General features: G+C 73.2%; 98 protein-coding genes, 3 tRNA genes and 1 pseudogene (1 of these 102 running past the window's edge). 54 read left to right on the top strand and 48 right to left on the bottom strand.

Annotation, left to right across the window (positions count from 1 at the left end):
• The 6 genes from recF to IF43_RS0102690 form a co-directional block, all read left to right on the top strand.
• Positions 1-260, top strand: the end of a protein-coding gene (gene recF / locus IF43_RS0102715; protein WP_030193305.1) for a DNA replication/repair protein RecF. The gene continues 889 nt to the left of window position 1, outside the view; only the last 260 of its 1,149 coding nucleotides appear in the window; the start codon falls outside the window, past its left edge; the stop codon is at positions 258-260.
• A complete protein-coding gene (locus tag IF43_RS0102710) occupies positions 257-826 on the top strand; it encodes a DUF721 domain-containing protein (RefSeq protein WP_030193303.1) in 570 nt (189 codons plus the stop codon). The genes recF and IF43_RS0102710 overlap by 4 nt, the downstream gene beginning before the upstream one ends.
• A 284-nt stretch (positions 827-1,110) precedes the next feature.
• Complete coding sequence (gyrB, locus tag IF43_RS0102705) at positions 1,111-3,174, top strand: DNA topoisomerase (ATP-hydrolyzing) subunit B (protein ID WP_030193301.1); 2,064 nt, start codon at positions 1,111-1,113, stop codon at positions 3,172-3,174.
• 115 nt (positions 3,175-3,289) lie between these two features.
• Complete coding sequence (gyrA, locus tag IF43_RS0102700; RefSeq protein WP_234331929.1) at positions 3,290-5,839, top strand: DNA gyrase subunit A; 2,550 nt, start codon at positions 3,290-3,292, stop codon at positions 5,837-5,839.
• Positions 5,840-5,847: 8 nt separating this feature from the next.
• Positions 5,848-6,450 (top strand): DUF3566 domain-containing protein, encoded by a 603-nt coding sequence (locus tag IF43_RS0102695; protein WP_030193297.1) that lies wholly within the window; start codon positions 5,848-5,850, stop codon positions 6,448-6,450.
• Positions 6,451-6,544: 94 nt separating this feature from the next.
• Positions 6,545-6,618: transfer RNA gene (locus IF43_RS0102690), tRNA-Ile, on the top strand.
• A 78-nt stretch (positions 6,619-6,696) separates the two neighbouring features.
• Here the strand turns inward: IF43_RS0102690 and IF43_RS37760 are convergent.
• Positions 6,697-7,773, bottom strand: coding sequence for a caspase family protein (locus tag IF43_RS37760; RefSeq protein ID WP_158939139.1), 1,077 nt, complete (start codon positions 7,771-7,773; stop codon positions 6,697-6,699).
• Between the two features lie 613 nt (positions 7,774-8,386).
• Here IF43_RS37760 and IF43_RS38860 point away from each other — a divergent pair.
• Complete coding sequence (locus IF43_RS38860) at positions 8,387-8,521, top strand: DLW-39 family protein (RefSeq protein WP_208809277.1); 135 nt, start codon at positions 8,387-8,389, stop codon at positions 8,519-8,521.
• 161 nt (positions 8,522-8,682) lie between these two features.
• Entirely contained in the window at positions 8,683-9,942 is a 1,260-nt protein-coding gene (locus IF43_RS0102670) for a hypothetical protein (protein ID WP_158939137.1), read from the top strand.
• 7 nt (positions 9,943-9,949) lie between these two features.
• Here IF43_RS0102670 and IF43_RS0102665 read toward each other — a convergent pair whose 3' ends face one another.
• Together IF43_RS0102665 and IF43_RS0102660 are read right to left on the bottom strand one after the other, a co-directional pair.
• The gene (locus IF43_RS0102665) at positions 9,950-11,392 is read right to left on the bottom strand and encodes a serine/threonine-protein kinase (protein ID WP_030193290.1); all 1,443 of its coding nucleotides are present in this window, start codon (positions 11,390-11,392) and stop codon (positions 9,950-9,952) included.
• A gap of 28 nt (positions 11,393-11,420) precedes the next feature.
• Positions 11,421-11,969, bottom strand: coding sequence for a transcriptional regulator (locus tag IF43_RS0102660; RefSeq protein ID WP_030193289.1), 549 nt, complete (start codon positions 11,967-11,969; stop codon positions 11,421-11,423).
• Positions 11,970-12,128: 159 nt separating this feature from the next.
• Between IF43_RS0102660 and IF43_RS0102655 the strand changes: the two genes are divergently transcribed.
• Positions 12,129-12,201, top strand: a tRNA-Ala gene (locus tag IF43_RS0102655).
• 194 nt (positions 12,202-12,395) lie between these two features.
• Positions 12,396-12,866, top strand: coding sequence for a LysM peptidoglycan-binding domain-containing protein (locus tag IF43_RS35985; RefSeq protein ID WP_037887229.1), 471 nt, complete (start codon positions 12,396-12,398; stop codon positions 12,864-12,866).
• 170 nt (positions 12,867-13,036) lie between these two features.
• On the opposite strand, the gene IF43_RS0102645 is transcribed toward IF43_RS35985, so the two are convergent.
• On the bottom strand, positions 13,037-13,696 hold the full coding sequence (locus tag IF43_RS0102645) for a DUF5324 family protein (RefSeq protein ID WP_158939135.1): 660 nt from the start codon (positions 13,694-13,696) through the stop codon (positions 13,037-13,039).
• Between the two features lie 207 nt (positions 13,697-13,903).
• On the opposite strand from IF43_RS0102645, the gene IF43_RS0102640 reads away from it, so the two are divergent.
• Together IF43_RS0102640 and IF43_RS0102635 are read left to right on the top strand one after the other, a co-directional pair.
• Entirely contained in the window at positions 13,904-14,446 is a 543-nt protein-coding gene (locus tag IF43_RS0102640) for a peptidylprolyl isomerase (RefSeq protein ID WP_030193285.1), read from the top strand.
• Between the two features lie 47 nt (positions 14,447-14,493).
• On the top strand, positions 14,494-15,384 hold the full coding sequence (locus IF43_RS0102635; protein ID WP_030193283.1) for a rhomboid family intramembrane serine protease: 891 nt from the start codon (positions 14,494-14,496) through the stop codon (positions 15,382-15,384).
• Between the two features lie 188 nt (positions 15,385-15,572).
• On the opposite strand, the gene crgA is transcribed toward IF43_RS0102635, so the two are convergent.
• A complete protein-coding gene (gene crgA / locus IF43_RS0102630; RefSeq protein ID WP_030193281.1) occupies positions 15,573-15,827 on the bottom strand; it encodes a cell division protein CrgA in 255 nt (84 codons plus the stop codon).
• Positions 15,828-15,919: 92 nt separating this feature from the next.
• Between crgA and IF43_RS0102625 the strand changes: the two genes are divergently transcribed.
• From IF43_RS0102625 to IF43_RS0102600, 6 genes and pseudogenes are all read left to right on the top strand, one after another.
• A complete protein-coding gene (locus IF43_RS0102625) occupies positions 15,920-16,669 on the top strand; it encodes a DUF881 domain-containing protein (RefSeq protein ID WP_030193279.1) in 750 nt (249 codons plus the stop codon).
• Positions 16,641-17,372, top strand: coding sequence for a class E sortase (locus tag IF43_RS0102620; RefSeq protein WP_051794577.1), 732 nt, complete (start codon positions 16,641-16,643; stop codon positions 17,370-17,372). The genes IF43_RS0102625 and IF43_RS0102620 overlap by 29 nt, the downstream gene beginning before the upstream one ends.
• A 32-nt stretch (positions 17,373-17,404) precedes the next feature.
• Positions 17,405-17,578: a hypothetical protein gene (locus IF43_RS40340; protein ID WP_030193277.1), complete on the top strand. Its 174-nt coding sequence runs from the start codon at positions 17,405-17,407 to the stop codon at positions 17,576-17,578.
• Positions 17,575-18,213: an aminodeoxychorismate/anthranilate synthase component II gene (locus tag IF43_RS0102610; RefSeq protein WP_030193275.1), complete on the top strand. Its 639-nt coding sequence runs from the start codon at positions 17,575-17,577 to the stop codon at positions 18,211-18,213. Before IF43_RS40340 ends, IF43_RS0102610 begins: the two co-directional genes overlap by 4 nt.
• 59 nt (positions 18,214-18,272) lie before the next feature.
• A pseudogene (locus IF43_RS0102605) lies at positions 18,273-18,983 on the top strand (class E sortase); the annotation flags it as partial.
• 10 nt (positions 18,984-18,993) lie between these two features.
• Complete coding sequence (locus IF43_RS0102600) at positions 18,994-19,710, top strand: class E sortase (RefSeq protein ID WP_051794575.1); 717 nt, start codon at positions 18,994-18,996, stop codon at positions 19,708-19,710.
• A 114-nt stretch (positions 19,711-19,824) separates the two neighbouring features.
• Here IF43_RS0102600 and pknB read toward each other — a convergent pair whose 3' ends face one another.
• From pknB to IF43_RS0102570, 6 genes are all read right to left on the bottom strand, one after another.
• Entirely contained in the window at positions 19,825-21,837 is a 2,013-nt protein-coding gene (gene pknB, locus IF43_RS0102595; protein WP_030193269.1) for a Stk1 family PASTA domain-containing Ser/Thr kinase, read from the bottom strand.
• 166 nt (positions 21,838-22,003) lie between these two features.
• On the bottom strand, positions 22,004-23,470 hold the full coding sequence (locus IF43_RS0102590; protein WP_030193267.1) for a penicillin-binding transpeptidase domain-containing protein: 1,467 nt from the start codon (positions 23,468-23,470) through the stop codon (positions 22,004-22,006).
• Entirely contained in the window at positions 23,467-24,891 is a 1,425-nt protein-coding gene (locus IF43_RS0102585; protein ID WP_030193264.1) for an FtsW/RodA/SpoVE family cell cycle protein, read from the bottom strand. The genes IF43_RS0102590 and IF43_RS0102585 overlap by 4 nt, the downstream gene beginning before the upstream one ends.
• A 31-nt stretch (positions 24,892-24,922) precedes the next feature.
• Positions 24,923-26,401, bottom strand: a complete 1,479-nt coding sequence (locus tag IF43_RS0102580) for a PP2C family serine/threonine-protein phosphatase (RefSeq protein WP_030193260.1) — start codon at positions 26,399-26,401, stop codon at positions 24,923-24,925.
• A gap of 129 nt (positions 26,402-26,530) precedes the next feature.
• Positions 26,531-27,046 (bottom strand): FHA domain-containing protein, encoded by a 516-nt coding sequence (locus IF43_RS0102575; RefSeq protein ID WP_030193259.1) that lies wholly within the window; start codon positions 27,044-27,046, stop codon positions 26,531-26,533.
• Positions 27,047-27,056: 10 nt separating this feature from the next.
• The gene (locus IF43_RS0102570; protein ID WP_030193258.1) at positions 27,057-27,914 is read right to left on the bottom strand and encodes a DUF3662 and FHA domain-containing protein; all 858 of its coding nucleotides are present in this window, start codon (positions 27,912-27,914) and stop codon (positions 27,057-27,059) included.
• A gap of 318 nt (positions 27,915-28,232) precedes the next feature.
• On the opposite strand from IF43_RS0102570, the gene IF43_RS0102565 reads away from it, so the two are divergent.
• From IF43_RS0102565 to IF43_RS0102555, 3 genes are all read left to right on the top strand, one after another.
• Positions 28,233-28,315: transfer RNA gene (locus tag IF43_RS0102565), tRNA-Leu, on the top strand.
• Positions 28,316-28,468: 153 nt separating this feature from the next.
• The gene (locus IF43_RS0102560; RefSeq protein ID WP_030193256.1) at positions 28,469-30,199 is read left to right on the top strand and encodes a histidine kinase; all 1,731 of its coding nucleotides are present in this window, start codon (positions 28,469-28,471) and stop codon (positions 30,197-30,199) included.
• A 6-nt stretch (positions 30,200-30,205) separates the two neighbouring features.
• Positions 30,206-30,892, top strand: a complete 687-nt coding sequence (locus IF43_RS0102555) for a response regulator transcription factor (RefSeq protein WP_267884722.1) — start codon at positions 30,206-30,208, stop codon at positions 30,890-30,892.
• A 130-nt stretch (positions 30,893-31,022) separates the two neighbouring features.
• Here the strand turns inward: IF43_RS0102555 and IF43_RS0102550 are convergent, their stop codons facing one another.
• Positions 31,023-31,535, bottom strand: a complete 513-nt coding sequence (locus tag IF43_RS0102550) for a MarR family winged helix-turn-helix transcriptional regulator (protein ID WP_078909860.1) — start codon at positions 31,533-31,535, stop codon at positions 31,023-31,025.
• 208 nt (positions 31,536-31,743) lie between these two features.
• On the opposite strand from IF43_RS0102550, the gene IF43_RS0102545 reads away from it, so the two are divergent.
• From IF43_RS0102545 to IF43_RS0102535, 3 genes are all read left to right on the top strand, one after another.
• Entirely contained in the window at positions 31,744-33,171 is a 1,428-nt protein-coding gene (locus tag IF43_RS0102545) for a DUF2252 domain-containing protein (RefSeq protein ID WP_199922664.1), read from the top strand.
• Positions 33,172-33,246: 75 nt separating this feature from the next.
• Positions 33,247-34,062 (top strand): J domain-containing protein, encoded by an 816-nt coding sequence (locus tag IF43_RS0102540; protein WP_030193250.1) that lies wholly within the window; start codon positions 33,247-33,249, stop codon positions 34,060-34,062.
• 37 nt (positions 34,063-34,099) lie between these two features.
• On the top strand, positions 34,100-34,444 hold the full coding sequence (locus tag IF43_RS0102535) for a rhodanese-like domain-containing protein (protein ID WP_030193248.1): 345 nt from the start codon (positions 34,100-34,102) through the stop codon (positions 34,442-34,444).
• A 29-nt stretch (positions 34,445-34,473) separates the two neighbouring features.
• On the opposite strand, the gene IF43_RS0102530 is transcribed toward IF43_RS0102535, so the two are convergent.
• The 6 genes from IF43_RS0102530 to paaA form a co-directional block, all read right to left on the bottom strand.
• On the bottom strand, positions 34,474-35,607 hold the full coding sequence (locus IF43_RS0102530; RefSeq protein ID WP_030193247.1) for an acyl-CoA dehydrogenase family protein: 1,134 nt from the start codon (positions 35,605-35,607) through the stop codon (positions 34,474-34,476).
• 178 nt (positions 35,608-35,785) lie between these two features.
• The gene (locus IF43_RS0102525) at positions 35,786-36,886 is read right to left on the bottom strand and encodes a 2Fe-2S iron-sulfur cluster-binding protein (protein WP_051794573.1); all 1,101 of its coding nucleotides are present in this window, start codon (positions 36,884-36,886) and stop codon (positions 35,786-35,788) included.
• Positions 36,887-37,402, bottom strand: a complete 516-nt coding sequence (gene paaD, locus IF43_RS0102520) for a 1,2-phenylacetyl-CoA epoxidase subunit PaaD (protein WP_030193242.1) — start codon at positions 37,400-37,402, stop codon at positions 36,887-36,889.
• Positions 37,396-38,139, bottom strand: a complete 744-nt coding sequence (gene paaC, locus IF43_RS0102515) for a 1,2-phenylacetyl-CoA epoxidase subunit PaaC (RefSeq protein WP_030193241.1) — start codon at positions 38,137-38,139, stop codon at positions 37,396-37,398. The genes paaD and paaC overlap by 7 nt, the downstream gene beginning before the upstream one ends.
• The gene (gene paaB, locus IF43_RS0102510; protein WP_030193240.1) at positions 38,136-38,420 is read right to left on the bottom strand and encodes a 1,2-phenylacetyl-CoA epoxidase subunit PaaB; all 285 of its coding nucleotides are present in this window, start codon (positions 38,418-38,420) and stop codon (positions 38,136-38,138) included. Before paaB ends, paaC begins: the two co-directional genes overlap by 4 nt.
• Complete coding sequence (gene paaA, locus IF43_RS0102505) at positions 38,417-39,409, bottom strand: 1,2-phenylacetyl-CoA epoxidase subunit PaaA (RefSeq protein ID WP_030193239.1); 993 nt, start codon at positions 39,407-39,409, stop codon at positions 38,417-38,419. Before paaA ends, paaB begins: the two co-directional genes overlap by 4 nt.
• Positions 39,410-39,535: 126 nt before the next feature.
• Between paaA and IF43_RS0102500 the strand changes: the two genes are divergently transcribed.
• The 3 genes from IF43_RS0102500 to IF43_RS0102490 all read left to right on the top strand — a co-directional run bounded on the left by IF43_RS0102500 (position 39,536) and on the right by IF43_RS0102490 (position 43,017).
• On the top strand, positions 39,536-40,252 hold the full coding sequence (locus IF43_RS0102500; protein ID WP_063753260.1) for a DUF5819 family protein: 717 nt from the start codon (positions 39,536-39,538) through the stop codon (positions 40,250-40,252).
• A gap of 89 nt (positions 40,253-40,341) precedes the next feature.
• Entirely contained in the window at positions 40,342-41,640 is a 1,299-nt protein-coding gene (locus IF43_RS0102495) for an HTTM domain-containing protein (protein ID WP_234331927.1), read from the top strand.
• 561 nt (positions 41,641-42,201) lie between these two features.
• Complete coding sequence (locus IF43_RS0102490; protein WP_051794570.1) at positions 42,202-43,017, top strand: RNA methyltransferase; 816 nt, start codon at positions 42,202-42,204, stop codon at positions 43,015-43,017.
• A 19-nt stretch (positions 43,018-43,036) separates the two neighbouring features.
• Here IF43_RS0102490 and paaN read toward each other — a convergent pair whose 3' ends face one another.
• On the bottom strand, positions 43,037-44,719 hold the full coding sequence (gene paaN, locus IF43_RS0102485; RefSeq protein WP_030193231.1) for a phenylacetic acid degradation protein PaaN: 1,683 nt from the start codon (positions 44,717-44,719) through the stop codon (positions 43,037-43,039).
• A 240-nt stretch (positions 44,720-44,959) separates the two neighbouring features.
• Between paaN and IF43_RS0102480 the strand changes: the two genes are divergently transcribed.
• The 4 genes from IF43_RS0102480 (at position 44,960) to IF43_RS0102465 (ending at position 49,250) form a co-directional block, all read left to right on the top strand.
• Complete coding sequence (locus tag IF43_RS0102480; protein WP_078909859.1) at positions 44,960-46,516, top strand: 3-hydroxyacyl-CoA dehydrogenase; 1,557 nt, start codon at positions 44,960-44,962, stop codon at positions 46,514-46,516.
• Positions 46,513-47,109, top strand: coding sequence for a TetR/AcrR family transcriptional regulator (locus IF43_RS0102475; RefSeq protein ID WP_030193228.1), 597 nt, complete (start codon positions 46,513-46,515; stop codon positions 47,107-47,109). Before IF43_RS0102480 ends, IF43_RS0102475 begins: the two co-directional genes overlap by 4 nt.
• 342 nt (positions 47,110-47,451) lie before the next feature.
• Positions 47,452-48,615 carry an ATP-binding protein gene (locus tag IF43_RS37755; protein ID WP_051794566.1) on the top strand — a complete coding sequence of 388 codons (1,164 nt, stop codon included), beginning with the start codon at positions 47,452-47,454 and terminating at the stop codon, positions 48,613-48,615.
• A complete protein-coding gene (locus tag IF43_RS0102465; protein WP_051794628.1) occupies positions 48,612-49,250 on the top strand; it encodes a response regulator transcription factor in 639 nt (212 codons plus the stop codon). Before IF43_RS37755 ends, IF43_RS0102465 begins: the two co-directional genes overlap by 4 nt.
• Positions 49,251-49,401: 151 nt before the next feature.
• Here IF43_RS0102465 and IF43_RS0102460 read toward each other — a convergent pair whose 3' ends face one another.
• A complete protein-coding gene (locus IF43_RS0102460) occupies positions 49,402-49,947 on the bottom strand; it encodes an Lrp/AsnC family transcriptional regulator (RefSeq protein ID WP_234331919.1) in 546 nt (181 codons plus the stop codon).
• 204 nt (positions 49,948-50,151) lie between these two features.
• Between IF43_RS0102460 and pdhA (IF43_RS0102455) the strand changes: the two genes are divergently transcribed.
• Genes pdhA (IF43_RS0102455) through IF43_RS0102445 form a run of 3 tightly spaced genes read left to right on the top strand, consistent with a single transcriptional unit; the run spans position 50,152 to position 53,683 of the window.
• Entirely contained in the window at positions 50,152-51,282 is a 1,131-nt protein-coding gene (gene pdhA, locus IF43_RS0102455; protein ID WP_030193223.1) for a pyruvate dehydrogenase (acetyl-transferring) E1 component subunit alpha, read from the top strand.
• A gap of 53 nt (positions 51,283-51,335) precedes the next feature.
• Positions 51,336-52,304, top strand: a complete 969-nt coding sequence (locus IF43_RS0102450; RefSeq protein WP_107048387.1) for an alpha-ketoacid dehydrogenase subunit beta — start codon at positions 51,336-51,338, stop codon at positions 52,302-52,304.
• Positions 52,304-53,683 carry a dihydrolipoamide acetyltransferase family protein gene (locus tag IF43_RS0102445; RefSeq protein ID WP_030193219.1) on the top strand — a complete coding sequence of 460 codons (1,380 nt, stop codon included), beginning with the start codon at positions 52,304-52,306 and terminating at the stop codon, positions 53,681-53,683. Before IF43_RS0102450 ends, IF43_RS0102445 begins: the two co-directional genes overlap by 1 nt.
• 391 nt (positions 53,684-54,074) lie before the next feature.
• Here IF43_RS0102445 and IF43_RS0102440 read toward each other — a convergent pair whose 3' ends face one another.
• From IF43_RS0102440 to IF43_RS0102405, 8 genes are all read right to left on the bottom strand, one after another.
• Entirely contained in the window at positions 54,075-55,052 is a 978-nt protein-coding gene (locus IF43_RS0102440) for an NAD(P)H-quinone oxidoreductase (RefSeq protein ID WP_030193217.1), read from the bottom strand.
• A 212-nt stretch (positions 55,053-55,264) separates the two neighbouring features.
• Positions 55,265-56,314, bottom strand: coding sequence for a TrkA family potassium uptake protein (locus tag IF43_RS0102435; RefSeq protein ID WP_078909883.1), 1,050 nt, complete (start codon positions 56,312-56,314; stop codon positions 55,265-55,267).
• A 20-nt stretch (positions 56,315-56,334) separates the two neighbouring features.
• Entirely contained in the window at positions 56,335-57,909 is a 1,575-nt protein-coding gene (locus tag IF43_RS0102430) for a molybdopterin molybdotransferase MoeA (protein WP_030193214.1), read from the bottom strand.
• The gene (locus IF43_RS0102425; RefSeq protein WP_051794562.1) at positions 57,906-58,790 is read right to left on the bottom strand and encodes a DUF6457 domain-containing protein; all 885 of its coding nucleotides are present in this window, start codon (positions 58,788-58,790) and stop codon (positions 57,906-57,908) included. Before IF43_RS0102425 ends, IF43_RS0102430 begins: the two co-directional genes overlap by 4 nt.
• 519 nt (positions 58,791-59,309) lie before the next feature.
• Positions 59,310-59,840, bottom strand: coding sequence for a bacterial proteasome activator family protein (locus tag IF43_RS0102420; RefSeq protein ID WP_030193211.1), 531 nt, complete (start codon positions 59,838-59,840; stop codon positions 59,310-59,312).
• Between the two features lie 93 nt (positions 59,841-59,933).
• A complete protein-coding gene (locus tag IF43_RS0102415; protein WP_030193209.1) occupies positions 59,934-62,783 on the bottom strand; it encodes an ABC transporter permease in 2,850 nt (949 codons plus the stop codon).
• Complete coding sequence (locus IF43_RS0102410) at positions 62,780-63,631, bottom strand: ABC transporter ATP-binding protein (protein WP_234331918.1); 852 nt, start codon at positions 63,629-63,631, stop codon at positions 62,780-62,782. Before IF43_RS0102410 ends, IF43_RS0102415 begins: the two co-directional genes overlap by 4 nt.
• Before the next feature lie 25 nt (positions 63,632-63,656).
• Positions 63,657-64,325, bottom strand: coding sequence for a PadR family transcriptional regulator (locus IF43_RS0102405; RefSeq protein WP_037887223.1), 669 nt, complete (start codon positions 64,323-64,325; stop codon positions 63,657-63,659).
• Between the two features lie 167 nt (positions 64,326-64,492).
• Here IF43_RS0102405 and IF43_RS37750 point away from each other — a divergent pair, with 167 nt between their 5' ends.
• Positions 64,493-65,158 (top strand): hypothetical protein, encoded by a 666-nt coding sequence (locus tag IF43_RS37750; RefSeq protein WP_030193203.1) that lies wholly within the window; start codon positions 64,493-64,495, stop codon positions 65,156-65,158.
• Positions 65,159-65,293: 135 nt separating this feature from the next.
• Here IF43_RS37750 and IF43_RS0102395 read toward each other — a convergent pair whose 3' ends face one another.
• Positions 65,294-67,033, bottom strand: coding sequence for a Stk1 family PASTA domain-containing Ser/Thr kinase (locus tag IF43_RS0102395; RefSeq protein ID WP_030193202.1), 1,740 nt, complete (start codon positions 67,031-67,033; stop codon positions 65,294-65,296).
• A 280-nt stretch (positions 67,034-67,313) separates the two neighbouring features.
• Here IF43_RS0102395 and IF43_RS0102390 point away from each other — a divergent pair, with 280 nt between their 5' ends.
• On the top strand, positions 67,314-68,903 hold the full coding sequence (locus IF43_RS0102390; RefSeq protein ID WP_030193200.1) for a protein kinase: 1,590 nt from the start codon (positions 67,314-67,316) through the stop codon (positions 68,901-68,903).
• Between the two features lie 133 nt (positions 68,904-69,036).
• Here IF43_RS0102390 and IF43_RS0102385 read toward each other — a convergent pair whose 3' ends face one another.
• Together IF43_RS0102385 and IF43_RS0102380 are read right to left on the bottom strand one after the other, a co-directional pair.
• Complete coding sequence (locus IF43_RS0102385; protein WP_051794560.1) at positions 69,037-70,326, bottom strand: hypothetical protein; 1,290 nt, start codon at positions 70,324-70,326, stop codon at positions 69,037-69,039.
• Positions 70,327-70,667: 341 nt separating this feature from the next.
• A complete protein-coding gene (locus IF43_RS0102380; RefSeq protein ID WP_030193196.1) occupies positions 70,668-71,327 on the bottom strand; it encodes a response regulator transcription factor in 660 nt (219 codons plus the stop codon).
• Positions 71,328-71,650: 323 nt separating this feature from the next.
• Between IF43_RS0102380 and pdhA (IF43_RS0102375) the strand changes: the two genes are divergently transcribed.
• The 4 genes from pdhA (IF43_RS0102375) to IF43_RS0102360 all read left to right on the top strand — a co-directional run bounded on the left by pdhA (IF43_RS0102375) (position 71,651) and on the right by IF43_RS0102360 (position 76,332).
• Positions 71,651-72,817 carry a pyruvate dehydrogenase (acetyl-transferring) E1 component subunit alpha gene (pdhA, locus tag IF43_RS0102375; protein ID WP_030193194.1) on the top strand — a complete coding sequence of 389 codons (1,167 nt, stop codon included), beginning with the start codon at positions 71,651-71,653 and terminating at the stop codon, positions 72,815-72,817.
• Between the two features lie 2 nt (positions 72,818-72,819).
• The gene (locus IF43_RS0102370) at positions 72,820-73,800 is read left to right on the top strand and encodes an alpha-ketoacid dehydrogenase subunit beta (protein WP_030193192.1); all 981 of its coding nucleotides are present in this window, start codon (positions 72,820-72,822) and stop codon (positions 73,798-73,800) included.
• Between the two features lie 19 nt (positions 73,801-73,819).
• Positions 73,820-75,283, top strand: coding sequence for a dihydrolipoamide acetyltransferase family protein (locus IF43_RS0102365; protein WP_030193190.1), 1,464 nt, complete (start codon positions 73,820-73,822; stop codon positions 75,281-75,283).
• 98 nt (positions 75,284-75,381) lie between these two features.
• Positions 75,382-76,332 (top strand): GNAT family N-acetyltransferase, encoded by a 951-nt coding sequence (locus IF43_RS0102360; protein WP_030193189.1) that lies wholly within the window; start codon positions 75,382-75,384, stop codon positions 76,330-76,332.
• Positions 76,333-76,456: 124 nt separating this feature from the next.
• On the opposite strand, the gene IF43_RS0102355 is transcribed toward IF43_RS0102360, so the two are convergent.
• Complete coding sequence (locus tag IF43_RS0102355) at positions 76,457-76,645, bottom strand: hypothetical protein (RefSeq protein WP_030193188.1); 189 nt, start codon at positions 76,643-76,645, stop codon at positions 76,457-76,459.
• Positions 76,646-76,944: 299 nt separating this feature from the next.
• Here IF43_RS0102355 and IF43_RS0102350 point away from each other — a divergent pair, with 299 nt between their 5' ends.
• On the top strand, positions 76,945-77,568 hold the full coding sequence (locus IF43_RS0102350) for an RraA family protein (protein WP_030193187.1): 624 nt from the start codon (positions 76,945-76,947) through the stop codon (positions 77,566-77,568).
• 23 nt (positions 77,569-77,591) lie between these two features.
• On the opposite strand, the gene IF43_RS0102345 is transcribed toward IF43_RS0102350, so the two are convergent.
• Positions 77,592-77,999: an ATP-binding protein gene (locus IF43_RS0102345; RefSeq protein WP_030193186.1), complete on the bottom strand. Its 408-nt coding sequence runs from the start codon at positions 77,997-77,999 to the stop codon at positions 77,592-77,594.
• Positions 78,000-78,224: 225 nt separating this feature from the next.
• Between IF43_RS0102345 and IF43_RS0102340 the strand changes: the two genes are divergently transcribed.
• Complete coding sequence (locus IF43_RS0102340) at positions 78,225-79,100, top strand: helix-turn-helix transcriptional regulator (protein WP_037887261.1); 876 nt, start codon at positions 78,225-78,227, stop codon at positions 79,098-79,100.
• Positions 79,101-79,102: 2 nt separating this feature from the next.
• Positions 79,103-79,294: a DUF397 domain-containing protein gene (locus IF43_RS38850; RefSeq protein ID WP_078909855.1), complete on the top strand. Its 192-nt coding sequence runs from the start codon at positions 79,103-79,105 to the stop codon at positions 79,292-79,294.
• Here the strand turns inward: IF43_RS38850 and IF43_RS0102335 are convergent.
• The 3 genes from IF43_RS0102335 to IF43_RS0102325 form a co-directional block, all read right to left on the bottom strand.
• The gene (locus IF43_RS0102335; RefSeq protein WP_030193183.1) at positions 79,260-79,691 is read right to left on the bottom strand and encodes a GNAT family N-acetyltransferase; all 432 of its coding nucleotides are present in this window, start codon (positions 79,689-79,691) and stop codon (positions 79,260-79,262) included. The genes IF43_RS38850 and IF43_RS0102335 overlap by 35 nt on opposite strands.
• A gap of 127 nt (positions 79,692-79,818) precedes the next feature.
• Positions 79,819-80,787, bottom strand: coding sequence for a D-alanyl-D-alanine carboxypeptidase family protein (locus IF43_RS0102330; RefSeq protein WP_030193181.1), 969 nt, complete (start codon positions 80,785-80,787; stop codon positions 79,819-79,821).
• A 171-nt stretch (positions 80,788-80,958) separates the two neighbouring features.
• Complete coding sequence (locus IF43_RS0102325; protein ID WP_030193179.1) at positions 80,959-82,188, bottom strand: DUF418 domain-containing protein; 1,230 nt, start codon at positions 82,186-82,188, stop codon at positions 80,959-80,961.
• A 143-nt stretch (positions 82,189-82,331) separates the two neighbouring features.
• Here IF43_RS0102325 and IF43_RS0102320 point away from each other — a divergent pair, with 143 nt between their 5' ends.
• Both IF43_RS0102320 and IF43_RS0102315 read left to right on the top strand, forming a co-directional pair.
• On the top strand, positions 82,332-83,000 hold the full coding sequence (locus IF43_RS0102320) for a GntR family transcriptional regulator (RefSeq protein ID WP_030193177.1): 669 nt from the start codon (positions 82,332-82,334) through the stop codon (positions 82,998-83,000).
• Positions 82,997-84,340 carry a nitrate/nitrite transporter gene (locus tag IF43_RS0102315; RefSeq protein WP_051794558.1) on the top strand — a complete coding sequence of 448 codons (1,344 nt, stop codon included), beginning with the start codon at positions 82,997-82,999 and terminating at the stop codon, positions 84,338-84,340. The genes IF43_RS0102320 and IF43_RS0102315 overlap by 4 nt, the downstream gene beginning before the upstream one ends.
• Here IF43_RS0102315 and IF43_RS0102310 read toward each other — a convergent pair.
• Positions 84,330-85,154, bottom strand: coding sequence for a maleylpyruvate isomerase family mycothiol-dependent enzyme (locus IF43_RS0102310; RefSeq protein ID WP_030193173.1), 825 nt, complete (start codon positions 85,152-85,154; stop codon positions 84,330-84,332). The two genes, IF43_RS0102315 and IF43_RS0102310, sit on opposite strands and share 11 nt — an antisense overlap.
• 173 nt (positions 85,155-85,327) lie before the next feature.
• Here IF43_RS0102310 and IF43_RS0102305 point away from each other — a divergent pair, with 173 nt between their 5' ends.
• The 3 genes from IF43_RS0102305 (at position 85,328) to IF43_RS0102295 (ending at position 89,093) form a co-directional block, all read left to right on the top strand.
• Positions 85,328-86,131: a carbon-nitrogen family hydrolase gene (locus IF43_RS0102305; protein WP_030193171.1), complete on the top strand. Its 804-nt coding sequence runs from the start codon at positions 85,328-85,330 to the stop codon at positions 86,129-86,131.
• Positions 86,132-86,175: 44 nt separating this feature from the next.
• Positions 86,176-87,516, top strand: a complete 1,341-nt coding sequence (locus IF43_RS0102300; RefSeq protein WP_158939132.1) for a low temperature requirement protein A — start codon at positions 86,176-86,178, stop codon at positions 87,514-87,516.
• A 131-nt stretch (positions 87,517-87,647) separates the two neighbouring features.
• Positions 87,648-89,093 carry a cytochrome P450 gene (locus IF43_RS0102295; RefSeq protein ID WP_030193167.1) on the top strand — a complete coding sequence of 482 codons (1,446 nt, stop codon included), beginning with the start codon at positions 87,648-87,650 and terminating at the stop codon, positions 89,091-89,093.
• Positions 89,094-89,111: 18 nt separating this feature from the next.
• Here IF43_RS0102295 and IF43_RS0102290 read toward each other — a convergent pair whose 3' ends face one another.
• Both IF43_RS0102290 and IF43_RS0102285 read right to left on the bottom strand, forming a co-directional pair.
• Entirely contained in the window at positions 89,112-89,612 is a 501-nt protein-coding gene (locus IF43_RS0102290) for an LURP-one-related/scramblase family protein (RefSeq protein WP_030193166.1), read from the bottom strand.
• Positions 89,613-89,615: 3 nt separating this feature from the next.
• Entirely contained in the window at positions 89,616-90,182 is a 567-nt protein-coding gene (locus tag IF43_RS0102285; RefSeq protein ID WP_030193164.1) for a Uma2 family endonuclease, read from the bottom strand.
• A gap of 119 nt (positions 90,183-90,301) precedes the next feature.
• On the opposite strand from IF43_RS0102285, the gene IF43_RS0102280 reads away from it, so the two are divergent.
• Complete coding sequence (locus tag IF43_RS0102280; RefSeq protein WP_030193162.1) at positions 90,302-92,158, top strand: NHL domain-containing thioredoxin family protein; 1,857 nt, start codon at positions 90,302-90,304, stop codon at positions 92,156-92,158.
• Between the two features lie 125 nt (positions 92,159-92,283).
• On the opposite strand, the gene IF43_RS0102275 is transcribed toward IF43_RS0102280, so the two are convergent.
• The 3 genes from IF43_RS0102275 to IF43_RS0102265 all read right to left on the bottom strand — a co-directional run bounded on the left by IF43_RS0102275 (position 92,284) and on the right by IF43_RS0102265 (position 96,501).
• On the bottom strand, positions 92,284-93,576 hold the full coding sequence (locus tag IF43_RS0102275) for a M18 family aminopeptidase (protein WP_030193159.1): 1,293 nt from the start codon (positions 93,574-93,576) through the stop codon (positions 92,284-92,286).
• Positions 93,577-93,689: 113 nt separating this feature from the next.
• The gene (locus IF43_RS0102270; protein ID WP_030193157.1) at positions 93,690-94,463 is read right to left on the bottom strand and encodes a hypothetical protein; all 774 of its coding nucleotides are present in this window, start codon (positions 94,461-94,463) and stop codon (positions 93,690-93,692) included.
• Positions 94,464-94,674: 211 nt separating this feature from the next.
• Positions 94,675-96,501: an acyl-CoA dehydrogenase gene (locus IF43_RS0102265; RefSeq protein WP_030193155.1), complete on the bottom strand. Its 1,827-nt coding sequence runs from the start codon at positions 96,499-96,501 to the stop codon at positions 94,675-94,677.
• Positions 96,502-96,777: 276 nt separating this feature from the next.
• On the opposite strand from IF43_RS0102265, the gene IF43_RS0102260 reads away from it, so the two are divergent.
• From IF43_RS0102260 to IF43_RS0102250, 3 genes are all read left to right on the top strand, one after another.
• Positions 96,778-97,293, top strand: coding sequence for an SseB family protein (locus IF43_RS0102260; RefSeq protein ID WP_030193154.1), 516 nt, complete (start codon positions 96,778-96,780; stop codon positions 97,291-97,293).
• A gap of 92 nt (positions 97,294-97,385) precedes the next feature.
• The gene (locus IF43_RS0102255; RefSeq protein ID WP_234331926.1) at positions 97,386-98,336 is read left to right on the top strand and encodes a helix-turn-helix transcriptional regulator; all 951 of its coding nucleotides are present in this window, start codon (positions 97,386-97,388) and stop codon (positions 98,334-98,336) included.
• 356 nt (positions 98,337-98,692) lie between these two features.
• Positions 98,693-99,694, top strand: a complete 1,002-nt coding sequence (locus IF43_RS0102250) for a pirin family protein (protein WP_030193151.1) — start codon at positions 98,693-98,695, stop codon at positions 99,692-99,694.
• An 18-nt stretch (positions 99,695-99,712) separates the two neighbouring features.
• On the opposite strand, the gene IF43_RS0102245 is transcribed toward IF43_RS0102250, so the two are convergent.
• Both IF43_RS0102245 and IF43_RS0102240 read right to left on the bottom strand, forming a co-directional pair.
• A complete protein-coding gene (locus IF43_RS0102245) occupies positions 99,713-100,765 on the bottom strand; it encodes an AI-2E family transporter (RefSeq protein WP_030193150.1) in 1,053 nt (350 codons plus the stop codon).
• 36 nt (positions 100,766-100,801) lie between these two features.
• Positions 100,802-102,955 carry a SpoIIE family protein phosphatase gene (locus IF43_RS0102240; protein WP_030193148.1) on the bottom strand — a complete coding sequence of 718 codons (2,154 nt, stop codon included), beginning with the start codon at positions 102,953-102,955 and terminating at the stop codon, positions 100,802-100,804.
• Positions 102,956-103,142: 187 nt separating this feature from the next.
• Here IF43_RS0102240 and aspS point away from each other — a divergent pair, with 187 nt between their 5' ends.
• Complete coding sequence (aspS, locus tag IF43_RS0102235) at positions 103,143-104,963, top strand: aspartate--tRNA ligase (RefSeq protein ID WP_030193146.1); 1,821 nt, start codon at positions 103,143-103,145, stop codon at positions 104,961-104,963.
• Between the two features lie 117 nt (positions 104,964-105,080).
• Here aspS and IF43_RS37745 read toward each other — a convergent pair whose 3' ends face one another.
• Positions 105,081-107,783, bottom strand: coding sequence for a VCBS repeat-containing protein (locus tag IF43_RS37745; protein ID WP_051794554.1), 2,703 nt, complete (start codon positions 107,781-107,783; stop codon positions 105,081-105,083).
• A gap of 181 nt (positions 107,784-107,964) precedes the next feature.
• Positions 107,965-109,584 carry a VWA domain-containing protein gene (locus IF43_RS0102220; protein ID WP_030193142.1) on the bottom strand — a complete coding sequence of 540 codons (1,620 nt, stop codon included), beginning with the start codon at positions 109,582-109,584 and terminating at the stop codon, positions 107,965-107,967.
• Between the two features lie 345 nt (positions 109,585-109,929).
• Between IF43_RS0102220 and IF43_RS0102215 the strand changes: the two genes are divergently transcribed.
• A complete protein-coding gene (locus IF43_RS0102215) occupies positions 109,930-112,026 on the top strand; it encodes a PhoX family phosphatase (protein WP_030193140.1) in 2,097 nt (698 codons plus the stop codon).
• 78 nt (positions 112,027-112,104) lie between these two features.
• On the opposite strand, the gene IF43_RS0102210 is transcribed toward IF43_RS0102215, so the two are convergent.
• Positions 112,105-113,355 (bottom strand): HAMP domain-containing sensor histidine kinase, encoded by a 1,251-nt coding sequence (locus IF43_RS0102210; RefSeq protein WP_037887216.1) that lies wholly within the window; start codon positions 113,353-113,355, stop codon positions 112,105-112,107.
• Position 113,356: 1 nt separating this feature from the next.
• Positions 113,357-114,085, bottom strand: a complete 729-nt coding sequence (locus IF43_RS0102205) for a hypothetical protein (RefSeq protein WP_051794624.1) — start codon at positions 114,083-114,085, stop codon at positions 113,357-113,359.
• Between the last annotated feature and the right edge of the window lie 67 nt (positions 114,086-114,152).

Here is a 114,152-nt window from a genome sequence, read left to right as displayed (position 1 = left end):
CGAGCCACGGCGAGTCCTGGTCGTACGCGCTGGCGCTGCGGCTGGCCTCGTACGACCTGCTGCGCTCGGAGGGCGGCGAACCGGTGCTGGTGCTCGACGACGTCTTCGCCGAACTGGACGCGCGGCGCCGCGAGCGGCTGGCGGAACTGGTGGCCCCGGGCGAGCAGGTGCTCGTCACGGCGGCCGTGGACGACGACGTGCCGGACGTCCTGGTGGGCGCGCGGTACGGCGTCTCGGGCGGTGAGGTGACCCGGCTGTGAACGGACCCGCGAGCGGACCGCAGGACACCCCGGGCCGGGGCGAGCCCCGCAAGGACCCCGAGCCCTCCGGCGTGGACCTGGCCCGCCAGGCGCTGTTCGCCGCCCGTGAGGCGGCCCGGGCCCGCGGCCAGGCGGCCGGGGCGAAGAAGCAGGCCCGCCGCGGCGGCCTGCGCTCCGGCGCGCGCGCCGACGGCCGGGACCCGATGCGGCTGGGTGCGGCCCTGGACCGGCTCCAGACCGAGCGGGGCTGGGAGGTCCCGATGGCGGTGGCCGGAGTGATGGAGCGCTGGCCGGAGATCGTGGGCGAGGAGCTCGCCCGGCACTGCGTACCGGAGAAGTACGACGACGACCCGGACGTGCGGCAGCTGACCGTGCGCTGCGACTCCTCGGCGTGGATGGCGCAGGTGCGGCTGCTGGCTCCGCAGCTGGTCGCCCGGCTCAACGCGGACCTGGGTCAGGGGACGGTGCGCTTCCTGAAGGTGCTGCCGCCGAGCGGCACCGAACGCCGGTACCAGGGGCGGCTGCGCGCCCCCGGTTCGACCGGTCCCGGGGACACGTACGGCTGAGCCGGACGCCCCTTACCGCTCGGTAGCGGAGGGTTGACAGGCCGAAGCGCTGCATGGCCGTCTGAGCCTCTTGGAGCCCCGGTCCGGATATGGGGAGTCGGTCGCGGTCGGTTCAGGGCGGCACATGCGGACTCAGGTACCGGCAAACCTCCATCAATGTCAGCGCTACCGGTAGACTGGTAAGTAATCCCGCCCAGCCGGCGGGATCCCGCTGAGAACGCTGACAACGCAGATCGACGCAGCCACTCCTGCTTGCGAACCGTTGCTTGCCCGGAGTCAGGCCTGTGCTGTGCCAGAAAGGGCGCTTCGTGGCCGATTCCGGCAACCCCAACGAGAACATTCCGTCCACTGCAGGCGAGAACGGCGAGGTCACGGCCTCGTACGACGCCAGCGCGATCACAGTCCTCGAGGGCCTGGACGCCGTACGCAAGCGACCCGGCATGTACATCGGCTCCACCGGTGAGCGGGGCCTGCACCACCTCGTGTACGAGGTGGTGGACAACTCCGTCGACGAGGCCCTCGCCGGCCACGCCGACACCATCGACATCACGATCCTGGCCGACGGCGGCGTGCGCGTCGTGGACAACGGCCGCGGCATCCCGGTGGGTATCCACCCGGTCGAGAAGAAGCCGGCCGTCGAGGTCGTGCTCACCGTCCTGCACGCGGGCGGCAAGTTCGGCGGCGGCGGCTACGCCGTCTCCGGTGGTCTGCACGGCGTCGGCGTCTCCGTGGTGAACGCGCTGTCCTACAAGCTCGCCGTCGAGATCCGGACGGACGGCTACCGCTGGACGCAGGAGTACAAGTCGGGCGCCCCCACCGCGCCGCTGGAGCAGCACGAGGCCACCACCGAGACCGGTACCTCGGTCACGTTCTGGGCCGACCCGGACATCTTCGAGACCACCGAGTACTCCTTCGAGACGCTCGCGCGCCGCTTCCAGGAGATGGCCTTCCTCAACAAGGGCCTCACCCTGACGCTCACGGACGAGCGCGAGTCCGCGAAGGCCACCGTCGGTGCCGACGACCCGGAGGCGGAGTCGGCCGAGCCGACCGCGCGCACGGTGAAGTACCACTACGAGGGCGGCATCGTCGACTTCGTGAAGTACCTCAACTCGCGCAAGGGCGAGCTGATCCACCCCTCCGTCATCGACATCGAGGCCGAGGACAAGGAGCGCATGCTCTCGGTCGAGATCGCGATGCAGTGGAACTCGCAGTACACGGAGGGCGTCTACTCCTTCGCGAACACGATCCACACGCACGAGGGCGGTACCCACGAGGAGGGCTTCCGCGCCGCGCTGACCACGCTGGTCAACAAGTACGCACGCGACAAGAAGCTGCTGCGCGAGAAGGACGACAACCTCACCGGCGACGACATCCGCGAGGGTCTGACCGCGATCATCTCGGTCAAGCTCGGCGAGCCGCAGTTCGAGGGCCAGACCAAGACCAAGCTGGGCAACACGGAGGCGAAGACCTTCGTCCAGAAGGTCGCGCACGAGCACCTCAACGACTGGTTCGACCGCAACCCCAACGAGGCCGCGGACATCATCCGCAAGGCCATCCAGGCCGCCACGGCCCGCGTCGCCGCCCGCAAGGCCCGCGACCTGACCCGTCGCAAGGGCCTGCTGGAGAGCGCCTCGCTGCCGGGCAAGCTGTCGGACTGCCAGTCGAACGACCCGACCAAGTGCGAGATCTTCATCGTCGAGGGTGACTCCGCCGGCGGCTCCGCCAAGTCCGGCCGCAACCCGATGTACCAGGCCATCCTGCCGATCCGCGGCAAGATCCTGAACGTCGAGAAGGCCCGCATCGACAAGATCCTCCAGAACGCCGAGATCCAGGCCCTGATCTCCGCCTTCGGCACCGGCGTGCACGAGGACTTCGACATCGAGAAGCTCCGCTATCACAAGATCATCCTGATGGCGGACGCCGACGTCGACGGCCAGCACATCAACACCCTGCTGCTGACCTTCCTCTTCCGCTTCATGCGCCCGCTGGTCGAGGCCGGCCACGTGTACCTGTCCCGCCCGCCGCTCTACAAGATCAAGTGGGGTCGCGACGACTTCGAGTACGCGTACTCGGACCGCGAGCGCGACGCCCTGGTCGAGCTCGGCAAGCAGGCGGGCAAGCGGATCAAGGAAGACTCGATCCAGCGCTTCAAGGGTCTCGGTGAGATGAACGCCGAGGAGCTGCGCGTCACCACGATGGACGTGGACCACCGCGTCCTCGGCCAGGTCACGCTGGACGACGCGGCCCAGGCCGACGACCTGTTCTCGGTGCTGATGGGTGAGGACGTCGAGGCCCGGCGCTCCTTCATCCAGCGCAACGCCAAGGACGTCCGCTTCCTCGACATCTGAGTCGGCCCGACCGCTGACCGCCCGAAAGGATTTCTGAACGGCCATGGCCGACGAGAACGTGCCCGAGTCCTCCGGCACCACCACCGAGAACACCGAGGCCGCGGAGGAGCAGCAGATGCGGATCGAGCCCGTCGGGCTCGAGACGGAGATGCAGCGCTCCTACCTCGACTACGCGATGTCCGTCATCGTGTCCCGCGCGCTGCCCGACGTCCGCGACGGCCTCAAGCCCGTCCACCGGCGCGTGCTGTACGCGATGTACGACGGCGGCTACCGGCCCGAGAAGGGCTTCTACAAGTGCGCCCGCGTCGTCGGCGACGTCATGGGCACGTACCACCCGCACGGCGACTCCTCGATCTACGACGCCCTGGTCCGCCTGGCCCAGCCGTGGTCGATGCGCATGCCGCTGGTGGACTCCAACGGCAACTTCGGCTCGCCGGGCAACGACCCGGCCGCCGCCATGCGCTACACCGAGTGCAAGATGGCGCCGCTGTCGATGGAGATGGTCCGCGACATCGACGAGGAGACCGTCGACTTCACGGACAACTACGACGGCCGTAACCAGGAGCCGACGGTCCTGCCGGCGCGCTTCCCGAACCTGCTGGTCAACGGCTCCGCCGGCATCGCCGTGGGCATGGCCACCAACATCCCGCCGCACAACCTGCGCGAGGTCGCGGACGGCGCCCAGTGGTACCTGGCCAACCCCGAGGCCTCGCACGAGGAGCTGCTGGACGCCCTCGTCGAGCGCATCAAGGGCCCGGACTTCCCGACCGGCGCGCTGGTCGTGGGGCGCAAGGGCATCGAGGAGGCGTACCGCACCGGTCGCGGCTCCATCACGATGCGCGCGGTGGTCGAGGTCGAGGAGATTCAGAACCGCCAGTGCCTGGTGGTCACGGAGCTTCCGTACCAGGTCAACCCGGACAACCTGGCGCAGAAGATCGCCGACCTCGTGAAGGACGGCCGGATCGGCGGCATCGCCGACGTCCGCGACGAGACCTCCTCGCGCACCGGCCAGCGCCTGGTGATCGTCCTCAAGCGGGACGCCGTCGCCAAGGTCGTGCTGAACAACCTGTACAAGCACACCGACCTGCAGACGAACTTCGGCGCGAACATGCTCGCGCTGGTGGACGGCGTGCCGCGCACGCTCTCGCTGGACGCGTTCATCCGCCACTGGGTGCACCACCAGATCGAGGTCATCGTCCGGCGCACGAAGTTCCGCCTGCGCAAGGCGGAGGAGCGCGCCCACATCCTGCGCGGCCTGCTCAAGGCGCTGGACGCCATCGACGAGGTCATCGCGCTCATCCGGCGCAGCGACACGGTCGAGGTGGCCCGCGAGGGCCTGATGGGCCTGCTGCAGATCGACGAGATCCAGGCCAACGCGATCCTCGAGATGCAGCTGCGCCGACTGGCCGCCCTGGAGCGCCAGAAGATCGTCGCGGAGCACGACGAGCTCCAGGCCAAGATCAACGAGTACAACGCGATCCTGGCCTCGCCGGAGAAGCAGCGCGGCATCGTCAGCGAGGAGCTGGCGGCCCTCGTCGAGAAGTTCGGCGACGACCGGCGCTCCAAGCTGGTGCCCTTCGACGGCGACATGTCCATCGAGGACCTCATCGCCGAAGAGGACATCGTCGTCACGATCACCCGCGGCGGCTACGTCAAGCGGACCAAGACCGACGACTACCGCTCGCAGAAGCGCGGCGGCAAGGGCGTCCGGGGCACGAAGCTGAAGGAAGACGACATCGTCGACCACTTCTTCGTCTCCACCACGCACCACTGGCTGCTGTTCTTCACCAACAAGGGCCGGGTCTACCGGGCCAAGGCGTACGAGCTGCCCGACGCCGGCCGTGACGCCCGCGGGCAGCACGTGGCGAACCTGCTGGCCTTCCAGCCGGACGAGCAGATCGCGCAGATCCTGGCGATCCGCGACTACGAGGCCGCCCCGTACCTGATCCTGGCCACCAAGGCCGGCCTGGTGAAGAAGACGGCGCTGAAGGACTACGACTCGCCCCGTTCGGGTGGCGTGATCGCCATCAACCTGCGCGAGCAGGAGGACGGCAACGACGACGAGCTGATCGGCGCCGAGCTGGTGTCCGCCGACGACGACCTGCTGCTCATCAGCAAGAAGGCGCAGTCGATCCGGTTCACCGCCACGGACGACTCGCTGCGCCCGATGGGCCGGGCCACGTCGGGCGTGAAGGGCATGAGCTTCCGCGAGGGGGACGAACTCCTCTCGATGAATGTCGTGCGGCCGGGTACTTTCGTCTTCACAGCGACGGACGGCGGCTACGCGAAGCGCACGCCCGTCGACGAGTACCGCGTCCAGGGTCGCGGCGGCCTCGGCATCAAGGCCGCCAAGATCGTCGAGGACCGCGGGTCGCTCGTCGGAGCGCTGGTGGTGGAGGAGAACGACGAGATCCTCGCCATCACGCTCGGCGGTGGTGTGATTCGTACGCGAGTCAACGAAGTCAGGGAGACCGGCCGTGACACCATGGGCGTCCAGCTGATCAACCTGGGCAAGCGCGACGCCGTCGTCGGCATCGCGCGCAACGCCGAAGCCGGGCAGGAGGCTGACGAGGTCGACGAGACCGAGGCAGCCGAGGGCCAGGCCGCGGAAGCACAGGTCACCGAGGCAGTCGAGGGCGTCGAGCCCTCGGCAGGGGAGCAGTAGGAGTAAGCGTGAGTGGAGCCACGGGCGCCGGATCGGCCACGTCTGGAGCGAACGGCGCCCGTGGCGCCGCCACCGACTCCAAGGGGGGTGCGACCGCCGTGAGCGACCCGCGGGAGCCGCAGCCGCAGGCTGCCGGCCCCTACCATCCGCCGCAGGCGTACCAGGCCCCCGCGGGGCCCGGTACGCAGCGCGGCGAGCAGCAGCAGCGCGTGGCGCGCACCGGGGCGCGGACGACGCCCCGGACGCGCAAGGCGCGGCTGCGGGTGGCCAAGGCCGACCCCTGGTCGGTGATGAAGGTCAGCTTCCTGCTGTCGATCGCACTGGGCATCTGCACGGTCATCGCGGCGGCGGTGCTGTGGATGGTCATGGACGCCATGGGCGTCTTCTCGACCGTCGGCGGCACCATCAGCGAGGCCACCGGTTCGAACGAGGGCAACGGGTTCGACCTCCAGTCGTTCCTGTCGCTGCCGCGCGTACTGATCTTCACGTCGGTCATCGCGGTCATCGACGTGGTGCTGGCCACCGCGCTGGCCACCCTGGGCGCGTTCATCTACAACCTGTCGGCGGGCTTCGTGGGTGGTGTCGAGCTCACCCTCGCCGAGGACGAGTAGAGCCGTTCTCAGTTCGGTTCCCAGGGCTCTGACCAGCGATTTGGGAACTACCGGGTCTGTGCGCTAATCTTCAGGAGTCAGCGCGCAGCGCGGAGGGGCTATAGCTCAGTTGGTTAGAGCGCATCCCTGATAAGGATGAGGCCACAGGTTCAAATCCTGTTAGCCCCACAAGACAGAAGGCCCCCGGACCACAGGTCCGGGGGCCTTCTGGCGTTATGCCCCGACAGCGGCGGCCGGGGCTCCTGCTCAGCCGAGTGGTGCCCTGCGGTACCGCAGGTTGACCGCCAAGGGCATCAGCCCCATGGAACCCCGTGCCTGCAGCTGCGGGAGGGGCCGTGCCTTGGCCACGGCCCGTCGGTACAGCTCGTGGTAGACGGAGTCGATGTCGAGTACCGGGGGCCCGTCCGGAATGCCGTGACGGAGGATGTCGATCAGCTCCCCCGTGAAGGCCGTGTAGGGCTCGCCCGCCGGAGCGAGCGCCACTCGATTCGGAGAGGAGGAGGTCAGGAGGACCGTCCCCTCGATGTCTGCGAGGGGGACGGTATCGACGTCCCCCATGGAGTTCATGGCCCGTCCGCTGTAGCAGCAGTCGAGGACGACCACTTTGCGTTGGGCTCCGCTCCGCAACAGCATGCGGCGAATCCAGTTGTACTGGAGCCTCGTGTACTCGGCATCGGGGCGGCTGTCGGGGAGCGCCAAGGACAGCTCACCGCTTTCGGAGTCGATGAGCCCATGTCCTGAGAAGTACAGCAGCAGGGTGTCGGTTGCCTCGTCACTGGCCTCCTGGACGAGGTCCAGGACCTTGGTCGCGTCGCGCGGATCGACCAGCACCTGGGAGTGCTCTGCCGCGAACGCCGCGGTGGGGTGGGTCAGCGCGGCGGCCAGGTCGCGCAGCCCTGCCGGGACCGAGGGCAGGGGCGGCAGATGAAGGTAGTCGCGGACCCCGAAGAGGACGGCGCGGCAGCGGTCGGGGTCCGGCAGGAAGGACCGCGGCGACGACGCGCGCACGAGCCGGGGGGTCTCGGGTGCCGCATACGCCGGTGACGCCGGCCGCGTGGCTTCCTGCCGCGGGGGACGCGTCGCTTCCTGCCTCGGTGGAGGGCGATCCGTCCCGCCGGCCAGCGGGTCAAGTGCCAGTTCCTCGTCGGCCAGCAACCACAGCTGATTGAACCGGTCGCCTTCGACGGACGCGTCGAGCGCGTGTGCACGGTGCGCGAGTACCTGGACGACACACATGGTCAACTCCCAGTCCGGCAGCCGACGGTGGGTGAACAGGTCGTGGACGCGCGTGTGGCTGGGCGGAGGGTTCAGGAGGCCCTTCAAGGCCGTGGCGATCTCCCGGGTGCTGGGCCGCCCCGCACGATGCAGCAGCCCGTGGAGTGCGTCGCTGAGGTCCCTGCGTGCCCCTTCGGGCAGATCGGGGCGTGCCAGGTGCCGCCTGACGCCTCTCATCGGGACCCCCTCCGCATGTGGTCACCTGAGCGACCATCATCCCGCAGTTCCGCGTCAGCCGATGTCAGCTCTCGTCAGCCGATGTCCGACGTTGTTGCCCTGTGGAGCACACCGGCGTCTTCCGTCAGGGGGAACGCGAGCGGCCCCAGCCTGGTTCCACGGCCGCGAAGCGAGCGCGGCGCTCCGGAGGAGGCATCGCATGCACCTGTTGTGGGAGGGACTGCTGACGCAGCTCCCCTCGGCGTTGATCACAGCCGTCGCGGTGGGCGTGACCACGTGCGTGGTCCGTGGCCGTGCCCGGCGCCGCCGGGCGCCGGGGAGCGGCGAAGACTGACGGAGGCCTCGTCGCTCATGGTGGCGGGGCACGTCACGGACCGTTTCCGGGTGGGAGTCCGGTCGTTCACCAGGTCACCGATCGGTATCGATCGGAAGGTATAGTCGGCGCCAGAAGTCCCCTACGTCAACGAAAGACGAGGTTCGCGCGGTGAAGAAGCTTCTCCTGGTCGCACTGGCCGCCATCGGCGGGCTCCTCGTGTACCGCCAGATCCAGGCGGACCGCGCCGAGCAGGACCTGTGGACGGAGGCGACCGACTCCGTGCCGTCCGGCTCCGGTGTGTGAGACCCAAGGCTGAGTTCATGAAGCCCCGGCTGCTCCTGCGGCCGGGGCTTTGTGCTGTTCTGTCGCAGAATTTTCGCTTTTGCTAAGTTTGGCTTGCCTGCGCAAATTCGGGGTGGGGTGTGAAGAGGCTCGGGTCGAAGGCTCTGGTCACAGCGCTGGCGGTGGCGTTGGCAGGCGCTCCCGCGGCGGCGTACGCAGCTCCCGCGCCGGCACCGGCGGCGTACCGGCCGGCGCCGGGGGCCCGGACGGTCACGGGGGGAGACAGCACGGCCGACGGGCCGGAACTGGCCACCGGGCGGACGTACGAGGACACGCTGGAGGCGGGCCGGGACCGCTACTACCGGCTGGAGCTGGACGCGCGGTCCAGCGTGTACGTCGCGGCGACGGTCCGGCCGGAGCGGGACGCGGCGGTCACGTACGCGGACGGCGTCGAGGTGGTCCTCATGAGCGCCGGGGGCAAGGAGTGTCCCGGCGCGGAGCCGGCACGGTTCGGCAACGACCAGCCCCGGCCGCTGACCGGCGTGGCCGTGCGCAGGCTCCAGGAGGACGCCGCCTGCCAGGAGGCCGGGACCTACTACGTGAAGGTCTCGCGGACCGGCGCCGAGGACGCGGACCGGTCCGACTGGCCGATGGAGCTGCACGTCATGCGCGAGCCGGCGCTGAGCGGCGGGAACGCCCCCGGAGCGGCGCCGTCCGTGTGGCCCTCGGCCTCCGTGGTGCCGCCCGGCGGGCAGGGCGTACGGCGCAGCGGGGGCACGGGCTTCAACGACGCGCGGGCGCTGGACGCGGGCGTGTGGCGGGACGACATCCAGCCGGGCCAGACCCTGTACTACCGGGTGCCGGTGGACTGGGCCCGTCAGCTGAGCGTGCACGCGGAGCTGGCCGGGGCACGGATGACCAAGGACTACGGCTTCGCCTCCTACGGGCTGGTCACCCAGGTCTACAGCCCGGTGCGGGCTCCGGCGGCCTCCGAGGACGGGACGTACAGCGGCAAGCAGCTGGAGGTCGCGCTGGGGCCGCTGGCCCCGGTCTCCTACGACAACCGGTGGTCCTCCGACCCGAGGACCCGGCAGCTGAGCGCGGCCGGTTGGTACTACGTGGCCGTCACGCTGAACCGGAAGGTCGCGGAGTTCACCACCGGCTCGGTCCCGCTGACGCTGCGGATCACCCTCGACGGCACCGCGCGCCCCGGACCCCCGTACGCGGAACCGGGCGCAGCCCGGGCCGGGTTCGGGATCGTCGCGGCCGACCGGGACGCGGCGAAGGCCGGTCAGACGGCGGCCGAGGCCGCCGACGCGGAGGCCCGGCGGGGCACCCTGCGGCTCGTGGCCGCGGGCGGGATCGGCACCGGGACGGTGCTGGTGCTGGGGCTCGGGGTGTGGACCCTGCTGTCCCGGCGCCGGACGGTCGCCGGGCGGTGACGGGGCTTCAGGCCTGGGTGAGGGCCCAGATCCCCACGGCGAAGCAGACCAGGGCCACCAGGAGCACCGGTACGGCCACCTTGGCGGGTGGACCGGGACGGGCCGGGGCGGGCGCGGGGACCCGGGGTGCGGCGGGCGGTGGGCCCGCCAGCGGGCGCGGGGCGGTGTAGGCCAGGGTGCCGGCCGTCGGGGACGGCGGGGCCAGGTGGAAGCTGCCCGTCTCCGACATGGCCGACGGCTCCGGAGCGGCCGGCGTCCCCGGCGTGGGCGCCGGCGCCGGCACCGGGGGAGCGGGTGCCGGGGGCCGTGCGGAGGGGCCGGCGGCCTCGGCGGGGCCGGAGGCGGGCCCGAATCCGGGGACGGCGGGTCCGGCGGGTGCGGCCGGTGCGGCCGGTGCGGGCGTGGCGAGGCCGGCCGCCGGAGGCGTGCCGGGCCCCGGTGGCGGGGAGGTCGCGGTCTGCGTCGGTTCGCCGGGGTGGAAGGAGGTGGCCGTGGGCTCGGGGGGTGTTTCACGTGAAACATCCGCGACCGTGACCCCGGAGCCGGGAACGGGGACGGAGCCGGGGACGGCTTCCGGGCCGTCCGGCCCGAAGCCCGGGGGCAGCGGCCCCAGCTGGTCGAAGATCTCGACCGGTTCCTCGTCGGGACCGGGCTCGGGCAGCAGCTCGACCGCCGAGGCGAGCGCCTTGCGCGCCCCTGTGGCGGTCCGGAAGCGCACCGCGGGGTCGGGCTGCACGAGCGTGGCGACGACCTGCCACAGCGGCTCCGGGATGCCTTGAGGGGCCCCCGGAGTTCCGTGGGTCATGAAGTGCTCCACCAGCCCCTGTGCGTCGGGCTTCTGGCCCTGGAGCAGGTAGAGGGCGACGAGGCCGACGGCGAACAGGTCGGCGGGGAAGTCGGGCTCCGCTCCCATGAGTTGCTCGGGTGCGAAGTAACCCGGCGTCCCGACGACGTAGTTGGTCTCCGTCAGCCGCGGCTCGCCCTTGCGCATCGAGATGCCGAAGTCGGACAGCCGCAGGTGCGGACGGCCCGTCCCGGTCGCCTCCAGAAGGATGTTGGCGGGCTTGATGTCGCGGTGCACGACGCCTTCGGCGTGCACCGCCTGGAGTCCGGAGAGCAGCTGGTCGAGGAGCGTGCAGACGAACGAGGGGGGCAAGGGGCCGTAGTCGCCGATGACATGGGCCATGGATCCGCCGCTCACCAGGTCCATGGTGAACAGCACCTTGTCGTCGTCCGCCGCCCAACTGGCCGGAGCCAGCACGTGGGGGTGGTCGATGCGCAGCGCCTGCTCGCGCACGAAGCGCAGCAGGGTGTGGGCGTCGCTCTGCTGGAGAACCTTGGCGGCCACGTACCGCTTCCGGCGCCGGTCCCAGGCGCGCCAGACGGCTCCGACTCCCCCGCGTCCGATCGGATCGATCAGCTCGTACCGACCGGCGAACACCTCACCCATCGTGCTGCGCCCGCTCCCCCCTCTGGTGTCAGCCCTGGTGCGCCTCGTAATGGGCGACCGCGTCGGCGGTGCGGCCGGCGCCGTAGACCCGGAGGAACTCTGCCAGTTCCGGGTGGGTCGGTGCGAGGGAGTCCGCCGCATCGATGATGTCGCCCGCCGCGGCGACCGAGCGCAGCAGCGACTGGATCTCGCGGACCACGCGGCGCACGGTCGGCGCGCCGGAACTCGTGGTCGTCTGCGCGGTGTTGCTCAGGACGGAACCCCCCTGGGTCTTGCGGATCTCGTCCATGCGGTCCGTGGCCTCCACGGCGCTCACGCTGCCGTCGGCGACCAGCCCGGCCAGCTCCTGGAGGGCCTGGACGCGCTGGACCACGGCCGGGTTGCCGATCTTCGCGCGCTGTCCGCTCATGAGCTGGGACAGCATGGGCGCCGACAGGCCGAGCACGGCAGCAAGGCGGGCCTGGTTCAGGCCGAGGTCATCTATGAGTCGGCGGAAGAGCGCGCCGAGGGGCTCTCCGTACCAACTCCGCTGAAGCTCTCTGGCTCTGGCCGTGGCCTCTTGCTGTACTGCGTCCACTACTACTCCCCTTCGCTGGTGCGAACCTCGCGAGCATCTTACGGAGCGTGGTCGCCCGGGGGGAGTCCCCATCATTTTGCGGGATACAGGGGGAGACCCGGTACTCTGGTCTGCGGACGTGGCCGAGGCGTGATCTCGATCGGTCCGATCCGTTTTCGCGGGGCCTTAGCTCAGTTGGTAGAGCGCTGTCTTTGCATGGCAGATGTCAGGGGTTCGACTCCCCTAGGCTCCACAGCAAAACCCCGTCCGACCTGCGGAAACGCGCGTCGGGCGGGGTTTTTCGCGTGCTCGGCCGGTCATGTCGGCGGGGCGGCGGCACCGCGGTGGCGCACCTGGGCCGTCCGTGTGCACGGGGTCGCGTGCCGGGGCCGTCGGGAGCACAGTGGAGGCAGGGGGGTTCCACCCATGCCCCGGAGGCGTAGCTCGATGGGAATCTTCGACTTCCTCAAACACGACAAGAAGCACCCGGCCGAACCGTCCGGGAAGGCCCGTGAACAGCTCCAGCAGCAGATGCCGGCCGCCGACCGACCACCGGCCTCCGGTCCCGCTCCGACGCGGTACGCCGACATGTCCGGCCGGGCGCCGAAGGAGGCGGCCGAGCACCTGACCGCCGAGGCCCCGCCCATGCCCGCCGCTCCGCCGCGGCCCACCGCCCCGCCCGTGGCGCCCACCCCGCCCGCAGCGACCGGCGCCACCGGCACCGCCGCGCCCGCGGCCGCACCGGCCCCGACGAGGCGGACGTACATCGTCCGGGCCGGTGACTCCCTCGCCGGGATCGCCCGGTCCCAGCTCGGCAACGAGGCCCACTGGCGCGAGCTGTACGCCATGAACCGCGGGGTGATCGGCACCAACCCCGAGATGATCCACCCCGGGATGGTCCTGACCCTCCCGAACTGACCCTCCCCGAACTGACCTTCGTGAACTGACGCTCCCGACCCGACCCGACCCCACCCACCGACCCACGGACCACCGACCCACGGACCGGGGCCCGGATCCTCCATCGGATCCGGGCCCCGGGTGTCGTCGGTGCGGTCCCGGCGGGGACGGCCGGTGGACGGCCGGGCCGGCTAGACGACCTCGGCGGGGCCGCTGTCGGCAGGGCCGCCGTTGGCGGGGCCGCTGTCGGCCACCTCGGTGGCCGCGGGCGGCTCGACCAGCCAGTCCGGGTTCGACTGCTGGTCCCACCACCTCCACAGCGCGAAGGCGCCGCCGAGGACCAGCCCGACCACCGCGGCGGCCTTGAGCGCCTTGCCGCACTTGGCCCGCCGCTCGTGCCGGCGGACCAGCCGCTCGATCTCCTTGGCGGTGACCTGCCCCTTCAGGGCCGCCACGGCCGCCGCCGACCGGGACGCGGCCTCCGCGGCGAGCGGCTTGCCCGCGGCGACCGCGGCGTCGATGCGCGGGCCGGTGTAGTCCGCGGCCTGGCGGGCGGCGGTGCGGGCCTGCGCGTAGGCCTTGGTCGCGGCCGTGTCCACCCTCGGCGGGACGTGGGTGCGGGCCTTCGTGAGCTGGGGGTGCAGGTGGGTGTCGTAGGCACTGCGGGCGTACCGGCTCGCTTCGGCGGCCGCGTACGAGGCCTTCGGCGCGAGCCGCTCGTTCGCCTCGTGGGCGTACTGCACGGCCGCGTCCCGGGCGTTCTGTGCGTACGGCGCCACCACTTCCGCGGCGTGCCGCGCGCTCTCCCTGGCCGAACTCCCGGCGGCGCGCACGCTGTCCATGCGGGTCACGTGATCCTCCTCATCGGTGGCGGACGGTGGCAGACACAGTTCACCTTTCCACCCTTTATCGGATCATGCCTGTCAAACCGCCTGTGGGCATGCGGCGACAGGCATCCGGGTGGCCGAACCCGGGCTTTATCCACCCCTTGGCCCGACCGTGCGAGGATCGACGACGTCAGTGCGGACCCATGCTGGACATGCTGGAAGGCGGATTTCGTGGCCGAGAAGCTCTACGCCACCCTCAAGACCACCCACGGCGACATCGAGATCGAGCTGTTCCCGTTCCACGCGCCGAAGACGGTCCGGAACTTCACGGAGCTCGCCGAGGGCAAGCGGGAGTGGACCCACCCCGAGACCGGCGAGCGGACCAGCGCCCCGCTGTACGACGGCACCGTCTTCCACCGGGTGATCAGCGGTTTCATGATCCAGGGCGGCGACCCGCTCGGGAACGGCACCGGCGGTCCGGGCTACACCTTCGCCGACGAGTTCCACCCCGACCTGCACTTCGCCAAGCCGTACCTGCTGGCCATGGCCAACGCCGGCCCGGGCACCAACGGCTCGCAGTTCTTCATCACGGTCGCGCCGACGGCATGGCTGACGCGCAAGCACACGATCTTCGGCGAGGTCGTGGACGAGCCGAGCCGCAAGGTCGTCGACGCCATCGCCGGCACCGCGACCAACCCGCGCACCGAGCGCCCGCTGGAGGACGTCGTCATCCAGTCCGTGGTGATCGAGAAGCGGGACGTCAAGAAGGCCTGACGGGCCTGCCGAGAGAACGAAGGATCCGCGAGGGGGACCGAGGACCGATGGACACCCAGCGCCTGCCGGGCTGCTACCGCCACCCCGACCGTCAGACGGGCATCCGCTGCACCCGCTGCGAGCGCCCGATCTGCCCGGACTGCATGGTCGACGCGTCCGTGGGCTTCCAGTGCCCCGAGTGCGTCCGCACCGGTTCGGGCACCGGCCACGCCCCGGCCGCCAACCAGCCGCGCACGGTCGGGGGCGGGCCCGTCGCGGCCGGCGACCCGGCGCTGGTGACCAAGATCCTGATCGGGATCAACGTCGCGGTGTTCATCGCGGTGCGCGCCATCGGCGGGCCCCCCGCCCACAACGACCTCGTCAACCGCTTCAGCATGCTCGGCCAGGCGTGGTCGGCCGACCCCCTGCAGGGCGGGGTCGTCGAGGGCGTCGCGACGGGCGAGTGGTACCGGCTGCTGACCTCGATGTTCCTGCACGAGGAGATCTGGCACATCGGGTTCAACATGCTGAGCCTGTGGTTCCTCGGCCCGTCGTTGGAGGCCGCCCTGGGGAGGGCCCGCTACCTCGCCCTCTACCTGGTCTCGGGCCTGGCCGGCAGTGCGCTGGTGTACCTGCTCGCCGAGCCGAACGTGCAGACCCTCGGCGCCTCAGGTGCCATCTACGGGCTGTTCGGCGCGACCGCCGTCCTCATGCGCCGGATGCGCTACGACATGCGGCCGGTCATCGCCCTGCTGGTGATCAACCTGGTGATCACCTTCGGCTGGTCCGGGATCTCCTGGCAAGCGCACGTCGGCGGCCTCGTCGCCGGTGTCCTCATCGCCGTCGGGATGGTGCACGCGCCCCGTGAGCACCGCTCGCTTGTGCAGTGGGGGACCTGTGGACTGGTGCTCGCGACAGTGGTCGTGGCCGTGCTCCTGAGGACCGCTGCGCTCACCTGAGCGGGACTTGTCCACAGTCCGTGTCGGATCTTGTGCACCATGTGGAAACGTGTGGAGAAAGCAAGAAGACCCAGGTCGGCGGCCGGATCAATCACACCGGCGTCAACCTGGGTCCAGGTTATCCACAGATCTTCTGTCTTTTCCTCAGGTGTGGATAGCGCTGTGGATAACTTTGCGGAGAGCTTGACTTACTTCCACTGGGTGGATACGCCGAAGCCCGCCGCGATGAAGCCGAATCCGACCACGATGTTCCAGTTGCCCAGCACCTCGATCGGCAGCCGGGTGTCGGTCACGTAGAAGGTGACGATCCACGCCAGACCGATCAGGAACATGGCCAGCATGACCGGTGCCACCCAGCCGCGGCTGCCCAGCTTGATGGTCTGTGCCTGCTTCACCGGCGGCGGCGTGAAATCGGCCTTCTTGCGGATACGTGACTTCGGCACGAGGGTCTCTCCTGTCGATGCGCTGGGGACGAGCCTCCCCCGGGCGTCCGTTAGCGTAGTGGCAAAGGGGGGCGCTGAAGGAGAAGGGTACGTTGAGCGATTCCGTGGGCCGCAGGCCGGTCCGGCTGCTCACCGCGGCCGTGTTCGCCCTGGCCGGGCTGATCTTCGTGACCAGCTTCAACACCTCCAAGGGTACGAACATCCGCACCGACACCTCCCTGCTCAAGCTGTCCGACCTCATCCACGAGCGCAGCCAGGACAACGCCGACCTCGAGGAGAGCACCGGCGCCGTCCGCAAGCAGGTCGACGCCCTCGCCGAGCGCGACGACGGCAGCACCACCGCCGAGGACATCAAGCTCCAGGCCCTCCAGAAGGCCGCCGGCACCGAGCCGCTGACCGGCCAGGCCGTCACCGTCACGCTCAACGACGCCCCGCCCGGCGCCACCGCCCGCATCCCCAACGTCCCCGAGCCCCAGCCCAACGACCTGGTCATCCACCAGCAGGACCTCCAGGCCGTCGTGAACGCCCTGTGGCAGGGCGGCGCCCGCGGCATCCGCGTCATGGACCAGCGGCTGATCTCCACCAGCGCCGTGCGCTGCGTCGGCAACACCCTGATCCTCCAGGGCCGGGTCTACTCGCCCCCCTACAAGGTCACCGCGGTGGGCGACATCGGCGCCCTGCGCCGCGCCCTGACCGCCTCCCCGGCGATCCAGAACTACCAGCTGTACGTCAACGCCTACGGGCTCGGCTGGAAAGTCGAGGACCACAAGCTCCTGACTCTGCCGGGGTATTCGGGCACAGTGGACCTCCACTATGCGAAGCCCGTGGAGCAGGCGGAGTAGCGGCGACGTCCTGCGGCTGACCGTCCGCACCCTCAGCGAGCTGTGCCTGACGGCCGGCACCCTGATCCTGCTCTTCGTCGCCTACGTCGTCCTCTGGACCGGGGTGGAGGCCGACCGGGCCATGGACGGCGAGATCGAGCGGCTGCGGGGCCGCTGGCAGGCCTCCGCGGGCCCCGCCGGCGGCCCGTCCGGCGCCGCCGGAGCCCCCGCGCCTCCCCCCGGGACCCGGGCCGGCGGGACCGCGTACGAGCCGGGCCGGGCCTTCGCCGAGATGTGGATCCCGCGCCTCGGTGCCGACTGGCACAAGCCCGTCCTCGAAGGCACCGGGACCGGGGTCCTCAAGAGGGGACTGGGCCACTACGCCCGCAGCGCCCCGCTGGGCGGGGCCGGCAACTTCGCCGTCGCCGGCCACCGGCGCACGTACGGCGACCCCTTCAAGGACTTCCCCCTGCTGCGCCCCGGCGACCGGGTGCTGATCCACGACGGGGCGACCTGGTACACGTACACGGTCCGGAAGCGGCCGCTGCGCACCGTGCCGACCGACACCGCCGTCCTCGACCCGGTCCCCCGCCGGTCCGGATTCACCGCGCCCGGCCGCTACCTGACCCTCACCACCTGCGACCCGGAGTGGGGCCACAGCCACCGTCTCATCGTCTGGGCGGAACTGACCGAGACCCGGTCCGCGGGCCACCCCAGCCCGTAGTCTGGTGCGGTACACGGAACGGAAGGGACGGCATGTACGGCTGGATCTGGCGCCATCTGCCGGGCAACGCGTGGGTTCGTGCGCTGATCTGCCTCGTCCTCGTGCTCGCCGTGGTCCTCGTGCTGTTCCAGTACGTCTTCCCGTGGGCCGAGCCGCTCCTTCCGTTCAACGATGTGACCGTCGACGAAGGATCGGGAACCCGGTGAGCGCGCGCATTCTGGTCGTGGACAACTACGACAGCTTCGTATTCAACCTGGTCCAGTACCTGTACCAGCTCGGCGCGGAGTGCGAGGTGCTGCGCAACGACGAGGTCGAGCTCGCCCACGCGCAGGACGGCTTCGACGGCGTGCTGCTCTCCCCCGGCCCGGGCACCCCCGAGGAGGCCGGCGTCTGCGTCGACATGGTCCGCCACTGCGCCGCCACCGGGGTCCCCGTCTTCGGTGTCTGCCTCGGCATGCAGTCCATGGCCGTCGCGTACGGCGGCGTCGTCGACCGCGCCCCCGAGCTGCTGCACGGCAAGACCTCCCCGGTCGTGCACGAGGGCCTGGGCGTCTTCCGCGGCCTGCCGTCGCCCTTCACGGCCACCCGCTACCACTCGCTGGCCGCCGAGCCCGCCGCCCTGCCGGACGTCCTGGAGGTCACCGCCCGCACCGAGGACGGGATCATCATGGGCCTGCGCCACCGCGAACACCTCGTGGAGGGCGTGCAGTTCCACCCCGAGTCCGTGCTCACCGAGTGGGGCCACCGGATGCTCGCCAACTGGCTCACCGACTGCGGTGACGCCGGCGCCGTCGAGCGGTCCGCGGGACTGGCCCCGGTGGTGGGCAAGGCCGTCGCGTGACGGCCGTCGCGCCGCCCGCGCCCACCGGGGGCCGGGCCGCGCGGCGCAGGGCCGCACAGGAGGCCGCCAGGCGGGCGCGGCGCAGGCGCCGCGGCGGTCCCCTGGTGATCGCGAGCCGTGCGGTCGGGGAGCTGTTCATCACCCTCGGCGTGCTGATGCTGCTCTTCGTCACCTACCAGCTCTGGTACACCAACGTGCGCGCCGACCGGATCACCGACGGCGCCACCCGCCACCTCAAGCGCGACTGGAACGCGGGCCCGGGGGCCGCCCCCGCACCCACCGCGTTCGAGCCCGGCCAGGGCTTCGCGATCATGTACATCCCGAAGCTGGACGTGGTGGTGCCCATCGCCCAGGGAATCGGCAAGCAGACTGTCCTGGACCGGGGCATGGTCGGGCACTACTCCGAGGGCGCGCTGAAGACCGCGATGCCCTCGGACCCGCAGGGCAACTTCGCGGTGGCGGGCCACCGCAACACCCACGGCGAACCGTTCCGGTACATCAACCGCCTGGTGCCGGGCGACCCGATCGTGGTCGAGACCCGCGACGCCTACTACACGTACGAGACCACCGGCGCCCTGCCGCAGACCTCGCCGGCCAACGTCGCGGTCCTCAAGCCCGTGCCGGAGGGGTCCGGGTTCACCGGGCCGGGCAGGTACATCACGCTGACGACCTGCACCCCCGAGTTCACCAGCACGTACCGGATGATCGTCTGGGGCAGGATGGTCGACGAGCGGCCGCGCAGCAAGGGCGTCCCGCCGGCACTGGGGTAGAGGAGTGACCTTGTCACGAGGCCGCGGCGCACGCCGCTCCGGGCCGCGCAGGAGCCTGCTGGCCGGGGCCCTGAGCCTGCTCGGCGAGCTGCTGATCACCACGGGCCTGGTCCTCGCCCTGTTCGTCGTCTACTCGCTGTGGTGGACCAACGTCCTCGCCGACCGCTCCGCCGCCGAGCGCGGCGACGAGGTCCGCCGGGCCTGGCGCAGCGCCCCGCCCGCGGGCGCGCCCGGCGCCCTCGACACCAGGGACGGCATCGGCTTCCTGCACGTGCCCGCGATGGACGGCGGCGAGGTGCTGGTCAAGCGCGGCACCTCCGCGGACGTGCTCGACGACGGCGTGGCCGGCTACTACACCGACCCGGTCAGGTCCGCGCTCCCCTGGGACCGTACGGGCAACTTCTCGCTCGCCGCGCACCGCGACGGGCACGGTGCGAAGTTCCACAACATCCACAAGTTGCGGGACGGCGACCCGATCGTCTTCGAGACCCGGGACACCTGGTACGTCTACCGGGTCTTCGCGGAGCTGGCGCAGACCTCGCGGTACGACACCGGCGTCCTGGCCCCCGTACCGCGCGCGTCGGGCCGTACCGCGCCCGGCCGGTACATCACGCTGACCACCTGCACGCCGATGTACACGTCGAAGTACCGCTACATCGTGTGGGGCCAGCTGGTGCGGACCGAGCGGGTGGACGCGCGGCGCACGCCCCCGGCCGAACTGCGCTGACGCCCCCGCCGCCGGACCCCACGCACGCACCGCCACGCACGCACCGCCACGCACGACGCTCCCCGCCGGACCGGTGGTCCGACGGGGAGCGTCCGTGTTCCGGGGCGGGCCGGGTCAGCCGAAGATGCCCGAGATCGTGCCGCCGTTGTTGTTGCCGCCCTGCTGGCCGCCCTGGTTCTGGCCGCCGGCCGTGGTGACCACGTTGACGGCGCTGCCCGGGGCGAGCTTCTCGCCTGCGTCCGGCTGGCTGAGGACGATCACCGCGGCGTCGTCCGTCGGACCGGTGATCTGGCCCAGCACGAGCTGGCGGGCGGCGAGCAGCTGGCGCGCCTCGCCCACCGTCTTCCCGGCCAGTCGCGGCACCCGGACCTCCTGGCCGGCCTTGGCGACCGTCACGTTGACCGTGGAGTCGGGGGCCACCGAGTCGCCCGGGTTCAGGCTCTGGGTGACGATCGTGCCCGGCGTGTTGGTCGAGTCGACCTCCTCGGTCGAGCCCAGCTGCAGACCTGCCTCCTGGAGCAGCTGCTTGGCCTCGTCCGGGGTCCTGCCGACCAGGTTGGGCACGGTGACCTTGTCGGCCTCCTTGGCCACGGTCAGCGTGATCTTCGAGCCGGCCTCGACGGAGGAGTCGCCCTTCGGGTCCTGGGAGAGGACCGTGCCGGGCTTGCGCTCGTCGTTGACCTCGTTGTCCCGCTCGACCTGGAAGCCCTTGTCGGTGAGCTGCTTCTCGGCCGCCTCGAAGGAGATGCCCGTGACGTCCGGGACGAGGACCTTCGGCGCACCGGTGGAGATGACGACCCTGATGGTGTCGCCCCTCTTCAGCTCGGTGTCCTTGGCCGGGTCCTGGCTGCAGACCAGGTTCTTGGCCTGGTCCTTGCAGGGCTCTTCCTTGTCCTTGACGACCTTCAGCCCGGAGTTGTCCGCACTCGTGATCGCCTCCTGGAGGGTCTTGCCCACCAGGCTCGGCGCGCTGACGGTGTCGTTCGACGTGCCGTTGACCAGCGTGCGGCCGATCAGGATCGCGCCGACCAGCACCAGGACCGCCGCGACGACCAGCAGGATGGTCGAGAGGTTCGACTTCTTCTGCGGGCGGCGCCGGGCCGGGCCGCGGTCGTCGTACCCGTGCGGGTCGTAACCGCCGTCGCCCGGGGGCATCGGGGGCATCATCGCGGTGTGGCCCTGGTCGGTCGACCGCAGGGCCGCGGTGGGCTGGTCCGGGTAGCCGTAGCCGTTGCTGTCGTAGCCGCCGTAGCCGACCGCGCCCAGGGCGGCGGTGGCCGCCACCGGCTGGCCCTCCAGGCACGCCTCGATGTCGGCCCGCATCTCGTCGGCCGACTGGTAGCGGTAGTCGGGGTCCTTGACCAGGGCCCGCAGGACGATGGCATCCATCTCGGGCGTGATCTCGGGATCGAAGTTGCTCGGCGGCTGGGGCTCCTCGCGCACGTGCTGGTACGCGACGGCCACCGGGGAGTCGCCGACGAACGGGGGCCTGACCGTCAGCAGCTCGTACAGCAGGCAGCCGGTGGAGTACAGGTCGGACCGGGCGTCGACGGTCTCGCCCTTGGCCTGCTCCGGGGAGAGGTACTGGGCGGTGCCGATCACGGCCGCGGTCTGCGTCATGGTCATGCCGGAGTCGCCCATCGCGCGCGCGATGCCGAAGTCCATGACCTTGACCTGGCCGGTGCGCGTCAGCATGACGTTCGCCGGCTTGATGTCGCGGTGCACGATGCCCGCGCGGTGCGAGTACTCCAGCGCCTGGAGGATGCCGACGGTCATCTCCAGGGTGCGCTCGGGCAGCAGCTTGCGGCCGGAGTGCAGCAGTTCGCGGAGGGTGGAGCCGTCGACGTACTCCATCACGATGTACGGGATGGAGATGTTGTCGACGTAGTCCTCGCCGGTGTCGTAGACCGCGACGATGGCCGGGTGGTTGAGCGAGGCGGCGGACTGTGCCTCCCGGCGGAACCGGGCCTGGAAGGACGGGTCGCGGGCCAGGTCGGCGCGCAGCGTCTTCACGGCCACGGTGCGGCCGAGCCGGGTGTCATGGGCGAGATACACCTCGGCCATGCCACCACGGCCGAGCACCGAGCCCAGCTCGTACCGGCCGCCGAGGCGACGCGGCTCTTCCATAGCTACTACCAGCCCTCTCCGTCAGTCCCGACCGCACCCGTGTGTGGTCCGGCGGTGTGCTGTTCGGGCAAAGGCTACCGGCCCGGGCCGGGTCTGGATCGCCCTGAGGCATCCTGATACCCGACCGGTACCGTCCTCACCAGGCCTGCCCAGGAGGTGACTTTCGTCACCCCTGGCTCTTGAGTACCGCCTCCATGACGTCCTTGGCGATCGGACCGGCCAGGCCGCCACCCGTGATGTCCTCGCGGTCGACCGAGGCACCGGCGTCCTCGACGACCACGGCGACGGCGACCGGGGAGCCCTTGTCCGTCTTGGCGTACGAGATGAACCAGGCGTACGGCCGCTTCGAGTTGCGCTCGCCGTGCTGCGCGGTACCCGTCTTGCCGCCGACCGACACACCGTCGATCTTGGCGACCTTGCCGGTGCCGTTCTCGACGACGGACACCATCATGTCCTGGAGCTTCTGGGCGTTCTCCGGGGACAGCGGCCGGCTCATCTCCTCCGGCTCGGTCTTCTCCAGGACGTCCAGGTTCGGCGCGGTCAGCTCGTCGACCATGTACGGCTTCATCAGCTTGCCGTCGTTCGCCACGGCGGCCGCGACCATCGCCATCTGCAGCGGGGTGGCGGCGGTGTTGTACTGGCCGATCGCGGAGAGCGAGTTGCTCGGCCGGTCCATCTCCTTGTCGTAGACGCTCGCGTAGGCGCGGACCGGGGTGTCGATCTTGCCGTTGTTGAAGCCGAACTTCTCCGCGGTCTCCAGCATCTTGTCGCGGCCCACCTTGTCGGCCACGTTCGCGAACACGGAGTTGCAGGAGATCTCCAGCGCGTGCTTCAGGCTGGCCTTCTCGCACCCGTGGGCGTGGTTGACCATCGGCGTGCGCGTGGTCGGCAGGTAGAACGGCTCGGGGGTGTCCGTCGGGGCCTCGACGTCGGTGATGACGCCGTGCTCCAGCGCCGCCGCCGAGGTGACCACCTTGAACGTCGAACCGGGCGGGTAGGTCTCGCGCAGGGCGCGGTTGACCAGCGCCTTCTCCTTGCCGTCCTTCAGCTCCACCCACGCCTTCTCGTCCTTCTTCGAGTTGCCCGCGAAGGAGGAGGGGTCGTAGGAGGGGGTGCTGACCAGGGCGAGGATCGCGCCGGTGCGCGGGTCGATGGCCGCGACCGCGCCCGTCTTCTTGCCGAGGCCCTTGTACGCGGCCACCTGCGCGGCCCGGTTCAGGGTCGTGCGGACGTTGCCGCCGGCCTTCTTCTCACCCGTGAACATCCCGATCGTCCGGTCGAAGAACAGCCGGTCGTCGTTGCCGGTGAGGATGCCGTCCTCCAGCGACTCCAGCTGCGTGGAGCCGAAGGCCTGGGAGGCGAAGCCGGTGACGGGCGCCCACATCGGACCGTCGATGTAGGTGCGCTTGTACTTGTAGTCGCTGCCGTCGGTGACGGCCGAGCCGGTGATCGCCTTGTCGCCGACGATGATGTTGCCGCGCTCGGAGGCGTACTGGGCGATCTGGACCCGGCGGTTCTCCTTGCGGGTCGCGAGCTCCTCGGCCTGGACGTACTGCAGCCAGTTGGCGCGCAGCAGCAGGGTGAGGATCAGCAGCCCGCAGAAGATCGCGATGCGGCGGAGGGGCTTGTTCACGAGGGCCGCACCACCTGGGTCAGCTCGGAGTCGGTCGAGGAGGCCGGCATCGGGGCCGGGCGGCGGGCGGTGTCGCTGATGCGGATCAGGATGCCGATCAGGGCCCAGTTCGCGATGACCGAGGAGCCACCGGAGGCCAGGAACGGCATGGTCATACCGGTCAGCGGGATCAGGCCCATGACGCCGCCGGCGACGACGAAGATCTGGATCGCGAAGGCGCCCGTCAGGCCGATCGCGAAGAGCTTGCCGAAGGGGTCGCGCGAGGCCAGGGCGGTGCGCGCGCCCCGCTCGACGATCAGCGCGTACAGCATCAGGAACGCCATCACCCCGGCGAGCCCGAGCTCCTCGCCGACGGTGGTGAAGATGAAGTCGGAGTTCGCGGCGAACAGGATCAGGTCCGAGTGGCCCTGGCCCCAGCCCGTGCCCAGCACGCCGCCCGAGCCGAAGGACATCAGGGCGTTGCCGACCTGCTCGCAGGCGCCGGAGGTCTTGAAGCAGGAGAAGGGGTCGAGGAAGGCGTTGACGCGCGCCCCGACGTGGGAGGAGAAGTTCGCCACGGCCACCGCACCGCCGGCCGACATCAGCAGGCCGATGACGATCCAGCTGGTCCGCTCGGTGGCCACGTAGAGCATGACCACGAACATGCCGAAGAACAGCAGCGAGGTACCGAGGTCGGTCTCGAAGATCAGGATGAGCAGGCTCATCGCCCAGATCATCAGGATCGGGCCCAGGTCGCGGCCGCGCGGCAGGTACAGGCCCATGAAGCGGCGGCTGGCCAGCGCGAGCGCGTCCCGCTTCACCATCAGGTAGCCGGCGAAGAACACCGCGATGACGATCTTCGCGAACTCACCGGGCTGGATGGAGAAGCCGCCCACCGAGATCCAGATCTTGGCGCCGAAGACGTCGGCGCCCAGACCCGGGACGACCGGCAGGATCAGCAGGACCAGCGCCACGGCCATGGAGATGTACGTGAACCGCTGCAGCGTGCGGTGGTCCTTCATGACCAGCAGCACGACGACGAACAGCGTGATGCCGACCGCCGTGTAGAAGAGCTGGTTGGGCGCGGCGGGGGAGAACCCGCCCCAGGACCGCTTGGCGAGGTTCTGCAGCCGCTCGGACTGGTCCAGGCGCCAGATCAGCACCAGGCCAAGGCCGTTGAGCAGCGTGGCCAGCGGCAGGAGCAGCGGGTCGGCGTACTTCGCGTAGCGGCGCACGACGACGTGCGCGATGCCCGCCAGGAGGCCGAGGCCCAGGCCGTACGCGATCATGCCGGGCGGCAGCTTGCCGTGGATGGCCAGCCCCGCGTTGGCGTAGGCGAAGATCGGGATGGCCACGGCGAGGCCGAGGAGCACGAGCTCGGTGTTGCGCCGGCTCGGCAGCTCGATGGCCCCGATGGTGGTCGTGTTGGTGACAACGCTCATGGTGTGGCAGGCCCCCTGCGCCCGCTTGGCTCTACTGCTTGCCGCACTGGTTGACCAGCTTCTGCTCTTCCTCGGTGAAGGTGGGACCGGGGGTCGGCGCGGGCGTCTTCTGGGTCTGCGTGCCGCTGCCGGTGGTGGCGGCCGGCGGCTTGGTCGTCTTCTCGGCCTTCTCGCGCTCCTGGGCCTTGCGGCACGCGGAGGCCTGCACGGCCAGATCCTCGATCTTCGCGACGGCCTTGGCGCGGTCGCCCTCGTTGATCGTGGCCTCGACCTGCTTGCGCTTGAAGTCCGGCAGGTACTTGAGTTCGATCTCGGGGTGGTCCTTGTCGACCTTCGAGAGCTTGATCCAGGCCAGGTCCTGGCTGATGCCCCGGTACAGCGCCACGTGGTCGTCCTTGACGCCCACGTAGTACTGGGTCTGGGTCCAGCGCCAGCCGCCGTAGAGGCCGCCGCCGACCACACCGAGCGCCAGCAGCAGGAAGAAGGACCTCTTGAGCCACTTCCGGCCGCCCCGGCGGGGCTTGAACTCGTCCTCGTAGCCGTCGGCGTCGCCGTACTCGCCGAAGGAGCCGTACTGCTCCGGCGGCGCGCCGTAGGCGGGCGCCTCGCCCGACCCGGGCGGGCCGAAGTGGCCCGGGGCCGGCGGGGGCGCCTGGCGGCCGAGGCCGGCGGCGCGGCCGGCCGGGGTCTGCATGGCGCCGCCGTCGAAGAGGTGGTGCGGCTTCTCGGCCACCGCGCCGACCACGACCGGGCTGTCGTTGAACTGGGCGGCCAGGGTGTCGCCGCTGTCGTTGTCCAGGACGTCCGCGACGATGCAGGTGATGTTGTCGGGGCCGCCACCGCGCAGGGCGAGCTGGATCAGTTCCCCGACGGTCTCCTGCGGGCCGTGGTAGCCCGCGAGGGTCTCCTCCAGGGTCTGGTGGGAGACCACGCCGGACAGGCCGTCGGAGCACACCAGGTACCGGTCGCCGGCGCGCACCTCGCGGATGGAGAGGTCGGGCTCGACGTGGTCGCCGCTGCCCAGCGCGCGCATCAGCAGGGAGCGCTGCGGGTGGGTGGTGGCCTCCTCCTCGGTGATGCGGCCCTCGTCGACGAGCCGCTGCACCCAGGTGTGATCCTGCGTGATCTGCGTCAGCACGCCGTCACGCAGCAGGTACGCGCGGCTGTCGCCGACGTGCACCAGGCCGAGCCGCTGGCCCGTCCACAGGAGCGCGGTGAGCGTGGTGCCCATGCCCTCCAGCTGCGGGTCCTCCTCGACCATGACGCGCAGCTGGTCGTTGGCGCGCTGCACGGCCACACCGAGCTGGGTCAGGATGTCCGAGCCGGGGATGTCGTCGTCGAGCTGGACGAGGGTGGAGATCACCTCGGAGCTGGCGACCTCACCGGCGGCCTGGCCGCCCATGCCGTCGGCGATGGCGAGCAGGCGCGGGCCGGCGTAACCGGAGTCCTCGTTGCCCTCGCGGATCATGCCCTTGTGCGATCCGGCGGCGAACCGCAGAGAAAGACTCATGCGCACCTCGCCCGTCGGCTCCGGGTACAACCGGTCTCGAGCCACTCTGCCCACCCTCCGGTCGGGAGCGCGCTCGGGTCCGCTTCGGGGACCGCCGCGGCTCGCTCGCTCCGCTCGCTCATTGTCGTACTACTTCCGCAGCTCGATGACGGTCTTGCCGATGCGGATCGGGGCACCCAGCGGGATGGGTGTCGCGACGGTGAGCCGGGCCCGGTCGAGGTACGTGCCGTTGGTGGACCCCAGGTCCTCGACGATCCAGTTGCCGTCTCGGTCGGGGTAGATCCGCGCGTGCCGGCTCGACGCGTAGTCGTCGTCCAGCACGATCGTCGAGTCGTGGGCGCGGCCCAGGGTGATGGTCTGGCCCTGCAGCGCGACCGTGGTGCCGGTCAGGGTGCCCTCGGAGACGACCAGCTTGGTGGGCCCGCCGCGGCGCTGGCGCTGCTGCGGGGGCTGCGGCCGGCCGCCGGCGCCGGCAGCGGCCTGCGCCTGGGCGCGCGCCTCGGCGCCGCCGCCGCGGCGCGCACCGCGCTGCGTGACGCGCGTACCGAACAGGTCGCTCCTGATGACCTGGACGGCCACAATCACGAACAGCCACAGAACGGCCAGGAAACCCAACCGCATGACCGTCAGGGTCAGCTCTGACATTGCCCCCGCTTCACCCTTCGGCTTGCCGGTAAATGATGGTGGTGCTGCCCACGACGATCCGCGAGCCGTCGCGGAGCGTAGCGCGGGTGGTGTGCTGCCCGTCCACCACGATGCCGTTGGTGGACCCGAGATCCTGGATCGTCGAGGGCGTTCCGGTCCGGATCTCGCAGTGCCGGCGCGAGACGCCGGGGTCGTCGATCCGCACGTCGGCTTCGGTGCTGCGGCCCAGCACCAGCGTCGGGCGGGAGATCTGGTGGCGGGTGCCGTTGATCTCGATCCAGCGGCGGACCTGGCCGCCGCCGGTCGCGGGCGCCGGACCGCCGCCGGGCCCGGGCCGCCGTGGCGTCGCGCCCGGGGGCGGCGACGCCGGCATGGGAGGGGCGCCGGCCGGCGGGTAGCCGTAGCCGCCCTGGGGCCCGCCATGGGCGGGGCCGGCGGGGGCGCCGCCGCGCGGGTCCCCGTGGCCGCCACGGCCCTGGTCGGCCTGGGAGGTGCTCGACGCGAGGGTGCGGCTGCGGACCCGGTACAGGCCGGTGTCCAGGTCGTCGGCCTTCTCCAGGTGGACCTTGATGGGGCCCATGAAGCTGTAGCGCTGCTGCTTGGCGTAGTCGCGGACGAGGCCCGCGAGCTCGTCGCCGAGCTGGCCGGAGTACGGGCTCAGGCGCTCGTAGTCGCCCGCGCTGAGCTCGACGATGAAGTCGTTGGGGACGACGGTCCGCTCGCGGTTCCAGATGGTGGCGTTGTTGTCGCACTCGCGCTGCAGCGCACCGGCGATCTCGACCGGCTGGACCTCGGACTTGAAGACCTTGGCGAAGGTGCCGTTCACCAGACCTTCGAGTCGCTGCTCGAACCGCTTCAGAACTCCCATCGGGCACCTCCTCCGTCGCTGTCGCCCTGTACTGCTTACTGATCGTATCCACGCGTAGGGAAAACGGCTGGTTCCCCTTGGCCGCCCCGCAGATGAGTGTCAGTCCTCACAAGGGATCGTAGAGGGGGGCTGGGGACAGTGTCCCGCACCCGGGACGGACGGTGGGGACGGACCGTGGGGACGGAGCTCCGGGAAGGGCCCGTCGGTGCCCGATCCGGGGTCCGGGGAAAGCGATGTGATTCCACCCCGTCCGACGTGCTAATGTTCCGGTGTCGCCAGGGGAACGGCCCGAAAGGGAAAGACCTCAGGTAGCTACTCGGGCGAGTGGCGGAACGGCAGACGCGCTGGCTTCAGGTGCCAGTGTCCTTCGGGACGTGGGGGTTCAAATCCCCCCTCGCCCACAGTGGGAAACCCCCCGGACTCCGGTCCGGGGGGTTTCTTCGTGTGCGCTGCGTGCACGGCGCACAAGTGCGGGTGTCCGGGGCGACTTTCGTCGGAGAAGGCGAGACGAAAGAGAGCGGCCGCGGGCCGGTGCGCACTCCTAGGGTCGGGACGTGGATGTGAAGTCGAAGCTCCGGGACGCCCGGACCTGGCTGAAGGGGCCCGAGCCCTGGTCGCGGCGCCGGACCGCGGGCGAGTGCGTGCTGGCGGGCGTACTGGTGCTGCTGGCCGCCGGCCTGGAGGACCTGACCGGCTCCTCGTGGCAGCGGCAGCTCGTGGTGGCCGCGGGTGTGGCATTGCTCTCGTTGCTGCGGCGACGGCTGCCCGCCGCCGTGCTGGTGGTCTCGGCGGCCCTCGGCGCCTTCGTGGTCGGCATGGGGCCGGTGACCATCGTGGCGGGCTGGTCCGCGGGCCGCCGGATCGTCGGGGCGGGGCGGGCGCTGGCCGCGTTCACGCTGGCGTACGTGCTCGGCGTCGCGATCGCGATCGTCGACGGGTGGTCGGAGCAGCGGCCGTTGCTGCTGGTGTTGTTCTCCACGCTGCTCTACCTCGCGACCGTGGTGATCCCCGGTCTGACCAGCCGGTACTGGACCCAGCGCCGGACCCTGTTGCACGCCCTCCAGGAGCGCAACGTGCAGCTGCTGCGCGAGCGCGAGATGGTCGCCGGCCAGGCGCGGCTGCGCGAACGGCAGCGGATCGCCCAGGACATGCACGACAGCCTCGGCCACCAGCTCGCCCTGATCTCCGTCCACACGGGCGCGCTGGAGGTCGACCCCGCGCTGACGGATCGTCAGCGCGAGGCGGTCGGCGTGCTGCGCGGGGCCTCCGTGGCCGCCATGCACGAACTGCGCGAGGTGGTCGGGATCCTGCGCGACGGCGTCGAGGCGCCGCCGCAGGACGAGGTGCAGGCGGCCGCGCGCGGGGTGGCCGGGATCGCGGGCGTGGTCGAGGCGGCCCGGGCCGCCGGTACGGACGTGGCCCTGACCTCCTCGGGGGCGGCCCGGCCGCTGGCGTCGGCCTGCGACCACGCGGCGTACCGGATCGTGCAGGAGGCGCTGACGAACGCGTACAAGCACGCGCCGGGCGCCGCCATCACGGTCGAGCTGCGGTACGAGGACGACTCCCTGGTCGTCGAGATCGCCAACGGTCCGGCGGCCGGGCCGACGCGCGGCGAGGTGGTCAGCGGCGGGCAGGGCCTGACGGGCCTGCGCGAGCGGGCCCGGCTGGTCGGCGGCATGGTGCACGCCGGGGCCACGGAGGACGGGGGCTTCCGGGTCGCGGGCGTGCTGCCGTACGGGACGGAGCAGGCGGGGGCGTACGCGGCGGACGCGGTCGGGGTGCGGGACCCCTGGGTGGTGCGCCCCGGGGTGGTGGCGGGGGCCGCCGACGACTTCGGGCAGCAGGCCTCGGGGATGCTCGCCACCCGCGCGCCCATGGACTGGGCCGCCGTGGACCGCGAGCTGGGGCGCCGCGGCCGCTTCCGCACGGTGGCGCTGGGCTGCGGGATCGTGGTGGCGGCGCTGGTGCTGCTGGTCGTCGCGGCGGTCGTCTCGATGATGTTCCTGATGGGGTCGGTCTCCAAGGGGATGGCCGACCGGGAGACGTACGACTCCGTGCGCGTGGGCGAGGCCGAGTCGGACGTACGCGCGAGGCTGCCCAGCGGCGACACGGTGCTGACGTCCGGCCTCGGCAAGGGCGGGCCGCCGCGGCCCGCCGGGGCGTCCTGCCTGGTCCTCATGTCGTCGGAGGACGCGGGCGGCCTGACCGACGCGGAGCCGGTGTTCCGGTTCTGCTTCAAGGACGGCAAGCTGATCGAGAAGCAGTCCTACGAGGTCAAGCGGTAGGTGGACGTGAGTCAGGGGAGCCAGGGCGGTCGCGGGGTGCGCGTGCTCATCGCCGACGACGAGCCGCTGATCCGGGCCGGGATCAGGATGATCCTCACCTCCGACCCGGGCATCGAGGTGGTGGCGGAGGCGGCGAACGGCCGCGAGGCCGTGGAGCTGGCCCGGGCCCACGTGCCGGACGTGGTGCTGCTCGACATCCAGATGCCGGTCATGGACGGGCTGACGGCGCTCGGCGAGCTGCGCCGCGCCGTGCCGGCCGCCCGGTCGCTGGTCCTGACGACCTTCGGTGAGAAGGACAACGTGCTGCGGGCGCTGGGCGAGGGCGGGGCCGGGTTCCTGCTCAAGGACTCGGCGCCGGCGGAGCTGATCGGCGCCGTGCGGGCGGCGGCGGCCGGGGACGCGTACCTCTCGCCGGCAGCGACGCGGCACGTGGTGGACCAGCTCGCCGCCGGCGGCGTCGCGGGGCGGGTCGCGGCGCGCGGCGAGGACGCCCGGCGGCGGGTGGGGGAGCTGAGCGAGCGCGAGCGCGGGGTGCTGGCACTGCTGGGCGAGGGGCTGTCGAACGCGGACGCGGGGCGGCGGCTGCACATGAGCGAGGCGACCGTGAAGACGTACGTGAGCCGGATCCTGGCGAAGCTGGGGTGCGAGAACCGGGTGCAGGCGGCGCTGCTGGCGCGGGACGCCGGGCTGTAGGTCCGCGCGGTCCTGCCGGCGCGGGACGACGGTTGTGGGTCCGCGCGGTGCGGTGTCGGCGCGGGACGACGGTTGCGGGCCTGCGCGGTGCGGTGTCGGGGCGGACGCGGGCCGTGGGCGGCCGGGCCGGTCAGGCGTTGTTGTAGCGCAGCAGGTAGCCGGCGAAGCGTTCCAGGTCCTCGGCGGGCCAGTCGGCGAGCCGTTCCTCGTAGGCGTCGCGGCGGCGCCGGTGCGCGGCGGCCAGCAGGCCGCTGCCGGCCGGGGTGGGGTGCAGCACCAGGACCCGGTGGTCGTCCGGGGAGGCGCGACGCTCGACGAGGCCGAGCCTGAGCAGGGAGGCCAGCTGCCGGCTGACCGTCGACTTGTCGAGCAGGTAGTGGGCGGCCAGGTCGGAGGCGCTGCAGCCCTGCTGCTCCTCGATGTGCGCGAGCAGGGTGTACGAGACCAGCGGCAGCTCGGGGTGGAGGCGCTGGGCGGCGGCCCGGGCGCGCCGGGCGAAGGCGGTGAGCTCGCGCTCGATGACTTCGACGGTGTCGGGGGCGGTCGGCCCGGCCAGCACGGCCGCGCCGACTGGATCGACCGGGTCGACTGGATCGAGGGAGTCGACCGGGTCGGCCACCCGGGGGCCGTGGTCCTGGCTCATGAGTTGCAGAGTACAACTTGTTCGGCCGGGCGGGGCGGCGGGGCGCTGGTGTGGCCCTCGGCCCGCCGCGGCTCTGGCCAGGGGTTTTCCACAGGACAGCAGTTGTCCACAGGGGGGAGACGCGGTGGTCGGGCGGCGGTACGGTCTGTCGCGGTTGATGTTGGTGCGCGCCCTGGGGGCGGGCCCGTGGGACAGGCGGGGGACCGTGATGGACGAGCAGTACGAGGGATCCGGCGGGGCGACCGGCGGACCGGAGCGGATTCCGGTGGTGGCCGGGTTCGGCGCGCGGGCCGCGCAGGGCTCGCCGCGGGCGCAGGGCAAGGCGCTGCGCGAGCGGGTGCCGCGGTCGTCACACGCGGAGCTGCTGCCGGTGGCGGACCGGCCCGACGCGGTGCGCGCGGTGGAGGAGTCCAACCGCGGACGGGTCCCGGAGCTGACGCCGATACGGGTCGGACGGATGGCCGCCTCCCCGTTCGCCTTCCTGCGCGGCGCCGCCGGGCTGATGGCGCACGACCTGGAGGGGGCTCCGGTCACCGGAGTGGGCGCGCAGATCTGCGGTGACGCGCACGCGGCGAACTTCGGCCTGTACGGGGACGCCCGCGGCAGCCTGGTGATCGACCTCAACGACTTCGACGAGACCGTGTACGGCCCGTGGGAGTGGGACCTGAAGCGGCTGGCGGCCTCCCTGGTGCTGGCCGGCCGGGTGGCGGGCGCCGGCGAGGACTCCTGCCGGGCGGCCGCGGTGGACGCGGTGGGGGCCTACCGGCGCACCATGCGGCTGCTGGCGAAGCTGCCGGCGCTGGACGCGTGGAACGCGATCGCGGACGAGGAGCTGGTCTCGCACACCGACGCCCGCGACCTGCTGGGCACGCTGGAGCGGGTCGCCGAGAAGGCCCGCAACAACACCAGCGCCCGGTTCGCGGCCAAGGCCACGGAGCCGGCGCCCGAGGGCGGCCGCCGGTTCGTCGACGCGCTGCCGGTGCTGCGCCGGGTCGGGGACGCGGAGGCGGCCGCGGTGGCGGCGTCCCTCGGCCCGTACCTGGAGACCCTCGGCCCGGACCGGCTGCCGCTCCTGGCCCGGTACGCGATCCATGACGTGGCGTTCCGCGTGGTGGGCACCGGCAGTGTGGGCACCCGCTCGTACGTGGTGCTGCTGCTGGACCACCGCGGCGAGCCGCTGGTGCTCCAGGTGAAGGAGGCCAGGCCCTCGGTGCTGATACCGCACCTGCGGGCGGTGGGCTTCGAGACCGGCCCCGTCGACCACGAGGGGCACCGGGTGGTGGCCGGGCAGAAGCGGATGCAGGTGGTCAGCGACATGCTGCTGGGCTGGACGACGGTGGAGGGCCGGCCCTACCAGGTGCGCCAGTTCCGCAACCGCAAGGGCAGCGTGGACCCGGCCGCGCTCACCGCGGACCAGCTGGACGACTACGGCCGCATGACGGGCGCCCTGCTGGCCCGCGCGCACGCCCACAGTGCCGACCCGCGGGTCATCGCGGGGTACTGCGGGAAGAACGACGAGCTGGACGAGGCGATCGGCACCTTCGCCGTGGCCTACGCGGACCGCACCGAGGCGGACCACGCCGACCTGGTCACCGCGATCCGCACGGGTCGCACGGCCGCCGAGGAGGGTGTCTGAGCACGTGGCGGGGGCGAAGTGTGAGGGTTGCCGCAGGACGGTGGTGACGGCGCCGCCGGGCCGTAGGCTGGCCGGGTGAGCCAGGAAGAAGCAGGGCAGCCCACGCCCGAGGACAGCGAGCGGCCGGAGGCGCGGTTGGCGCGCGCCGTGCGGGCCGCCGAGCAGGCGCTGATCGAATTCGAGATCGCGGTGGAGACCTTCCGGGTGGAGGTCGAGAACTTCTCCCGGCTGCACCACCAGAAGCTCGGCCCGATGTACTCGCGGCTCGACGAGCTCGACGCGCAGATCGCCGAGGCCAGGGCCGCCAGGACCGGGGACCCGGAGGACCTGCGCCGGGCGCGGGACCTGCGGGCGCTGGTGATGCCCATGCCGGGCGTGGAGGAGCTGTTCCACGACTGGCTCGGCTCGGACGGGCTCTCGGACGCCGCCGGGGCGATGCTCACCGAGCAGCCGGTGCGCCCGCCGGAGCGGGTGCGGCCCACCGAGGAGGTGCGCAAGCTGTACCGCGAGCTGGTCCGGCAGGCGCACCCCGACCTGGCCCAGGACGAGCCGGAGCGGCAGCGCCGGGACGCGTTCATCGTCCGGGTCAACGCCGCCTACGGGCGCGGGGACGCGGACGAGCTGCGCACCCTGTCCGCCGAGTGGGCGGCCGGCCCGGCGCCCGCGCAGCCGGTGCTGTCGGAGAGCGAGGAGCTCTACGCCCGGCTGGAGTGGCTGGCCCAGCGCAAGGAGCTGCTCACCGCGGTGGCCGGCGAGCTGGAGGAGAGCGCCATCGGCGCGATGCTCCGCATGGCGCCCGACGACCCGGACCGGCTCCTCGACGAGGTCGCCGAGCAGCTGCTGGCCCAGGTCGCCGCGCGTGAGGCCGAGCTGGCTGCCCTGGTCGGCTAACTTCAGACGTTTCAACGGCAGTGAGAGAAGAATCGCTATGAACTTTGGTCCGCTTCCTTCGGTGGACGTCGCCGGCGTGCCGGCCGACGGGCTGGTCCTGGACGTCCGCGAGGACGACGAGTGGGCGGCCGGCCACGTCGAGGGTGCGCTGCACGTCCCGATGAGCGAGTTCGTGGCCCGCTTCGGCGAGGTCACCGAGGCCGTCGAGGACGGCCGTCGGGCGTACGTCATGTGCCGGGTCGGCGGCCGCTCCGCCCAGGTGACCCAGTACCTGCTCCAGCAGGGGATCGACGCGGTGAACGTCGACGGCGGCATGCTCGCCTGGAACGCCGCCGGCCGTCCCATGGCCACCGACACGGGTACCGACGCCTACGTGCTCTGACGGGCCTCCCGTACCGCCGCGCCCCGCGCTCAGGTGAGGGGGTGGGCGGCCAGCAGGTCGCCGAGTGCCTCCTCGTGGGCGGCGGCCGGGCCCAGCGAGAGTTCCAGGTGCTTGGCCCAGGCGTGGAAGCGGTGCAGGGGGTAGTCGGTGTCCGCGCCGAAGCCGCCGTGCAGGTGCTGGGCGGTCTGGACGACCCGGCGCACGCCCTCGGAGGCCCAGATCTTGGCGACCGCGACGTCGCCCGCGGCGGGCAGCGGGCCGCCCGAGCCGGCGGTGTCGAGCCGCCAGGCGGCCTGCCAGAGGGTGACCTCCATGGCGCGCAGGTCGATGTAGCGGTCGGCGGCCTGTACGGCCACCGCCTGGAACGTGGCCACCGGGTGCCCGAACTGCTCCCGCTTGCTGGTGTACGCGCTGGTCATGGCCAGGACGCCGGTGCCCAGGCCAAGGGCCAGGGCACAGGTGCCGGTGGCGAGCAGCAGGTGCAGGCCCTCCCAGGCCCCGGGCGCCTCGATCAGGTGGGCGGCCGGGACGCGGACGCCGTCCAGCCGGAGCTCCGCCAGGCGTTCGCCGTTCGTGGAGTACTGCTCCGCGAGGTGCAGGCCCGCGGCGCCGCGCGGGACGAGGGCGATCACCGCGTCGCCCTCGCCGGTGTGCGCCGGGACGGCGACGTGGTCCGCGGTGTGGGCCCAGGGGACGGCGGTCTGGACGCCGTCCAGCAGCCAGTCGGAACCGTCGCGGCGGGCGGTGACGGCGAGTTCGGCCGGATCGTGCCCGGTGCGGCCCTGGGCCGCGACGGTGAGGACCAGCTCGCCGCGGCCGGCCCGCGCCAGCAGCGCGGTCAGCTCGGGCCCCCCGTACCGCTGGAGGGTCACCGCGGTGGCGCAGTGCTCCAGCAGCGGCACCCGGGCCAGTACCTTCGCCGACTCCCGCAGCACGAGGCACAGCGCGACCGCGTCGAGCCCGGCGCCGCCGTGCTCGGGGGCGAGCAGCAGGCTCAGCAGGTCGGAGGCGGCGAGCTGCGCCCACAGCACGCGGTCGAAGTCGTCGGCCACCGCCCCCGGAGTGAGCGCGGGGCTGGGCACCGCGTCGGGGGCCACGTCGGCGAAGACGGCCCGGGCCGCCTCGGCGGCGGCCTGCTGCTCCTCGGTGAAGGTGAAGTCCATGGTCTTCCCGTCCTCCCGACGCCCGGTGTCGCGGGGTTCGGCCGCGTTGGCGCGGCGTTCCGCCGCCGCCCCGGTCGCCGGTGCTCCACCGCGCACAAGAACAGAACCTGTTCTATCTGACGGTGCGTCAAGATAGAACAAGTTCTGGTGGAAGGACAGACCCCGTACCGGGTCGGTGTCAGCGGTCGAAGTCCAGCTCGACCTCGGCCGTCAGCGGGTGGGACTGGCAGGCGAGCACGAAGCCGGCCTCCGTCTCCTCATCCTCCAGCGCGAAGTTGCGGTCCATCCGCACCTCACCGCGCACCAGGAACGCCCGGCAGGTGCCGCAGACCCCGCCCTTGCACGCGTACGGCGCGTCCCCGCGGTTGCGCAGCACGGTGTCCAGCAGCGTCTCGCCGTCCTGCACCGGCCAGGTGCCGGCCCGCCCGTCGAGGCGGGCGGTGACGCGGCTGTCCGACGGGGCGTCCGCCCGGACCGCCGCCCGCGGGGCCTCGTCGACGTGGAAGATCTCCTCGTGGATCCGGGAGCGGTCCACGCCCAGCCCCCGCAGCGCCTGCTCGGCACCCTGCACCAGCCCGAACGGCCCGCACAGGAACCAGCCCGCCACCTCGTCCACCGGCAGCAGCGCGGGCAGCAGCCCGGCCAGCCGCTCCTGGTCCAGCCGCCCCGAGTCCAGCCCGGCGTCCTGCTCCTCGCGGGAGAGCACGGTCACCAGCTGGAAGCGGTCCGGGTAGCGGTCCTTGAGGTCCGCCACCTCCTCCAGGAACATCGTGGAGGCCGCCGTACGGTCGCTGCGCACGAGGCAGAAGCGCGCGTCCGGCCGCTCCGCCAGCAGGGACGAGGCGATGGAGAGGACCGGGGTGATCCCGCTGCCGCCGACGACCGCCGCGTAGTGCCCCGCCGCGCCGGCCGGCTCCAGCGTGAACCGCCCGGCCGGGACCATCACGTCCAGCGCGTCGCCCGCGGCGATCTCCTTGTGCGCGTACGTGGAGAACTCGCCGCCCTCCACCAGTCGCACGCCCACCGTCAGCCGCTCCGGGCCGGCGCCGGCGCGCGGCGCGGGCGAGCAGATCGAGTACGTGCGGCGGACCTCCTCGCCCTCGGCCGTGATCCGGCGCATCGCCAGGTGCTGACCGGGGGTGAAGCGGTAGTCCTCGCGCAGTTCCGCGGGAACGTCCAGGGTCAGGGCCACCGCGTCGTCGGTGAGCCGCTCGACCGCCGACACCCGCAGGGAATGGAACGCGCCGTGGCGGGGGGAGGGGGTGGCACCTGCGGCCATCTACAGCTCCTTGAAGTGGTCGAACGGTTCACGGCAGGAGACGCAGCGCCGCAGCGCCTTGCAGGCCGTGGACGAGAAGCGGCTGAGCAGCTCGGTGTCGGTGGAGCCGCAGTGCGGACAGCGCACCGACAGCGTGACCGGCACCGGCCCCTCGGCCGCGTGCGGCCGGGGCGGGGCGATGCCGAACTCGGCGAGCTTGCGCCGCCCTTCGGCACTGATGTCGTCGGTGGACCAGGCCGGGGAGAGCACGGTGTGCACCGACACCTCGGGTATGCCGTGCTCGTGCAGCACCCGCTCGATGTCGGCGGCCATCGCCTCGATCGCCGGGCAGCCGGTGTAGGTGGGGGTGAGGGCGACCTCGACCGCCCCGCTCTCCAGCATCCGCACGCCCCGCAGCACGCCCAGCTCCGTGAGGGAGAGCACGGGCAGCTCCGGGTCGGGGACGGAGCCGGCCAGCGCGGCCAGCTCCTCCTCGAGCCGGGTGGGCGTGGTGTCCGCGGCGGAGCCGGTCACCAGGACGCTCCGGGGTGGCTGCGGTGCAGGTGCTGCATCTCCGCGAGCATCCGCCCGAACGACTCGGTGTGCAGGCCCTGCCGGCCGGCCCCGGCCCGCCACGCGCCGGTGCGCGGGCCCTGCGGCAGCTCGAGCCCGGCCTGCTCCAGGACCGCGGTCACGGCCGCCAGCCAGCGGGTCTCGAGACCGGACCAGTCCAGGTCCAGACCCTCGACCGGCAGGAACGGCTCGCCGGTGAAGCGCCACAGCGCGTCCAGGCCGCGGCGCATCCGCTCCCGGCTCTCCTGCGTGCCGTCGCCCAGGCGCAGCGTCCACTGGACCGCGTGGTCGCGGTGGTAGGCGGTCTCCTTGACGGCCTTGGCCGCCAGCGGGGCGAACGGGGAGTCGCCGGCGGCCAGCTCCTCGTACAGCAGGTGCTGGTAGAGCGAGAAGTACAGCTGGCGGGCGATCGTCCGGGCGAAGTCGCCGTTCGGCTGCTCGACCAGCTGGAGGTTGCGGAACTGGCGCTCCTCGCGCAGGTACGCCAGCTCGTCCTCGTCGCCGACCATCGAGAGCAGCACGCGGGCCTGGCCGAGGAGGTCCAGGGCGATGTTCGCCAGGGCCACCTCCTCCTCCAGGACGGGCGCGTGGCCGGCCCATTCGCCGAGCCGCTGGGCCAGGACGAGGGCGTCGTCGCCCAGTGCCAGCGCGGCGGCGGCGTCGGTGGTGCCGGGGGCGCCCTTCGGTGCGGTGGCGGTCACAGGTTCTTCACCCCGTCCGGCACCTCGTAGAAGGTGGGGTGGCGGTACGGCTTGTCGGCGGACGGGGCGAAGAACGGGTCCCGCTCGTCCGGCGAGGAGGCGGTCACGGCCGAGGAGGGCACGACCCAGATCGAGACGCCCTCGTTGCGCCGCGTGTACAGGTCGCGGGCGTTGCGCAGTGCCATCTCGGCGTCCGGGGCGTGCAGGCTCCCGGCGTGGGTGTGGGACAGTCCGCGGCGCGAGCGCACGAACACCTCCCACAGCGGCCAGTTCTGCGTCATGCCCGTGCCTCCTGGTTCTGGTGCTGCTGGTCTTGGTGCTTGGCGGCGTAGGCCGCGGCGGCCTCGCGCACCCAGGCGCCTTCCTCGTGCGCCTGGCGGCGCTGGTTCAGGCGCTGCTCGTTGCACGGGCCGTTGCCCTTGAGGACGTCCCAGAACTCGGCCCAGTCGATGGCGCCGAAGTCGTGGTGGCCGCGCTCCTCGTTCCACTTCAGGTCCGGGTCCGGCAGGGTCAGGCCCAGGGCCTCGGCCTGCGGGACGGCGATGTCGACGAAGCGCTGGCGCAGCTCGTCGTTCGAGTGCCGCTTGATCTTCCAGGCCATCGCCTGTGCGCTGTGGACCGACTCGTCGTCCGGCGGGCCGAACATCATCAGCGAGGGCCACCACCAGCGGTTCACCGCGTCCTGGGCCATCGCGTGCTGCTCCTCGGTGCCCTGGGACAGCGCCAGCAGCAGCTCGAAGCCCTGGCGCTGGTGGAAGGACTCCTCCTTGCAGATGCGGACCATGGCGCGCGCGTACGGCCCGTACGAGCAGCGGCAGATCGGCACCTGGTTGGTGATCGCCGCGCCGTCCACGAGCCAGCCGATGGCGCCGACGTCGGCCCAGGTCAAGGTGGGGTAGTTGAAGATCGAGGAGTACTTCTGCCTGCCCGCGTGGAGCTTGTCGAGCAGCTCGTCGCGGCTGGTGCCGAGGGTCTCGGCGGCGCTGTACAGGTACAGCCCGTGCCCGGCCTCGTCCTGGACCTTGGCCATCAGGATCGCCTTGCGGCGCAGCGAGGGCGCGCGGGTGATCCAGTTGGCCTCCGGCTGCATGCCGATGATCTCCGAGTGGGCGTGCTGTGCCATCTGGCGCACCAGCGACGCGCGGTACTCGTCCGGCATCCAGTCACGGGGCTCGACGCGCTCGTCGGCCGCGACGGCGGCCTCGAACGCGGCCACGAGCGCGGGGTCGGGCACCTGCCCCGCCGCCGCGTCCTGGGTCACTGCAACCATCCTGGCTCCCCTGTCCGGGTCCCGACCGACCGATCGTTCGGTTCATCCTCTTCAATGGTGAGCGGGGGGCCCGTAGGGTGTCAACCTCTGTGGAAGGCTCTGTGGACGGCCGAGGAGCGGGGCGGGATGGATTCGTACGAGCGCGGGGCCCCCGCCGACGTGCCGCGGGCCGCGGGGATAGCCGGGCTGTCCCGGCCCGCGCGGGTGGCCGCGGCACTGGCCCTCGGGACGGTGGCGGTCGCCGCCTGCTGGCACCTCGCGATGGTGTTCCTGCACGTCGCGCCGGAGAACACGGTCAGCAAGGCGCACCGCGAGGTCGTCGACGACTGGATCTACCCCGAGTTCGAGCAGAACTGGAAGCTGTTCGCCCCGAACCCCCTCCAGCAGAACATCGCCGTCCAGGTCCGCGCCGAGCTGCGCACCCCCAGCGGCGAGCGGGTCACGACCGGCTGGCGTGACCTGTCCGCCGAGGACGGGGCCGGGATACGGCACAACCCGGTGCCGAGCCACGTCCAGCAGAACGAGCTCCGCCGGGCCTGGGACTTCTTCACCGGCTCCCACGACGACCAGAACCGCGCCACCGGCGAACGCGGCCGGCTCGCCGAGGCCTACCTGCGGCGGATCGCGCTGCAGCGGCTGTACGAGCGCCCGCGCGTCGGCGGGGTCGAGCGGATCCAGCTGCGCTCGGCCACCCGGTCGGTGGCCGCGCCGCCGTACAGCAACGAGGCCACGGACACGCAGGTCTACTACCGCGAGCTGCCCTGGTGGGGCGTGACCGAGGCCGACCTCACCGGGCCGGCGCGGCGGGCGGCCGCGGGCGAGCGCGAGGAGGCGGCTTCGTGAGCGGCGTGGACGCGGTGCAGTCGTCGGTCCCTCTCGGGCCGGCGGTGCCGGATGGGCCCGTGCGCGCCTCCAGGGCCCTGTGGGGCCGGCTGCGGGCCCGGCTGGCGGGGCCGGTCGGCCAGGTCACCGGGCGGGCGCTGGGCCCGTACCAGAGCGCCGTGGTGCGCATCGGCTTCGCCGCGACCTGGCTGCTCTTCCTGCTGCGGGAGTTCCCGCACCGCCGCGAGCTCTACGGGCCGGACGGCCCCTGGAGCTTCGAGCTGGCGCAGCGGCTGGTGGCGGGCAACGACGCGTTCACCGTGCTGCTGTGGAGCGACAGCACGCTCTGGTTCGAGCTGGTCTACGCGGTGGCGGTGCTCTCCAGCGCGTTGCTGCTGGTGGGGTGGCGCACGCGCGCGATGTCGGCAGTGTTCATGGTCGGGGTGCTCTCGATCCAGAACCGCAGCGTGTTCATGGGGGACGGCGGGGACAACGTCGTGCACCTGGTCGCGCTCTACCTCGTGCTGACGCGGTGCGCCCAGGTGTGGTCGCTGGACGCCCGCCGGGCGGCGCGGTCCGGGGCGGACCCGGACCGTGACCGGGCGGGCCCCGTGCTGTGGGTGCTGCTGGGCGGGGTGCTGTCCGGCGCGGCGGCGGCGGGCCGGCTCGGCCTCGGGTGGCTGGCGGTGCTGGGGCTGCTGTGGGCCGTGCAGGGCCTGTGGTGGGCGGTGGACCGCGTGGACCGCGGCGGCGGGCGGGGCGGGGCGCGGAGCGAGGCGCGGGCGCTGTTCGACGTCTTCGGCAACATCGTGCACAACGCGGGCCTGCTGGTGATCATGGCGGAGGTCTGCCTGATCTACGCCACGGCCGGCTGGTACAAGATCCAGGGGTCCCGCTGGCAGGACGGGACGGCGCTGTACTACCCGCTGCACCTGGACTACTTCTCGCCCTGGCCGGAGCTGTCGGGGCTGCTGGGGGCCAGTGGGACGGTGGTGCTGCTGCTGTCGTACGGGACGGTGGCGGTGCAGGTCGCGTTCCCGTTCACGCTGTTCAACCGGCGGGTCAAGAACGTGCTGCTCGTGGCGATGATGCTGGAGCACGCCGGGATCGCGGTGCTGATGGGGTTGCCGTTCTTCTCGATGGCGATGATCGCCGCCGATGCGGTCTTCCTGCCGACGGCCTTCCTGCTCTGGCTCGGCGCCAGGGCCTCGGGAGCGTGGGCGCGGCTCCCCGCCCTCCGCTTCCCCGGCCGCGGGGCCACCGCCCCGCACCCCGACCCCGCCCCGGCCGACCCGGTCGCCCCCGCCGCCCCCGCCGACGTCGCGCGCCTTCCGGCGCCGGCCGGGACTCCTGCCGGGTCGGCCGATCCGGAGCCGGGCGCCGACGCGGCCCCCGCCGCCGCGGGCTGAGTTCCCCCACCCCGCCCCTTCCCGAAACCGGGGACTCCGCCCCCGGCCCCCCACCGCCGGGCCGCCGCCCGCCCTCCCGGGGCTCCGCCCCGGACCCCGCGCCTCAAACGCCGGCGGGGCTGGAGTTGCCGCCGCCGGGGTTGGAGTTGCGTGGGGCTCCGCCCCGGAGCACGCACCTCAGGGCTCCGCCCCGGACCCCGCGCCTCAGGCGCCGGCGAGAGTGGGATTGACGGCGGCGGGATCCATCCAGCCCCGCCGGCGTTTGAGGCGGACCCGGCGCGGAGCGCCGGTCGGGGGCCGGGGCGGAGCCTCGGGAAACGGTGAAAGGGCGGGGTGGGGGATCGGCCCCGCAGGGCAACGGTCCGCGCCGTCGGCACGACCGGCCGGGTGCTGGGCCGACGCGCCGGACGGGCGCCCCTCACCGGCAGCGGCACCGGCACCGGTACGGACGGCACCGGCACCGCACCGCACCGGTACGGGACGGCACCGCACGGACGCCGGCGCCGGTGCCCGTGCCGTGGCGGGCGGGGAGGGGCGGGGGCGGGGTCATAGGGTGAGGGCATGAGCGAGGAGAGTGGAGAGCGCCGGCAGGGGCACGGCGGCCCGGGCGGCGCCGAGCTGGCCGAAGCGGTACTCGACTGGCGGTCGACGGCCGACGCGGCCGTGCTGCTCGACGGGTTCCACGCCCTCAAGCACGCACTGCGCTTCGGCGCCGACGTCCGCATCGGCATCGCCGACGACCGCGCGGCCGTGCTCGCGCTCGCCCGGAGCCTGGCACCGGACGTCACCGACGCCGTCGCGGCCGTGGTCCGCGAGGTGCCCACGCAGGTGCTGCACGAGCTGCTGCTGCGGGTGCACCCGACGGGCGTGGCGGCCCTGGCCACCCGCCCGGAGCGGGAGGCGAACCTGCGGCTGCTGGGCGCCGCTCCCAGGACCGCGCCCGTGGTCGTCCTCGACAACCCGCGCAACCTCGGCAACGTAGGGGCCGTCGTACGGCTCGCGGCCGGCTTCGGCGCGACCGGCGTCGTCACCACCGGCGACCTCGACCCCTGGCACCCCAACGTCGTCCGCGCCGGCGCCGGGCTCCACTACGCCACCGCCGTCGAGCGCGTCACGCTCGCCGAGCTGCCGCCCGGCCCGCTGTACGCCCTCGACCCCGAGGGCGACGACATCCGCGCCCACGTCCTCCCGGCCGACGCGCTGCTCGCGTTCGGATCGGAGCGCCACGGCATCTCGCCGGAGCTGCGCGAGCGCGCCGACCACCTGGTGTCCCTGCCGATGCGGCCGCAGGTGTCGAGCTACAACCTCGCGACGAGCGTCGCGATGGCGCTGTTCCACTGGGGAGGCCCGGCCCCGCTGGGGCCGGGCCTGCCTTAGGGGGCGTCCGGCGGAGGGGTCAGGCCTGGCGGCGGACCTCGACCATCCGGAAGCGGTTCGCGACGAAGGCGCCGTCGCACAGGGCGGCGTTCGCGGCCGGGTTGCCGCCGGAGCCGTGGAAGTCGGAGAAGGCCGCGGTCTGGTTCACGTAGACGCCGCCGGTCAGGTTGAGCGACAGCTGCGCCGACTCCTCCAGGCAGACCTCCTCCACGGCCCGCTCGGTGTCCGCCGAGGTCGTGTACGCGCCGACCGTCATGGCGCCCTTCTCACGGACCGTGCGGCGGAGCAGGTCGAGCGCGTCCGCCGTCGAGTCGACCGCCACGGCGAACGAGACCGGGCCGAAGCACTCGGACAGGTAGGCCGCCTCCGGGTCCGGCTTGGCGGCGTCGAGCTTGACCATCACCGGCGTGCGCACGACCGCCCCCGGGAACTCCGGGTTGACGATCTCCCGCGAGGCCAGGGCGACCTCGCCCAGTCCGGCCGCGGCCTCCAGGCGGGCCTTGACGTCGGGGTTGACCAGGGCGCCCAGCAGCGCGTTCGCCCGGGCGTCGTCGCCCAGCAGGCCGTCCACGGACTTCGCGAGGTCCGCGACGACCTCGTCGTACGACTTCGGGCCGAGGTCGGTCGCGATGCCGTCGCGCGGGATCAGCAGGTTCTGCGGGGTGGTGCACATCTGGCCGCTGTAGAGGGACAGCGAGAACGCCAGGTTGGAGAGCATCCCCTTGTAGTCGTCGGTGGAGTCGATGACGACGGTGTTGACGCCGGCCTTCTCCGTGTAGACCTGCGCCTGGCGGGCGTTGGCCTCCAGCCAGTCGCCGAAGGAGGTCGAGCCGGTGTAGTCGATGATCCGGACCTCGGGGCGGACGGCGAGCTCCTTGGCGATGCCCTCGCCCGGACGCTCGACGGCCAGCGCGACCAGGTTCGGGTCGAAGCCGGCCTCGGCGAGCACCTCGCGGGCCACCTGGACGGTGAGCGCGAGCGGCAGCACGGCGCGCGGGTGCGGCTTGACCAGCACCGCGTTGCCGGTGGCGAGGGAGGCGAACAGGCCCGGGTAGCCGTTCCAGGTCGGGAAGGTGTTGCAGCCGATCATCAGCGCGATGCCGCGCGGGACGGCGGTGAACGTCTTGTCGAGGTTCAGCGGGTCGCGCTTGCCCTGCGGCTTGGACCAGCCGGCGGCGCCCGGGACGCGGGTCTGCTCCTCGTACGCGTACGCCACCGCCTCCAGGCCGCGGTCCTGCGCGTGCGGGCCGCCGGCCTGGAAGGCCATCATGAACGCCTGGCCGCTGGTGTGCATGACCGCGTGCGCGAACTCGTGCGTGCGCGCGGAGATGCGGGACAGGATCTCGATGGAGACCAGGGCGCGGGTCTCGGGGCCGGCGTCGCGCCAGGCGGCCATGCCGGCCTTCATGGCGGGCAGCAGGACGTCCGCGTCCACGTGCGGGTACTCCACGCCGAGCTCGATGCCGTACGGGGAGACCTCGGCGCCGGTCCAGCCGTCCGTACCGGGCTGGTCCAGGTCGAACCGGGTGCCGCGCAGCGCCTCGAAGGCCGCCTGGCCGTCGGCCGGCGCGGTCTCGCCGTACGCCTTGGGGTGCTCCGGGTGCGGGGACCAGTAGGCGCGGCTGCGGATGGCCTCCAGCGCCTGGTCCAGGACGGGCCGGTGCTTCTCGGAGAGCGACGCGACGGTCAGGTTGGCGGACAGGTCGGCGGTCATCAGGGACCAACTCCTCGTTGAGCCGGGCGGTACGCCGGCGGATCGCGGCCGGGCGAGGGGCCGGCGGATCGCGCGCAGGCAGGTGGAGAAGAGCAGACTGGAGCTAGAGTAACCGAACGATCGGTCGGGACAAGAGGGCCGGAGCCATCCGGCGCGAACACGTCGGGGGCCCCGGCGGGACGAGGCCCGGGGCCGTTGGGCCGCGGTGCATGCGGGAGGATCGGGGTCATGACAGGTATCGAACGGTCCCGCGCGGTGGCGGTGGTCGGCACCGGAACCATGGGCCAGGGCATCGCCCAGGTCGCACTTCTCGCAGGTCATCCCGTGCTGCTGTACGACGCCCTGCCCGGCCGGGCGGGCGAGGCCGCGGCCGCGGTGGCGGACCGGGTCGAGCGGCTGGTCGCCAAGGGCCGGCTGGACCGGGCCGACGCGGACGCCGCGATCGGACGGATCGGCGCCGCGGCGGAGCTCGCGGAGCTGGCCGGGGCCGGCCTCGTGATCGAGGCGATCCTGGAGGACACGGCCGTCAAGCGCGAGCTGTTCGCCGCCCTCGAAGGAGTGGTGGCCCCGGACTGCGTGCTGGCGACGAACACCTCCTCCCTGTCCGTCACCGAGATCGCGGCGGTGCTCAAGCAGCCCGGCCGCTTCGTCGGCCTGCACTTCTTCAACCCGGCGCCGCTGCTGCCGTTGGTCGAGGTGGTCAGTGGCTTCGCGACCGACCCGGCGGTGGCGCAGCGGGTCCACGACACCGCCCTGGCCTGGGGGAAGACCCCGGTGCGGTGCGCCGACACCCCGGGCTTCATCGTCAACCGCCTCGCCCGGCCCTTCTACGCCGAGGCCTTCGCCGTGTACGAGGAGCGGGGCGCCGACCCCGCCACCATCGACGCCGTGCTGCGCGAGAGCGGCGGCTTCAAGATGGGCCCGTTCGAGCTGACCGACCTGATCGGCCAGGACGTCAACGAGGCCGTGACCCGGTCGGTGTGGGAGTCCTTCTTCCGCAGCCCGAAGTTCCTGCCCTCGCTGGCCCAGCGCCGGCTGGTCCAGTCGGGACGGCTGGGGCGCAAGTCCGGTCAGGGGTGGTTCTCGTACGAGGACGGCGCCGCCGCCCCCCGGCCGCACACGGCCGACCCCGAGGAGGCCCCCGCGGCCGTGACCGTGGTGGGCGACCTCGGGCCCGCCGCCGACCTGGTCGACCTCATGGCGGAGGCCGGCATCGAGGTCGCGACGGCCGAGACCGGCGGCCCGTACATCCAGCTGCCCGGCGAGGGCCAGCTGGTCCTCGCGGACGGCAAGACCTCGGTCGAGTTCGCCGACGTCGTCTACTTCGACCTGGCCCTCGACTACGCGGCGGCCACCCGCATCGCCCTCTCCGCCTCCCCGGACACCTCGCCGGAGACCCTCGCCGCGGCCGTCGGCCTCTTCCAGAAGCTCGGCAAGCAGGTCAGCGTCATCGGGGACGTCCCCGGCATGATCGTGGCCCGCACCGTCGCGATGCTGATCGACCTCGCGGCCGACGCGGTCGAGCGCGGCGCGGCGACCGCGGAGGACGTCGACACCGCCATGCGCAAGGGCGTCAACTACCCCATGGGGCCCTGGCAGTGGCACGAGACCCTGGGCCAGGACTGGGCGTACGAGCTGCTGCACAACCTCGACGAGCGCTGCCCAGGCGGCCGGTACGCCCCCTCGCTGGCGCTGTTCAAGGCCTCGTACGCGGACCCGGGCGCGGCCCACGCCGAGGACGTCGACGGGGCGGCGGACGGCTCCGGCGCGGAGGCGGACGCATGACCACCGCCAGGCGGGACACGTACACGCCCGAGACGCTCCTCTCGGTGGCCGTGCAGGTCTTCAACGAGCGCGGCTACGACGGCACGTCGATGGAGCACCTGTCCAAGGCCGCCGGGATCTCCAAGTCCTCGATCTACCACCACGTCGCGGGCAAGGAGGAGCTGCTCAGCCGGGCCGTCAGCCGCGCCCTCGACGGGCTGTTCGGGATCCTCGACGAGCCGGGGGCGCTGCGCGGCCGCGCCATCGAGCGGGTCGAGTACGTCACCCGGCGCACCGTGGAGGTGCTGGTGGGCGAACTCCCGTACGTCACGCTGCTGCTGCGGGTCCGCGGCAACACGCGCACCGAGCGGTGGGCGCTGGAGCGCCGGCGCGAGTTCGACCACAGGGTCGCGGACCTGCTCAAGGCGGCCCAGGCCGAGGGCGACCTGCGTGCCGACGTGGACATCCGGCTGGCGACCCGGCTGCTCTTCGGCATGGTCAACTCCCTGGTGGAGTGGTACCGGCCGCACCCGGGCGGTGGGGCGGACCCCCAGCAGGTGGCCGACGCCGTGGTGCACCTGGCCTTCGACGGGCTGCGGACGGCGTCCATATAGGAGCCGGGACGCACCCGGCATCAATCAGGTACGCCGGCGGGCGCGTGCCGGGACGTACCCGGACGAAAGTCAAGGACCGCACCGGGGACGGGGTACCCCGGTGCGGTCCATTCCCCCGATTTGGGACGGGCGGCTCAAGAGGCTCGCCGCAGCCGCCCGTCCGGTCCGGTGCGCCGGGCCGTGGTGCGCGTGCTCCGCACGGTCGGCGCCATGTCTCCCCCTGACTGGAAACATCCGAAAGTGACTGTCTGGTCACGTTCTTGACGTTCGTGAAGTTACCGAGATCCACTGGCCCTGCGGTACCCGCCCTTTCAGGGGGGTGTGTTCACGGCGGAGGCTGTGGTGAGTGGTGTCGGCTCGGGTCTGCAGCGCGCACAGCGCTTCCTGCTTCTTGCCACCGCCCTCTACCGGACCAGCCACCTCGCCGTCGGCATCGCCGCGGTGGCCCGCCGGGCCCCCGGCACCACCCTCGGGTCCGCGCCCTGGACGGTGCTGGGCTGCGCGCTGGCGCTGACCCTCCTGCTCTACGGGACGGCCTACGCGCGCGGCTGGTTCGACGCCCGCTGGATCTGGGCCGACGTCCTCGTGACCGGCTGCGCCCTGCCCTTCGTCGGGGCCGCGCTGCTCGGGGACGAGGCGGTGGCCCCCAAGGGCTGGCTGATGCTGCTGGGCGGCTCGGCCACGGCCGCCGCCGGGGCCGGGCTGCGGCCGCGCGCGGGCGCGCTGGCGGTGCTGGCGGTGGTGGTCGGGCACGCGACCGCCCGCGGGCACGTCTCGGGCGAACTCGTGGGCCACCTCATCTCGGTGGTGTCCTCGGCCGGCATGACCGCGGTCTTCTGGTGGTACCTCAAGCGCCAGGGCACGATGCTCGACGAGGCCAAGGAGCGGGCCGTGACGGCCGAGGCCCGGCGGGCCCGGCAGGCCGAGCGGATGGCCCACCACCGGGCCCTGCACGACACCGTCCTGGCCACCCTGACGGCCATCGCGGCGGGTGGGGTGGACGCCAACGCCCCCCAGGTGCGCGAGCGGTGCGCGCGCGAGGCGGCGTACCTGCGGAGGCTGATCCAGCGCGAGGACCAGGGGGAGGAGCCGGGGCCGCCGTCCGAGGTGCCGATGGGGCGGGCGCTGGAGGAGGCGGTGCGCTCGGCCGAGTGCCTGGGCCTGGCCGTCAGCGCGCAGTACCACGGGCTGCCGGCGGTGCCGGGGCCGGTGGCCACCGCCCTCGCCTCGGCGGCGGCCGAGGCGCTCAACAACGTACGGACGCACGCCGGCACCGGCCGCGCCTGGCTGACCGCGGTGGGCGAGGGCACGGGGGTGGTGGTGACCGTGGTGGACCGGGGGGTCGGCTTCGACCCGGAGCGGGTGCCGGTCGGCGGCGCGGGCGCCGTGGGCGGGACGGGGCTGCGCCGGTCGGTGCGGGCCCGAATGGCGGCCGTGGGCGGGGCGGCGGACGTGGACAGCGCACCCGGCGAGGGCACGCGGATCGAGCTGAGGTGGCCGGGGTGATCACCGTGGCGGTGGTGGACGACGACCGGATGCTGCGCGAGGGGCTGCGGTCCTGGCTGGCCGGGTCGGACCGGCTCGCGCTGCTGGCCGCCGTGCCGACGGTCGGGGAACTGCTCGCCGGCGGCCTGCCCGGCGGCCGGCTTCCCGACGTCGTCCTGCTGGACCTGGTCCTCAAGGACGGCTCGGAGCCGCCGGACAACGTGCGGCGGCTGCGCGCGGCCGGCGCCCGCGTGCTGGTCATCAGCACCGTCGCCGACCGCTCCCGGATCGTCGCGGCCGTCGCGGCCGGGGCGGACGGGTACCTCACGAAGGACCATCCCCTGGAGGACCTGGTCGGGGCCGTCGAGACGGTGGCCGGGGGCGGTACGGCGCACAGCGCGGAGCTGGCCTTCGCGTGGGCCCACGACACCGCGCCCGAGCGGCCCCGGCTGGCCCCGCGCGAGCTCCAGGTGCTGCTGGACTACGCCTCCGGGCTGACGCTGAAGGCGACCGCGCGGCGGGCGGGGGTCACGCCGCACACGGCCAAGTACTACCTCGACCGGGTCAAGGAGAAGTACCAGCTGGCCGGGCGGCCCACCTACACCAAGATCGACCTGGCCCGGCGGGTGCAGGAGGACGGGCTGGGCGGCTCCTGAAGGCCGTGGACCGCCAGGAGCTTCCGTTCTAGTGGTCGTCGAGGCCCGAGGCCGGCCAGGGCCGGCGGGGCCGCCGAGGCCGTACCGAGCCCGTCCGGGCCGCTCGGGACCGTTCCGAGCCCGCCTGGGCCGCTCGGGACCGGGAAGCCCCTCAAGCCCCCGTGAACGGGTCCAGGTCGGTCTCCTCGAACACCAGCAGCGTCCTCGTCGACAGCACCTCCGGAATGGCCTGCAGCCGGGTCAGCACCAGCTCCCGCAGCGTCCGGTTGTCCGGCGTGTGCACCAGCAGCAGGACGTCGAAATCGCCGCTGACCAGCGCGATGTGCGCGGCCCCCGGCAACTGCTGGAGCTGCTCGCGCACGGTCCGCCAGGAGTTCTGCACGATCCGCAGCGTGATGTACGCGGAGGCGCCCTGGCCGGCCCGTTCGTGGTTGACCCGGGCCGCGAACCCCCGGATCACCCCGTCGTCGATCAGCCGGTTGATGCGCGCGTACGCGTTGGCGCGCGAGACGTGCACCCGCTCGGCGACGGAGCGTATGGAGGCCCGGCCGTCCGTCTGGAGGATCTGCAGGATCGACCGGTCGATGGCGTCCAGGGGGCGGGGCGGAGTCGCGGGAGCGGGGGCCTCCGGGGCCGGCACCGGGAGCGGGGCCTCGGGCCCCTCCACGACCCGGTCGGCCATTTGTTCATCCGCCATGGGCTGCGGCTCCCCTCATTTGGACGTCCTGCGCCTATCCCAGGCCGTGTCCGTCCTTTTGTCCACAGCCTCGAGCGGCCTGTAGCCAAATTGCGCCAACAACCGAACAATCGGTTGGTGAGGCACCTCACACCGGGGCTGCCCCCTGCCCCCAGCCACCGCTGGGTCGCCCAGCCCGCTTCCCACGAGGAGGTGCACGCCGCCATGACGGTCCAAGAGCTGCCGGGTGCGTCCTACCAGCCCACCCCGCCGCCCGCCTGGAGGCCCCGTACCGACGCCGCGCCGCTGCTGCCGGACGCCGAGCCGCACCGCGTGCTCGGCACCCCGGCCGCCGACCGGGTCGACCCGGAGCTGATGCTCCGCTGCTACCGCGAGCTCGTCCGCGGCCGCCGGTACAACGCCCAGGCCACCGCGCTGACGAAGCAGGGCCGGCTGGCCGTGTACCCCTCCACCGTCGGCCAGGAGGCGTGCGAGATCGCCGCCGCCCTCGTGCTGCAGGAGCAGGACTGGCTGTTCCCCAGCTACCGAGACACCCTGGCGGCCGTGGCCCGCGGGCTCGACCCCGTCCAGGCCCTGACCCTCCTGCGCGGCGACTGGCACACCGGCTACGACCCGCACGAGCACCGCATAGCCCCGCTGTGCACCCCGCTCGCCACCCAGCTGCCGCACGCGGTGGGCCTGGCCCACGCCGCCCGCCTCAAGGGCGACGACGTGGTCGCCCTCGCCCTGGTCGGCGACGGCGGCACCAGCGAGGGCGACTTCCACGAGGCGCTGAACTTCGCCGCCGTGTGGCGGGCCCCGGTGGTCTTCCTCGTGCAGAACAACGGCTTCGCCATCTCCGTCCCGCTGGCCAAGCAGACCGCCGCGCCCTCCCTGGCCCACAAGGCCGTCGGGTACGGCATGCCGGGCCGCCTGGTCGACGGCAACGACATCGCGGCCGTGCACGAGGTGCTCTCCGAGGCGATGGAGCGCGCCCGCACGGGCGGCGGCCCCACCCTCATCGAGGCGGTCACCTACCGCATGGAAGCCCACACCAACGCCGACGACGCCACCCGCTACCGCGGTGACGCCGAGGTCGAGGCCTGGCGCGACCACGACCCGATCCTGCTGCTGGAGCGCGAGCTGACCGCCCGCGGCCTGCTGGACGACAAGACCGTCGAGGCCGCCAAGGAGGAGGCCGAGACCATGGCCGCCGCCCTGCGCGAGCGCATGAACGCCGACCCGGTGCTCGACCCCATGGACCTGTTCACCCACGTGTACGCCGAGCAGACCGACCAGCTCCGGGCCCAGGCCGCCCAGCTGCGCGCGGAGCTCGACGCGGAGGCCGCCTCGTGACCACCGCCGCCCGCGACCGCGCCGCCGCCCCGGCCGGCCGCAAGCCCGCCACCATGGCGCAGGCCCTCACGCGCGCGATGCGCGACGCGATGGCCGAAGACCCGACCGTCCACGTGATGGGCGAGGACGTCGGCACCCTCGGCGGTGTCTTCCGCATCACCGACGGGCTCGCCAAGGAGTTCGGCGAGGACCGCGTCACCGACACCCCGCTGGCCGAGGCCGGCATCCTCGGCGCGGCCGTGGGCATGGCGATGTACGGGCTGCGGCCGGTGGTCGAGATGCAGTTCGACGCCTTCGCGTACCCCGCGTTCGAGCAGCTCCTCAGCCACGTCGCGAAGATGCGCAACCGCACCCGCGGCGCGATGCCCCTGCCGATCACCATCCGCGTGCCGTACGGCGGCGGCATCGGCGGCGTCGAGCACCACTGCGACTCCTCCGAGGCGTACTACGTGGCGACCCCGGGCCTGCACGTCGTGACCCCGGCGACCGTCGAGGACGCGTACGGGCTGCTGCGGGCCTCGATCGCCTCGGACGACCCGGTGGTCTTCCTGGAGCCCAAGCGGCTGTACTGGTCGAAGTCGGACTGGTCGCCGGAGGCCCCCGCGGCCGTGGAGCCGATCGGCCGGGCCGCGGTGCGCCGGACCGGCGCGAGCGCCACCCTGATCACGTACGGCCCGTCGCTGCCCGTCTGCCTGGAGGCCGCCGAGGCCGCCAAGGAGGAGGGCTGGGACCTGGAGGTCGTGGACCTGCGCTCGCTGGTGCCGTTCGACGAGGAGACCGTGGTCGCCTCGGTGCGCCGGACCGGCCGCGCGGTCGTGGTCCACGAGGCGAGCGGGTTCGGCGGCCCGGGCGGCGAGATCGTCGCGCGCGTCACGGAGCGCTGCTTCCACCACCTGGAGGCGCCGGTGCTGCGGGTGACGGGATTCGACATCCCCTACCCGCCGCCGATGCTGGAGAAGCACCATCTGCCGGGCGTGGACCGGATCCTCGACACGGTCGCCCGCCTTCAGTGGGAGAACTGATGCCACAGGTACTGGAGTTCAAGCTGCCCGACCTCGGTGAGGGACTCACCGAGGCGGAGATCGTCCGCTGGCTGGTGCAGGTGGGCGACGTGGTCGCCATCGACCAGCCCGTGGTCGAGGTCGAGACCGCCAAGGCGATGGTCGAGGTGCCGTGCCCGTACGGGGGCGTGGTGACGGCCCGCTTCGGCGAGGAGGGCACGGAACTCCCGGTCGGCGCGCCGCTGCTGACGGTGGCGGTCGGCACGGCCACGGCCCCGGCGGAGTCCGCCGAGGAGGGCACCGGCTCGGGCAACGTCCTGGTCGGGTACGGCACGGACCACTCGCGGCCCGCGCGGCGCCGCCGCGTGCGACCGGCGGCGCCGGGCGGTGCGAGTGGTTCGGGTGGTTCGGGTGGTTCGGCCGCGGCTCCTGCCGCGGCGCCGGCCCCTGCTCCGGCTCCGGCCGGGGCGGTCCGGGCTGCGGGCGGGGTGGCCCCGGCCGCGGTGCCGGTGGCCGTCGCGGGCGGTCCCGTACCGGTCATCTCCCCGCTCGTGCGCAAGATCGCTCGGGACAACGGCATCGACCTTCGGGGGCTCACCGGCAGCGGGCCCGAGGGCCTGATCATGCGGGCCGACGTCGAGGCCGCCCTGCGCGCGCTCACGGCCCCGGCGCCCGTCGCCGCCCCGGTGGCGGCCGCGGGCCCCGCCGTCGCCGGCGAGCGGATCCCGCTCAAGGGCCTGCGCGGGGCGGTGGCGGACAAGCTGTCCCGCAGCCGCCGCGAGATCCCCGACGCCACCTGCTGGGTGGACGCGGACGCCACCGAGCTCATGGCCGCCCGCGCGGCGATGAACGCGGCCGGCGGCCCGAAGATCTCGGTACTGGCGCTGCTGGCCCGCATCTGCACGGCGGCCCTGGCCCGGTTCCCGGAGCTGAACGCCACCGTGGACCTGGCGTCGAACGAGATCGTCCGGCTGCCGTCGGTGCACCTGGGCTTCGCCGCCCAGACGGAGCGGGGCCTGGTCGTCCCGGTCGTCCGGGACGCGGACCGGATGAACCCCGAGGCGCTCACGGCCGAGTTCGCCCGGCTGACCGAGGTGGCCCGGGCCGGTCGGCTCAGCCCGGCGGACCTGACGGGCGGGACGTTCACGCTCAACAACTACGGGGTGTTCGGGGTCGACGGCTCCACGCCGATCATCAACCACCCCGAGGCGGCCATGCTGGGCGTCGGGCGGATCATCCCCAAGCCGTGGGTCCACAACGGTGAGCTGGCGGTCCGCCAGGTGGTCCAGCTGTCCTTCACGTTCGACCACCGCGTCTGCGACGGCGGTACGGCGGGGGGCTTCCTCCGCTACGTCGCCGACTGCGTCGAGTCGCCGGCGGTCCTGCTGCGCTCGCTGTAGCCCTTCGGTCCGTCTTCCGGCCCCGGGCGCCGTCCACCGGCCCCGGGGCCGAGGCGCGCCGCGGCGCCCCCGGGAATGTCCCCTCCTCGCCCCTTCCCGCAACTGTGGCTTGCGACCACAGACGCCGCCCCGCCGGGCTCCGCCCGGGAAACCCGGGCGCTGCGCGCCGGGTGTGCTCAATCGCCGCGCGGGCCGGGCGTGGCGGTCCCGGCAATTCCAGCCTCGCCGGCGTTTGAGGCGCGGGGTCTGGGGCGGAGCCCCAGGAGGGGCGGCCGGGTACGGGCCGAGGGGACGCGCCCCAGCCCGCTCGGCGCTCGGGGGCGGGGGGGCCGGGGCGGAGTCCCGGGGAACGGGGGAAGGGCGGGGAGGGGAGTGGCCCCCCAGGGCGGGGTTAGCGCGTCAGCAGGAGCTTGCCCACCGGCTCGCCGGACTCCAGGAGGCGGTGCGCCTCGGCGGCCTCGGCGAGCGGCAGGGCACGGTCGACGACGGGCCGCACCCGCCCCGCCTCGACCAGCGGCCAGACGTGCTCCCGCACGGCCGCGACGACCGCCGCCTTCTCACCCAGCGGCCGGGCCCGCAGCGTCGTACCCACGACCGCCGCCCGCTTCATCAGCAACGCCCCCAGGTTCAGCTCGGCCTTGGCCCCGCCCTGCAGCCCGATGACCGTCATCCGCCCGTTCACGGCCAGCGCGTCCACGTTCCGTGCCAGGTACTTCGCGCCGATGATGTCGAGGATCACGTCCGCCCCCGCACCGCCGGTCGCCGCCCGCACCTCCTCGACGAAGTCCTGCTTCCGGTAGTCGATCAGCACGTCCGCGCCCAGTTCCGCGCAGCGCGCCAGCTTCTCCGGGCTGCCGGCCGTCACCGCGACCTTCGCCCCGACCGCCTTCGCGAGCTGGACGGCCATCGTGCCGATGCCGCTCGCCCCACCGTGCACCAGCAGCGTCTCGCCCGGCCGCAGGTGGGCGATCATGAACACGTTGGACCACACCGTGCACGCGACCTCCGGCAGCGCGGCGGCCGTCACCAGGTCCACCCCCTCGGGCACCGGGAGCAGCTGCCCGGCCGGCACCGCGACCTTCTCCGCGTACCCGCCGCCCACCAGCAGGGCGCACACCTCGTCGCCCACCTTCCAGCCGGACACCCCGGGTCCCAACGCCGCGATGCGGCCCGAGCATTCGAGGCCGGGGTAGGGGGACGAGCCCGGCGGCGGGTTGTAGAAGCCCTGCCGCTGGAGCAGGTCGGCCCGGTTCACGGCGCTGGCCGCCACCTCGACGAGGACCTCGCCCTCGGCGGGCACGGGATCGGGGACTTCGGCCCACACCAGGGCCTCGGGGCCGCCGGGCTGGGGAATCGTGATCGCACGCATGGCGCGAGGCTACCGGCCGGCCACCGAGCGGGTCCCGAGCCATGGGGCCGGAGGCCAGCCATGGGGCCCGAGGCCAGCCATGGGGCCGGAGGTCGGTGGTCGGGCCGGGGGTCGGTGGTGGGCCGCGAGGTCGCGGGGCCGGAGGGGCCGCAGGTCCGGAGAGGTCGCGGCCGCGGGCGTCGGCTCCCGGGGCGGCCGGCGTGCCGGGCCGGCTAGCGGGCCGCCGGCTCCGGCGGGGCCGCACGGACGATGACGATCAGGCGGTCCGTCAGCTCCAGCGGGCTCGCGTTCGGGTGGTCGTACGGCAGCAGCCGGTGCCCGCGCAGCACGCTGACCACCAGGTCGTCGGTCTCCCGTACGGCCTTGCCCACCTCGGACTTCCGCACCGGCCGCTCGACCAGGTCCAGGCCGCTGCCCTGCTGGATCAGGTCCTCCATCACCGTCCCGGCGCTCGGGCTGAGCACCGAGAGGCCGAGCAGCCGGCCGGCCGCGCTCGCGCTCGTGATCACGGCGTCCGCGCCGGACTGCTTCAGCAGCGGGGCGTTCTCCTCCTCGCGCACCGCCGCGACGATCTTCGCGCCGCGGTTGAGCTGCCGCGCCGTCAGGGTGACCAGCACCGCCGTGTCGTCCCGCTGCGTGGCCACGATGATCTGACGGGCCTTCGGCAGCTCGGCCCGCAGCAGCACGTCGCTGCGCGTGGCGTCGCCGATCACGCCCGCGAAGCCCTCCGCGTTGGCCGCTTCGATGACCTTGGAACTCGGGTCGACGATCACCACCTGTTCCTTGGGCAGGCCGGTGGCCAGCAGGGTCAGGAGCGCGGAGCGGCCCTTCGTGCCAAAACCGACGACGACGGTGTGCTCGCGCACCTGGGCCCTCCAGCGGTTCAGTCGCCACTCCTCCCGGGTCCGCTCGGTGAGGACCTCCAGGGTGGTGCCGACCAGGATGATCAGGAACAGCACGCGCAGCGGGGTGATGAGCAGGATGTTCGTCAGCCGCGCCGAGTCGCTCTGCGGGACGATGTCGCCGTACCCGGTGGTCGACAGGGTCACGGTGGCGTAGTAGATCGAGTCGAGCAGGTCGACGCTGCCGTCGGCGTTGTCGTGGTAGCCGTCGCGGTCGAGCCAGACGATCAGCACCGTCAGGACGAGGACGCCGAGGGCCATCAGCAGCCGCTTGCCGACCTGGCGCAGGGGGCGCTCCACCACCCGCTTGGGCAGCTTCACCCGCCGCGTGACCAGGTTCTCGTCGGCGTCCCGGGCCATCGCGTCCCGGCCGGGGAGTTTCACGTGAAACCGCCCGCCGCCCACGGCAGTTCGAGGACCTCCAGCTCCTGCCCGGCCACGGCACCGTACGGCGGTACGACGACCAGCGCGTCGGCCGCCGCGATCCCGCGCAGCATCGCCGGGCCGTGGTACCGCAGCGGTACGGCGTGCTCGGCGCGCAGGGCCACCGGCACCAACCGGGTGTCGTGCGGGTGCCCGGGCACCTCGTCCCGGACGGGCAGCGCGTAGCGCGGGGCGGGTCCGCGGCCGGACAGGGCCCGCAGCAGCGGCTCGGCGAGGGTGAGCAGGCCGGACACGGCGGCCAGCGGGTTGCCGGGCAGGCCGACGAGGAACCGGCCCGGGGCGGTCCTGGCCAGCAGCATGGGGTGGCCGGGGCGCACCGCGACCCCGTCGACCAGCAGCTCGGCCCCGGCCCGGGCGAGGACGGGGTGGACGTGGTCCACGGGTCCGGACGCGGTCCCGCCGGTGGTGACGACCACGTCGGCGGCGGAGCCGGTGACGGCCCCGTACAGCGCCTCGGCGTCGTCCCCGAGGCGGCGGGTGGCGAGCACCTCGGCGCCGAGGGCGGTCAGCCAGGGCCCGAGCATCGGGCCGAGGGCGTCGCGGATGAGGCCGTCGTGCGGGCGTCCCTCGGTCAGCAGCTCGTCGCCGAGGACGAGGACCTCGACGGTGGGCCTCGGTACGGTCGCCAGCTCGTCGTACCCGGCGGCCGCGGCCAGGCCCAGCACGGCCGGGCTGACGGTCACCCCGGCGGGCAGCAGCCGGTCGCCGGTGCGGCACTCCTGGCCGCGGGGGCGGATGTCCTGGCCGGTGACGACCTCGCGGTCGGCGTACAGCCGGGCCTTGTCCGGGTCGTGGCGGGCGTGCTCGCTGCGGATCACGGCGGTGGCCTCGGCGGGGATGCGGGCCCCGGTGGCGATCCGGACCGCCTCGCCGTCCGCGAGCGGGGCGGGGGCGGCGGCGCCGGCCAGCACCCCGGAGCCGCCCTCGGCGCCGGCGTCGCGGACCCGCCAGGGGCCGGGGCCGGCCACGGCCCAGCCGTCCATGGCGGAGGTGTCGAAGGACGGCAGGTCGGTGAGGGCGTCGAGGGGGGCGGCCAGGACGCGGCCGAGGGCCTCGGCGAGGGGGACCGTCCTGGTGGGGGCGGTCCGGGTGGGGGCCGCGGGTCCGGTCGGTCCGGTTGTTGTTGTGGTGGTGGTCGTGGTGGTGGTCGTGGTGGTGGTGCGGGCCGCGCGGAAGGCGGTGGCGCGGGCCTTCGGCCAGGGGGTGGCGCGGTGGGTGTGCACTGCCGCCGGTGCGGGTGCCGGTTCGGGTGCGGGGTGGGCTTGGTTCGGGTTCGGGTCCGGGTTCGGGTTCCGGTCCGGGTGCTGCTGGTGGTGGTGCCGGTTCGGGTGCCCGCCCTCGGTGTGGGCCCGTGCTTCCTCGGGAGCGGGTCCGGGGCCGGCACCGGTGCCGGGGGTGCCGCCCGCGGGCGTGCCGTGGGCGGTGCGGTTCACGAGGGCGAGGGCCTCCTGGACGGCCTTCTCCTCCGGGGACACGGCCCGCTCCTCCGGGGAGGCGGGGGCGGCGGTCATCCGCCGGCCGGGCCGCCGGCCGGGCCGGTCTCGGCCTCCCAGCGGGTGGCGAGGTCGGCGGCCTTGCGGCAGGCCTCGGTCAGGGCCGCCTTCGGGTCGGCGCCGTCGGCCGCGGCGAGCGCGGCGGCGTAGCCGACCAGGAAGGTGGTCAGCGGGGCGGCCGGGCGGGCCACGCCGTGTGCGGCGTCGCGGGCCAGGTCCAGCAGCTCGGGGATGTCGACGGTGACGTCGATGCCGAGTTCGGTCTTGACTGCGGTGATCCATTCGTCGAGCACGTTCCCATGCTCCCTGATCCGGGCGCGGGCCGCCGCGAGGTCCTCCCAGGTGTCGCAGTCGAAGGCGGCCGCGTCGGCCCCATCGACGCGGGCCAGCGCCAGCTCGGCGGTGAGCAGGCGCAGCGGGAGGCCGGTGACGGTTCCGTACTCGGTGGCGAGCAGGGCGAGCTCGCGGCGCAGCGGTTCGGTGGCGTACGCCGCGACCAGTGGCTGGTCCCGGCCGGTGCGGTCGCGCACGAGGACGGCTTCGGGGTGCGGCGGCAGGGGCCGTGGCCCGGCGTGCCCGGGGGACCGGTCGACGGCCGGTTGCGCGCCGTCCAGACCGGCCAGCAGCGTGCGGACGGTGGTGCGGTCCAGGAACGGGAGGTCGGCGGAGAGCACGAGCACCCGGTCCGCGGTGACGTGGCGGAGGCCGGCCTCCAGGGCCGCGAGGGGGCCGCCGCCGGGCGGGTCCTCGCGGGCCCACGTGACGGGGCGGGGCGTGGGCCTCCGGCCGCCGACGACCACCGTCGTGGCCGCGTCGGCGCACGCGTCCAGTACGCGGTCGACCAGGGGGCGGCCGCCGACGGGGAGGCCGGGCTTGTCGGCGCCGCCGAGGCGTCGCAACTGTGGCTTGCGACCACAGACGCCGCCCCGCCGGGCTCCGCCCGGGAAACCCGGGCGCTGCGCGCCGGGTGCGCTCAAACGCCGCGCGGGCTGGAGGTGCCCGGTCGGCGACCACAGATGCCGCCCCGCCGGGCTCTGCCCGGGAAACCCGGGCGCTGCGCGCCGGGTGTGCTCAAGCGCCGCGCGGGCTGGAGGTGCCGGTCGGCGATCGGGGTCGTGGTCTCGCCGGGCTCCGCCCGGGAAACCCGGGCGCTGCGCGCCGGGTGCGCTCAAACGCCGCGCGGGCTGGAGGTGGCCGGTCGGCGACCACAGATGCCGCCCCGCCGGGCTCTGCCCGGGAAACCCGGGCGCTGCGCGCCGGGTGTGCTCAAACGCCGCGCGGGCTGGAGGTGCCCGGTCGGCGATCGGTGTCGTGGTCTCGCCAGGCTCTGCCCGGGAAACCCGGCGCTCGAACGCCGCGCGGGCTGGATGTGCCGGCGCGGCGTTCGAGGCGTGGGGCCTGGGCGGGGCCCAGGGGGGTTAGAGGTACGGGCCCGAGGCGATGCCGTGGCCGGGTTCGTCGTCCGCGGGGGCGCCGGGCGGGAGGGCTCGGCGCATCTGCTCCAACTGGGCCCGCGCGGCCATCTGCTGTGCGAACAGGGCGGTCTGGATGCCGTGGAAGAGGCCCTCCAGCCAGCCGACCAACTGCGCCTGCGCGATGCGCAGTTCGGCCTCGGAGGGGATGGCCTCGTCGGTGAACGGGAGCGACAGGCGCTCCAGTTCCTCGACCAGCTCCGGCGCGAGGCCGTCCTCCAGTTCCTTCACCGAGGAGGCGTGGATGTCCTTCAGGCGTACCCGGCTCGCCTCGTCCAGAGGAGCCGCTCGAACTTCTTCAAGAAGCTGCTTGATCATGCTTCCGATGCGCATGACCTTGGCGGGCTGTTCCACCATTTCCGTCACCGGCACCTCGCGGGACTCGTCATGGGCGCCGCCGACCGCCGTCCCGTCCTGGCCCACGATCAGCACATGCGGGGGGCTGTCCTGCGACCGTTCACTCCTCGGCATCTCCATGCCGACATTGTCTCGCACACCTGCGTCACCAGACGGTGTGCCCCCGTACAGCGGTGATCCACCCTGTACGGGGGCACGAACCCGGGAAATCCCCTACTGCGCGGCCCGCCGGGCCAGCGCGCCCGAGGAGCGGGTGACCAGCGCCGCCAGCAGCGCCGCGCCCACCGGGACCGCCACGAGCAGCAGCGCCAGGGTCTGCCAGGGCACGACCACCGGCAACTGCGCCGGGCCCTCGCCGACGACGCCCCAGCCGCTCGCGACGGACTGCTGGTAGAAGGACTCCTGGGACCGCTGCTCGCTCCAGCGCAGTCCGACCGCCGGCAGGATGCCGGACGCGGACCCCAGCAGGACGCCCATCGCCGCCACGACGCCGCACTGGAACCCGCTCAGGGTGCGCCGCACCCGCGGGGCCGCGCCCACCGCCGCCAGGGTCTTGAGGTCGGCCTCGGCGTCGGCCTGGGCCAGGCCGGTGGCGATGCCGGCCGCGCCGATGGTGACGAGTCCGGCGAACACGGTGAGGGCGAGGGTCTCGATGCCCGTCTCGCTCTCGTACCCGCGCTCGACGTACACGCCGATCTCGGTGCCGATCCGGTCCAGGGCCGCGTCCAGCGCCTGCCGCTGTTCGGTCGTCGGCTCCTGGTCGAGCGTGAAGTACGTGCCCAACGCGACGGTCTTGAGGCCCGCGGCCTTCGCCGCCGCCGGGGACACGATCGCCCTGAGACCGTACCCGTCGGCCGTGGTGAGGTGGGCCGGGACGACCGAGGTGCGCCCGGGGGCGTCCTCGCCGCGGTCGGAGGCGGCCGCGGCCTTCTTCTCGTCGGTGACCTCGGTGAACGAGATCCGGCCGGCCGTCACGTTGGCCTTGCTGAAGGCCACCGCCTGGCCGTCGCGCAGGGCCCGGACGGCGCCGGGGTCGGTGATGCCGAGCACCGTGAGCAGCTTCTCGTCGCCGACGAGTACCTCCTGCTCGGCGTACACCTTGCTGACGGGCTTGCAGCGCCAGTCGGAGGCCATGGCGCGCAGCTTCTCGGGCGGGAGGCTCTCGAGGTCGCGGACTCCGTCGCGCGGGCAGCGCTTGTCCTTGGGCGTGTTGAGCTGGAGCTGTCCGCAGCCGTCGCCCATGTCCCACGGGTCGCAGCCGGGCTTGCCGACGTAGATCCGCTCGACGTCCGTCCGTACGGCCAGGGGCAGTTCGCGGACCATGGCGGCGCGGACGGCCGGCAGGTCCCGCGCCGACGCCGTCTCCGCGGCGCTGGCCCAGCCGGACAGGTACGGGGCCTTGGCGTCGTACTCCGCGCGGTGCTGGGCGTCGGTGCTGGCGGAGTACGTGGCCACGGCGACGGTGCCCGCCACGGCGGCCAGGACGGCGGCCACGGCCGGAGCCGTACGCCCCCGGTTGCGCACGGCGTCGCGCAGCGCGAGCCGCGGCGACAGCGGCAGCCACCGCCCGGCCCGCCCGAACAGGCCGACCAGGGTCGGGGTCAACGCGACCACGCCGAGCTCGGCGAGCGCGCTGCCGCCGCCGACCATCAGGAAGCCGCCGGAGTCGCGGGTGGACCCGTACAGCGCCACGGCCGCGCCGATGCCGACGGCGACCAGGCCGACGACGGGCAGCACCCGGTTGGCGCGACGCACGCCGCGGCGGCCGGTCAGGGAGGCCAGCACGGTCTGGCGGGAGGCGGTGAAGGCCGGGACGATCGCGGCCAGCAGGCCGGTCACGACGGCGAGCAGGGCGATCCCGAGGAGTTCCAGCGGGCGCGCCTCGAAGTCGCCGAAACGATTCCCCAACTGGTCTTCCAGCACCGGCCGCAGGGCCCAGGTGAGCAGCAGGCCCAGTGCCGTTCCGACGACCGCGGCGGTGGCGCCGATGACCAGTCCGCCGGAGAGCACGATGGCGCGGATGTGGTGCCGGTCGCCGCCGTTGGCGCCGACCAGGCCGAGCTGGCGGCGCGAGCGCCGGGCGCCGACGGCGAAGGCCGGACCGGCCAGCAGGCAGATCTCCAGCATGGCCAGCATCACGACGGTCGCGACGACGGCCAGCGCCTCGGCGTCGGCGGCGGCCGAACCGCCGTAGTCGCGCTGCGACTCCTGCTGGTAGTACGGGACCTCGGAGTCGGCCGGCGGGTGCAGCGAGACCTGCTTGGACAGCACCAGCGCGCCCTTGGCGTTGGCCTTCCGCACCATGTCCCAGGTGAAGCCGCCGTCGGCGCCGGTGCGCACGAAGTACGTGCTGGTGGTGTCCAGGGCCCGCAGGCCGGCCGCCTTCAGCGCCCCGTCGAGCCGTGGGAGCAGCGTGCCGGGGGCGGCGAGCAGTTCGTCGTCCTTCAGCTCGCTGGGGAGCTCGTACGCGCCGACGACGCGCAGCGGGGAGCCCTCCATGCCGCGGAGGACGACCTTGGAGCCGACGTACAGTCCGGCGGACTCCAGGAAGTGGTCGGTGGCGGCGATCTCGCCCGGTCCGGTGGGGTAGCGGCCCCGGTTGAGGGTGAGCATGCCCGCGGCCAGCGGGCTCTTGACGTCGAGCTCGCGCACGTCGGCGCTGAGCAGGCCGTACCTGGTGCGGACACGGGCGTCGCCCGAGGTGTCCTTCAGGACCGTGGAACCGGGCGGGAGGGCGGCGCGGACGTTCGTGGGGGCGTCCGGGTACTCCGTGCCGTCCTTGTAGCCGCCGGCCGGTGCCCAGTTCGTGGCCTTAGGGTCCTGCACGATCGGCGTGCCGCCCATGCCGGTGCCCTCGACCCGGGCGTCGGCGGCACCGAGCGTGCGGGCGAGCCGCTGCTCGGGGGAGAGCTCGGCGCTGCGCAGGGTCACGTCGGTGGCGCTGACGCCCAGGATGGGCAGCGCGATCATGGCGAGGACCAGGGCGCTGCGGCCCTTGGAGCGCCAGGCGTCGCGGCGGGCGATGCGGACCGCCGCGACCCAGGAGTGGTACCAGGACGTCACCGGGCGGCCCGCCCGGAGAGCAGGGAGTCCGCGTTGCTGCGCACCGTCTCGTCGACGACGCTGCCGTCGCGCAGGAACACCACGCGGTCGGCCCAGGCCGCGAACCGCGGTTCGTGCGTGACGAGGACGCCGGCGGCGCCCGCGTCGCAGCGGGCCCGCAGCAGGCCGAGGACGGACTCGCCGGTCTCGGAGTCGAGGGCGCCGGTGGGCTCGTCGGCGAGGACGAGGCGGCGGTCGCCGACGAGGGCGCGGGCGATGGCCACGCGCTGCTGCTGGCCGCCGGACATCTCGTCGGGGAAGCGGTCGGCGAGCTGCGGCAGGTTCATCTCCTCCAGCGCGGCCAGCGCGGCGGCGCGGGCGCGGCGGGCGGAGGTGCCGTCGAGTTCGAGGGGGAGGGCCACGTTCTCCGCGGCGGTGAGCGCCGGGATCAGGTTGTAGTCCTGGAAGACGTAGCCGATGCTGCGGCGGCGCAGGGCCGCGAGCTGCTTCCGGCTCGCCGTGGTGATGTCGGTGCCCTCGACGACCACGCGGCCGCTGGTGGGGGTGTCCAGTCCGCCCGCGAGGGTCAGGAGGGTGGACTTGCCGGAGCCGGAGGGGCCCATGACGGCGACGAGTTCGCCGGGGTGCACGGCGAGGTCGATGCCGCGCAGGGCGTGCACCTCGGTGGCGCCGCTGCCGTGGACGCGGGTGAGCTGCTGGAGGTGCAGGACGGGCTGCCGGCCCGGGTGGCCCGGGTGGCCCTGGTGACCCTGGTGGGTCGGGTGGGTGGGGTGCGCCGGATAGGCCGGCTGGGTCGGCTGGGGCGGGTGGGCTTGGTGGCCCTGGTGGGGCAGGTGCTGGTCGGGCATGGAGCGGTCCCCCCTGGGACGGTCGTCAGTTCCGCGGGGCCCGTGCGGGGGCCTGGGCGGTCGGGGTCGGGGTCGGAGCGGCGGCGCCGGCGCCGCGCGGGGTCGGGGTGGTCGTCTCGGCCGGGTCGTGCACGGCTCTCCGTCCGGCCGCCGCGGAGAGCCGGACGAGCCGGGTCTCGGAGTGGTCCAGCCAGCGGGCCTCGGCCTCGGTCTGGAAGATCAGCTGCTCGACGACGAGGAGCCACGCCACGTCGTCGCGCTCCTGGGACCGCCCGGACTCGATCGCGGCGAGCGCCTGCGCCTTGAGCCGGGTGTAGTCCTGCATCGCCTTGATCGTGGCGGAGCGCTGGGCCTGGATGACGGCGCGGACGTCCACGCCGGGGGCGCCCACGGCCATGGCGAGCTTGATGGACAGCTCGTCGCGGGGCGGGCTGGTGCGGTCGACCGGGCGCTCATACCAGTCGTGGAGCTCGGTACGGCCGGCCTCCGTGATGGCGTAGAGGGTGTGCCCGGCCGTGTCCTCGCCGTCGGGCGCGACGAGGCCGTCGCGCTCCAGGCGGGCGAGGGTCGTGTAGACCTGGCCGACGTTGAGCGGCCAGGTGGAGCCGGTGCGGGTCTCGAATTCGGTACGCAGCTGGGAGCCGTACCGGGGGCCGCGCTCCAGCAGTGCGAGGAGTCCGTGGCGGATCGACATACCGAGTATGTATACCGAGTATGTCCGGGGCTGCAAAGCTCCCTGAGATGTACATCTCAGGAGGGATGCCGGCGGCGCCGCTCTGACGACCCGTCCGGGATGCCGGGAATGTCGGTTCGTGTGAATCTGAGCCTGACATCTCGGTGGTTCGGGACGGAGGGGTCCCCGTGACTCAGCGCCTTCGTGCGGTCCGGTGGACGGCCGGGGCGGCGTTCGCCCTGGGCGCGCTGCTCCCCGCGACGGCGGACGCGGCCCCCGCGCACCCCCGTGCGGCCACGTCCGTACCGGACCGGTGGGCCACCCCGGAGCCCGTTCCCGCCCGTGCGCCCGCCGCCGGGGTCGTGGACGGGGCCCCCGCCCCGGAGGTCGCGGGAGCCGCGGAGCACGTGGAGGCGGCCGGGACCGCGCAGGCAATGGAGATCGCGGAGGCGGCGGAGATCGCGGAGGCGGCGGAGATCGCGGAGACCGCGGGGACCGCCGACGAGGTGGACCTCGACGCGCTCACCCACGCGGACGACGAACTCGCCGGCAGCGTCGCCGGCGAGGGCCGGATCCGGCCGGGCCGGGTCGGCGAGGAGGCGCAGCTGCCCGGACCGGCCCTGCCCGCGGCCCGGCCGGTACCGCCGCCCGTCCCGCAGCCGGTCCGGCCCCGCCCGGAGCAGCCGGCCCGCCCCCGACCGAGCGAGAAGCCCCAGGCCGCCCTCGGCGGCGCCGACCCGAACGCGCGCGCCGCCGACCTGGCGGCGCACCTGCTCCCGCTCGGCGCCGGCCTCGCCCTGATGGGCCTGGGCCTCGGCTACATGGGCCTGCGCCTGCGCATGCGCGACGAATGACGCCGGTGCCCGCGCACGCGACCACCGACGCCGGTGCCTGCGCATGCGCGACGACTGACCCCGGCGGTGCGGCCCGGTGCGGCCGCTGCGGCCCCGTGCCGCGGGACCGCCGGATCCCCGCGGTCCCGCGCCCCGTCAGGAGGCCGGGTTGCCCGTGGAGATGTACACGGTGACCTTGGTGCCGTTCGGGTCGACGTCGTCGTCCGGGTTCGGGAACTGCTCCAGCACCTGGTCCTCGCCGTACACGGCCTCGTCCCGTTCCTGGACGTCGATGGTCCAGCCGGCCGCCTGGGTGCACTTCTTGACGGAGAGGATGTCCTTGTAGCGCAGGTCCGGCATCTTGACCTTGGACGGGTCGTTGTAGGACTCGGTGGCGTCCTTGCACTCGGACTCCTTGATCGTCCGCGTGCGGTCCGGGCCGCGGTGGCCCGCCTTCGCCGACGAGCTGGAGGACGAGCCGGCCTGCGGGGAGTCGCCGCCCTCGTCGTCGCCCTGCAGGTTCAGGATCAGCGCGGTGACCAGGCCGCCCACCGCCAGCAGCGCGACCGCGATCGAGCCGACCGTCACCAGCCGGCTGCGCTGCCCGCCCGAGCCGGAGCCCGAACGGGCGGCGGGCGACGACGGAGCCGTGGCCGGTGAGACCGCGTACGGCGGCGGGGTCGAGAAGCCCTGCTGGGGCGCGGGGGAGGGCGCATTGAAGGGCGCGGCGTAACCCGCTCCGGTGGGGCCGGTGCTCGCGCCGGGGTAACCCGGCTGGTGGTGGGCCTGCGGGACCGGCGTGTGCGGCTGCTGCTGCGGGACGGGCGTGTGGTGCGGCGGGGGAGTCTGGGCGGGCCCGTACGGACCCGGGTAGGGCTGCTGCACCGACTGCGGCGGCGGGCCCTGGAGCGCGGCGTCCACCGGCGGGAACACGGTCGAGCCGACGCCCGCACCGCTGTTCACCGGACCGCCCGCGACGATCACCGGAGCGCCGGTCTGCCCGGCCGACAGCACCCGCAGGCACTCGTCGCGCATGGCGGCGGCGGTGGGGAAACGCTCGTTCGGGTTCTTCTTGAGGGCCCGCGTCACCAGCGCGTCCATGGCCGGCGTGACGGACCGGTTCACGGAGGAGGGCGCCACCGGCTCCTCCTGCACGTGCGCGTACGCGATCGCCAGCGGCGAGTCCGCGTCGAACGGCAGCCGCCCGGTCAGCAGCTGGAAGAGCATGATGCCGACCGAGTACAGGTCCGAGCGGGCGTCGACGCCCCGGCCCAGCGCCTGCTCCGGCGAGAGGTACTGCGGCGTGCCGACCACCATGCCGGTCTGCGTCATGGACGTCACGCCCGACTGCATCGCGCGGGCGATGCCGAAGTCCATGACCTTGACCACACCACGCTTGGTGATCATCACGTTGCCGGGCTTGATGTCACGGTGCACCAGGCCCAGCTCGTGGCTGGCCTCCAGGGCCGCCAGCACGTCGGCGGTGACCTTCAGCGCCTGGTCCGCGGGCATGGCCCCGTACTGGCCGATCGCGTCGCGCAGCACCGAGCCGAGCGGCTGGCCCTCGACGTACTCCATGACGATGTAGGGCATCAGGGCGCCGTCGCCCTCGCCGGGCACCGCGACGGTGTCCTCGCCCGTGTCGAATACCGAGACGATGTTGGTGTGCGACAGTTTCGCCACAGCTTGCGCCTCGCGGCGGAAGCGCTCGCGGAACGACTGCTCGCGGCCGAGCTCGGTGTGCATGGTCTTGATCGCGACCTGCCGGTCGAGGGCGGCGTCGTAGGCGAGGTACACCGACGCCATGCCTCCCTCGCCGAGCAAGTCCCGCAGCTGGTAACGGCCACGGGCCAGGGAGCCGCCTGCGTAACGCCCCTGTGTGCCGTCCTGGCTCATGCCTGTGCTTCCCCTCGGCGGTGCCCGGCGGTGCGCCGCGGTACTCCTCAGCTCTGCTCGGCTGTACGCGGCCACGCCTGGCGATATCCGTATGTCGGGCCACAGTCTGCCGGAGGGTCGTGACCAGTCAAGCCGGGTGCCCGCTCTGTGACCACACGCGGACAGGGCGCGATGCCGGACCGGCGGGGGGCCCGAAGGCTGTAGCGTTCATCGGAGCACCCTGGATGAGACGAACGTAAGACGTACCGCTGACGCGGGCTGGAAACGACGGCGAGGACTGATGGCACCCGAACCCGAGGGCAGCGGCGCCGGGATGGCAGATGTCCCCGAGCAGTTCTCAGGGAACATGGTGGGCGACGGCCGCTACCGGCTGACCCACCGTCTGGGCCGCGGCGGCATGGCGGAGGTCTTCGCCGCCGAGGACGTGCGGCTGGGCCGCACCGTCGCCGTGAAGCTGCTGCGCGCGGACCTGGCCGAGGACCCGGTCTCCAAGGCCCGCTTCACGCGCGAGGCGCAGTCGGTCGCCGGACTCAACCACCACGCGGTGGTGGCGGTCTACGACTCCGGCGAGGACCGGGTGAACGGCAACGTCGTCCCCTACATCGTCATGGAGCTCGTCGAGGGCCGCACGATCCGCGACCTCCTCATCAGCGCCGAGGCCCCCGGCCCCGACCAGGCGCTCATCATCGTCTCCGGCGTCCTGGAGGCGCTGGCCTACTCGCACCAGCACGGCATCGTGCACCGCGACATCAAGCCCGCCAACGTCATCATCACCCACGCCGGCGCGGTCAAGGTGATGGACTTCGGCATCGCCCGCGCCCTGCACGGCGCGTCCACGACGATGACCCAGACCGGCATGGTCATGGGAACGCCGCAGTACCTGTCGCCCGAGCAGGCCCTCGGCAAGGCCGTCGACCACCGCAGCGACCTGTACGCCACCGGCTGCCTGCTGTACGAACTCCTCACCGGACGGCCCCCGTTCACGGGTGAGACCCCGCTCTCGGTGGTCTACCAGCACGTGCAGGACGCGCCCGTGCCGCCGTCCCACCAGACCCCGGGCGTGCCGCCGGAGCTCGACGGCCTGGCGATGCGCGCGCTCGCCAAGGACGCCGACGACCGCTTCCAGAGCGCCGAGGAGATGCGCGGGCTGGTCCAGTACGCGCTCCAGATGCTCCAGGAGCAGGGCGCCGGCACCGGTACGTGGAACACCGGCCCGGTCACCATGGCCCTGCCGCACGGGCCGAACGCCACGACCGCGAGCCCGGCCGCGAACGGCCCGGGCGTGCAGGCGTACCCGTCCCACGGGAACACCCCGCAGTTCGGCGGGCCGATGGTGCCCCCGCTCAACCCGGACGACGGCTCCGCCTACGGCGGCGGTGGCGGCGGCTACCACGACGACCGCACCGCCCAGGGCGGCGAGGGCGGCCGCTGGAAGATGTGGCTGCTGGCGGTGGTGGCACTGGTGGCGATCGCGGGCGGCGTCACGTACGCGCTGGACAAGGCCAGGACGCCGACCGGCGGGGACGAGAACGGCCCGAGCAGGCCCGGGGTGTCGCACAGCCAGAGCCAGGCGCCGAAGAGCCCGGACCCGGAGGAGTCCTCCAAGGGCACGACGGACGACGAGACCGGCTCGGACGACGGCGAGACGTGGACGCCCAAGCCGAAGCCGTCCTGGGACCACCCGAGCCAGGACCCGCCGACCACCGACCCGACGCGGTCGACGGACCCGACGACGGACCCGACCGAGTCGACCGACCCGACGACCGACCCGACGGACCCGACCACCGACCCGACGACGGACCCGACCAAGGGCACCGAGAGCCCGGGTACGGACGCCGGCGGCCCGGACGGCGGCGCGGGCGCGGGCTGAGCGGCCCCACGGGCCCGCACCGGACCGGTACGCCGATGCCGGCACCCCCTGCCGAAGGGGGTGCCGGCATCGGCTTTCCCACGGGGCGTCCGCACCCCGTCCGACAGGCGTCGGACGGGGTGTCCGGCGGGTGTCAGCCGGTCGTGCGCTCGGCGATCGTCCACTCGCGGTGCAGGGACCCCAGGGGGATGTCCTTCTCGAACAGCGGGGTGCCGAAGACGGCTATCCGGGCCATCAGGGCGCCGGTGAGGTCGAAGCCTCCGTAGAGCCCCGCCGAGCCCTGGACGACCGGCGCGGCGCCGCTGCTGTCCACCGTGACCGTGCCGTTGACCGAGGTCCGCAGGTACGGCTTGACCGACGCCTTCAGGCCCACGGTGTCGTACAGCGCCACCGAGGCGTCGGCGGCGAGGCCGGTGCGCACCGAGGCGTTGCCGCTGAGCTTGGCGCGGACCGGGGAGGCGTTGACGGTCAGCGGGGTGGTGGCGGTCTTCCAGCCCTCGCCCTTGGTGTACGAACCCTCGATGGACCAGGAGCCGTTGATGTCCTGCTGGGTGTCGAGGGTGACCGAGCCGTCCGCGCCGATCTCGGCGGCGAGCGTGAGGTCGAGGTTCACCACGACCGGCAGCTGGCCGACCATCAGGACGGGGCTGGCGCTGAGCTTGGCGAGCGGGATGCGCACCGGCGTCGCGGAGGCGCTGAGCCCGGCGCTGATGTGCCAGTCGGCATGCGCGCCGAGGTCGAGGCCGACCTTGGCCTGCTGCGGGCGCAGGATGCCCTTGGTGCCGGTGTACGAGAAGTTCACCGCCGGGTCGACCTCCACGGAGCCCGACAGGCTCGCGGAGGCGCCCCCGGGCAGCGGCACGCTGGTGTCCGCGTCGAGCTCCAGCGCGGCCGACGCGTGGCCGTCGGCGCCGTCGGCCCGCTTGGTGTACGACACCTTGAGGTCCTTGAGCAGGGGCTTGACCTGGATGGCGCGCGGGTCGAGCTCCTTGTGCAGCGCCGCGTCTGCGTCGCCGAGCAGTTCGGCGATGGTGGCCGGGCGGGTGCTGACCTCGACCTGGCCGCCGGCGGCCGGTTCGACGGCCGTGATGGCGAGCAGGGCGCCGCGCGGCGCGGCGGCCGACGGCGGGCTGGCGATGAGCTGGCCGGGCCGGACGCCGGCGGTCTCGGCGGCGGGGGCGTGCGGGCCGCGGGCGGCGCGGGGCGCGGTGAGCCTCGCCTTGCCGGTGCGGCGGTCGTACGAGGCGAGCGCGAGCGGGGTGGTGGCGGCGCGCCCGGCCGCCGGGCCCGTCAACGGGCCTGCCGGGGCGGCCGGTTGGGCGGCGGTGGCGGGGGCGGCGAGGACGCCGCAGAGCGCGAGGGAGGCGGTCACGGTCAGCGCGGGCAGCGCGAGGGCGCGCTGCGGCAGGGTGCGCTTGGACATGGGTGGGGTCACCTTCGGCGTTGAGTGGTCAGGTCACGGGAAGGCAAGACCAGGACGGCAGGCCAAAGGGAGCCCCTTCAAAGGCCGTTACCGATGGGTATAACCGTCCAGTAGTTTTGCTGAGGGTGACCGTACACCGTCAGGTGATCATGGAGAAAACGGGGCGTACCGCCGGTAATCCGAGAACGCGCCGGTGACGCGTCCGGGATTTCCGGCGAACACGCGCGCGGGGGCGAACTGTGGCCGGATACCGCGGCGAGAGCGGCTCGAACGCGTCGGAAAAAAGAGGTTCCCGCCCCCTCGGGGGGCGGGAACCGGGGTCCGCTGTCGGCCGGGCGGGGTCAGCGCCTCTCCGCCTGGAGCCGCGCCACGTACGCGGCCGCCTGCGAGCGCCGCTCCATGCCGAGCTTGGACAGCAGGCTGCTGACGTAGTTCTTGATGGTCTTCTCGGCCAGGTGCAGCCGCTCGCCGATCACCCGGTTGGTCAGACCCTCGCCGATCAGGTCGAGGATCCTGCGCTCCTGATCCGTCAGGTTCGCGAGCCGGTCGTCACCCCTGCCGTTCCTGCCGTCCCGCAGTCGCTCCAGCACGCGTGCGGTGGCCACCGGGTCCAGCAGCGACTTGCCCGCCGCCACGTCCCGTACCGCGGTGAGCAGCTCGTTCCCGCGGATCGCCTTCAGGACGTACCCGGAGGCGCCGGCCATGATCGCGTCGAAGAGGGCCTCGTCGTCCGCGAACGAGGTCAGCATCAGGCACTTGACGTCCTCGTCCCGGGAGCGCACCTCGCGGCAGACCTCGACCCCGCTGCCGTCCGGCAGGCGCACGTCCAGCACGGCCACGTCCGGGCGCGTGGCCGGAATCCGCACCAGTGCGTCGGCCGCCGTTCCGGCCTCCCCGACCACCTCGATGTCGGCCTCGCTGGACAGCAGCTCGTGGACGCCCCGACGCACCACTTCGTGGTCGTCAAGGAGGAATACCGTGATTTTTCCGTCTTCCCGCACGGATTCAGTTTCACACACTCGCCTCTTCCCTGCGGGGGGTGATCCGGATAACGTGCCGTTGTTCCGGCCTCCTGCAAGGCTGTGACCAGTGGTTGTTCCCCCAACCTCGGATTTACTTGGAAATCCAAGCAAAATCCCAGGTCAACTGGGGTTTCGCGGTTATGCGGCGCACTGGGTAACGTGCATTGCGCAGGGCACTAGCCGGGGCACCTGTCACGCCTGTTTCCCGCCGAGTCGCACCCACCCCGTGCGAGTACGGCGGCGCGGGCGAGCCGCACTGGTCCCCGGACGACCCCGGGTGCCGGACCGACGGAGGAGCACACGTGACCGTGGAGAGCACTGCCGCGCGCAAGCCGCGACGCAGCAGCGGCACCAAGCGAGCGACCGGCAAGACCGCCGCCGCCGCGCAGGCTGCCGAGCCCCAGCTCGTACAGCTGCTGACGCCCGAGGGCGACCGGGTCGAGGACCCCGAGTTCGCCCCCTATGTCGCCGACATTTCCGCCGACGACCTGCGCGGGCTGTACCGCGACATGGTCCTGACCCGCCGTTTCGACGCCGAAGCCACCGCCCTGCAGCGCCAGGGCGAGCTCGGCCTGTGGGCCTCGCTGCTCGGCCAGGAGGCCGCGCAGATCGGCTCCGGCCGCGCGCTGCGCGACGACGACTACGTCTTCCCGACCTACCGGGAGCACGGCGTCGCCTGGTGCCGCGGGGTCGACCCGACCAACCTGCTGGGCATGTTCCGCGGCGTGAACCACGGCGGCTGGGACCCCAACAGCAACAACTTCCACCTGTACACGATCGTCATCGGCTCGCAGACGCTGCACGCCACCGGCTACGCCATGGGCATCGCCAAGGACGGCGCCGACTCGGCCGTGATCGCGTACTTCGGCGACGGCGCCTCCAGCCAGGGCGACGTCAACGAGGCCTTCACCTTCTCGGCGGTCTACAACGCCCCCGTGGTGTTCTTCTGCCAGAACAACCAGTGGGCGATCTCCGAGCCCACCGAGCGCCAGACCCGCGTCCCGCTCTACCAGCGCGCCGCCGGCTTCGGCTTCCCGGGCATCCGGGTGGACGGCAACGACGTCCTGGCCTGCCTCGCCGTGACCCGCTGGGCCCTGGAGCGGGCCCGCCGCGGCGAGGGCCCGACCCTGGTCGAGGCCTTCACGTACCGCATGGGCGCCCACACGACCTCCGACGACCCGACGCGCTACCGCCGCGACGAGGAGCGCGAGGCCTGGGAGGCCAAGGACCCGATCGCCCGCGTGAAGGCCTACCTGCTGGCCTCCGGCGGCGCCGACGAGGAGTTCTTCGACTCGCTGGAGTCCGAGAGCGAGGCCCTGGGCAAGCGCGTGCGCGAGGTCGTGCGCGCCATGCCCGACCCCGACGGCATGTCGATGTTCGAGAACGTCTACGCGGACGGCCACGCGCTCGTGGACGAGGAGCGGGCCGAGTTCGCCGCCTACCTCGCGTCCTTCGAGGAGGGTCACTGATCATGGCTGTTGAGAAGATGTCGATCGCGAAGGCGCTCAACGAGTCGCTGCGCAAGGCCCTCGACACCGACCCCAAGGTCCTCGTCATGGGCGAGGACGTCGGCAAGCTCGGTGGTGTCTTCCGCATCACCGACGGCCTCCAGAAGGACTTCGGCGAGGACCGGGTCATCGACACCCCGCTGGCCGAGTCCGGCATCGTCGGCACCGCCATCGGCCTGGCCCTGCGCGGCTACCGGCCCGTCGTGGAGATCCAGTTCGACGGGTTCGTCTTCCCGGCGTACGACCAGATCGTCACGCAGCTCGCGAAGATGCACGCCCGTGCCCTCGGCAAGGTCAAGATGCCGGTCGTCGTGCGCATCCCGTACGGCGGCGGCATCGGCGCGGTCGAGCACCACTCCGAGTCCCCCGAGGCGCTGTTCGCGCACGTGGCGGGCCTGAAGGTGGTCTCGCCCTCGAACGCCTCCGACGCGTACTGGATGCTCCAGCAGGCCATCCAGAGCGACGACCCGGTGATCTTCTTCGAGCCCAAGCGCCGCTACTGGGACAAGGGCGACGTCGACGTCGACGCCATCCCCGGCGAGCTCCACAAGGCGCGGGTCGCCCGCGAGGGCGCCGACCTCACGCTGGCCGCGTACGGCCCGATGGTGAAGGTCTGCCTGGAGGCGGCCGCGGCCGCCGCCGAGGAGGGCAAGTCGGTCGAGGTCGTGGACCTGCGCTCGATGTCCCCCGTCGACTTCGACACCGTCCAGGCCTCGGTCGAGAAGACCCGCCGCCTGGTCGTCGTCCACGAGGCCCCGGTGTTCCTGGGCGTCGGCTCCGAGATCGCCGCCCGCATCACCGAGCGGTGCTTCTACCACCTGGAGGCGCCGGTGCTGCGCGTGGGCGGGTTCCACGCCCCGTACCCGCCGGCCCGGGTCGAAGAGGAGTACCTGCCCGGCCTGGACCGCGTGCTCGACGCCGTCGACCGCTCGCTGGCGTACTGAGGGAGAGGTCGTGACGACGATGACGACGACACTGCGCGAGTTCAAGATGCCCGACGTGGGCGAGGGACTCACCGAGGCCGAGATCCTGAAGTGGTACGTCCAGCCGGGTGACACCGTCACCGACGGCCAGGTCGTGTGCGAGGTCGAGACGGCGAAGGCGGCCGTCGAGCTGCCGATCCCGTTCGACGGCGTGGTGGCCGAGCTGCGCTTCCCGGAGGGCACCACGGTCGACGTCGGCCAGGTGATCATCACGGTCGACACCGGGGAGGGCGGCGCCGCGGCGGCCGCTCCGGCCCCGGTGGCGGAGGCCGCCCCGGCGGCCCCGGCCGAGGAGGCCCAGCCCGCCGCCCGGCAGCCGGTCCTGGTCGGCTACGGCGTGGCCCAGACCTCGACCAAGCGCCGGCCGCGCAAGGCGGTCCCCGGCGCCGCTCCGGCGGCCGCCGCTGCGGCCCCGGTCGCCCCGGCGCCCGCGGCTCCGGCCGCCCCGGCCCCGGCCCCGGCGTCCGCGAACGGGCTGAACGGCGGCCACGGCGGTGCCGCGGGCGCCCGTCCGCTCGCCAAGCCCCCCGTGCGCAAGCTCGCCAAGGACCTCGGCGTCGACCTGGCCACGGTCACCCCGACCGGCCCGGACGGCATCATCACCCGCGAGGACGTGCACGCGGCCGTGGCCGCCCCGGCCGCTCCCGCCGCCCCGGCCGCCGCCCCGGCGCCGGTCGCCGCGCCCGTACCGGCCGCGGAGGCCGTGCCGGCCGCCGCTCCGGCCTGGACCGGCGCGGACGCCGTCCGCGAGACCCGCATCCCCGTCAAGGGCGTGCGCAAGGTCACGGCGCAGGCCATGGTGAACTCCGCGTTCACCGCCCCGCACGTCACCGAGTTCATCACCTTCGACGTGACGCGCACGATGAAGCTGGTCACCGAGCTCAAGGCCGACCCGGACCTGGCCGGCCTGCGCATCAACCCGCTGCTGCTCATCGCCAAGGCGGTCCTGGTCGCGCTCAAGCGCAACCCGGAGATCAACTCCGCCTGGGACGAGGCCAACCAGGAGATCGTGCGCAAGCACTACGTCAACCTGGGCATCGCCGCGGCCACCCCGCGCGGTCTGATCGTGCCGAACATCAAGGACGCGCACGCCATGACCCTCGCGGAGCTCTCGAACGGCCTGTCCGACCTGGTGGCCACCGCCCGCGAGGGCAAGACCTCCCCGGCGGACATGCAGGACGGCACCATCACCATCACCAACGTCGGCGTCTTCGGCGTCGACACCGGCACGCCGATCCTCAACCCGGGCGAGTCCGCGATCCTCGCGGTCGGTGCGATCAAGCTCCAGCCGTGGGTCCACAAGGGCAAGGTCAAGCCGCGCCAGGTCACCACGCTGGCGCTGTCCTTCGACCACCGCCTGATCGACGGCGAGCAGGGCTCCCGGTTCCTCGCGGACGTCGCGGCGGTGCTGGAGCAGCCCAAGCGCCTGATGACCTGGTCGTAGTCGCTCCGGCGGCGCGGTCAACCCGGCCGTATGGAAGGGCCCTTACCACTTGGTAGGGGCCCTTCGTCGTGTCCGGGACCGCGTGTGATGATCGCGGGATGCGCTACCACCCCATAGCCGCCGACCAGACCGACCGGGCCGCCGAATACCACGCGGCCGGACCGGTCCCCGCCGTCTCCGCCGCCGAGTACCGCGCCGAGCTGCAGGCCCGGCAGTACCGTCCCGAGTGGACCTGGTTCGCCGAGGACGAGGACGGCGAGTTCCTGGCCCGTGCGGTGTGGTGGGGGCGGGCGGACAGCGCCTACCCGGTGGCGCTGGACTGCCTGCACGTACGGGACGGGGCGGGCGAACCGGCCGCCCTCGCGGCCGAGCTGCTGGCCGCCGGGCACGCGGCGTTCGCCGAGGCCGGTGCCGAGCGCCCGCCGCTCTACAACATCCTGGCCCTGCCCGGGGACTGGCACGAGCGTCCGGACGTCGTCGCGGCCGTGGAGTGGCGGGTCGAGGCGGCCCGCAAGGCCGGCCTGACCGAGGAGAACGAGCGGCTGCGCCTGGAGTGGACGGCCGGCTCACCGGTGCCGGAGGCGACCGGCCGGCTGGTGTTCACGGAGGCGGACGACGAGGCGTTCCTGGAGGTCTTCCGCCGGATCGCGGTCGGCAGCCTCGACGTCAACACCCGCCGCGAGCTGGCGGCCATGGACGCGGAGCGGCAGGCCCGCGAGGACATGGCGTTCTACCTCGACGCCCCGGGAGAGCGCTCCTGGTGGCGGCTGGCCCACCTGCCCGACGGCACCCTGGCCGGTATGGCCATCCCCTCCGCGACGCCGTACCACCGCAACGTGGGCTACCTGGGCGTCGTACCGGAGCAGCGCGGCCGGGGCCTGATCGACGAGGTCCTCGGCGAGATCACCCGCGTGCACGCCGCCGCCGGGGCGGAACGCATCACCGCGACCACCGACACCGTCAACGTCCCGATGGCCGCCGCCTTCACGCGTGCCGGCTACCGCGTGACGGAGCGCCGCGTCATCCTCGAGGCGCCCCGCCCGGCCTGAGGGCGCGGCCCCGGTGGCGGGGCTGCGGCGGGGCTGGCGGGGACGGCGGATCTGCGGTGCCGCCGTCCCCGGGTGCGACCCGACGGGTCGCGGGTCCTGCCGGTACGGGTACCGGTGCCGGTCCCTAGAGCAGGCCGGTGGGCAGGAGGTTGTTCAGGATGTTGGTCGCGGTGATCAGGTCCGTCGCGGTGATGATCGGGTTGACCGCGAGACCGGTGACCGGGCCGGTGATCGAGTCGGCCGCGCTGGCCGCCGAGGCGGCGGCGACGACGAGCCCGAGGGCTCCGAGGACGGCGGTGGTGATACGGCGCATGGAAGCCTCCGTGTGGGGGGTGGGGGGACGGTGGGGAGAGGGCCCGAGAGTGCCCTGTGCTGTGGCGTGAAACGCGCGTCCTGGCCGGATGGTGGCGGATCCGGGACGGCATTCCATCGGACGGCCCTGTCCCGGGCCCCCGTTCGGGCTCGTCACGCCAGGTCGTACGTCCGAGGGCCGCAAAACTGTCCACAGGCTGTGGACAGCGCCCTCGCCCCGGTGGAGGAACGGCCGGACCGCCCGCGTAGGGTGCCGGGCGAGGGCAGCGGCAGACCACACGTAGAGAGAGGTCCGGGCACGTGAGCGACACCAGCGGTTTCCAGGAGATCCCCACGACCACCCTCGCCGACGTCCTCGGCCGCGCCCAGGTCATGGACATCGGCATCCGCCCGCTGTGGCAGGGCGGGCGGCGGCTCGCGGGTCCGGCCTTCACCGCGAAGTGCCCGCCCGGTGACAACCTCATGCTGCACGCCGCGATCTACCGCGCCCGGCCCGGCGACGTGATCGTCGCCGAGTCCGGAGACCTCGAGTACGCGCTCGCCGGCGGCAACGTCTGCGCCGTCGCCCAGCGCCGCGGCGTCGCCGGCTTCGTCGTCGACGGCCTCATCCGCGACGTGGGCGAGGTGCGGGAGCTCGGCTTCCCCGTGTACGGCCGCGGCGTCGTCCCGTTCCCCGGCACGAAGACCGCCGCGGCCCCGCTCGGCGGGCCCGTGGTGTGCGCGGGCGTGACCGTCCACGCCGGTGACGTCGTGGTGGCCGACGAGGAGGGCGTGGTGGTCGTCCCGGCCGCGCGCGCGGACGAGGTCCTGGCGGCCGCCCGCGCGAAGCTGGCCAAGGAGGCCGCGCAGTCCCTGGACGACTGGGAGGCCGCCCATCGGGCGCGCATCGAGCAGGCCCTCGCCGACCAGGGCTGGCAGGACTGATCCGGCGCCGCCCGCTCGTCCGGCTACGGACCGGACTGCCGTTCGCTGAGCGGTAGTTCGGCCCATGTCGTCTTGCCTACCGAACGCGGCGTGACCGCCCAGCGGCTGCTGAGCGCCTCCACGATGTGCAGACCGCGCCCGAACTGGTCGTCGGGTCCGGCGTGGCGCGGGATCGGGTGCCGTTCGCCCCGGGGGTCCGACACCGCGATCCGCAGCGCACTCCGGCTGAGGCTGACCTCCACCCGGACGAGCCGGTCCGTCACGCTCCCGTGCAGGATGGCGTTCGTGGCGAGCTCGCTGGTCACGAGCGCCGCGTCCGCCGAGACCTCGGGGTACCCCCACGCCACCGCCAACCACGCCGTCCGCCGTCTGGCCGCGGTCACGGAGTCCTGCCGCGGGGCGTAGTTCCTCACGTCATGCCGGTTCGTCATCTTCCGACCTCCTCAGGGGGAGTCCTGCCCGCCGAGTGCGGTGGCTTGCCCTGGCGTTTTCGCGCACACGGGTGCACTTCCGTCGGCGGACTGCGACGGGTGGGTGATTGACCCGTCACTGACGGTATGGGCGCGCTCGCTGGAGGTGCAAGTAATCTCGGGGAAATTTATCCTCACGAGCTATGCCAGACTGGCCGCCGCACAGGGAGGTGGGGTCAAGTGGCCATGAACCAGGCGCTGATGGGGAACCGCGTGTCGACGGTGCTGGCCCGCCGGCTCGGTGGGGAGCTGCTGCGGCTACGGGATGCGGCGGGCCTGAACCAGCACCACGCCGCGCAGGCGCTCAGCTCGGGTGCGGCGAAGATCGCCAAGATGGAGCGCGGCTGGGTGCCGTTCCGGGACCCGGACGTCAGGGCGCTCTGCGCGCTGTACGGCGAGACGGACGAGGTCGCCATCGACCGGTTGCTAGCGCTTGCCCGGCTGGACCGGGAGCGCCGGAAGGCGAAGGGCTGGTGGCAGCACTCGCCGGGCGCGGGTGGTCTGGCCGAGTACATCGCCATGGAAGACGCGGCCCAGCGGGTACGGAACTGGCAGGTGTCGCTCATCCCCGGGCTCCTGCAGACGGCGGAGTACGCCCGTGCCCTCGCGGTGAGCGATGACTTCTGGCAGGACCCCGACGATATCGAGCGGGTCGTCGCGGTCCGGATGAAGCGGCAGGAAAGACTTGGCGGTGCGGCGCCGCTCCAGGTCCACGCCGTCGTGTCGGAGGGCGCGTTGCGGCAGGAGATCGGTGGCCCCGCGGTGATGCGCGCCCAATTGGCACACCTTGCGCAGATGGCCGAGCTTTCGAACGTGCACGTTCAGGTGCTGCCGTTCAGGGCGGGTGGACACCCCTGCATCGTGGGCTCCTTCAACATCGTCTCGTTTGCCGAGGCCGGCGCGGTCGACGTCGTTCACGTGGATGGCGTCACGGCTACTGTGTGGGTGGAGAGCGCGGAGGAAAGTGCCGTCTACAGCAGGTTCTTCGACCGTACTGCGCGACTCAGCATGGCTCCGCGCGACTCCCTGGGCCTGATCCACAGCATCGCCAAGGGGATGTAGCCGTGAGCCAGTTCGTCTTCGTGAAGTCCAGCTACAGCTCGTCCGGCGGGGAATGCGTCGAAGTCGCCCGGAACATACCCGGCGTCGTGGCGCTCCGGGACAGCAAGGCGACGGGCGGACCCGTGGTGCGGGTCGGCCCGTCGGCCTGGGCGGCGTTCGTCAGTTCAGTTCCTTGCCGAAGTGGAAGGCGTTGACCACCAGGCGCTCGCGGAAGTAGAAGCGGTGGGCGTCGGTGCGCTGGGTGCCGGAGTCGAGGTCCAGCAGCGTGCAGCCGGCGTCCCGGGCCTTCGTCTCCAGGTGCTCCAGCACCGCGTGGCCGACGCCGCCGGAGCGGGCCGTCGACGCCGTGACGAGGTCGTCGACGTACAGGCGGCGGACGTCGCAGGTGTTGGCGATGATCCGCCAGCCGGCCGCGCCCACGCACCGCCCGTCGGCGTCGTACGCGGCGGTGAAGCGCAGGCCCTGCGGGTGGCCCTCGGCGTAGATGTCGCGGAGGAGCCGCTCGGTGAGGTGGGGGCGCAGTTCGACCAGCACGGGCAGCAGGTCGTCGATGAGGCGGGGGTCGCCCGGCTCCAGGTCGATGATCTTCATGGCCTCACCGTACGACGACGGCGTCCCGGCCCGCTCCCGCAAAAAACGCCGGTGCCGGCACCCCGAGGGGAGCCGGCACCGGTCGGGCGACGTCCGGGAGCGTCGGTGACGCCCCCGGACGTCAGGGTCAGTCGAGGACGTCCGGGATCGGGTCCGTGTTGGCGCGCTGCGTGGCGGCCGCGGCGCCGGAGCCGTACGTCCAGTTGAGGAGGTTGATCGCGTCCGGGTAGCGGGACGTGCTCGTGTCGCCCAGCAGGACGCCGATCACGGTCTTCCCGTTGCGCGTGACCTCGAAGACCAGGCAGTGGCCGGCCGGCGTGTTCGTGCCGGTCTTGATGCCGATGGCGCCCGGGTAGCCGTAGCCGCCGTCGCTCGTGGCGCGCACGAGGAGGTTGGAGTTCTTCCAGCTGTAGTAGCGGTAGCGGCCGTTGGGGGCGATGGCGGTGGCCGTGCCCGCGCCGTTCACGATGTCGCGGAAGGTCGCGCTCTTGATGCCGTACTGGGCGAGCTTGGCCATCTCGCGGGGCGTGGAGTACGTGCCCGTCGTGCCCGTCCTGATCGGCGAGTTGCCGTCGAACGAGTCGAAGTGGGTGTTCTTCAGACCGTACGTGGCCGCCTTGGCGTTCATCTGCCTGATGAAGTCGGCGAAGCGGGCCGCCTGGGTCGAGCCCTTGCCGAAGTTGTCGGCGAGGGCGGCCGCGGCGTCGCAGCCGGACGGCGTGAGCAGCGCGTTCAGGAGGCCGCGGACGGTGAAGCGGTCGCCGGGGATCAGGTAGGCCTGGCTGCCGCCGACGCTGTTCGCGTAGTCCGTGTACGCCTGCTTGTACGTGATGCGCTTGTCCAGGTCCAGGCCCGGAGTCGTGAGGACGACGCGCGCCGTCATGATCTTGGCGGTGCTGGCGAGCGGCCGGCGGGTGTCGGCGTACTTGCCGTACAGCGTCGCGCCGGTGGTGGTGTTCATCATGAACGCGCCCTTGGCCGACGTCGCCGGCGCGGTGGCGGCCTGGGCGGACGTGGCGAGCGGGGCCGCGAGCAGCGCGCCGGCGGCGGCCGTGGCGGCGGCGAGGCGGCGCACGCGGGAGATGCTGGATATCAAGAGTGTGTCCCCGAGTTCGCGAATCTTCAGGAATGTGTGGATCGTGCACGTGCTTGGTGCTGTTGAGGGCCCACGCGGTGGGGGCCCTACAAGGCCAAGACATGCAAGACGATCATATGGATGCGGAGGTTCCCGGTTTCTTGACCAACCTGCAACCTGACTCCGGTAAACCTAGGACGATTTGGGGCGGATAAGCCTCTTCTGTACGGATTCCAGCGGACCGTACGGGAAGCGCCGCAGCCACAGCGTCGCGCCGCCGACGAGCACCGTGCAGACCGCGGCCCACAACCCCATCACCCACCACGGGCCGCGGCCCGCGAACCGCTCGGCCAGGCCCAGCCCGATGCCGTAGCAGGCCAGCACGCAGAGCAGGTTCTGCAGGACGTACGCCGACAGCGCCGTCCGCCCCACCGCGGCCAGCCCGGACCGCAGCGGCCGCGGCAGCCACCCGCGGTCGAGGACGACGCCGACGAGGCCGAGGTACCCGAGGGCGACGAGCGGGGCCGTGACGTACCGGCCCAGGAAGTAGAAGTCGGAGCCGCCGAGGGTGCACAGGGCGTTCAGCGGCAGGCCGAGGCCCAGGCCCCAGGTGAGCAGCCGGGTGCGCAGGCGGCGGCCGCGGGCGTCGGGGGCGAAGGCGCCGGCGCGGTGGAGGCGGACGCCGAGCAGGAAGAGCAGGACCAGCAGGCCGAAGGAGAAGACCGGCTCCATGCGCAGGGCGAGGGCGTTGTGGAGGCGGAAGGAGACCTGCTCGAGGAAGCCGCCGTGGGCGTACAGGTCCACGGCCCGGGCGCTGACCGCGTCCCCGTCGCCGTCGCCGTCGCCCGGCGCGCTCGCCATGGCGACGGTGATCAGCGCCATCAGGGCCAGGTGCAGGCCGCCCGCGAGCCACATGACCCGGGTCCGGGCGCGGGCGGAGCGGGTCAGCAGCCGGGCGACCAGCAGGGCGGTGACGGCGTACCCCATGAGCACGTCCCACGCGAAGACGAGGACGAAGTGCACGGTGCCCTCGGCGAGCAGGAACAGGGCGCGCGGGCGGTAGCCGGCGGGCCAGCGCCGGCCGCGGCGGGCGGCGGAGTCGTACTGGATGGCCAGGCCGACGCCGAAGAGGACGGTGAGGAGGGACAGGAACTTGCCGTCCGCGAGGAACCGGAACACGGTCTCGGCGATCACGGCGGGGGAGGGGTCGGCGAGCGGGTCGGGCGTCTGCACGCCCTGCAGCACCGACCACTCCGAGCCGGGGGCGGTGAAGATCCAGACGTTGGTCATGAGGGTGCCGAGGACGGCGGCCCCGCGCAGGACGTCGAGGAGCGGGATGCGGTCGCCGCCGGGCGCGGCCGGGGCGGCGGGGCCGGCCTGGGCGGGGGTCTCGGACCGGCCGGACGTCTGGGATGTGGACATGCCTCCAGCGTCCCGGCGGGCGAAGGGCCTTTCCTCGTACGGGCGGAGGAGAAACCGGCTACATCCTTCGATGCAGCGGGGGCTCCCGTCCGGATCGTGGAACGGGGATCCCGACGCATCCCTGTTGTATCTATGCTGTGCACATGCCAGCGCCGACGAACGCCCCGACCAAGCAGCCGCCCGCCGCCGACCGCGTGTACCAGCACGTCAAGCAGGGGGTACTGGACCGCCTGTACGAGGGAGGGACGCTCCTCACCGAGGGCGAACTGGCCGAGGCCGTGGGCGTGTCCCGGACCCCCGTGCGCGAGGCGCTGCTCCGCCTGGAGACGGAGGGGCTGCTCCGGCTCTACCCGAAGAAGGGCGCCCTGGTCCTGCCCGTCTCCGCGCAGGAGATCGCGGACGTGGTGGAGACCCGGCTGCTGGTCGAGGAGTTCACCGTGCGGCGGGCGGTGCCGGCCCCGCCCGCGCTGCTCGACCGGCTGGAGGAGCTGCTCGAGGCCCAGCGGCGGCACGCCGCGGCCGGGGACCTGGCGGCCTTCGCCGTCGAGGACCGCTGCTTCCACGCCGAGATCGTGCGCAGCGCCGGCAACCAGATCCTCGGCCGCCTCTACGACCAGCTGCGCGACCGCCAGCTGCGCATGGGCGTCGCGCTCATGCACGGCCACCCGGACCGGCTCGCGCAGAGCCTGGCCGAGCACGCCGGGATCCTGGCGGCCCTGCGGGCCGGGGACGCACCCGCGGCCGCCGCGGCGGTACGCGCCCACATCGGGCGGGTGGAGCTGCTGGTCCGCGGCGCGAGCGAGGTCCGGTGAGCACCGAGCAGGCCGCGCCCGCGCCCACACCCCTCCAACCCCCCGGCGGGGCGGCGGCCGTGGCCGTCTGGTCGATCGGCGTCGCCGTCTACTTCGTCGCGGTCATCTTCCGCACCAGCCTCGGGGTCGCCGGCCTCGACGCCGCCGACCGGTTCCACGTCAGCGCCTCCGCCCTTTCGACGTTCTCGCTCCTCCAGCTGATGGTCTACGCCGGCATGCAGATACCCGTCGGCCTGATGGTGGACCGCCTCGGCACGAAGCGGGTGCTCACGATCGGCGCCACCCTCTTCACCGCGGGCCAGCTCAGCTTCGCGCTGGCGCCCTCGTACGGCATGGCGCTGGCCGCCCGCGCCCTGCTCGGCTGCGGCGACGCGATGACCTTCATCAGCGTGCTGCGCCTGGGCACCCGGTGGTTCCCGGCCCGGCGCGGCCCCCTCATGGCCCAGCTGGCCGGTCTCGTCGGCATGGCCGGCAACCTCGTCTCCACCCTCGTCCTCGCGCCCGTCCTGCACGGGGTCGGCTGGGTGCCGGCCTTCGCGGGCAGCGCCGCGGCCGGGCTGCTGGTGCTGGTGCCGCTGGTGCTGTTCCTGCGGGACCAGCCCGAGGGCCACGGGCCGACGGCGGCGCGGCAGCGGCCGGGCGGCCCGGGCTTCGTGCGGAACCAGATCGCCGCCTCGTGGCGGGAGCCGGGCACCCGGCTGGGGCTGTGGGTGCACTTCACCACGCAGTTCCCCGCCATGGTCTTCCTGCTCCTGTGGGGCATGCCGTTCCTGATCGAGGCACAGGGCCTCGACCGGACCACCGCCGGCGGCCTGCTGACCCTGGTCGTGGCCGCCAACATGGTGCTGGGCCTGGTGTACGGGCAGCTGGTCGGGCGGCGCCAGAGCGCCCGCGTGCCGCTGGCGCTCGGCACGGTCGCGGTCACCGCCCTGCTGTGGGGCGCCACGATCGCGTACCCGGGCGACCGGGCGCCGATGTGGCTGCTGGTGACGCTGTGCACGGTGCTGGGCGCGTGCGGACCCGCCTCGATGATCGGCTTCGACTTCGCGCGGCCCGCGAACCCGCCGGAGCGTCAGGGCACCGCCTCCGGCATCACCAACATGGGCGGTTTCATCGCGTCGATGACCACGCTGCTGGCGGTGGGCGTGCTGCTGGACGCGACCGGCGACGACTACCGGATCGCGTTCTGCTCGGTGTTCGTGCTGGAGGCCGTGGGCGTGGCGCAGATCCTCCGGCTGCGCGGCCGGGCCCTGCGGCGCGAGCGGGAACGGGAGCGGGAGCGCGGGAGCGGGAGCGAGCGCGAGCCGGCGCAGGGCCCCGCGGCCGCGGTCAGGGCGTGACCGCGAACTCCCGCAGGATCGCGTCGGCCAGCTCCTGGTCCCCGTCGATCTTGACGCGGTCCGCCACGGCTTGCGGCCGGACCCGCCCGGCGGCCAGCCGCACGTACGTCTCCCAGTCCATGGCCAGCGTCACGGCCGGGCCCAGCGACACCGAGCCGTCGATCGTGCCCCGGCCCTCGGCGTCGACCCGTACCGTCCGCAGGAACTCCAGCGGGCCGTGCACGTCCAGGACGACGGCCGTGTGCGCCGGCGCGCCCGCCTTCTTCGCGACCACCTTCGGCAGCCCGTGCAGCAGGAGGTCGCGCGCGATGTGGGCGCCGGGGGCGTCGAGGTTGCCCGGCACGCCCAGCGCGGTGCGCAGGTCCTGCTCGTGCACCCACACGTCGAAGGCGCGCAGCCGCATGAACAGCTCCAGGGTCACCTGCTCGCCGAACGGGCCGCGCACGAGCGTGGCCGGATCCCGCTTCTCGTTGCGCAGCTGCCGCTGCCGGCGGATGACCGTGTACTCCAGCTCGGCGAGCATCTCGGGCGAGGTGTGGTGGCGGCGCACGTCCACCTGCACCTCCATGTACCGGCTCGGTTCGTCCACGACGTGGCGCAGGTCGCGCGGCAGCGTGTGGATCGGGCGCGGATCACCGAGCGCCTCGCACTCCAGGCCTATGACGTGCGAGACCACGTCCCGGACCGACCAGCCCGGGCACGGGGTCGCCCGGTTCCACTCGCTCTCCGCCAGCGGCTGCACGAGCTCGGATATCGCCTCGATGGTGTGGGTCCACGCGTCGATGGAGGGCTGCAGGCTGGGATGGACGGTCACGGGACCCCTCGTGCTGTTCAGTGGCGCGGTCTGGACGGAACGGAGTGGGAGGCAGTGGGAGGCTTTCTGCCAAAGTTACGCTGCCGGGGAGCGCCCCGGCAGTGCTTTCGTGTGACGATCGTAGGCCCGAGTTGACGACATGTGAGCCAGGCCCCTGGCGGAACGGTGGTAGTGTGCGCGCCTCACTGATCCAAATGGCCGTGAACGAGGGCGAGTCGGCCGATTCCCGGCGTTCGCGCGCGGGTGCCCTCGTACGCGAGCAGAGCGGGTCCGACCTGGTCGTGCTGCCCGAACTGTGGCCGGTCGGCGCCTTCGACTACCAGCGCTTCGAGGCCGAGGCGGAGCCCGTCGACGGCCCCACGTGCGCGCAACTGTCCAAGGCCGCCCGGGACGCCGGGGTCTGGCTGCACGGCGGCTCGATCGTCGAGCGGGCCCCGGACGGCCGGATGTACAACACCACCCTCGTCCTGGACCCCGCGGGCGAGCTCGTCGCGACCTACCGGAAGATCCACCGCTTCGGCTTCGACGAGGGCGAGGCCGTGATGATGGGCGCCGGCACCGAGCTGGTCACCGTCCCCGTGCCGGACCTCACCCTCGGCGTCACCACCTGCTACGACCTGCGCTTCCCGGAGCTGTACCGCGGACTGGTCGACGCGGGGGCGACCGCGCTGGTCGTCTCGGCCGGCTGGCCCGCCCGGCGCCGGGCGCACTGGCGGCTGCTCGCGCAGGCCCGGGCCGTCGAGAACCAGGCGTACGTCCTCGCGCTCGCCTGCGCGGGCGAGCACGCCGGCGTCGAACTGGCCGGGCACAGCATGGTCGTGGACCCGTGGGGCGAGGTCCTCGCCGAGGCCGGCCCGGACGAGGAGGTCCTCGTGGTCGACCTCGACCCGGCGAAGGTCGCCGACACCCGCGAGCAGTTCCCGGCCCTGAAGGACCGAGTGCTGGGACTGGGGGTGCCGGGACGGCCCCGGGCATGATTCCCTGGCGCTCGACTTTCGGCCACCGCTCAGGGGGAGAGCACGTGTTGGGCAGTTCGGGCACCGACAGAACCACCGCCGAGGAGGAGCGCCGGGTCACCACCCTGGAGCTCTTCTTCGACCTCGTCTTCGTCTTCACCGTCACCCAGCTGACGGTCCTCTTCGCCCACGACTTCGCGCTCCCGAGCCTGGCGCGCGTGGTCCTGGTCTTCACCGTCCTGTTCTGGATGTACGGCGGCTACGCCCACCTGACCAACCAGGTGCCGCCCGACCGCACCCGCCGGCGGCTCCTGCTCATGCTCGCCATGTGCGGCTTCCTGATGTGCGCCCTGTCCGTGCCGACCGCCTTCGGCGCCGGCGGCGTGCCCTTCGGGATCGGCTACCTGCTCGTCACGGCCGTCCACGGCCTCATGTACGCCGAGGTCCACGGACGCAGCGTGATCTGGTTCGCGACCCCGAACCTCCTGTGCGCCCTGAGCGTGCTGGCCGCCGGCTTCTTCGACGGGGCCCCGGCGTGGGGGCTGTGGGTGCTGGCGCTGGCCTTCCAGTTCAGCACGCAGCTGATCGTGCGGTTCGCCACGACGCCCCCCGAGGTCGCGGAGGACACCGTCAGCGGGCAGCTGGGCGGGATGAGCGCCGCGCACCTCGTGGAGCGCCACGGGCTCCTGCTGCTCATCGTGTTCGGCGAGTCGGTGATCGCGATCGGCATCGGGGTGGAGGGCCAGCCGCTGACCGCGGGCCTGTTCGGGGGCGCGTTCCTGGCTCTTGCGATCGGCTCCGCGCTGTGGTGGACGTACTTCGTGCGGGACGAGGGGCGGGCCGAGGAGTACCTGGCGTCGGTCGACGGCCCGACCCGCTTCAAGCTGTCGATGCTGGCCTACTACTACTTCTTCCTGCCGGTGCTGATCGGGGTCGCGATCTTCGCGGCCGGTGTGAAGAAGGCCATCGGGCACTTGGGCGAGTCGCTGGCCACCGGCCCGGCGCTGGCCCTCGCGGGCGGGGTGGGGCTGTACCTCGCGGGCGACCTGGCCTTCCGCCGGGTGCTCCGGATCGGGCCGCTGCGGTTCCGGGCGGCGGCGCTGGCCGGGGTGCTGGCGACGGCCGCGGCCGGGCCGCGGGTGAACGGGGCCGTGGAACTGGCCGCGCTGCTCGCGGTGCTGGTGACGGCGCTGGCGGCGGAGTCGCGGTGGGGCACGGGGGCCGCCGCGGTGCCGGCTGCTGCGGCTGGGCCGGCCGCTCCTGAGGGTCCCTCCGAGGCTTCTTCCGCGGCTTCTTCCGGGGTTTCTTCCCGGGTTTCTTCCGGGGTTTCCTCCGCTCCTTCCGTGGCCCCTCCTGCCGCGCCCGTCGGGCCGGATCCCGCTCCCGCCGTCGAAACTGGCCGGTAACCGCCCCTCCCGCGGCGCGATCGCCCGAAACCGGCTGGTTGGCACGTACCGGCCGGGGAGAGGATCGCCCTGGGCGGCCGGCGTCCGCGCACGGGGCTGCGGACGGGCCGCGAGGCGCGGAGGGCGGCGACATGGCGAATCGGACGGTGGGCACGGGCGGCCGGGAGGTCCCGGGCCCGGCGGGACTCCCCCTGCTGGGCTCGATGTTCGACCTGAGGAACGACTCGCTCGGCACCTTCCTGGCCGCCCGGCGCGCCCACGGGGACGTGGTCCGCGTCTGGGGCGGCCCGCCCGGGATGCGGGTCGAGGTCTACGGCGTCTTCTCGGCGGCCGGAGCCCAGCAGGTGCTGGCGACCGGGTCGGCCGACTTCCGCAAGGACAACGTCTTCTACGAGGAGGTGCGGGAGTCCTTCGGCAACGGCCTGCTGACCGCGCAGGACGACGACTACCTGCGCCAGCGCCGGCTGGTGCAGCCGCTGTTCACCCGCCGCCGCGTCGACGGCTACGCGGCGGCGGTGGCCGCCGAGACCGAGCGGATGCTGGCGGGGTGGGCGCAGGCGCCCGACGGCACCGGCCGGGTCGACCTCGTCGCCGAGATGACCCGCTTCACCCTGCGCACGGTCGCGCGGATCCTCTTCGGCACGGACGTGGAGGCCGCCATCGCGGTCGTGGAGCGGTGCTTCCCCGTGATCGGGGACTACGTCCTGCGGCGCGGCTACGCGCCCCTCAGCCTCCCGCGGCACTGGCCGACCCCGGACAACCGGCGCGCGGCGTCCGCGACGGCCGAGCTGTACGCGGTCTGCGACCGCATCATCGCCGCCCGCCGGGCGGCCGGCGCGACGGCACCCGAGGACGGGACCGCCCTCAAGGCCGAGACCGCCCCTGGGACCGTCCCGGAGGCCCAGGGCGACGACCTGCTCACCCTCCTCGCGGCGGCCGGGAACGCCGAGGACGGCAGCTTCGACGCCGCCGAACTCCGCGACCAGGTGCTGATCTTCCTCCTGGCCGGCCACGAGACCACCGCGACCTCGCTCGCCTTCGCCCTGCACCTGCTGGCCAAGCACCCCGAGCAGCAGGCCCGGGCCCGCGAGGAGGTGCGGCGCGTGCTGGGCGACCGTACGCCCGGGGCGGCCGACGCCGACGCCCTCCCGTACCTGACGCAGGTGCTCAAGGAGGCCATGCGGCTCTACCCGGCCGCGCCCGTGATCGGGCGCCGGGCCGTGGCGGACGCGGAGATCGACGGGCAGCTCGTCCCGGCCGGCGCGGACGTCATCGTCGCCCCCTGGGTCACCCACCGGCACCCCCGCTACTGGCCCGACCCCGAGCGCTTCGACCCCGACCGCTTCACGCCCGAGGCGGAGAAGGCCCGGGAGCGGTACGCCTGGTTCCCGTTCGGCGGCGGGCCGCGGGCGTGCATCGGGCAGCACTTCTCGATGCTGGAGTCCGTGGTCGCCCTGGCGATGGTGCTGCGCGCCTACGAGCTGGAGGCCGTCACCCAGGAGGTCCCGGTCGGCGCCGGGATCACCCTCCGCCCCCTGGGCCCGGCCCACTGCCGCCTGCGCCCCGTCAAGCCGTAGGGGCGGGGCCCTCCGGTCTCAGTCGTCGCCCCCCTCGCGCTCCTTCTCCGCCATCCGGATCACGCACACCGCGACCGCGATGAGGAGCGCGGGGTCGGCGTCCTCGCGGACCACGTCCACGGCGTACGTCTCCCGCACCCGGAACCACTGGCGGGAGACCAGCGCCAGCAACTCGCCGTCGTAGTCGATCCGGAACTCGCGGTCGAGCAGCCGCCCGTGCACGTCGAGCTCCGTGCCCTCCACCAGCGTCACGCGGTAGTGGTTGCGCAGCAGCGAGAGCCGCTTCCTGCGGATGGTCGCGAGCGGGTCCAGGTCCCGCTCCAGCGTCATGGTGTCGCGCAGGCTGAACAGCTTCTCCCGCAGCGTGATCAGGACCCGCCCCTGCGGGTCCTGGAGCTCCAGCGTGTCCCGCAGCCGCAGTGCCTTCCCGTCCACGAGGAACGCGTGCCGCCCGTGCTCATCCTCGATCCAGTAGTCGTCCCCGACCGCGAACACCTTGTCCCGCACCAGGTACTTCACGCGCTACAGCCCGCTGGTGTCGAGGTCGATGCCGAACGGCGCGGGCAGGTGCACGGACGTCCCGAACGGGTGCGGCCCGTCGGCCTTCGTGTACCCGAGGTGCCCCGGCTCGGAGAACAGCGTGACGCTCCCCTCCTGCCGGTCGACGAGGAGGTAGAGCGGCGCCCCGTACTCGGCGTACCGCTTGCGCTTCACGACGCGGTCGGTCTCGGCGTTCGACTCCGAGGTCACCTCGACGACGAGCAGGGTCTGGTCGGGCAGCAGTGCCGAACCCCCCTTGGCCAGGTCCCTGGGGACCACGGCGATGTCGGGGACGTACCAGTTCCCGCTCCCGGGGAAGTCCAGGTTTCCCGACCCGGTGACGCACCCGAGCTCCCGCACACGCGGCTTGATCTGGTCGCGGACCTCTTCGGCCGCGCTCTCGTGGTCCCACGTCGGTGCCACCGACTCGTCGCCCCCCTGGATGACCCCTTCGATGATCTCGACGCGCCCTCCCCGCATGTGCTGGATCGCGTACTTGAGAGCACGCTCGGGATCGATGCCCTCGCTGTAGTCGATGGCTGTGGCCATGCGCGGTGTCCCTTTCGGTCGCCCTCGCCGCCACCGTCCCACACAGGCGTTCGTGTCGGCTGCATGTCGAGCGGCGATCACCCGTAGGGGTGGCCCCGACGGGATGGCAAGCTTGAAGGATGAACGATGCTGCCGCCCCGGTGCCCACCCCCGCGCCCGCGCCGCCCGCGACGACCCGCCGCGCCCGTGTCCGTGCCCCCGAGCTGATCGGCAAGGGCGGCTGGCTCAACACCGGCGGGAAGGACCTCAGCCTCACGGGGCTGCGCGGTCGGATCATCATTTTGGATTTTTGGACGTTTTGCTGCATTAACTGCCTGCACGTCCTCGACGAGCTGCGCGAGCTCGAGGAGAAGCACCGCGACACCGTCGTGATCATCGGGGTGCACTCGCCGAAGTTCGTGCACGAGGCCGAGCACGCGGCCGTGGTGGACGCCGTGGAGCGGTACGGCGTCGAGCACCCGGTCCTCGACGACCCCGAGCTCGCCACCTGGAAGCAGTACGCCGTGCGCGCCTGGCCGACGCTGGTGGTGATCGACCCCGAGGGGTACGTCGTCGCCCAGCACGCCGGCGAGGGCCACGCGCACGCAATCGAGCGGCTGGTGGCCGAGCTGGAGGCGGAGCACGAGGCCAAGGGCACGCTCCGGCGCGGCGACGGCCCGTACGTGGCCCCGGAGCCGGTGGCCACCCACCTGCGCTTCCCCGGCAAGGCGATCGTGCTGCCGAGCGGGAACTTCCTGGTGTCCGACTCCACGCGCCACCAGCTCGTGGAGATCGAGCCGGACGGCGAGACCGTCGTGCGCCGCATCGGCTCCGGGGAGCGCGGCTTCGGCCCGGACGCGTTCAGCGAGCCGCAGGGGCTGTGCCTGCTGCCCGACGGCCGCGTCGTGGTCGCGGACACCGTGAACCACGCACTGCGCGTCCTCGACCCCGCCACCGGCGCGGTCGGGACGGTGGCCGGCACCGGGCGCCAGTGGTGGCAGGGCTCGGCCACGTCGGGCCCCGCCCTGGAGGTGGACCTGTCCTCGCCGTGGGACGTGGCCTGGTGGCAGGACCGGGTCTGGATCGCCATGGCCGGCGTGCACCAGCTGTGGTCGTGGGACCCGGCCACCGGCACCGTGCGCGTCGAGGCGGGCACCACCAACGAGGGCCTGGTCGACGGACCGGCCGCCGAGGCCTGGTTCGCGCAGCCCTCCGGGCTGGCCGCGGCCGGCGACCGGTTGTGGATCGCCGACTCCGAGACCAGCGCCCTGCGGTACGTCGAGCGGGACGGCGAGGGCTTCCGGATCGTGTCGGCCGTCGGCACCGGCCTCTTCGACTTCGGCCACCGCGACGGCGACGCCGCCCAGGCGCTGCTCCAGCACCCGCTCGGCGTGACGGCCCTGCCCGACGGCTCGGTCGCGGTCAGCGACACGTACAACCACGCCCTGCGCCGCTACGACCCGGCCTCCGGCCAGGTCACCACCCTCGCCACCGATCTGCGCGAGCCCAGCGCGGCGGTGCTGGCCGGGGACGACATCGTCGTCGTCGAGTCGGCCCGGCACCGGCTGACCCGGCTCCGGCTGCCCGAGGAAGCCGTACGGGTGGACGCCGTGGCGCACCGTACGCAGCGGGCCGCGACCGAGGTGGCTCCGGGCGCGCTCCGGCTCGACGTGGTCTTCCAGGCGCCCCAGGGGCAGAAGCTCGACACCCGGTACGGGCCCTCCACCCGCCTGCTGGTCAGCTCCACCCCGCCGGAGCTGCTCGCCGCCGGCGAGGGGGCGGGCACGGACCTGTTCCGCGAGCTGGTGCTGGCCGAGGGCGTCGCGGAGGGCGTGCTGCACGTGTCCGCGATGGCCGCCTCGTGCGACGACGATCCGGACAACGAGTACCCGGCCTGCCACGTCCACCAGCAGGACTGGGGCGTGCCGGTGAAGGTGGTCGCGGGCGGCGCGGGCCGGCTGCCGCTGGTCCTCGCGGGCATGGACGACCAGGCGTAGGCCGTACGGATGCGGAAGGGGGCCCGGCCGCCGCTGCGGCCGGGCCCCTTCGTCGTGCCCGGTCCCGGGCCGGTCGCGCTCAGGGCTCCTGGCTGAGCGTGCTGCCGGCGGCGGGAGGTCCTGGCTCAGTCCTCCAGGAACGCGACCAGGGCGTTCGCGAGGTGGTACGGGTCCTCGGCGCCGCACAGTTCGCGGGCGCTGTGCATCGAGAGGATGGCCACGCCGATGTCGACGGTCTGGATGCCGTGGCGGGCCGCGGTGATGGGGCCGATGGTGGTGCCGCAGGGCATCGAGTTGTTCGACACGAAGGACTGCCACGGCACGCCGGCCCGCTCGCAGGCGGCGGCGAAGACCGCGCGGCCGCTGCCGTCGGTGGCGTAGCGCTGGTTGACGTTGACCTTGAGGATCGGGCCGCCGTTGGCGCGGGGGTGGTGCGAAGGGTCGTGCCGCTCGCCGTAGTTGGGGTGCACGGCGTGACCGGTGTCGGACGACAGGCAGACCGTGCCGGCGAAGGCGCGGGCGCGGTCCTCGTACGAGCCGCCGCGGGCGAAGACTGAACGTTCCAGCACGTTGCCGAGGAGCGGGCCGTCCGCGCCGGTGTCGGACTGCGAGCCGTTCTCCTCGTGGTCGAAGGCGGCCAGCACCGGGATGTGGTCCAGCTTGCCGGCGGTGGCCACCGCGGCCAGCGCGGCCGTACCGGCGTGCACGGAAAGGAGGTTGTCCATCCGGGGGCCGGCCAGGAGCTCGCGGTCGCGGCCGAGGTAGGCGGGGGGCTCGATCGAGTGGACCATCAGGTCCCAGCCCGCCACCGAGCCGGCCGGCAGGCCCTCTTCCTCTTCGAGGAAGGCGATCAGGTCGCCCTCCTGGACGTCGCCCAGGCCCCAGATCGGCTGCATGTGGCGCTGCTTGTCGAGCTTGAGCCCGTCGGTGTTGACCGAGCGGTCCAGGTGAACGGCCAGCTGCGGCACCCGCAGCAGGGCGCGGTCGACGTTGACCAGCCGGTGGCTGCCGTCGCGCAGGGTCAGCCGGCCGGCCAGGCCCAGGTCGCGGTCGAGCCAGGTGTTCAGGAGCGTGCCGCCGTAGATCTCGACGGCGATCTGCCGCCAGCCCTGTGACCCGGTGTCAGGAAGCGGCTTCACGCGGAGGTTGGGGGAGTCCGTGTGCGCCCCGATGATGCGGAAGGGGGTGTGCGCGGGCATGCCTTCCGGGACGTACCAGGCGATGATCGCGCCGCCGCGGAGCACGAACTTGCCCCCTGCGCTCGCGTCCCATGCGTCCGTCTCCGCCAGCTGCCGGAAGCCTGCCTTCTCCAGCCGCTCGGCCGCGTTGGCCACGGCGTGGTACGGGGACGGGCTCGCCGCCAGATAGGTCATCAGGTCGTCGGTGTGGCCGCGGTCGAAGCGGGCGGGAGAGCTCATGTGGTTCACCTTAACGACGGTCGTGTTCGCCATGTCCGGACTGCGGCGGGTAGCCGGCGAGGTGGGTCGTGTTCGCGGTCCGCCCGTGGTGCGGGGCGTCCCGCGGACCTGTCTCAGCCCGTCGGACGGTCGAAGCGCCGCTGCAGCTGCCGCCGCTCGCCCCGGCGGATGCGGGGCAGCATCTCGGGGGTCCCGGAGGCGCGCTGCGCGCGGCGCTTGCGTCCGGCGCAGAAGATACAGGCCTCACCTGGAGGTGCGTCGGGGTCCACGGGGGCGCCGGGGTGCTCGGCGCATCCGGAGGCGCCGCGCGGCCGGGAGAGCTCGCGGGCCACGATGAACGCCCTGTGGACGTCGTCGGCGATGCGGACGAAGGCCTCGTCGGGCGAGGAGATGGTGAGGTGGAAGCGCTGTTCCTCGACCGTGCGCAGGTGTGTGAGCAGGGCCTGGAGCGTGTACGGGCCCTCGGGGACGGGGTAGCCGAGCCGGGGCTGCTGGTCCGGGGCCGGTCCGGCGCCCGGCACGCCGGTGCGCTGGCCGGGGCGGCCGTGCCGTCGGGCCAGGGCCAGGCGGCGGCGGTCGTTGCAGATCAGGCAGCGGCCCCAGCCGTCGGGGGCCTCGGGGTCCAGCGCGCCGTTGGGGTGCTCGGCGCAGCCGGTGTACGAGCGGGCGGGGGCGAGCCCGGCGGCGGTCTGGAAGGCCGCGTGCAGGGCGTCGGCGATGGTCTCGTACTCGGCGGGGTGGGCGCCTTCGTACAGCTCCCTGGCCTGGTCGCCGAGGGCGCCGAGGGCGGCCTGGAGCTCCTTGAGGGCGTACGGCCGCCCGGTCGGGACGGAGTAGCCCCCCGCGGGGGCGCCGTACCCCCTGGGTCCCTGCTCGTGTGCACTCATACGTACGAGCGTGCCATGCGCCTGTGACAAAGGGGGCCCCGCGCGGCTGTGACGTGGGGCTCGGCCTCCCGCGCCGGCGGCCCGGCGGGCATGGGCGCGGGGGCCGCGGTCCCGACGAAAGGGTGCGGGGTGCCGCCGTGCGGAACGGCACCCCGCACCCTTCGGTGCCGGAAGGCGGCCGGACCCCGTGGGGGCCGGCCGGTCCGCCCTGCTAGAAGACGGACTCGTCGAGGTCCATCAGGGAGTTGTCGACGCCCTCGGCCAGCTGGCGCTGGACGCCGAGGCCCGGGAGGACCTGGGCGGCGAAGAACTTCGCCGCCGCGATCTTGCCCTGGTAGAAGGGGACGTCCTTCGGGGAGGCGGTGGCCAGCTTCTCGGCGGCCACGGCGGCGCCGCGCAGCAGCAGGTAGCCGACCACGACGTCGCCGGCGGCCATCAGCAGGCGGGTGGTGTTCTGGCCGACCAGGTAGATGTTCCGGGCGTCCTCGACGGAGGCGGTGAGGTCGGTGACCATCTTGCCGGTGATCGCCTCGAAGTCGACCGCGGCCTTGGCGAGCGCGTCGCGGGCGCCGGCCAGGTCCTCGCCGCCCTCGGCGGAGGCCAGGAACTTCTTGATCTCCTCGGAGAGGAGGTTCAGGGAGGCGCCCTGGTCGCGGACGATCTTCCGGAAGAAGAAGTCCTGGCCCTGGATCGCGGTGGTGCCCTCGTACAGGGTGTCGATCTTGGCGTCGCGGATGTACTGCTCGATCGGGTACTCCTGCAGGTAGCCGGAGCCACCGAAGGTCTGCAGGGACTCGGAGAGCAGCGCGTAGGAACGCTCGGAGCCGTAGCCCTTCACGATCGGCAGCAGCAGGTCGTTCAGGCCGACCTCGGCGGAGGCGTCCTCGCCGGCCGCCTGCTTGACGGCGATCGAGTCCTGGACGGCGGCGGTGTAGAGGACGAGGGCGCGCATGCCCTCGGCGTACGCCTTCTGCGTCATCAGGGAGCGGCGGACGTCCGGGTGGTGCGTGATGGTGACCTTGGGCGCGGCCTTGTCCATGAAGTTCGCCAGGTCGGGACCCTGGACGCGCTCCTTGGCGTACTCCAGCGCGTTGAGGTAGCCGGTGGAGAGCGTCGCGATGGCCTTCGTGCCGACCATCATGCGGGCGAACTCGATGATCATGAACATCTGGCGGATGCCGTCGTGCTTGTCGCCGATCAGCCAGCCCTTGGCGGGGTGCTGGTCGCCGAAGGTCATCTCGCACGTGTTGGAGGCCTTGAGGCCCATCTTGTGCTCGACGTTGGTGGCGTACACGCCGTTGCGCTCGCCCAGCTCGCCGGTCTCCCAGTCGAAGTGGAACTTCGGGACGAGGAAGAGGGACAGGCCCTTGGTGCCGGGGCCGTGGCCCTCGGGGCGGGCGAGGACGTAGTGGAGGATGTTCTCCTCCATGTCGTGCTCGCCGGACGTGATGAAGCGCTTCACGCCCTCGATGTGCCAGGAGCCGTCCTCCTGCTGCACGGCCTTGGTGCGGCCGGCGCCGACGTCCGAGCCCGCGTCGGGCTCGGTGAGGACCATGGTGGAGCCCCAGCGCTTCTCGACGGCGATCTGGGCGATGCGCTTCTGCGCCTCGTTGCCCTCCTCGTGGAGGATGCCGGCGAACGCCGGGCCGGAGGAGTACATCCAGACGGCCGGGTTCGCGCCGAGCAGCAGCTCCGCGTAGGCCCAGATCAGGGAGCGCGGGGAGACGGTGCCGCCGATCTCCTCGGGCAGGCCCAGGCGCCAGTACTCGGAGTCCATGAAGGCCTTGTAGGACTTCTTGAAGGAGGCCGGCACGGGGGCGGTGTTGGTCTCGGGGTCGAAGACCGGCGGGTTGCGGTCCGCGTCCTCGAAGGAGGCGGCCAGCTCGTTCTCGGCGAGACGGGCGATCTCGGACAGGATGTCCTTGGCGGTCTCGGTGTCCATCTCGGCGAACGGGCCGGCGCCGTACACGTTGTCGCGGCCGAGGACCTCGAAGAGGTTGAACTCGATGTCCCGCAGATTCGACTTGTAGTGCCCCATGGCGACGGCTCCGTAAGCAGGTCGGTTATCTACCAGCAAGTAGCTACGATGATGCTACCCGTCAGTAATAAGAGCAACCCCCGACGTGCGACTGTGACAGGGGTCAAGTGGTGGCGGTCGGGGGGCGGGTCCGGTCGGACGGTCCGGTCAGAAGGGTGCGGGGTCCGCGGCCGGAAGGAACGGTTTCGGCCGGATCGGGGAGCGTTCGGGCCGCGATGGGGGCCTGTGCCCCGGTGCCTGCGGCGGGCGGGCGGGGGCTTCAGTAGTCTGTGCCGCATGTACGGCTACGACCAGAACGCGCCCGGGCAGCAGCAGTACGCCGCTCCCCAGCCCCCGCCGCAGGCGGCGCCGCAGATGGGCATGCCGATGGGCCAGCCGATGGCGGGGGGCATGGCCGGCGGGTACGCCGAGCAGCCGCTGTACCCCGAGCCGTCCCCGCCGTCGCTCGCGGACGCCGTACGCGCCTTCACCACCGGGCAGCTCGCCGCCGAGGACTTCCAGCAGATCTTCGCCACGTCGAAGGTCTACTGCCCCCGCGGCGACAACCCGGGCTTCCTCGCCCTGCACAACACGCAGCAGCCGGTGATCCCCATGTTCACCACGCTCAAGGAGCTGCGCCGGTACGCGGGCAAGGAGTCCAAGTACTTCGTCATCACCGGCGCCGAGGTGATCGACCTGCTGCCGACCGGGTACGGCTTCGTCCTCGACATGGAGGGCGACCACCGGATGGTCTTCGACGCGAAGGCCGTGGAGCAGATGGTCGACTTCGCGATGCGCCGCATGTACGGATAGGGCGTGCGCGGGTAGCTGCGTGCGCGGGTGGCCGCCGGCGCGGGTAGCCGGGTGCGGGTGGCCGTGGGTGCGGAGGGGGCGGCTTGCTGCGGGTGCACTTCGGCGCGGAGGACCTGCTGGGCGTCACCTTCGCCCCGGAGCCCTACCCGCTGGTCGAGCTGGCCCTCGCGCTGGCCGCGTGGCAGCGCACCGACGAGGCCGCCGTCTTCGGCCGCTGGCGCGGCCGGCTGGCGCGCGAGCTGCCGGACCGGGTGCGGCCCCTGCTGGACCTGCTGCGGCCGGACGGCGACAACCCCGCCTTCGTGGAGCCGTACGTGGCGGGCCTCGACGAGGCCCTCGCGGCCGTCCGGGCGGCCGCCCCGGACCTGACCGCGGGGCAGTTCCGCACGGTGGCCGGCCGCGCACCGGGGCCGGACTCCTGGCTGCGGGCGCTGTGGCGCCGGGACCGGGACGCCTGGGACGGACTCGAAGGGGCGCTGCGGGCCGGCTACGAGACCGTGGTGGCCCCGTACTGGCCGCGCATCCGGCAGTCGTTCCACGCCGACGTGGCCTGGCGCACCCGTCTGATGGCGGCGCACGGCATCCGCGCCGCCCTGGCCAGCACCCACCCGGCGGCCCGCTGGTCGGGCACGACCTTCGAGGTCGGACTGCCCCCGGACTACGAGGTGCGGCCGGCCGGGCGCGGGCTGCAGCTGATGCCCTCGGCGTTCTGGACGGGGCGTCCGCTGCTGGCCGAGCGGCCGGACGGCTCGTACGTCCTGCTCTACCCGGCGATGACGCCGCTGCCGCTGGCCGGGGCGGGCCCGGCGGGCGGTGCGCTGGACGCGCTGCTGGGGCGCACCCGGGCGGCCGTGCTGCAGTCCCTGACGCAGCGGCGCACCACGAGCGAGCTGGCCCGCGCCCTCGACATCAGCCTGCCCTCGGTCTCGGAGCACACGCGCACGCTGCGGGCGGCCGGCCTGATCACCACCGAGCGGGACGGGAAGGCCGTCCTGCACTCCGTCACGGGGTTGGGGGTCGAGCTGCTGCACAGCAGCCGGTGAGTGGTGGTGCCGGGCCGGGAGCGGGCGACGCTTCGGCGGAGCCCGAAAGCATCGCGGTCGCGCGTCCCGCGGCGGAGAGTGGGAGTGCGGAGGGCGGGGGCCACGGGGGATCGGGGCCACGGGGGCGCCCTCCGCCCCACCCGGCCGGCCCCACACCGGCTGCCGCCGACGCGGCGCGACCCAACCGGCAGGCCCCGGAGCCATTGGCTCCGGGGCCTGTCGCGCGTGCGGGCGGGCGGACCGACATTGGGAGGAGGCGGTGCCGCGGCCGGGAATGGACGGTGGGGCGGGTACGTTGCAGGGGTCGCGGAAAGTTCGAGTTTCAACTAAACTCGACGCAGAAGGAGGTCCGGACCATGCCTGCAGTGACTGTTGAGAACCCGTTGACGCTCCCCCGGGTCGCGGAGCCCGGTCAGGGAACGGTCGCCCGGAAGGTGCTGGGCGTGGTGGACGCGCCCGCCGGATTCGAGGGCGAGGGATTCCCGGTGCGCCGTGCGTTCGCCGGGATCAAGTACCAGTACCTGGACCCGTTCATCATGATGGACCAGATGGGCGAGGTGGAGTACGCGCCCGGCGAGCCCAAGGGCACGCCCTGGCACCCGCACCGCGGCTTCGAGACCGTCACCTACCTGATCGACGGCACGTTCGTGCACCAGGACAGCCACGGCGGCGGCGGGGTCATCAACGGCGGCGACACCCAGTGGATGACCGCCGGGTCGGGCCTGCTCCACATCGAGGCCCCGCCGGAGTCCCTCGTCGTCAGCGGCGGGCTCTTCCACGGCCTCCAGCTGTGGGTGAACCTCCCCGCCTCCGACAAGATGATGCCCCCGCGCTACCAGGACATCGGCGGCGGCAGCGTCCAGCTGCTGTCCACCCCCGACGGCGGCGGGCTGCTCCGCGTGATCGCCGGCGAGCTGGACGGCCACAAGGGGCCCGGCATCACCCACACCCCGATCACGATGATCCACGCGACCGTCACCCCGGGCGCGCAGATCACCCTCCCGTGGCGCGAGGACTTCAACGCCCTGGCGTACGTCATGGCCGGCCGCGGCACCGTCGGCGCCGAGCGGCGGCCCGTGCAGACCGGTCAGACGGCGGTGTTCGGCGAGGGCGGGTCGCTGACCGTGCGCGCGGACGAGTCGCAGGACTCCCACACGCCGGACCTCGAGATCGTCCTGCTCGGCGGCCGCCCGATCCGGGAGCCGATGGCGCACTACGGGCCGTTCGTCATGAACACCCGCGCGGAGCTCCAGCAGGCCTTCGACGACTTCCAGGCCGGCCGCCTGGGCGTCATCCCGGCCGCCGCCCACGCCCACACGGGCCTGGGCCACCGCGGCGCCGGACCGGCGGAGGACTGAGCATCCGGCCGGGCCCCCTCACTCCGTGGCGGGCCCGGCCGCCGGCGCGTAGCGGGCGCGCAGCTCCGCGGCGGTGCCGGTGACGGCGGCCACCACGGGGACCGCCAGCAGCATGCCCAGGACGCCGGCCGCGCTGGCCCCCGCCGTGATCGCCACCATGACCGCCGCCGGGTGCATGTGCACGGTCCGGCTCTGGATCATCGGCGTGAACACCTTCCCCTCCAGCAGCTGGACGGCCAGCACCACGCCCAGCACCCACAGCGCGGTCGCCCACCCCTGGTCCCCGAAGGCCACCAGCACGGCCACCGAGCCGGAGATGAAGGCGCCGACGTAGGGGATGTACGCGCCCACGAAGACCAGCGCGCCGAGCCCGACCGCGCCCGGCACGCCGAGCACCAGCAGGCCGGTCGTGATGCACACCGAGTCGATCAGGGCGACGAAGGTGGTGCCGCGCATGTAGCCCTCGACGGCCCCGAAGGCCCGCCGCGCCAGGGCCTCGACGAAGTCCCCGGTCGACCGCGGGGCCAGGGAGCGCAGCGCGCCGGCCGCCCGGTCGGAGTCGCGCAGGAAGAAGAAGAGCAGGAGCAGCGACAGCACCGCCATGGCGGCCACCTGCGCCACCACGCTCAGTCCCGTCAGCACCCCGGACGCGGCGGTGCCGCCGAAGTCCGCCAGCAGGTTCTTGGCGTTCGCGGCCACGTCCTCCAGCGACGTGCCGGCCGCCCCGAAGCGCCCCGCCAGGTCCTGGCCCGCCTTGTGCAGGCCCGCCACGATCTGGTCCCCGGTCCTCACCAGGGCCGTCACCACGATGTACGTCGCCCCGCCGGCCACCGCGAGGACGGCGAGGCAGGTGAGGGCGGCCGCCAGCGACCGGTGCACGTGCACCCGCACCAGCCGGCGGTGCAGCGGGCCGAGCAGCGCGGCGCCGAGCAGGGCGAGCAGGACCGGGGTGACCGCCGTCTGGAAGAGGACGCACAGCCAGACCAGGACCGCCACCACGCCGGTGACGAGGAGGAGGACGACGCACCAGGCGGCGAGCCGGCGCACGGGCTCGGGCAGCAGGGAGCTCACGCGGCCATTGCACCACGCCGCCCCCGCGCGACCGGGTCAGTCCGGCTGCGGTTCGGAGCGTTCGTGGAGGGCGAACCAGATCGACTTGCCCTCGCCGCGCGGGTCGACGCCCCAGTCGTCCGCGAGCATCTCCATCAGGAGCACGCCGCGCCCGCTGGAGGACATCTCGTTCGGGTGCCGCATGTGGGGGAGTTCGTCGCTGCCGTCGGCCACCTCGACGCGCAGCCGCCGCCGCCCGAGCTCGCCGACGGCCTCGGCCAGCAGCATGGCGTCGCCGTCGGTGTGCAGCAGCACGTTGGTGACCATCTCCGAGACCATCAGCTCGGCCGCGTCCACCTGTTCGGGGTCGGCCCAGTCGTGGAGGAGCTCCCTGACCTGGCGCCGGGCGCCCGCGATCCGCTCCGGCTCGGCCTGGGCGACCGTCAGCATCGTGCGCCGGGCCGGCCGCTTCGGGTGGGACACCGGCTCGCCGGGGCCGCGGCCCGCGCCCTCGCGGCACAGCAGCAGCACGGCGATGTCGTCCTCGCGCCGGTCGGCCAGCGGGCCGGTGGTGTGGTGCGAGGAGGGCCCGTGCACGGCGGAGACCAGCGCGTCCGCGAGCTTCTCGAGGCCCTCGGCGGCGTACTCCCCGTCCTCCAGGACCGCGCGCAGCCGCGCCCAGCCCGTGTCGAGGTCGTGCCCGCCGGTCTCGATCAGCCCGTCGGTGCACAGCATCATCGTCTCGCCCGGCTCCAGGGTGAACCGGGTGGTCGGGTAGTCGGTGTCGGGCACGATGCCCAGCGGCAGGCCCCCGGCGGTCGGGCGCATCAGCACCGTCCCGTCGGTCATCCGGACCACCGGGTCGGGGTGCCCGGCCCGGGCCACCTCCAGCACTCCGGTCTGCGGGTCGCACTCGACGTACAGGCAGGTCGCGAAGCGGGGGCTGCTCGCGTCGGCGTCGTCGTACGCCTCGGCAGCCCCCTCCGTGCCGGCGTGCAGCCCGGCCAGGAAGCGGGACGCCCGGGAGAGGACCGCGTCCGGCCGGTGGCCCTCGGAGGCGTACGCCCGGACGGCGATCCGCAGCTGGCCCATCAGGCCCGCGGCCCGTACGTCGTGGCCCTGGACGTCCCCGATGACCAGGGCGAACCGGCCCGAGGGCAGCGGGATCATGTCGTACCAGTCGCCGCCGACCTGGAGGCCGCCGCCGGTGGGCACGTACCGCGCGGCCACCGTCATGCCCGGCACCGGGCCGCCCAGGGAGGGCATCATCGAGCGCTGCAGCCCCGTGGTCAGCTCCCGCTCCGAATCGGCCACCACAGCCCGCTGCAGGGCCTGGGCCAGCATCCGCGCCACCGTGGTGAGCACCGAGCGCTCGTCGGGGGAGAAGGTCACCGGGTGCTTGAAGGCGGCCATCCAGGCGCCCATCGTGCGGCCGGCCACGATCAGGGGCAGGAAGGCCCACGACTCCCGCTCGAAGCGCTGGGCCAGCGGCCAGGTGGCCGGGAAGCGCCGCCGGTACTCCTCCGGGGTCGGGAGGTAGATGGCCCGGCCGGTGCGCACCACCTCGGCCGCCGGGTAGTCGGTGTCCAGGCGCATGTCGGAGAAGGGCACGTCGTCGCCGGGCAGGTGCCCGTGGTGTCCGATGATCGACAGCCGGTCGCCGGCCACGCCGAAGACGGCCAGCCCGTCGGGGTTGAAGCCGGGCATCGACAGCGAGGCCGCCACCCGCAGCACCTCGGCGGTGGAGCGGGCCTCGGCCAGCGCCCGGCCCGCGTCCAGCAGGAAGGCCTCGCGGGAGCGCCGCCAGTCGCCGGTGACGGTGGTGTGGGCCGCGGTGGTGCCGGGCTGGGGCTCGGCGATCTCCTGGATCGTGCCGATCAGGCGGTAGTCGCGGCGGCCGTCCCGGTCCTCGTGGAAGACCGGCTTGGTGCGGCTGCGGACGGTGCGCAGCACCCGGCCGCCCTCGTCCACGATGCGCAGCCGGGCCTCGGCGAGGGTGCCCTCGGCCACGGCGAGGTTCACGATCGCGTTGATCTCGTTCCAGTCCACGGGGTGGAAGCGGGACCGGGCCGCCGCCTCGGGGAGGGTGGCCGGCTCCGCGGGCAACCCGAGCAGGCGGGCGGCCTCGCCGTCGAGGGCGACCGTCCCGGAGGCGTTGTCCCACCGCCACATGCCGGTCGCGATCGCGGCCAGGACGTCCTCGGTGCGCATTACCTCATCTTTACAGGTGGTCGAGGGGGTGCGCGCTCCGGACGCGGCGCCCGCGGGGGCTCGGCCGGGGCGCGGAAACGGGCGGGCTACCGGTCGCGCCCGGACGGTAACCTTGACAGGGTTGAATTCCACCCTGCTATCGCGTCGCGAGACCCGCGGCGCGCTGTCGCGAAGAACTGGATGAACGATGCATCGGTACAGGTCCCACACCTGCGGCGAGCTCCGCGCCTCTGACGTCGGCTCCGACGTCCGGCTGAGCGGCTGGCTGCACAATCGTCGAGACCTGGGCGGCATCCTCTTCATCGATCTGCGCGACCACTACGGCATCACGCAGCTCGTGGCCCGCCCGGGCACCGCGGCCGCCGAGGTCCTGGACAAGCTGTCCAAGGAGACCACGGTCCGCGTCGACGGCAAGGTCGTCTCCCGCGGCGCCGAGAACATCAACCCCGACCTCGCCACCGGCGAGATCGAGATCGAGGCCGCCGAGGTCGAGGTGCTCGGCGCGGCCGCCCCGCTGCCGTTCACGATCAACACGGACGACGGCGTCAACGAGGAGCGCCGCCTGGAGTACCGCTTCCTCGACCTGCGCCGCGAGCGCATGCACCGCAACATCATGCTGCGCTCGTCCGTCATCGGCGCGATCCGCGACAAGATGCGCGCCCTCGGCTTCAACGAGATGGCCACCCCGATCCTGACCGCGACCTCCCCCGAGGGCGCGCGCGACTTCGTGGTGCCGTCCCGCCTGAACCCGGGCAAGTTCTACGCCCTGCCGCAGGCGCCGCAGCAGTTCAAGCAGCTGCTGATGATCTCCGGCTTCGACCGCTACTTCCAGATCGCGCCCTGCTTCCGCGACGAGGACGCCCGCGCCGACCGTTCGCCGGGCGAGTTCTACCAGCTCGACGTGGAGATGTCCTTCGTCGAGCAGGAGGACGTCTTCCAGCCGATCGAGAAGCTCATGACCGAGCTGTTCGAGGAGTTCGGCGGCGGCCGCCACGTCACCTCGCCGTTCCCGCGCATCCCGTTCCGCGAGTCGATGCTGAAGTACGGCAACGACAAGCCCGACCTGCGCACCGACCTCGAACTCGTCGACATCACCGACGTGTTCGAGAACTCCGAGTTCAAGGCCTTCGCGGGCAAGCACGTGCGCGCGCTCGCCGTGCCGAACACCGGCGACCAGCCGCGCAAGTTCTTCGACGGCCTCGGCGACTTCGCCGTCTCGCTCGGCGCGAAGGGCCTGGCCTGGGTCCGCGTCGGCGAGGAGGGCGCCCTGACCGGCCCGATCGCGAAGTTCCTCACCGAGGAGAACGTCAAGGTCCTCACCGAGCGCCTGGGCCTGGCCGCCGGCCACGCCGTGTTCTTCGGCGCCGGCGAGTTCGACGAGGTCTCCAAGATCATGGGACCGGTCCGCGTCGAGGCCGCCAAGCGCGCCGGCCAGTTCGAGGAGAACGTCTTCCGGTTCGCCTGGATCGTCGACTTCCCGATGTACGAGAAGGACGAGGAGACCGGCAAGATCGACTTCTCGCACAACCCCTTCTCGATGCCGCAGGGCGGCCTGGAGGCCCTGGAGACCCAGGACCCGCTGGACATCCTCGGCTGGCAGTACGACATCGTCTGCAACGGCATCGAGCTGTCCTCCGGCGCCATCCGGAACCACGAGCCCGCCATCATGTTCAAGGCCTTCGAGATCGCCGGCTACAGCCGCGAGACCGTCGAGACCGAGTTCGCCGGCATGCTGCGCGCCTTCCAGTACGGCGCCCCGCCGCACGGCGGCATCGCCCCGGGCGTGGACCGCATCGTGATGCTCCTGGCCGACGAGCCGAACATCCGCGAGACCATCGCCTTCCCGCTCAACGGCAACGCCCAGGACCTGATGATGGGCGCGCCGACGGAGCTGGAGGAGGCCCGCCTGCGCGAGCTCAACATCGCCCTGCGCAAGCCGGTGGAGAAGAAGGCGACCGGCGACCGCCCGGTCTCCGAGGCCGTCCACCCGGACGCCGGCGCGCACTGACCGCCGGCCCGCCGAGGGTCCGCCGCACGACGTGACGGGGCCCGGGATCCACTCGAGTGGATCCCGGGCCCCGTCCGCGTTCGCGGACGGCCCCCGGGGGGTGTCCGGCCAGAACGGCTAGAACAGCCCGGTGTAGCCCTGCCAGCCGGTGGCGATCCGCACCGGGACACGGAACCTGCCCTCGGCGCTGCCCGAGTAGCGCCAGGCCCGGCCCGCGCGGTCGCGGGCGACGAGGTCGTCCCACCCGTCGCCGGTCAGGTCACCGACGCCCACGACGGCGTCGTACGAGCGGCCCCAGTCCTGGTCCATCAGCACCCGGCGGAAGAAGGAGCCGCGCCCGGTGCCGTCCATGCGCCACAGCGCGTTCCCCTCGTCCTGGAGCAGCAGGTCGCCGAATCCGTCGCCGTCGAGGTCGCCGGCGCCGACGATCTTCTTGTAGCCCTTGAAGGTGCCGCTCACCGCGACGCGCGGCTTGAGCCCCGTGCGGGTCGTGCCGAACACGTACAGCCTGCCGGTCGACCCCTCGCGGGCGAGGAGGTCGGCGCGGCCGTCGCCGTCGACGTCGCCGGGCGAGGTGAGGACGTCGTACCGGTTCCAGCCCTGGCCGAGGACCTTGTGCCGGGTGCCGGGCGTGAGCGGTGTGCCGCAGGCGGGCGTGTAGAGGCGGAGTTCGCCGCCCGGCACGGCCACGAGGACGTCGTTGCAGCGGTCGCCGTCCACGTCGCCCAGGGGGACCGGGCGGGTGCCCCCGGCCCAGCCCGCGCCGGTGGTACCGCCCTTGAAGGCGCCGGTGGCCCGGTCGCCGTACAGCGTGCGGATGCCGCCGTCGGCGGTCCGCGCGAGCAGGTCGGCGGTGCCGTCGAGCAGACCGCCGGGGCCGCCGAGATCGCGGCGGGCCACCCTTCCGCCGGTCACGGTGACCCGGCCGGCGGCGACCACGCCCCGGCCGGCCGCGGCCGCGGGGGTGGCGCTCAGGTGCCAGGACAGCGGCCCGTTGGACGGCAGGGCGCCGCCGGCGGTCCGGCCGTTCCAGACGGGTGCGACGGTCGAGGTGGTGGTGGAGCCGGACAGGGTGCGGACGGTCCGGCCCCGCCGGTCCGTCAGGGCCAGTGACCAGGCGGACACCGGCCGGTCCAGCTTCCAGACCGGCGCCCACACCCTGCTCCCGCTCGTGGTGCCCGCGAGCTTCGCGAGGGCCGGGACGGCCGCCGACACGACCTCGGCCTGCGGCACCGTACGGGCGGTCCACAGCGTGTTGGCGTCCTGGCCGCCCAGCCGGGACCAGACCGCCACCGCGCGGCCGTCCGGCCCGGCCGCGATCTCCGTGTCGAAGCCCTGCCCGCGGCCCCGGACCTCGGTCCCCTTCAGGGCAGCCGTGGCCCACCTGCCGTCCGGGCCGCGGGTGCCCTGGACCAGCACGGCGCCGTCCGTGCCGTCGCGGTGCTCCGTCCACAGCGCCCGTACGGTGCCGTCGGGGCCGGTGGACACGTCGTACTGCTGCTCTTCGGTGCCGCCGAGGGTGAGGTCCCGGGCCGGGGACCAGGTGCGCGCGCCCGCGGCCAGGGTGGTGGCGTAGACGTAGCCGCCCCGCCGGTCCATCCCCACCAGGGTGATCGCGCCGTCGGCGGACAGCTGCGGCTCCGGCAGGTCGGCCACCCCGTCGGCCTGCACGGTGGACCGCTCCTCCGGCCAGCCGGCCGCCGCGTCCCTCGTGGTCAGCACCCTGACGGGGGTCTTCCCGCCGGAAGTGAAGGGACCCGCCCAGACCAGGGCCACCGTGCCGTCGGGACCGGCGGCCAGCCGCGGCGACCGGGAGAACGCGAAGTCGTCGCGGTGCCGGACCGGCGCGCTCCAGGTGCGCCCGCCCGCGGGGAGGGTCGCCGTGAAGGGGACGCCGGAGTCGCTGCTGATCACCTGGCCGTAGGCGACCACGGTGGTCCCGCGGGCGTCGACGGCCAGCCGGGGAGTGCCCTCGATGCTGCCGTCATGGCCCGTGGGGTCGACGCTCACCCGTACGTCGCCGGACCAGGAGCCGGCCGCACTCCGGGTGGCCCCGCGCACCTCGCGCGGGGGCATGCCGTCCGGCTCGCCGCGCGTCCAGACGGCGGTGACGGTGCCGGTCCGGCCCGCCACGAGGTCCAGTCCGGCGAGCGTCCGGCCCGGCTCGGCGCCGGCCACGGGGACGGGCGCCGACCAGCCTCCGGCCGTCAGACCGCTGCTCACGATCCGCTCCCCGCCCGGGCTGCCCGGGGCGGCGTCCGGGGCCTCGGTCCAGACGGCGACGGCCCCGGTGCCGGCCGCGACCACCTTCACCTCGCGCACCCGGGCGGCGGCGGACGTCAGCGGCTGAGGCGCGCCCCAGGTGTTGGTGCCGGCCCGGCGCACGGCCGCGTACAGGGGGCTCTCCTGGGCGGCGGGGGAGGACTTCTGGGTCCACAGCGTGACGGCCGAACCGTCGGAGAGGAGGACGACTCCGCGGACGTCGCGCTCAGCGGAGGTGCCGGTGAGCCGTGCGGGGGCGCCCCAGGGCTGGGGCCAGGGGCGAGGGGTGGCGGCCGACGCGGTGCCCGCGGCCGGGGCGGGCGGGACGGCTGCCGCCGGGCCCGCCGTCGCCGCGGCCGTCGCACCCGCCGCACCCGCCGCCGTCGCCGGGCCCGCCGCGAGGGCGGGCAGGATGCCGGCGACGGCGGCGAGGACGGCGACCGCCGCGGCGGTGCGGGGGCGCCGGCCTGCCGGTGGGTGGTCCGGGTGGTGCAGCCGGTCCGGGTGGTGCGGCCGGTCCAGGTGGTTCAGGTGGTTCAGGTGGTTCAGGTGGTTCATGGCGTGGGCCCCCGATGTCGCAGTGGACGTACGAAGGCGAGACCGCCGAACCTCCCTGCGAGTTGTACGGAGTTGCCCGCTCCGCTCCGGTCGGGCGGCCGCGGCAGCCTGGGGTGACCGCCGGGCCGACGGGCCCGGAGGTCCGCCGACCGGCGCTCCGGGGAGCGCCGGCCGGCACCGGTCAGCGGAGGAAGTCGCCCAGGATGCCCTTGACCAGGGCGGAGGAGGCGAGGTCGCGCGGGGCGGGACCGGCGTGGAAGAAGCCGGCGTTCTCGGCCTCGGCGTCGAGCTTGCGCAGGAAGTCGAAGGCCTTGTTGTCGTGCTCGCCGAAGGCGACGAACTGCCAGTGGACGTGCTTGGCCGTCTCCGCCGCCTCCGCCAGGGCCTGGCGGGCCGGCTGCTTGGCGTCCGGGGCGCCGTCGGTCTGGAAGACGACCAGCACCGGACCGTCCTCGGCGCCCTTGACGTGCTCCAGGACCTGCTCGACGGCGCGGTGGTAGCTGGTGCGGCCCATGTGCCCGAGGGCGGCGTGGGTCTCGTCGACGGTGGCGTGGGTGGCCGGCGTCAGGTCGGTGGTGCCGTCGATGTCCGTCGAGAAGAAGACGGTGTGGACGGTGGCCGCCTCGTCGAGGTGCGCGGCGAGGGCGACGGCGTGGTCGGCGAGGTGCTGGGCGCTGCCGTCCTTGTAGAACGGGCGCATCGAGCCGGACCGGTCGAGGACCAGGTAGACCTTCGCGCGGGCGCCGGTACGGCCGCGGCCGCGGAGTACGTTGCCGGCCGCCTTGTAGGGGTCGGCCAGCGCCTTGGACGCCGAGCGGACCTGCGCCAGCGTGAGCGCCGGGCCGGCCTCCACCGGCTCGGGCTCCAGCTCTGCCGCTACGGTCTCGGGCTCCGCCTCGGCGGCCTCGGCGGTGACGGGCTCGGCTTCGACGGGCTCGGCTTCGGCGGGCTCGGCCTCGGCCTCGGCGGTGACGGGCTCGGCTTCGGCGGGCTCGACCTCGGCCTCGGCGGTGACGGGCTCGGCTTCGGCGGGCTCGGCCTCGGCGGTGACGGGCTCGGCTTCGGCGGGCTCGGCCTCGGCCTCGGCGGTGACGGGCTCGGCCTCGACCGGCTCCGCCTCGGCCTCGGGGACGACGGGCTCGGCCTCGGCGTCCGCCACCACCGGCTCCGCCTCGGCGGCCACCGCGTCGGCGGCGGGCTCCTCGGCCTGGGTGACCTCGGCATCGGCGGCATCGGCGGCATCGGTGGTGACGGCCTCGGGCTCGGCGTCCGCTGCCGTCGGCCCCGCGTCGGCGGCCGGCTCCTCCACCTCCGTCACCTCGACCTCGGCGGCCGGCTCCTCGGCCTCCGTCACTTCGGCGTCGGCCGTTACCTGGGCGGCGGGCTCAGCGGCCTCGGCGGGCTCGACGGCCTCGGCGGGGGCCTCGGCGGCCTCGGCCTCGGCCTCGGCGGCCTCGGCGGGGGCGGTGGCCTTCGGGGCCGCGGCGCCGGGCGCGGATTCGCGGCGGGCCTCGGGGACCGTGGGGTCGGCGGGGGTGTCCAGCGACGGGCGGGGGGCCGGGTCCGCGGGGCCGAGGAGGGCCGGCTCGGTCTCGCGCGGGGTGGACTGGGACGGGACGGTGGGGTTGTCGAAGGAGGCGGCCACCAGCTCGGCCGCAGCGTCCAGCGGGGCCAGGGCGCCGTCCGGGGCCGGCGACTGCGCCGGGACCATCGCCTCGGTCCGCTCCGCCTGCTCGGTATCGGTGGTCGCCTCCGCACGCTCGCGGCCGAACACCTTGCGCAACAAACTCCGGATACCCATGGGCGAGGCCTTTCGCATGAGCTGGGGTGCGATGTTTGTCCGTCCTGCGGGGTAATTGGCGAAAGATCCCTGACCAGAGTGGACACGTAAGGTTATCGGGATCGCCCCCTGTAACAAGGGATGGGGAGGCGGTACGCGACCGCGCCGGGGCCGCGTGAGTGAACGCCGGTCCGTCCGCCGAACCCCCCGCCGGGCCGAACTCCCGCGCATTCGCGACGGATTAACCCCTCGTTCACGCCCGCGCCGCCGCTGCGGCGCACCGCGCTCCTACGTTCACCTCCGGAATCGTTTCCGACACGTTGTCGGCGCAGGGGGCGTCGCCGTGTAGCTCACCGGAGGACATACGTGCGCAAACTCCTGCCGCTCATCAGCACCCCGCACGCCGGCGGCCGTTCCGCGCTGACCTGCCGCTACCGCTGCGGTGACGCGTGCTTCCACGAGGTGCCGAACACCAGCGACAACGAGTACGTCGGCGACGTCATAGCCGGGGCCCTCTCCCGCCGGGCCATGCTGCGCACCGCCGCCGTCGTGACCGTCGCCGCGGCCGCCGGCACCACCGCCGTCGTCGGCCAGGGCGGTGCGCAGGCCGTGGCCGCCGGCGTCCCCGCGGCCGACGCCGCCGCGACCGGCTCCGCCCTCGGCGCCCGCGGCCTGCGCTTCGCGCCCGTCGCCCCGAACACCGACGACCAGGTCACCGTCCCCGGAGGCTACGACCAGAACGTCGTGATCCGCTGGGGCGACCCGATCCTCCGCGGCGCCCCGGCCTTCGACCCGAAGAAGCAGACCGCCGCCGCCCAGGCAGGCCAGTTCGGCTACAACAACGACTTCCTCGCCCTCCTCCCGCTCGGTCGCGGGTACGAGCGCCAGCAGGTCCTCGTCGCGAACCACGAGTACACCGACGAGAACCTGATGTTCGAGAAGTACGACCCGCAGAACCCGACCCGCGAGCAGGTCGAGATCGCCTGGGCCGCGCACGGCCTCGGCGTGGTCGTCGTGCAGGAGGACCACCGCAGCGGCAAGCTGACCTCGGTCCGCCGCCACGAGCTGAACCGCCGCCTGACCGCCACCAGCGAGTTCCGCCTCGCCGGCCCCGTCGCCGGCAGCGACCTGGTGAAGACCTCCGCCGACCCGTCAGGCACGAAGGTCCTCGGCACGCTGAACAACTGCTCCGGCGGCACCACCCCGTGGGGCACCACCCTCCACGGCGAGGAGAACATCAACCAGTACTTCGCCAACGCCGACAGCGCCACCGACCCGGTCCAGGTCGCCCGCCTGAAGCGCTACGGCATCACCCCGGGCGCCACCGAGCGCAAGTGGGAGCGCTTCGACAAGCGCTTCGACGTGGCCCAGGAGCCCAACGAGGTCAACCGCTTCGGCTGGGTCGTCGAGCTCGACCCGTACGACCCGCAGTCGACCCCGCGCAAGCGCACCGCGCTCGGCCGCTTCAAGCACGAGGGCGCCCAGCCGCGGCTGACCGAGGACGGCCGTCCGGTCGTCTACATGGGCGACGACGAGCGCTTCGACTACTTCTACAAGTTCGTGTCCGGCAAGCGGATGAAGAAGGGCACGTCCCGCGCCGCGCACGAGCACAACCTGACCCTGCTCGACGAGGGCACCCTGTACGTCGCCAAGCTCACCGGCGACTCCCCGGCCGCCGAGATCGACGGCACCGGCAAGCTCCCGGCCGACGGCTGGTTCGACGGCACCGGCCAGTGGATCCCGCTGGCCACCGCCACCGCGGACGGCGCCGTCTCGCACGTCGAGGGCATGACCGCCGAGGAGGTGTACGTCTTCACGCGCCAGGCCGCCGACAAGGTGGGCGCCACGAAGATGGACCGCCCCGAGGACATCGAGCCCTCGCCGCGCACCGGCCGCGTGTACGTGGTGCTCACGAACAACAGCAACCGCGGCCTGCCCGGCAAGGCGCCGGCCGACGAGGCCAACCCGCGCAACGTCAACAAGCACGGCCAGATCCTGGAGCTCGCCGAGCACTTCGACGACCCGTCCTCGGACGGCTTCGCCTGGCGCCTGTTCCTGGTCGCCGGCGACCCGAACGACCCTGCCACTTTCTTCGCGGGCTTCCCGAAGGACAAGGTCAGCCCGATCTCGTGCCCGGACAACGTCACGTTCGACCCGCACGGCAACCTGTGGATCTCCACCGACGGCAACCAGCTCGGCTCCCACGACGGCCTCTTCGGCGTCGCCACCGCCGGTGAGCGCCGCGGCGAGCTGAAGCAGTTCCTGACGGTGCCGCGCGGCGCCGAGACCTGCGGCCCGCTGGTCCAGGACCGCCGCGTCCTGGTCTCCGTGCAGCACCCGGGCGAGATCGACGGCGCTTCCGTCGAGAACCCGCAGTCGGTGTGGCCCGACGGCCCGGGCAAGATCGTTCGTCCGGCCGTGGTCTCGGTCTGGCGCACGGACGGCAAGAACATCGGCGTCTGAGCGTGACCCGCGGCTGATGGCGGCCGATAACGCCTGATTCGTGGTGAGTTGAGGGCCTGTTTCACGTGAAACAGGCCCTCAACCGCTGTCCGCGGGCTCGCGCACGGGCAGGCGCAGGCGGGTCACCGCGCCCCCGTCCGGGGCGTTGGAGAACTCCAACTCGATCTCCAGTACCGCCGCCTGGCCGGCCACGATGGTCAGGCCCAGCCCGTGCCCCTTGCCGCGTCCGGGGTCCTCGGTGCGGAAGCGCCGCGGTCCCTGGGCGATCAGGTCCCACGGGTAGCCCGGGCCGTGGTCGCGCACGAGGACCACCGGCCCGTCGACGGTCACCTCCACCGGTGGCGCCCCGTGCTTGTGGGCGTTGGCCACGAGGTTCGCCAGGATCCGGTCCAGCCGCCGCCGGTCGGTGAGCACCACGGCGTCGTGGACGACCCGTACCTCGGTGTCCAGCCGGGTGGCCGCCACGATCCGCTCCACGGCACGGCCGAGTTCGACCCGGGCCAGGTCGGCCCGCTCCACGCCGGAGTCCAGCCGGGAGATCTCCAGCAGGTCCTCGGTGAGCGCGTGCAGGGCCTTGAGCCGGTCGTTGATCATCTCCTTGGGGCGCCCCTCGGGCAGCAGGTCGGCCGCGGCCAGCGAACCGGTCAGCGGGGTGCGCAGGTCGTGCGCGACGTCCGCGGTGAAGCGCTTCTCCGCCTCCAGCCGGCTCTGCAGGGTCGCCGCCATCGTGTCGAGGGCGGCGGCGACGTCCCGCACCTCGTCGCGGTGCCGGTCGTCCTCGCCTGTGGGGAAGTCGGTACGGGCGTCGAGGTCGCCCGCCGAGATCCGCCGGGCCACCGCCGCGGTGGCCGCCAGCCGGCGGCTGATCCGGCCCGCCAGGAAGAGACCGGCCAGCGCGACCAGCCCCGCCGCCAGTGCCGCCGAGGCGAGGATCGCGGTGTCGATGTCGGTGAGCCGCCTGCGGGTCTCCCCGAACGGCAGCCAGACGGCCAGCGCCTTGCCGTCGGCCGGGGTGGCGGCCCACATGACGGGCTTGCCGTCCAGGTCCCCGACCATCGAGCCGGTGTCGCCCTGCCGGACCAGGACCTTCAGCGGCCCGGGCAGCTGGGGCGGGTCGAGGGTGCTGTTCACGTCGCCGTGCGTGGTGCCGTACTCGTAGTGGCCCATGGCGTGTTCGAGGCGGGCGAGGGTGTCCTTGCGGATCTCGCCCACGATCTGCCGGGCCACGACGTTGTGCACGAGGATCCCGAGGACGGCGGCCACCGCGCAGCACACGGCGGTCGTGATGACCGCGATCTTCCAGCGCAGGCTGCCCAGCGGCCCGGCCACGTCAGACCCCGCTCTGCGGGCAGGGGGTGTCGGACTCCCCGGCCGAGGAGCACTCGTCGACGGTGAGCTGGCTGAGCACCATGCTGCCCTTGTCCGGGTCCCAGACGTAGTCGGAGATCGAGACCAGGCCGGGGTTGGTGGTGGGCTCGCGCACGGTCAGGTGCCCGCCGGCCACGTCCACGCCCTCCAGCACGCCGCGCCGGGACAACACGCGTACGACCTTGCCGTCGCGCAGGGCGTAGACCCGCAGCTCACTCAGCCGCCCGTCCACGTCCACGGCCGTGATCAGCTCGTCCTTGCCGTCGCCGGTCAGGTCGTGGAGGACGGCGGGGCGCACCGGGCAGTCCGGGCCCGGGTTCCCGTGCTCCGCGCACCGGGCCAGCCGCTGGACGGCCCGTGGGTCCACCATCCGTCCGGTGCCGCCGTCCTCGCGGGTGGCGGAGACGATGTCGGCCCGTACGAGGCCCAGCACGTCGGCACGGCGCAGGTCGCCGCCCGGTACGGCGGGCGCCCCGGGCACGACCGCGGCCCGGCCGGGCGTCTGGCCCGGCGGGGGCGGCGCGGGGTGGAGGTCCTTCCACAGGGTCAGGGGCGCGTGGACCTCCCCCTGGTCGCCCTCGCTGCGCAGCCCCTCCTCGTCCGCGCACCCGGCCGCCCCGGCGGCCAGCACGCCCAGCAGGGCCAGGGCGGCCGGGGCGCGGTGGCGGGTCCGCGTCGAGGGGTGCCGCATGCTCCGATGCTCCCCCGGGGACCGGCGGTCGGCGTGGGGGGTGGTCCGTTCGGGGGAGGGGTGGAGG

This window comes from Streptomyces sp. NRRL S-87, from assembly GCF_000719335.1.
Classification (GTDB): domain Bacteria; phylum Actinomycetota; class Actinomycetes; order Streptomycetales; family Streptomycetaceae; genus Streptomyces.
Note: the sequence above shows the minus strand (reverse complement) of the source record. Positions and strands in the feature narration are given on the sequence as shown.

Excerpts from the sequence above, each read along its gene's own strand:
- gyrA (WP_234331929.1), top strand. The coding sequence starts at position 3,290 with ATGCGGATCGAGCCCGTCGGGCTCGAGACGGAGATGCAGCGCTCCTAC.
- IF43_RS0102665 (WP_030193290.1), bottom strand. The coding sequence starts at position 11,392 with ATGGGTGAGGTGTTCGCCGGTCGGTACGAGCTGATCGATCCGATCGGA.
- IF43_RS35985 (WP_037887229.1), top strand. The coding sequence starts at position 12,396 with ATGGGAATCTTCGACTTCCTCAAACACGACAAGAAGCACCCGGCCGAA.
- IF43_RS0102635 (WP_030193283.1), top strand. The coding sequence starts at position 14,494 with ATGGACACCCAGCGCCTGCCGGGCTGCTACCGCCACCCCGACCGTCAG.
- IF43_RS0102620 (WP_051794577.1), top strand. The coding sequence starts at position 16,641 with ATGCGAAGCCCGTGGAGCAGGCGGAGTAGCGGCGACGTCCTGCGGCTG.
- IF43_RS40340 (WP_030193277.1), top strand. The coding sequence starts at position 17,405 with ATGTACGGCTGGATCTGGCGCCATCTGCCGGGCAACGCGTGGGTTCGT.
- pknB (WP_030193269.1), bottom strand. The coding sequence starts at position 21,837 with ATGGAAGAGCCGCGTCGCCTCGGCGGCCGGTACGAGCTGGGCTCGGTG.
- IF43_RS0102585 (WP_030193264.1), bottom strand. The coding sequence starts at position 24,891 with ATGAGCGTTGTCACCAACACGACCACCATCGGGGCCATCGAGCTGCCG.
- IF43_RS0102580 (WP_030193260.1), bottom strand. The coding sequence starts at position 26,401 with ATGAGTCTTTCTCTGCGGTTCGCCGCCGGATCGCACAAGGGCATGATC.
- IF43_RS0102575 (WP_030193259.1), bottom strand. The coding sequence starts at position 27,046 with ATGTCAGAGCTGACCCTGACGGTCATGCGGTTGGGTTTCCTGGCCGTT.
- IF43_RS0102570 (WP_030193258.1), bottom strand. The coding sequence starts at position 27,914 with ATGGGAGTTCTGAAGCGGTTCGAGCAGCGACTCGAAGGTCTGGTGAAC.
- IF43_RS0102550 (WP_078909860.1), bottom strand. The coding sequence starts at position 31,535 with ATGAGCCAGGACCACGGCCCCCGGGTGGCCGACCCGGTCGACTCCCTC.
- IF43_RS0102545 (WP_199922664.1), top strand. The coding sequence starts at position 31,744 with ATGGACGAGCAGTACGAGGGATCCGGCGGGGCGACCGGCGGACCGGAG.
- IF43_RS0102535 (WP_030193248.1), top strand. The coding sequence starts at position 34,100 with ATGAACTTTGGTCCGCTTCCTTCGGTGGACGTCGCCGGCGTGCCGGCC.
- IF43_RS0102530 (WP_030193247.1), bottom strand. The coding sequence starts at position 35,607 with ATGGACTTCACCTTCACCGAGGAGCAGCAGGCCGCCGCCGAGGCGGCC.
- IF43_RS0102525 (WP_051794573.1), bottom strand. The coding sequence starts at position 36,886 with ATGGCCGCAGGTGCCACCCCCTCCCCCCGCCACGGCGCGTTCCATTCC.
- paaB (WP_030193240.1), bottom strand. The coding sequence starts at position 38,420 with ATGACGCAGAACTGGCCGCTGTGGGAGGTGTTCGTGCGCTCGCGCCGC.
- paaA (WP_030193239.1), bottom strand. The coding sequence starts at position 39,409 with ATGGTTGCAGTGACCCAGGACGCGGCGGCGGGGCAGGTGCCCGACCCC.
- IF43_RS0102500 (WP_063753260.1), top strand. The coding sequence starts at position 39,536 with ATGGATTCGTACGAGCGCGGGGCCCCCGCCGACGTGCCGCGGGCCGCG.
- IF43_RS0102490 (WP_051794570.1), top strand. The coding sequence starts at position 42,202 with ATGAGCGAGGAGAGTGGAGAGCGCCGGCAGGGGCACGGCGGCCCGGGC.
- IF43_RS0102480 (WP_078909859.1), top strand. The coding sequence starts at position 44,960 with ATGACAGGTATCGAACGGTCCCGCGCGGTGGCGGTGGTCGGCACCGGA.
- IF43_RS0102475 (WP_030193228.1), top strand. The coding sequence starts at position 46,513 with ATGACCACCGCCAGGCGGGACACGTACACGCCCGAGACGCTCCTCTCG.
- IF43_RS0102460 (WP_234331919.1), bottom strand. The coding sequence starts at position 49,947 with ATGGCGGATGAACAAATGGCCGACCGGGTCGTGGAGGGGCCCGAGGCC.
- pdhA (WP_030193223.1), top strand. The coding sequence starts at position 50,152 with ATGACGGTCCAAGAGCTGCCGGGTGCGTCCTACCAGCCCACCCCGCCG.
- IF43_RS0102450 (WP_107048387.1), top strand. The coding sequence starts at position 51,336 with ATGGCGCAGGCCCTCACGCGCGCGATGCGCGACGCGATGGCCGAAGAC.
- IF43_RS0102445 (WP_030193219.1), top strand. The coding sequence starts at position 52,304 with ATGCCACAGGTACTGGAGTTCAAGCTGCCCGACCTCGGTGAGGGACTC.
- IF43_RS0102440 (WP_030193217.1), bottom strand. The coding sequence starts at position 55,052 with ATGCGTGCGATCACGATTCCCCAGCCCGGCGGCCCCGAGGCCCTGGTG.
- IF43_RS0102435 (WP_078909883.1), bottom strand. The coding sequence starts at position 56,314 with ATGGCCCGGGACGCCGACGAGAACCTGGTCACGCGGCGGGTGAAGCTG.
- IF43_RS0102430 (WP_030193214.1), bottom strand. The coding sequence starts at position 57,909 with ATGACCGCCGCCCCCGCCTCCCCGGAGGAGCGGGCCGTGTCCCCGGAG.
- IF43_RS0102420 (WP_030193211.1), bottom strand. The coding sequence starts at position 59,840 with ATGGAGATGCCGAGGAGTGAACGGTCGCAGGACAGCCCCCCGCATGTG.
- IF43_RS0102410 (WP_234331918.1), bottom strand. The coding sequence starts at position 63,631 with ATGCCCGACCAGCACCTGCCCCACCAGGGCCACCAAGCCCACCCGCCC.
- IF43_RS0102405 (WP_037887223.1), bottom strand. The coding sequence starts at position 64,325 with ATGTCGATCCGCCACGGACTCCTCGCACTGCTGGAGCGCGGCCCCCGG.
- IF43_RS0102395 (WP_030193202.1), bottom strand. The coding sequence starts at position 67,033 with ATGAGCCAGGACGGCACACAGGGGCGTTACGCAGGCGGCTCCCTGGCC.
- IF43_RS0102390 (WP_030193200.1), top strand. The coding sequence starts at position 67,314 with ATGGCACCCGAACCCGAGGGCAGCGGCGCCGGGATGGCAGATGTCCCC.
- IF43_RS0102385 (WP_051794560.1), bottom strand. The coding sequence starts at position 70,326 with ATGTCCAAGCGCACCCTGCCGCAGCGCGCCCTCGCGCTGCCCGCGCTG.
- IF43_RS0102370 (WP_030193192.1), top strand. The coding sequence starts at position 72,820 with ATGGCTGTTGAGAAGATGTCGATCGCGAAGGCGCTCAACGAGTCGCTG.
- IF43_RS0102365 (WP_030193190.1), top strand. The coding sequence starts at position 73,820 with ATGACGACGACACTGCGCGAGTTCAAGATGCCCGACGTGGGCGAGGGA.
- IF43_RS0102360 (WP_030193189.1), top strand. The coding sequence starts at position 75,382 with ATGCGCTACCACCCCATAGCCGCCGACCAGACCGACCGGGCCGCCGAA.
- IF43_RS0102355 (WP_030193188.1), bottom strand. The coding sequence starts at position 76,645 with ATGCGCCGTATCACCACCGCCGTCCTCGGAGCCCTCGGGCTCGTCGTC.
- IF43_RS0102345 (WP_030193186.1), bottom strand. The coding sequence starts at position 77,999 with ATGACGAACCGGCATGACGTGAGGAACTACGCCCCGCGGCAGGACTCC.
- IF43_RS0102340 (WP_037887261.1), top strand. The coding sequence starts at position 78,225 with ATGAACCAGGCGCTGATGGGGAACCGCGTGTCGACGGTGCTGGCCCGC.
- IF43_RS0102335 (WP_030193183.1), bottom strand. The coding sequence starts at position 79,691 with ATGAAGATCATCGACCTGGAGCCGGGCGACCCCCGCCTCATCGACGAC.
- IF43_RS0102325 (WP_030193179.1), bottom strand. The coding sequence starts at position 82,188 with ATGTCCACATCCCAGACGTCCGGCCGGTCCGAGACCCCCGCCCAGGCC.
- IF43_RS0102320 (WP_030193177.1), top strand. The coding sequence starts at position 82,332 with ATGCCAGCGCCGACGAACGCCCCGACCAAGCAGCCGCCCGCCGCCGAC.
- IF43_RS0102295 (WP_030193167.1), top strand. The coding sequence starts at position 87,648 with ATGGCGAATCGGACGGTGGGCACGGGCGGCCGGGAGGTCCCGGGCCCG.
- IF43_RS0102285 (WP_030193164.1), bottom strand. The coding sequence starts at position 90,182 with ATGGCCACAGCCATCGACTACAGCGAGGGCATCGATCCCGAGCGTGCT.
- IF43_RS0102280 (WP_030193162.1), top strand. The coding sequence starts at position 90,302 with ATGAACGATGCTGCCGCCCCGGTGCCCACCCCCGCGCCCGCGCCGCCC.
- IF43_RS0102275 (WP_030193159.1), bottom strand. The coding sequence starts at position 93,576 with ATGAGCTCTCCCGCCCGCTTCGACCGCGGCCACACCGACGACCTGATG.
- IF43_RS0102270 (WP_030193157.1), bottom strand. The coding sequence starts at position 94,463 with ATGAGTGCACACGAGCAGGGACCCAGGGGGTACGGCGCCCCCGCGGGG.
- IF43_RS0102265 (WP_030193155.1), bottom strand. The coding sequence starts at position 96,501 with ATGGGGCACTACAAGTCGAATCTGCGGGACATCGAGTTCAACCTCTTC.
- IF43_RS0102260 (WP_030193154.1), top strand. The coding sequence starts at position 96,778 with ATGTACGGCTACGACCAGAACGCGCCCGGGCAGCAGCAGTACGCCGCT.
- IF43_RS0102250 (WP_030193151.1), top strand. The coding sequence starts at position 98,693 with ATGCCTGCAGTGACTGTTGAGAACCCGTTGACGCTCCCCCGGGTCGCG.
- IF43_RS0102240 (WP_030193148.1), bottom strand. The coding sequence starts at position 102,955 with ATGCGCACCGAGGACGTCCTGGCCGCGATCGCGACCGGCATGTGGCGG.
- aspS (WP_030193146.1), top strand. The coding sequence starts at position 103,143 with ATGCATCGGTACAGGTCCCACACCTGCGGCGAGCTCCGCGCCTCTGAC.
- IF43_RS37745 (WP_051794554.1), bottom strand. The coding sequence starts at position 107,783 with ATGAACCACCTGAACCACCTGAACCACCTGAACCACCTGGACCGGCCG.
- IF43_RS0102220 (WP_030193142.1), bottom strand. The coding sequence starts at position 109,584 with ATGGGTATCCGGAGTTTGTTGCGCAAGGTGTTCGGCCGCGAGCGTGCG.
- IF43_RS0102205 (WP_051794624.1), bottom strand. The coding sequence starts at position 114,085 with ATGCGGCACCCCTCGACGCGGACCCGCCACCGCGCCCCGGCCGCCCTG.